The organism is Halovulum marinum, from assembly GCF_009697225.1.
GTDB classification, from domain to species: Bacteria; Pseudomonadota; Alphaproteobacteria; order Rhodobacterales; family Rhodobacteraceae; genus Halovulum; species Halovulum marinum.
The window spans coordinates 1-93,016 of sequence record NZ_WIND01000017.1 but is presented as its reverse complement, the minus strand read 5'-3'; the positions used below and the strand labels follow the sequence as shown (position 1 = coordinate 93,016).

The following is a 93,016-nucleotide window of genomic DNA, read 5'->3' as shown; positions in this document are numbered from 1 at the left end:
TCAGCAACTGGATGACGTTCTACAACACCGAACGGCCCCATTCCTCCCTTGAGCGCAGAACGCCAAAGGAAGCATATCGGCATGGTCGTGATCAGAAACTGGCGGCATGAAACCTAACCCGGATACACCTTAGATCAGCCGCCGTACTGTCCGGAAATCTGGGACCACTTCACCCGATGGCAATGAGCACCCACTCCCCGGAGCTGGTCCTGCCCCCGTCGTTGATGAAACCAGACAAGATGATCAACCCGCCCCAGAATGCCATGCCTGTCCCGGCCCAGCGGAGATATTCGACATTGCGTGCAAATTGAGCGATCGCTGTGCCGCAAAGGGCAATGAGGAGCGGCGTTCCGAAGAAATATAGCTTGCTGTCGGCGGACGAGAGTACCAAGCCGCCAAGGACGGCATGAAAAGCGAGCAGCAACGCATAGGGCGTAGCGGTAGGTTTAAGGGGGACCGAATTGGTCATTCGTGAAGCCTTCCAGAGGACAATGCAACTCGCACATCCACTCAGAATTCCGGCAGAATGAAGGCCATTCCAGGAGTTCGCGTACGCCTGACCCACCACTCAGTCCGGCACCCGGCGCCGCGGTGCATCTGAGATGCTTTACGCTTTTCCAGCGCCAGCGTCACCAGCGCTGCGGTGCACAGGTAACTTCAAGACCCCATCAGCTAGTTTCCTCCCGTGATTGAATCGGTTCATCTGGCTCCCGGACACCGCGGTGGCCGCGTCATCCGTCGCCCTGGGCACTTCTCGCGACGATGCCCTTCAGCTTCTGCTCGGTCTCAAGCTTGCTCGAGAAATCGAAGTGCTCCCGGAGTTCATCCTCCGCGAGCGCCTCGTCCTTCCTGACGATCGCGCGGTAGATGGCGCGGTGGCATTCGATCAGTTCCGGAAACCTGTCCTCGCTGATCGCGGTCTGCTGCCGGCGCTGGAGATGAGCTCGCCGGTGACGATGGCGTCGCGAAGGTGACTCACGATTTTCTCGGACTTCGACGCCTCTTTTTCCGCCCGCATCTGGTTCTCCTGCCGTGGTAAGACCAATTCAGCACTTCGCAGCGCCAGGGCCAAGATGATTTGCGAAAGCAAGGCCAAGCGGTGCGTGGGCAAGTCTGTGAACAGGCATGGCAATTTTATCCAGTGTCGGGGTAATCGGCGTCCGAACCCGGTTCGATGGCTTCCAGACGGCGCCCGCCTCGGTCCCGAAGATGTGCCGCGCGCGGTTCGTTACCAATTGCTACTCGGTGCCACGCCGACTGAGCGAGGCGGCGTGGCGCGATCGCGGGTTTTGGCGCCGAGGTCGGCGACCGGAGTGTCCCGGCCAAGGCGCATCTGTTCGCCGCGGACCGGCCACAGCGGCGAAACCCCGGCCCACCGCACGCGCTGGGCAGGCTCTAGTCCGACAATGCCGCGCCGGTCGCCCGGCGGACCTGTGCGGCGTCGTGCCCCGGCGCGACCTCCAGCAGCCTCAGCCCGTCAGGCGTGGGCGCCAGCACCGCCATCTCGGTCACGATCAGGTCCACCGGCCGCGCCGAGGTCAGCGGCAGTTCGGTGCGCGCGACGATCTTCGGCCGGTCCTTGTTGGTGTGGGTCATCGCCACGATCACCCGCCGCGCGCCGGTCACCAGATCCATGGCCCCGCCCATGCCGGGCACCATCTTGCCCGGGATCATCCAGTTGGCCAGCCGCCCGCGTTCGTCGACCTCCAGCCCGCCCAGCACGGTCACGTCGATGTGCCCGCCGCGGATCAGCCCGAAGCTCATCGCGCTGTCGATCGCCGCCGCCCCCGGCACCGCGGTGATGAAGCCGCCGCCGGCGTCGGTCAGATCCGGGTCCTGCATCCCTTCCGGCGGGCGCGCGCCCATGCCGATCACGCCGTTCTCGGCCTGGAAGAACACGCCGAAATCGGCGGGAATGTAGTTCGCCACCAGGCTGGGCAGCCCGATCCCCAGGTTGACAAGCGTGCCGGGCCGGATCTCTGCCGCCACCCGCCGGGCGATCACTTCCCTGGCGTCGGTCATGTCGCCCTCCCCAGAACGTGGTCGACCAGCGCGCCGGGGGTGCGGACCGCGTCGGGCGGGATCACCCCCACCGGCACGATGTGCTCGGGTTCGGCGATGACCAGCTTCGCGGCCATCGCCATCACCGGGTTGAAGTTCTGCGCGGTCAGGAAGTATTCGAGGTTGCCGACGTAGTCCGCCCGCCGCGCGGCGATCAGCGCCACGTCGGCGCGCAGCGGCGTCTCCAGCAGATAGCGCCGGCCCTCGACCTCGATCACCGGCTTGCCGTCCTCGACCGGGGTGCCGAGGCCGGTGGGCGTCAGCACCCCGCCAAGGCCGACGCCGGCGGCGCGGATACGCTCGACCAGCGTGCCCTGGGGCACCAGTTCCACCGCGATCTCGCCGGCGTTCATCCGCGCCTGCGTCTCGGGGTTCAGCCCGATGTGCGAGGCGACCAGCCGGACGACCGCCCCGGCCGTGACCAGCTTGCCGACGCCCACGCCCGGCACCGCGCTGTCGTTGGCGATCACCGTCAGCCCGCGCCGACCGCAGGTCACCAGCGCGTCGATCAGCCGCTCGGGCGAGCCCACGCCCATGAAGCCGCCGATCATCACCGTGGCGCCGTCGGGCACCAGCGCCGCCAACTCGGTCGCGCGGATCGCCTGTTTCATGCCGTCCTCTCCCACCGCCGCCGCCGGCACCGTCCGCCCCGCGACCAACTTCCATTATACGGGATCGCCGCCCGGCTTCACCACCGGATCGCGCCCGCGCGGCGGACGTCGCCTCATCGCACTTTCTGACCGGCAGGCATCGCACCCCGGCTCGGAATCCGGTTATATTGTCTGCACCGCACCTTTCGTGACGTAACATCGAAAGTGTTGCCCGATCAACGACAAGGGACCGCAGATGGCCTTTCTCGACGACCCGGAACGCATGCAGCACCGCCTCGCCGCCCTGGCCGAGTTGGAACGGCGGCTGTCGTTCCGGATCAGCCGGCTGTCGAAGCTGCTGGACAGCCACGCGGCCAAGCAGCTGGCCCCGCACGAGCTGGGGCTGACCTGGTACCGGATCCTGATGGTGCTCTCGATCTTCGGCCAGACCACGGCGGCGGACCTGAGCCGGCTGATGGTGATCGACCGCGCGCAGATCAGCCGCGCGGTGTCGGACCTGCTGGCCCGCGGCCTGCTGGCGCAGCAGACCGACCCGAACAACCGCCGCAAGAAACTGCTGAACCTGACCCCGGCCGGGCGCGCCATCCTGTCCGAGGTGCAGCCGATGCTGGAATCGCGGCAGAAGGTGTTCGCCGACCTGCTGGACGAGGACGAACTGATGGCGCTGCGCAGCGCCATCGACAAGATCTCGCGCCATCTGGCGCTGGAGCTGGAGCAGCCCGAAGCGGCGCCGGCCTCGATGGCCGCGGCGCGCGACTGACGCCGGTCAGACGGCAGGGCGGGCGCGGTCGGGGTGCGCGGCGACGAAGGCCGGAACCGCGGCGCAGGCGGCGGCGACGGCGCGGATCCGCGGCATCCGGTCCAGCGGGATCTGCCACCGCTCGGCGTTGTAGACCTGCGGCACCACGCAGATATCGGCCAGCCCCGGCGCGGCGCCGTGGCAGAACGGCCCGGTCGCCGGATGATCCAGCAGCGCCTCGACCGCGTGCAGTCCCGGCAGCATGAAGTGGCGCATCCAGTCCGGCCGCGCCTGCGCACTGCCGGTCAGATCCTCGACATGCGCCACGACGCTGAGGTTGTTGACCGGCGCGATCTCCATCGCCACCGCATGGGCCACGGCACGCAGCCGGGCACGTTCGGTCGGGTCGGCCGGCAGCAGCGGCGGCGCGGGCCGGGTCTCGTCGAGATATTCGATGATCGCCAGCGACTGGGTCAGCCGGTGGCCGTCGATGTCCAGCACCGGCACCAGCCCCTGCGGGTTGCGCTTCAGGTGCGCGGGCGCCCGGTTCTCGCGCGTGCGCAGGTCCACCGGCGCCGAGGTCCAGCCGAGCCCCTTGAGCCCCAGCGCGATCCGCACCCGGTAGCTGGCCGACGAGCGCCAGTAGTCATGGAGCGTGATGCCCATCGCCGCCTCTCCCGTTTCACTCCGGCTCACCCCGGCCCGCAAGCCCGCCGGCCCGCCGGCGGCACGGATCGGCCCCCGCCCTTTCCATCCGCGCCTCCTCCGTTGCCCACCCCGCCGGGCTACGCCGGCGCAGGCGGCGCGGGCAGGATCGTGCCGGTGCAGGCGCCGAAGCCGATCCGCCCGGCGCCCTCGCACCAGCCGCGCAGGGTCAGCGTGTCGCCGTCCTCGACGAAGGTGCGGGTACCGCCGTCGATGGGCAGCGGATCGCGCCCGTTCCAGGTCAGTTCCAGCAGCGAGCCGCAGCTGCCCCGCGCCGGCCCCGAGATCGTGCCCGAGCCCAGCAGATCGCCGGTTTCCATCGCACAGCCCGACAGCGCGTGATGCGCCAGCTGCTGCGCGGCCGAGTAGTACAGGTGACGGGCGTTGGTGCGGCTGATGGTGGTGGGCGCACCGCCCGCGGGCGCCAGGTCGATCTCCAGCAGGATGTCGAAGTTGTTCGGCGTCGCCTCGTGCAGATAGGGCAGCAGCGGCCCGGCCCGCTCGGGCGTGGCGGCGCGATACGGCTCCAGCGCCTCGCGGGTGACGATCCAGGGGCCGATCGAGGTGCCGAACGCCTTGGACTGGAACGGCCCCAGCGGCTGGTATTCCCACAGCTGGATGTCGCGCGCCGACCAGTCGTTCAGCAGCACGAAGCCGAAGATCATGTCATAGGCCTGCGCGGTGGTGACCGGCCGGCCCATCGCCGAGGGCGTGCCGACGATCGCGCCCAGTTCCAGCTCGATGTCCAGCTTCCGCGACGGCCCCAGCCGCGGCGCCGCGTCCGCCGGCGCCTTCAGCTGGCCCAGAGGCCGCCGGATCGGCGTGCCCGACACCACCACCGTCGAGGCGCGCCCGTTGTAGCCGATCGGGATGTGCAGCCAGTTCGGCATCAGCGCGTTCTCGGGACCGCGGAACATCGCGCCGACGTTGCTGGCGTGCTCCTTCGAGGCGTAGAAATCGGTGAAGCCGCGCACGAAAACCGGCAGATGCATCCGCGCGTCCGCCTGCGCGACCAGCACCAGCCCGTCGCGGGGCCCGCGCCCGGCGTCCAGCAGATCGGCCAGTTGCGCGCGGGTCCGCGACCAGACGTCCTGCGGCAGCGCCATGAAGGCGTTGAGCGTGCCGCCGCCGAATACCGGCGCGTCCGAGGCGCGCACCAGCCCGGCGGTCTCGGCCGCGGTCACGTCCAGGATGTGCGCGCCGATGGCGACGCCGACGCGCTTCGGGCCGCCCGGTTCCGAGAACACGCCCCAGGGCAGGTTCTGGATCGGGAAGTCGGTGCCGGGCGCGTTGGCGCTGTCGATCCAGCTGCGGCGCGCCGGATCGTGGGTGGCGTTCAGACCGCCCATGCCGGCCCTCCCCCGGGCGGGCAAGCCGCACGCGGCGGCGACCGGAACGCCCGGCTCATTCGCCGGTCCAGTCGCGGCGGGTCGGATCGAAATGGTTGCGCAACGGCGTCCACACGTCCGGGTAGGACGCCTGCAGGGTCGGCAGCCCGGCGGCGTATTTGGTCAGCTGCTGCGGGAACCGGGTCTCGAACATGAAGGCCAGCGTGTTGTCCAGCTTCTCCGGCTCAAGGTGCTTCAGCGACGCCTTGTAGAACGCCTCGGCGTCCGGGCCGTGCGGCAGCATCATGTTGTGGATCGACATCCCGCCGGGCACGAAGCCTTCGGGCTTGGCGTCGTAGACGCCTTCGATCAGGCCCATGAACTCGGACATCACGTTCATGTGGTACCAGGGCGGGCGGAACGAGTTCTCGGCCACCAGCCAGCGCGGCGGGAAGATCACGAAATCGATGTTCGCGGTCCCCGGCTCGCCGCTGGGTGCGGTCAGCACGGTGAAGATCGACGGATCGGCATGGTCGTTGCGGATCGGCCCGACCGGCGAATAGTGCCGCAGGTTGTACTTGTAGGGCGCATAGTTGCCGTGCCAGGCGACCACGTCCAGCGGGCTGTGGTCGATCTCGCAGCGGTGGAACTGGCCGCACCATTTCACCGTCAGCCCGTGGCGCACGCCGTCCTTCCATTCATAGGCCGCGACCGGGGTCAGGAAATCGCGCGGGTTGGCCAGGCAGTTGGCGCCGATCGGTCCGCGCTCGGGCACCGAGAAGGCGCCGCCGTAGTTCTCGCAGACATAGCCGCGGCACCGGGCGTCGCCATTCAGCAGCACCTTGTACTTCAGGCCGCGCGGCAGCACGGCGATCTCGCCCGGTGCGATGTCGATCACCCCCATCTCGGTGAAGAAGCGCAGCGCGCCGACCTCGGGCACCACCAGCATCTCGCCGTCGGCGTTGTAGAACACCTCGGTATCCATGCCCTCGGTGACGGCGTAGGTGTGGATCGCGTAGCCGGTCTGGGTCAGCACGTCGCCGCCGGTGGCGATGGTGCGCATGCCCGCCAGCCAGCTTCCGGCATCCTCGGGGACCGGCGCCGGGTCCCAGCGCATCGGCGCCAGCGGCAGGCCGCTTTCGCCCGCGGTCGGGGCCGAGCGGAAATCCGGCAGCTCGATCCGCGTCATCTGCGCGAAGTGCTGCACCGTGGGCCGCATCCGGTACAGCCAGGTGCGCTCGTTGCTGGCCCGCGGCGCGGTGAACGGCGTGCCCGACAACTGCTCGGCATAAAGCCCGTACGGGCAGCGCTGCGGCGAGTTCTGCCCGATCGGCAGCGCGCCCTCGACCGCCTCGGTCTCGAAGTCGTTGCCGAAGCCGGGCATGTAGCCCTCGTTGTACTTCGCCCGGCTCTGCGCGATGACAAGCTCGTGGGTCCTGGTATCCATGGCGATGCTCCCCCCGGCGAAGACGCTCAGGTCTTGCGGAAATAGTCCAGCGTGCCCCGGTGCAGGACGCAGTCGCTGTCGATCAGCCGGTCGGGCGGGATCGCGGCCGCCTCGGCCAGCCGGTCGTACAGCGGGCCGAAATCGCGCTCGCACTCGGCCAGCAGCGCCTCGAAGCTGTCGATGACGAAGTACACCTGCTGGAAGTCGTCGATGATGTAGTCGGTGCGCATCACCCGCCCCAGGTCGAACCGCACCCGGTGCGGCGACGGATCTTCCAGCGCGAACATGCTCTCGGCGGTCGAGGACATGATCCCGGCGCCGAACAGCCGCAGCGCGCCGGCCTCCTCGATCAGGCCGAACTCGACCGTGTACCAGTACAGCCGCGCCAGGTTCTTCAGCCGCCCGCGCGCCATCGCCCGCGCCCCGGCGCGGCCATAGGCCTCGAGATAGGCGGCATAGGTCGGATCGGCCAGCAGCGGGACGTGGCCGAAGATGTCGTGAAACACGTCCGGCTCCTCGATATAGTCCATCTCGGCCTCGGACCGGATGAAGGCGCCGGCCGGAAAGCGGCGGTTGGCGAGGTGGTCGAAGAACACCTCGTCCGGGACCAGACCGCGCACCGCGACCACCCGCCAGCCGGTCATCCGCTCCAGCCGGTCGCTCAGCCGGCGCATGTGCGGTATCCCGCCCGAGGACAGCCGCAGCTTCGCGACCGCGTCGAGGAACGGCGCGCAGGCCCGCCCCTCCAGCACCTCGCGGGACCGGGCGAACAGCCGGTCCCAGCGCCCGTGCTCGGCCGGGGAGTAGGCCTCCCACTGCTGGTCGATGGTGTGATCGGCGGCCTGCGGCGCGTCGGCGTAGCGGCTGCGGGCGGGGTCTGTCCGGGTGACGTTCATCGCCGCCTCCCTACTCGGCCTGCAGCACGCCGCGGGCGATCTGGTCGGCCTCGATCGATTCGAACAGCGCCTTGAAGTTGCCTTCGCCGAAGCCGTCGTCGCCCTTGCGCTGGATGAACTCGAAGAAGATCGGGCCGATCACCGTCTTCGAGAAGATCTGCAGCAGCACCCGCGTCTCGCCGCCGTCGACGACCCCCTCGCCGTCGATCAGGATGCCGTGCTTCTTCAGCTTCCCGACCGGCTCGCCGTGGTCCTTCACCCGCTCGTGGCTCATGTCGTAGTAGACCGGCGGCGGCGGCGGCATGAAGGCGATGCCGTTCGCGGCGATCCGGTCGGTGGCGGCATAGATGTCCTCGGTGCCGACGGCGATGTGCTGGATGCCCTCGCCCTTGTAGCGGCGCAGGTACTCCTCGATCTGGCTGTTCTCGTCGGCGCTCTCGTTGATCGGGATGCGGATCTTCTGGTCGGGCGAGGTCAGCGCGCGGCTGAACAGCCCAGTCTGCTTGCCCTTGATGTCGAAGAAGCGGATCTCGCGGAAATTGAACGCCTTGGCGTAGAAATCGTACCAGGTCGACATGTTGCCGCGTTCGACGTTGTGGGTCAGGTGGTCGATATAGTAGAAGCCCGCGCCTTCGGGGTGGGGATCGGCCTCGCCCAGCCAGTCGAATTCGTCCTCGTAGCACGAGCCGTCGGCGCCGTATCTGTCGATGAAGTACAGCAGCGAGCCGCCGATGCCGACGACCGCAGGCACGTCCATGCTCTTGCCCGGGCCGGTGTATTCCTCGGCCCCGTAGTCCAGCGCGCATTTCAGCGCGTGCCGGGCGTCCACCACCCGCCAGGCCATCGCCGGCGCGCAGGGCCCGTGCTGCGTGACGAACCGCGCGGCGTGCGAGTCCGGCTCGCGGTTCACCAGATAGTTGATGTCGCCCTGCCGGTAGAGCGATATGTCCTTGCTGCGGTGGCGCGCGACCTCGGCGTAGCCCATGCGCGCGAACAGGGCTTCGAGCTTTCCGGCCTCGGGATGTGCGAACTCGACGAATTCGAACCCGTCGGTTCCGGCGACATTGTTGTCGTCGATCCTGGCTTTCGGTGCGTCGTGCGGAAACGGCCCCATAGGCGACCTCATCGTTTGCCGGCAGGGGTTACGTGCCCACCCTTGCCGTCCCGGATGTCCCGGCCCGCGGGATGGCCGACTCGTGGCCAGCCACAGCCTGAAGAGTGCGCCGGAGATGGTGCATTGTCAACATTCAGGTTGCATGAGCAAACGAAGGCGGGTCTGTGCCAACAGGTTTCGCCGCGGCGCGCTTGCGGGCGCGCCGCGGCGGCGGCCGGCCGCCTCAGCAGTGGGCGCAGGCGGCGGGGCGCGGGCCCGCCAGTGCCGGCAGCGGGATCACCGGTGCCTTGCCTGACCGCCGCGCGGCGCGGCGCGGCGCGGCGACCACCGTCAGCCGCACCGGCTGCGGGATCGGCTGCGGAACCGGTGCCGGCTCGCCGGCCGCCGAGGCGGCTTCGGAGGCGGCAAGACGCCGGGCCGCCGCGACCGTCAGCCCGTCCGGGCCGGCATGGCGCGCCGTCACCTCGGCGATGTCCCGCAATTCGCCCTCGGCCAGACCGATGTCGCGCAGCAGCTCCGGCGGAAGCGCCTGAAGCGTGGCCAGGTTGCGGCGCTGCCGGCGGGCGAGCCGGATGCGCCCGAACGCGGCGAACAGGCGACCGAGACGGGACCGCGCCCGCCGCCAGGTGGCGTACACGGCGGCGGCGCGCGCCTCGGTGGCGAGACGGTGGACCTCGGCCATCTCGGGCGAGGAATGGGCGAACAGCCAGGCATGCGAGATATACATCAGGTCTCCTTTCCGCGGCGCCAGCCGCGCACGCGGTGCTTCGGTTATCGCTGATCCGGTGGAACGACACCTCTGGCGCCTTTCCCGTAAAGCCAATATCGTTCTGCCAACACACGGAAACAAACGAGAACTTCTGAGCAGACGCAAAAGCAAATCTAATTCATGGGAATCGCAGTGATGAGCCCCCTGCCCCCGCTGACCGGCCTGCGTGCGTTCGAGGCCGCGGCCCGCCACCTGAGCTTCAAGGCCGCCGCCGAGGAACTGCACGTCACCCCCGCGGCGATCAGCCAGCAGGTGCGCGCGCTGGAGGAGTTCGTCGGCCAGCCGCTGTTCCGCCGCCTGACCCGGGCGCTGGCGCTGACCGAGGCCGGCGCCGCCGCCGCGCCGGTGCTGACCGAGGGCTTCGCCCGGCTGGCCGAGGCTGCGGCGCGGATGCGGTCGCGGCCCGCGGCCCGCGACCGGGTGCTGACGATCAGCGCCGCGCCTTCGTTCGCCTCGAAATGGCTGCTGCCGCGGCTGGAGCGGTTCCGCGCCCGGCACCCGGAGTACGAGATCCGGATCGACGCCTCGGATTCGCTGACCCGCTTCGACGGCACCGAGGACGTCGACCTGGCGCTGCGCTACGGCCGCGGCCATTACGGCCGGCTGCGCGCCGATCGGCTGACCGGCGAGACCGCGTTCCCGGTGTGCAGCCCGGCGCTGGCGTCGGGCACGCCGCCGCTGCGCACGCCGGACGATCTGTGCCGGCACACGCTGCTGCACATCGCCTGGACGATGCAGGAGCCGGACGCGCCCAGTTGGCCGATGTGGCTGCGCGCGGCGGGCGTCACCGGCATCGACTCCGAGGCGGGACTGCGCTTCAGCATCGACAGCATGGCGGTGCAGGCGGCGCTGGAGGGGCACGGCGTGGCGCTGGTGACGCGCTCGCTGGTGGCGGACGATCTTGCCGCCGGACGGCTGGTGCGGCCGTTCCCGCCGGGCGAGCGGGACCGCACCAGCTTCGCCTACTTCCTGGTCTACCCGCCCGAGACCGCCGAGCAGCCGAAGATCGCGGCGTTCCGGGCCTGGGTGCTGGACGAGGTCGCCGCCGCCGGCGGGTGACGGCGGCGGCGGCGCGGGATCAGACCGCCTGCCCGTCCTCGTCGAAGAAGTGCAGCTTCTCGGGCGGCAGGATCAGGCCGATCCGGTCGCCGGGCCGGTGCGGGCAATCGCTTTCGGCGCGCACGGTGATCTGCCCCAGCGGGCCGCCGTCGACGATCACGAACGTGTCCGAGCCGAGGTATTCCAGCACGTCCACGGTGCCGTCGGCGCCGCCCTCGCCCGCCGCGCCGATGACGATGTGCTCGGGGCGGATGCCGACCCCGACCGCAGGCCGCGAGCGATCGAAGGGCGCGGGGCGGCCGCCCTCGGGGGTGAACTGGCCGTCCGCGGTGCGGCACGGCAGGATGTTCATCTTCGGGCTGCCGATGAACTGCGCGACGAACAGGTTCGCCGGTGTCTCGTACAGCTCGCGCGGGCTGCCCACCTGCGCGATGTGGCCCGCGTCCAGCACCACGATCCGGTCCGCCAGCGTCATCGCCTCGATCTGGTCGTGGGTGACGTAGATCATTGTCGCGTCCAGGTTCTGGTGCAGCTTGGCGATTTCGTAGCGCATCTCGACCCGCAGCGCGGCGTCGAGGTTGGACAGCGGCTCGTCGAACAGGAACGCGGTCGGGTCGCGCACGATCGAGCGGCCGATCGCCACCCGCTGCCGCTGCCCGCCCGACAGCGCCTTGGGCCGGCGGTCGAGGAACGGCTCCAGCTTCAGGATCCGCGCGGCTTCGTTCACCTTCTGCTCGATCTCGGCCTTCGGCGCGCCGGCGGTCTTCAGCGAAAAGCCCATGTTGTCGCCGACGCTCATGTGCGGGTACAGCGCGTAGGACTGGAACACCATCGTCAGCCCGCGCTTCGACGGCGGCTCGGAGGTGACCTCGCGCCCGTCGATCAGCAGTTCCCCGCGCGAGATCTCCTCGAGCCCGCCGATCATCCGCAGCAGCGTGGACTTGCCGCAGCCCGATGGGCCGACGAAGACGACGAACTCGCCGTTGCGGATCTCCAGCTCGATCCCCTTGATGACCTGGACGTCGCCGTACCATTTCTCGACGTTCTGCAGCTTGATCGCGCCCATCAGTTGCCTCCTGCAGCGGGGGTGGCCCAGGCCAGCCAGATGGCCGCCGTCCAGGTGAAGCGGCCGCCGCCCGCGGGGCTGCCGTCGATCGGATCGAAATACTCGGCAAAGCCGTGCTCGGCGATCAGGTCGCGCGTGGTGCGTCGCACCCGCTCGGCCTGCGCCGCGTGGCCGCAGTCCTCAAGCCCCCAGGCGATCAGCGTGTTGACGATCCCCCAGGTCGGCCCGCGCCAGTAGCGTTTGGCGTCGAACTTCGGCCCCTCGGGATCGTAGCTCGGCACGCCGTGGGGCACCGCGTCCATCACCCGGTCCAGCTGCGCCAGCATGTCCGCATTCTCGATCCCGGCGTACCAGTTCAGGAACGACGCGTTCGAGACGCACTGCGCGAACCCGCCGTTCACCACGTCGCGCGAGTCGTAGCTGCCCAGCTCGGCATTCCACAGCGTCTCGACGCCGGCGCGCAGCCGGGTGATCCAGGCATCGATCTCGTCGGTGTCGAAGCCGGTCGCCTCGGCCATTGCGCGCAGGTCGCGGGTGGCGCGCAGCAGCATGAAGGTCATGCCCGGATCGGCGACGCGGAACGGCGTGTCGCGGGCCATCTGCTCCTCGTCCCACTCCAGCCGGCGGCCGCGCTGGACCAGCCAGATATAGCGGTCGTAGTCCTGCTTGGTGGGCCGCATCGCCGGGTCCACGTGGCCGGTGTCGCGGCGGGTGTATTCGCCCACGCCCTGCGGGTCGATCGCGGCCATCGCGCCGTCCCAGTCGCAGGCGTTGTCGCGGCCGGCCTCCCAGGGGTGGGTGATGCAGACCGCGCCCCGGTCGGTGCGCCACTGCATGAACCAGCGGTGCCAGGCGGCGATCTTCGGCACCAGCGCGCTCATCCGCGGGTGGCCGGCGCCCTTGTCCTGCTCCCAGACCTTGCGGGCCATGGTCGCCGCGATCGGCGGCTGGCTGATGCCCGAGGAGGGGATCGGCCCGCTGCAGCCCCACACGTCCGGGCCGGGGAAATAGCCGGGGTCGGGCTTGTGGAACAGGATATGCGGCACCATGCCGTTCTGCCACTGGCCGCTGAACAGCGTCTCCAGCTCGGTCCAGGCGCGGTCCGGGTCGGACCCGGCGAAGCCCATCGCGGCGAACGCGCTGTCCCAGTTCCACTGGTACGGGTACAGCCCGTCGGTCGGCACCGTGTAGCTGCCCCGGTCGTTGTCCCGCAGGATCTTCCGGGCCTCGTCGTCGAGTGCTTGATAATCGGTCATTGGTTGGATCTTTCCTGTTTCCGGCGCGCGGCCGGTCATCCTTTCACCGAGCCGGCGGTCAGCCCGCGGGTCATGAAGCGTTCGAGCCCCAGGAACAGCACCATGATCGGCACCGTCGCCACGACCGCGCCCGCCATCAGGTTCTGCCGCGGCACCTCCGACGAGTTCAGCATCGCCACGCCCCGGGTCAGGGTGAATTTCGACGGATCGTCCAGCAGCATGAACGCCAGCAGGAACTCGTTCCAGGCGATCATGAAGACGTACAGCGACACGCTCGCCAGCGCCGGCAGCGACAGCGGCATGGTGATCTTCCAGATCACCGCCAGGCGGCCGAGGCCGTCCATCAGCCCCGCCTCCTCGACCTCGGCCGGCAGGCCGCGGAAATAGCCCTGCAGCATGTACAGCGCGACCGGGATCGTGGTCACCGGGTAGATCATCACCAGCCCCAGGATCGAGTTGCGCAGCCCGGTCATCGAGAAGGCGATGTAGATCGGCAGCGCCAGCACGATCATCGGCACCATGTAGATCAGCAGGATCGAGCGCGAGAACGCCGCCCGGCCCCGGAACCGCAGCCGCGCGACCGCGTAGGCGCCCGGCACCGAGAACAGCAGGGTGATGAACACCGTCAGCAGCGACACCACCAGCGAGATCCACAGGTAGGTGCCGAAGTCGAAATCCCGGAACAGTTCCACATAGCTGCGGAACAGGCCCCAGCCCTGGCCGATGTCGATGGTGAAATCCAGCGGGTTCTGAATGAGTTGCTGCTGGTTCTTCAGGCTGGTCATCACCATGACGTAGAACGGGATGGCGACGATCGCAGTGAAGAAGACGTAGCCGAAGCCGGTCAGGAAGCGGATCACCGCATCCTCGAACTCGTGCCGCGTGGCGGCGCCGAAGGGCAGCTCCTTCATGATCATCGGCAGCGGCAGCAGCCCTGTCGCCAGGAACAGCGCCCAGGCGATCAGCAGCGCGCCGCTGCCGGTGCCGTCCGCCCCCGCGATCGCGGGCCGGACCAGGAAGGTCAGCGCCAGCGGCACCAGCGCCAGCCCCGCGATCCAGGCCAGCCGCTGCCCCTGCGGGCGGCCGCCGGCGGGCAGCATCGCGAAGCCGGCCCAGGCGCCGATGGCCAGCGCCGACAGCGCCGACGGGCGCAGCCCCTGGCCGGTCGCGAAGCTGACCGTGACGCAGGCGAGCACGGCCATGGTCAGCGCCCAGAGCGCGCCGATCGCCGGCCCCGCGACGTATCCGTAACGCAGGTGGCTCATAGCCCCTCCTCCTGGCTCATGTAACGGAAGAAGACGTACGAGAACGCCAGCAGGCAGCAGAAGATCACCACCGCCACCGCCGCGCCCGCGCCGATGTTCGACACCGCGAAGGCCTGCTCGTAGACGTTGACGGTCAGCGTGCGGGTGCCCGCGTTGCCCCCCGTCAGCAGGAAGATGTCGTCGAACTTGTTGAAGGTCCAGATGAAGCGCAGCAGGAACAGCACCGACAGGATCCCCAGCAGCTGTGGCATCGACAGATACCAGAACTTCTGGAACGGGCTGGCGCCGTCCATGTCCGCCGCCTCGTACATGTCGGTGTCGATCGACTGCATCCGGGCGAGGATGAACAGGAAGCTCAGCGGGAAGTAGCGCCAGATCTCGAACACCGTCACCATGATCAGCGCCAGCGGCCGCTCGCCGAAGAAGTTGATCGCGCCTTCGGTCACGCCCATCTGGATCAGCAGCGCGTTGGCCGAGCCCGAGAACGGGTCGAACAGCGTCACCCAGGTGAAGGCGACCGCGATCACCGGCGCGACGTAGGGAAACAGGTAGAGGCCGCGCAGGATCCCCTGCCCCTTGAACGACTTGTTCAGCAGCATCGCCGCGAACAGCCCCATGAGCAGCGCGCCGACGGTGCCGAATACGGTATAGAACAGCGTCACCCAGAGCACGCCCCAGAACTCGTCGCCGTTGAACACGCGGGCGAAGTTCTCGCCGGAAAACTGCAGGTTGGTCAGGACGTTGTCGGACCGGCCGGTGATGGCCGCCGCCGTCTCCTCGGGGTCGGGGCTGCCGGCGTCCAGCCACGCCTGCGCGACGGTGAGCGGGACCTCGATCTCGTCGCGCGCACCGCCGTCCAGGTCGCCCAGGTCGCAGCGCAGGCTCGGACCTTCCAGCACGCAGCGCGGATCCAGCTCGCCCGCCTGCAGCCCGGCGGGAATCGTGTCCGTCAGGATCACGCCTGTGATCGGCTTGTCCCGGCTCGAGTTGCGGATGCGGTATTGCAGCCGCGCCGCGTCACCCGCGGCGCCGGTATCGCCGCGCAGGGCCTCGCGCACCACCGGAGCAGGTGGCCGCAGGTCGGCCAGGCTGATCGGCTTGACGCTGATCCAGAAGATGGACAGCAGCGGCAGCACGACGACCAGCGCGACGCTGATGATGGTGGGCGCCAGCAGGCCCCAGGCAAGCCGGGCCTCACGCCGGGCCAGCGGCCCCGCGCCGCGTGGCGGAGTGGCAATGGTCATGTCGGTCTCCTGTCGGAGTGATGCGGGCGGCGCAAAGGCCGCCGCCCGCCGGCCGGATCACTCGATCGCGGCCAGTTCCTCGTTCATCTTGGCGACGGCCTCGGCGGCCTCGATCCGGCCGTCGATGTACTCGCGCACGACGCGGTTGATGACCTGGCTGTTGATGATCTTGGACGCCAGCGCCAGCTGGCCTTCCGCGACGCCCCAGCGCTGCGCCACGTCGAGGCCGCCGACGATCTCGTCGATCATCGCCGCGTCATACAGCTCCGACAGCGGCGCCTTGCGGTCGACGCCGACGTCCAGCCTGGACCAGGCCTCGATGAAGGCCTCGGGGTTTTCGGCATTGCCGCGCCGCACCGGGAACTTGCCCTCGGGCGCGATCGACAGCGTCTGGGTATAGCCCTCGTCCATCGCGTACTCGATGAACGCCTGCGCCTCGTCGAAGTCCGCGTCGGCGGTGATGCCGAAGTAGCGCACGTCGCCCCAGGCCGCGCCGTCCGGGTTCGACGGCCCCGAGAAGTTGGTCACGATCCCGGTCCTGGAGGCCAGCTCGGACGAGGTCGGATCGTCGGTGATGGTCGGCGGCGCGTCGTCGCGCAGGCCCGCCAGCTCGTCCAGGATGAACGGCGACCAGATGATCATCGCCGCCTGCCCCGAGAAGTACAGCGAGCGCGACTGGTCCCAGTAAAGCTCGCCCTCGGGCGAGGCATCGGCCAGCGCCTTGTAGAACTCCAGCACCTCGATGGTGGCGGCCTCGTCGAAGCCCTTGAAGCCGCTCTCGTCCACCGGGCTGACGCCGTTGGCAAGGAACACGTGCTCCAGCACCTGGGACATGAAGTTCTCGTCGACCTTGGTGGCAGCGACGAAGCCGAACAGCTCGGGCGGGTTGTGCAGCGCCTCGATCGCGGCGGTCACCGCGGCATAGCTGGTCGGCGCCTCCAGGCCCGCCTCGTCGAACAGGTCCTTGCGATAGACGATCATCTGCGTCCAGCCGTCCACCGGAACCGACGCGACGCCATCCTCGGTCGCGGCCAGGTCCAGCGGTGCGGGGGCGAAGGTGTCTCGGCCCAGGCTCTCGACCACCTCGGTCGCGGCCTCGGCGTCCAGGATGCCGGCCTCGACCCAGGGCAGCGCGTACTGCAGCGTGTGATAGATCACGTCGGGCAGGTCGCCGGCGGCGAAGGCGGCGGTGGCGCGGGTGCCCAGGTCGCTTTCCTCGACCGGAATCACCTCGACGGCGATGCCGGTCTCTTCCTCGAAGGCAGTCGCCATTTCCTGCTGCAGGGCAAGGCGCGGCGGCTGCGTCTCGGTGGTCCAGAAGCGGATGTCGGCAAGCGACGGCGTCGCGATCAGCGCCGCCGTGGCCGCCAGCATCAGGCGCACCGTGGTGCGTTTGCTCAGTGTGGTCATGTGGTCCCTCCCTCGGGTTTTCATTGACTGGAATTGCTGTCGGCAAGTGCGACCCGCGCGGCCAGCGCCGCCGGGTCCAGCGCCGGCGGCCCGTCCGAGCCGCCGGCGACCAGGCGCGCGGGTTCCAGCGCGCGCAGGGTCTCGGGTTCGGCGCCGTGGACCAGCGCCAGAAGCATTTCGGCCAGCCGTTCGCCGGCGCGGCGGCTGTCGACCGCGAACGAGGTCAGCGCCGGGGTCGCATAGGCGCCCTCGGGCACGCCGTCATAGCTGATGATCGACAGCTCGCGCCCCACCGCCAGACCCAGCCGCGCCGCGGCGCGGTAGCCGCCCAGCGCCACCCGGTCGACGGCGAAGACGATGCCGGTCGGCGGCTCGGGCAGCCGCATCAGGCCGGTGATCGCCTCGCGCCCGTCGATCGCGGTCATGCCGCCGTCGCATATCAGCCGCGGCTCGGCGCGCAGCCCGGCGGCGTCCAGCCCGGCCAGAAAGCCCTGCCGCCGCAGCCCGGTGAAGTTGTACCGATCGCCGCCGCCGACATAGGCGATGCGCCGGTGACCGAAGCCGGCCAGCCGCAGCACCGCGTCGCGCATCGCGTCCTCGCCGCTGATGTCGTACCAGGCGCAGCCGTCCATTTCCTCGACCCGGCCGAACAGCACGAACGGCTTCTCCAGCCGGCGCAGCAGTTCGACCCGCGGGTCGTGGCGCAGGGTCCGCGGCACGATGAAGCCGTCGGCCTTCCGCTCGTCGGTCAGCCGCTCCATCGTCTCCAGCACGCCCTGCTCGGTGCGGGCGGTGGCGATGGTCAGAGTCCAGTTGGCCGCGCTGGCGGCATGGGTGATCCCGGCGACGAATTCGGCCAGGAACGGCCGGTGGCTGCCGGCCTCGTCGTCCTGCAGCACGAGACCCAGCGAGCGCGCCCGCCCGGTGCGGATCGCCTGCGCGTGGCTGAGCGGACGATAGCCCATCATCTCGGCCTGGTGGCGGACCCGGGTCCGGGTGCTGGGCGAGATGTCGGGATAGTCGTTCAGCGCACGCGACACGGTGCCCTTGGTCAGTCCCAGGGCCTCGGCCAGGTCGTTGATGGTGACTCGCGGGCGCATCTTCGGCGTGCCCTTTGCGGGTGAGATCATGTTTTCCTCCGACGCCGAAGATTCGTTACGAAACCGGTTTCGGCAACAGGAAATTGCGCTGTTTTTCCGGAAACGGAAGCGCGGGCGTTTTCATCCCGCTGTCACCGGCACGGTGCTAGAGTGCGGCGATCGCAACGGAACAACGGGATCTCTCACGCCATGACGCTGCTTCTCAGCCGCCGCGGATTTCTTGCCGGCACTGCCGGCCTCATCGCCCTGCACCCGTTCTCGGCGCGCGCCGCCGCCGGTCAGGCGCACCTGCGAATCATGGAAACGACGGACCTGCACGTGCACGTCTTCCCCTACGACTACTACGCCGACAAACCGGTCGACACGGTCGGCCTGGCCCGTACCGCCAGCCTGATCGAGGGCATCCGCGCCGAGGCGTCGAACAGCCTGCTGCTGGACAACGGCGACTTCCTGCAGGGCAACCCGATGGGCGACTACATCGCCTACGAGCGCGGCATGAAGGAGGGCGATCTGCACCCGGTCATCCAGGCGATGAACGCGGTCGGTTTCGACGCCTCGACGCTGGGCAACCACGAGTTCAACTACGGCCTGGATTTCCTGATGAAATCCCTGGCCGGCGCCGACTTCCCGGTGGTCTCGGCCAACGTGGTCAAGGACATGGGCGCCGCGCCGACAGCCGATGCCACGCTGATCAAGCCGTATGTGATCCTCGAGCGGCAGATCACCGACGGCGCCGGCGAGAGCCATCCGATCCGCATCGGCATCATCGGCTTCGTGCCGCCTCAGATCATGAACTGGGACCGCCGCCACCTGGAGGGCAACGTCCGGACCCGAGACATCGTCGAGACCGCGAAGGCCTGGGTGCCGCAGATCCGCGAGGACGGCGCCGACATCGTCATCGCGCTCAGCCATTCGGGGATCGGCCCGGCGCGGCATGGCGACGGGATGGAGAACGCGAGCGTGCCGCTGGCGGCCCTCGACGGCATCGACGCGATCCTGACCGGGCATCACCACCTGGTGTTTCCCGGCCCCGACTATGCCGACGCCGAGATGGTCGATGCCGAGGCCGGCACGATCCACGGCAAGCCCGCCGCGATGGGCGGGTTCTGGGGTAGCCACATGGGGCTGATCGACCTGATGCTGGAGCGGGACGGCAATTCCTGGCGCGTCGCCACCCACGAAACCGCCGCCCGGCCGATCTCGCAGCGGAACGAGGATCGCTCGGTCACCGCGCTGGTCGAAAGCCACCAGCCGGTGCTGGACTCGGTCCGGAAGGCGCACGACGAAACGCTGGCCTATGTCCGCCGCGCGGTGGGCAAGAGCGACGCGCCGCTGCACAGCTATTTCGCGCTGGTGGCGGATGACCCGTCGGTGCAGATCGTCTCGATCGCGCAGACCTGGTACATCGCGCAGATGCTGAAGGGCACCGAGTACGAGGGCCTGCCGCTGCTGTCCGCCGCCGCGCCGTTCAAGGCCGGGGGCCGGGGCGGGCCGGAGTACTACACCGACGTGCCGGCGGGCGACGTGGCGATCAAGAACGTCGCGGACCTGTACCTCTATCCGAACACCGCCCGCGCGGTGCTGGTCACCGGGGCGCAGGTCAGGGACTGGCTGGAGCGCTCGGCCGGGATTTTCAACCAGGTCGCGCCGGGGGCCACCGACGCCGCGCTGCTGAACCCCGCGTTCCCGAGCTACAATTTCGACGTGATCGACGGCGTCGAGTACAGGATCGACCTGAGCCAGCCGTCGAAGTTCGACACCGACGGCAACGTGGCGAACCCGGACGCCAGCCGGATCGTCGATCTGACCTACAACGGCGCGCCGATCGACCCGGCGCAGAAGTTCGTGATCGCCACCAACAACTACCGCGCCGGCGGCGGCGGCGCCTTCCCCGGCGCCTCGCCCGAGACCACGATCTTCGAGGGGCCGGATACCAACCGCGACGTGATCGTCCGCTACATCGTCGAGCAGGGCACGATCAGCCCCGGCGCCGACGCGAACTGGACCTTCAAGCCGATGCCCGGCACCACGGTGCTGTTCGAGACCGGCCCCAGGGCGCGGGACTATGCGGCGGACGTCGAGGGGGTCACGATCGAGCCGGCGGGCGACGGGCCGGACGGGTTCGCGCTGTTCCGGATCACGCTCTAGCCCCGGCGGCGCGGCACGCGGAGGCGGGTGGGTCGCACGGTGAAAACCGGCGATTTCACCGTGAGAACACCCTTAAGCCCATGAATTTCATCGGAGAATGAATCCAGAAACTTCGTTAACGCGCCGAACCTCGGTGATGCGGCACGCGTTCAGGGCGCACCGCGGCGTCGCGAACCGCGGTGCAGATCGCGGCGGGGCCGCGAAGATGGCCCGGCCGTCCGTGGCCGCCGCAATCGTCGATGGGGGCGATGGTCCACGCGCCGGGGATCGCAGCGCGAGCGGCCGGCCCGCCCGGGCGGAAGCCACCGGAGGCGAGGACCGACGCGGGAGGCCGCGTCCGGCGGGGGCGGTCCGCCGGCTGCGGCCCGGTCGGGATCACCGGGTGACGGCGGCGTCCTTCGGCAGATGGTCCGGCAGGCGCTGCAGGCGGTGGTCGCGACCGGACGAGATCGTGCCGGCGTAGCGCACCGCGCCGGGGTCGGGCCGGGGTCGGGTCAGGTTAGGTCGGGGTCGGGCCCGAAAGGCTGCCGGGCGCCGGCGGGCACGCGCAGCCGTCCGGTCCCGGCGCATCGCCCCCCCCCTTTGGCATGCGCCTCACCCGGCCACGCGCACCAGCTGCTTGCCGAAGTTCCGGCCCTTCAGCATGCCGAGGAACGCCTCGGGGGCGTTCTCGAGCCCCTCGGCGACATCCTCGCGATAGACGATCCGGCCGGACGCGACCTGCGGCGCGACCTCGCCGAGGAACGCGGGGAACCGGTCGTAGTGGTCGGCGATGATGAAGCCGCCCACGGTCAGCCGGCGGGTCAGGATCCCGCGCCAGGCCGCGGGCAGCTGGTCGTGGTCGGCGTCGGAACCGCCCTGGTACCAGGCGACCGTGCCGCACAACGGGATGCGGCCGTGCACGTTCATCTGCGGCAGCACCGCTTCCAGCGTCTTGCCGGCGACGTTCTCGAAGTAGATGTCGATGCCGTCCGGGGCCGCGTCCTTCAGCGCCTCGCGCAGGCTGTCGGCGCTGGCGTGCGCGCGGTGGTCGATGCAGGCGTCGAAGCCCAGCTGCTCGACCGCGAACCGGCACTTCTCGGCGCCGCCGGCGACGCCGACCGCGCGCAGGCCCCCGGCCCTGGCAAGCTGGCCCACCATCGAGCCGACCGGGCCGGTGGCGGCGCCGACCACCAGCGTCTCGCCCGGTTTCGGCCGGCCGATCTGGGTCAGCCCGTACCAGCCGGTGAAGCCGGGCATGCCGAGCACGCCCAGCGCGGTGGAGACGGGCGCGACCGCGGGATCGACCTTGCGCACCTGGTCCGCCGGCAGCACCGCATGGGTGGCCCAGCCGCCCATGCCCAGCACGATGTCGCCGGGCCGGACCCCGGCGGCGTTGCTGTCGACGACCTCGGAGACGGTGCCGCCGCCCATGGTCGCGCCGACCTCGACCGGGGCGGAGTAGGATTTCGCCGCGCTCATCCGGCCGCGCATGTAGGGATCGAGCGACAGGAACAGGGTGCGGACCAGCACCTCGCCCGGCCCCGGCGCGGGGATGTCGGCGGTTTCCAGGCGGAAATTGTCGCTGCTCGCCGCGCCGCGCGGACGGCTGGCGAGGACGATGCGCTGCATCTTGTTGGTCATGGGAGCCTCTTTCGGTTGCCTCCTTCAGGTGGGGGCGGCACATTCGCCTTCAACGCGGTTGCGCCGGATAAGGCGGGCGGAAGTTTTTGAAACCGGTTGCAAAAACGCTGCGCCGGTCCTAGCGTGACCGCAAAACCTTAGTCCCGGGGAGGAGACCACGCGATGACTTTGCCCACCCGCGCCGCGCCGCGCCTGCCGTTCGAGGTGGCCGCCGTCTGTTTCGGCACCTCGCCGCTGGGCAGCATGCCCGACACCTACGGCTACGAAGTGCCCGAGGCGCAGGCCCGCGCCGCGATCCACGCCATGTTCGACCTGCGCCCGAGCTTCGTCGACACCTCGCGCAACTACGGCATGGGCCGCAGCGAGGAGCGGCTGGGCGCGGTGATCCGCGAGCGCGGCGGCCTGCCCGAGGGCTGCGTGCTGGCCACCAAGCTGGACCGCGACTGGCAGGACAACCGGCTGGACGCCGACCGCGCCCGCCGCTCGGTCGAGGAAAGCCTGCAGGCGCTGGGGCTGGACCGGCTCGACATCCTGCATCTGCACGACCCGGAATACTGCCGCGATCTGGACGAGATCACCGGCCCGGGCGGGGCGCTGGACGAGCTGTTCAAGATGAAGCAGGAGGGGCTGGTCAGCGCCGTCGGGCTGGCGATGGGCAAGCTCGACTTGATGACCCGGATCCTGCCCGACTGGGAATTCGACGCGCTGGTCAGCCACAACCGCTTTACCCTGCTGAACCGCGAGGCGGACCGGATGTTCAGCGACGCGCACGCGCGCGGCATCGCCATCTTCAACGCCGCGCCCTATGCCGGCGGGGTGCTGGCGCGCGGCTCGGCCAACAGCCGGATGATCACCTACCAGGAGGCGAGCGAGGCGGACATGGCGCCGGTGCGCGCGATCGAGCAGGTCTGCGCCCGGCACGACGTCGCGCCCGGCGCGGCGGCGCTGCAGTTCTCGATGCGCGATCCGCGGGTGACCTCGACGATCTGCGGCATCTCCAAGCCGGAGCGGGTGGCGCAGACCGTGGACTGGGCGAGCGCCGAGATCCCGCAGGCGGCCTGGGACGAGCTGATGGCGCTGCCCTATTCGACCGAGGACCCCGAGGCGAACCGGGAGTACCGCCCGTGCTGAACCCCGTGCTGAACATCGCGCTGATCGGCTGCGGCCGCATCGGCCGGATGCACGGCGCGCTGGTCCACGCACACCGCGACGCGCGGCTGGCGGTGGTACACGATCCGGTGGCGGCGGCGGCGCAGGCGCTGGCCGCGGAGACCGGCGCGACGGTGGCGGACAGCGCCGGCGCGGTGTTCGCCGATCCGGGCGTCGATGCGGTGATCGTCGCCTCGGTCACCGCCACCCATGCCGACTACATCGAGCAGGCGGTGGCCGCCGGCAAGCCGGTGCTGTGCGAGAAGCCGATCGACCTGGACATCCGCCGGGTCGAGGCCTGCCGCACGGCGATCGCAGGCACGGACGTGCCGGTGCAGATCGGCTTCAACCGGCGCTTCGATCCCGGCCACCAGGCGCTGCGCGCGGCGGTGGCGGCGGGCGAGGTCGGCCGGCTGGTGCAGCTGCTGGTGACCTCGCGCGATCCCGAGCCGCCGAGCGACGAGTACCTGCTGGGCGCGGGCGGGATGATCCGCGACATGACGATCCACGACTTCGACCTGGCGCGATACGTGCTGGGCGGCGACGAGGTGGTCGAGGTGTTCGCCCATGCCGGCGCGCTGATCGACCCCGAACGTGGCGCGCGGCTGGACGAGGTCGACTGCGCGATGATCCTGATGCGCACCGCCTCGGGCGCGCAGGTGCTGATCAACAACGCCCGGCAGGCGCCCTATGGTTATGACCAGCGGCTGGAGGCGGTGGGGCCGCAAGGGATGCTGCAGAGCACCAACCGCACGCCGCACGGGCTGACGCGGTTCACCGCGGACGCGACCGCCGCCGGGGCCGGCTACGAGCCGTTCTTCATCGAACGCTATGCGCAGGCGTTCCGGGCGCAGCTGGACAGTTTCCTGCAAACCGCGCGGACCGGCGGCGACGCCGAGGTCGGGTTCGAGGACGGCCGGCGCGCGCTGCTGCTGGCCGAGGCCGCCTATGCCTCGCTGCAGCAGGGGCGTGCCGTGGCGGTAGAGGCGGCGCCGTGACCGCGGCGCGGGCAGGACGGTTGCCAGACGCCGCGGAAACGGATTAGACGGCGAGCGGTCTGGCGATGGAGCAGCGCGGCGCGATGCGGGTGACCCTGAAGGAAGTGGCGGAACGGGCGGGGGTGTCGCGCTCGGCGGTGTCGCGCACCTTCACCGAGGGCGCCTCGGTCTCGGCGCGGACGCGGGCCAAGGTGATGCGCGCGGCGGACGAGCTGGGCTACAGCCCGAGCGTGCTGGCGAGCAGCCTGACCACGCGGCGCACCAAGCTGATCGGGCTGGTGGCCGACAACTTCCGCAACCCGACCTTCCTGCTGATCTTCGACCTGTTCACCCGCCTGATCCAGGAACGCGGCTTCCGGCCGCTGCTGGTGAACCTTTCGGGCGAGACCGATCCGCAGCATTCGCTGCGCATGTTGCGGCAGTATTCGGTCGACGGGGTGATCGTCGCCTCGTCGACGCTGCCGCCCAGCTTCGCCGCCGCGTTCCGCGACGCCGGCCTGCCGGTGGTGCACAGCTTCGGGCGCTATTCCGGCGAAAGCCACGCGCATGTTGTCGGCGTCGACAACGTCTATTGCGGCGGCATGGCGGCGCGGACGCTGATCGAACACGGCTACAAGCGGATCGGGTTCATCGGCGGGCCGGAAGGGGCGACATCGACCATCGACCGGCTGCGCGGTTTCGCGGACGCGATGCAGGCGCACGACGCGGCGTTTCCGCGCAGCTTCGCCGGGGCCTACTCCTATGACGCCGGACGGGCCGAGATGGCCCGGCTGATCGCGGCAGGGGACCTGGCCGACGCCTATTTCTGCGGCGACGACGTGCTGTCGGTGGGCGCGATGGACGCGCTGGCCGAGGCCGGGCTGGACGTGCCGGGCGATGTCGGCATCATCGGCTTCAACGACATGGACATGGCGCGCTGGGGCTGCATCGAGCTGACCACCATCGCGCAGCCGGTGTCCGAGATCATCGCCGCGTCCGTGGAGCAGGTGATTTCCCTGATCGCGGCGCCGGACGCGGTGCCGGAGACGCGGCTGCTGCCCTGCCGCGTCGTCCTGCGCAAGACCCTGCGAACGGTATAGGCGCCCTGCCCTAGCGGTACATCGGCGGCCGCGCGTCCACCCAGGCGCCGTCGGCCCTGGCGGACTCGGCGGCGGCGTGGACCGCGGCGACCGAGCGCAGCCCGTCCTCGGCCATCGGGCACCAGCTTTCGGGCGCCGCCTGCCCCGCCCTGCGCGCCGCGATCGCGGTCGCCAGATCGGTGTAGAGATTGGCGAACGCCAGCGGCATGCCCTCTGCATGGCCCACCGTCACCCGCGAGGCGGCGTCGGCCTGCGGCGACAGGTTCGGCCCGCCGCGCTCGATGATCTCGGTGCGGCCGCCCAGCGGCGTCCAGAGCAGCTGGTTCGGCTGTTCCTGCGCCCAGGACAGCCCGCCCTTCTCGCCGAAGACCTGCACCCGCAACCCGTGCTGATGCCCCAGCGCCACCGCCGAGGTCCACAGCCGGCAGGTGGTGCCGCCGGACATGCGCAGGTTGACCATCGCGTCGTCTTCCAGCACCCGGTCGCCGACCAGCGAGGCGAAATCCGCCGACAGTTTCTCGGGCGACTGGCCGATCACGAAGCTGGCCATGTGCAGCGCGTGGATGCCGCAATCGGCCATCACCGCCGAGACCCCGGCCTGCGCCGGGTCGTAGCGCCAGCGGACGCGCGGGTTGTCGGCGTCGGCGGCGTCGGCGTGGTGGCCGTGGGCGAACTCGGCCATCACCAGACGGATCTTTCCAAGATCGCCGCGCGCGACCATCGCGCGCATGTGGCGCACCAGCGAATAGCCGGAATAGCCGTAGTTCACCGCGCAGATCGCGCCCGAGCCTTCGGCCGTGCGGACGATCTCCTCGCCCTCGGCGACGGTCATGGTCATCGGCTTTTCGCACAGCACGTTGATGCCCTCGGCCAGAAAGGCGCGGGTGATCTCGAAATGGGTGTGGTTCGGGGTTGCCACGGTCACCAGGTCGATGCGGTCGGGGCGGTTCCTTTCGCCCTCGAGCATCTCGCGCCAGTCGCCATAGGCACGGGCGGCGGCGATGCCCAGCGTCCGCGCATAGGCGCGGCCCGCGTCCGGGTTCGCGTCCAGCGCCCCGGCGGCCAGTTCGAACAGCCCGTCGATGCGCGCGCCCAGGCGGTGCGCGGGGCCGATCTGGCTGCCCTCGCCCCCGCCGATCAGTCCCCAGTTCAGTCGTTCCATGTCAAACCTCAAAAGCCGATGCTGCGCAGGTATTCGCGGTTCTGCCGCGCGTCGTCCAGCGGCGAAGCGGCGATGGTCGGGTCGCAGTCCTGCTCGACCGTGCACCAGCCGTCATAGCCGATCCGGCCCAGCAGGTCGCGCACCGCGCCGAAGTCGATCTCGCCCTCGGCCAGCTTGCAGAAGATGCCCTCGCCGCAGGCGTCGTAGAAGCCGGTGCGGTTCGCGATCGCCTTCGCCTTCACCGCGGCGTCGGTGGACTTGAAATGGACATAGGCCAGCCGGTCCCTGTGCCGCTCGATGAAGGCGAGCGGGTCGAACCCGGCATAGGTGCAGTGGCCGGTGTCGACGCAGAGCTTCAGGATCGACGGGTCGATCTCGGCCAGCATCCTCTCGACCTCGGGCAGGAAATCGATGAACCCGCCCGCGTGCGGGTGCAGGCTGGTGATCAGGCCGTAGTCCTCGGTGCCGAGGCGGGCGATGGCGCGGACGCGCTCGACGAAGCCTGCCCATTCCTGCGCGCTCATCTGCTCGGCCTCGTCCGGGCGGCCGGCGGTGGCGGCGCGTCGGGGCGAGATCGAATCGATCAGCACCAGGTGCCGGGCGCCGTGCGCCTTCAGCGCCTCGCAGGTGCGGCGGGCGGCGTCCTGCAGCTCGTCCCAGGCGTCTTCGTCGTGGAACGGGCGGAAGACGACGCCGCCGATCAGGGTCAGCCCGAGCTCGGCCAGCGCCGGGCCCAGCACGTTCGGGTCCTCGGGCATGTAGCCGACGGGGCCCAGCTCGATCCCGGTGTAGCCGGCCTGCGCGCACTCGGCCAGTACCGTGCGCCAGTCCGGGTTGCGATCGTCATTCGCGAATTCCACGCCCCAGGAGCAGGGCGCATTGCCGATTTCGAGTGCCATTGGTTTCCTCCCAGGGCGGCGGGCCGCATTCTTTCTTGCAACCGGTTGCATATCTGCCTAGCCTGCATCCCGAGCCCGGGTCAAATGCAAAAATCGGCCCGGCGCAATTCTGGCCTACGGGAGGGCAGTGATGACCGCAACCGGCACCATCCGGCTGACCACGGCGCAAGCCATTGTGCGCTTTCTGGACAACCAGTTCATCGACACCGGCAAGGGCCGCGAGCGGATCTTCGCGGGCGGCTTCGGCATCTTCGGCCACGGCAACGTGACCTGCCTGGGCGAGGCGCTGTACGCGGCGCGCGCGACGCTGCCGCTGTACCGCGGCCAGAACGAGCAGGGGATGGGATTCGCCGCCGCCGCCTATGCCAAGGCCAAGCTGCGCCGGCGGTTCATGTTCTGCACCGCCTCGGCCGGGCCGGGCACGACGAACATGGTCACATCCGCCGCGCTGGCCCATGCCAACCGGCTGCCGGTGCTGTTCCTGTGCGGCGACACCTTCCAGACCCGGCTGCCCGACCCGGTGCTGCAACAGGTCGAGCATTTCGGCAATCCGGCGCTGGGGGTGAACGACGCGTTCCGGTCGGTCAGCCGCTACTGGGACCGGATCGGGCACCCGCAGCAGATCGTGACCAGCCTGCCGGCGGCGCTGGCGGTGATGCTGGACCCGGCAGATTGCGGGCCCGCGTTCATCGGCCTGCCGCAGGACGTGCAGGGCTGGGCGTGGAATTATCCCGAGGCGTTCTTTGCGCCGCGCGTGCACCGCGTCCGCCGCCCGGCCCCGGACCCGGCCGAGGTGGCGGATGCCGCGCGCCTGCTGGCGCAGGCCCAGCGCCCGGTGATCATCGCCGGCGGCGGCGTGCAGTATTCGGGCGCGGTCGAGGAGCTGACGCGCTTTGCCGAGGCGCATGACATCCCGGTGGTCGAGACCATCGCCGGCCGCGCGAACCTGACCGCCGAGCATCCGCTGAACATCGGCCCGATCGGCACCACCGGCTCGGACAGCGCCAACACGATTGCCGGTCAGGCCGACGTGGTGCTGGCCGTGGGCACGCGGCTGCAGGATTTCACCACCGGCTCGTGGACGGTGTTCGATGCCTCCGCCCGGCTGATCGGGCTGAACGCGGCAAGGCATGATGCGGGCAAGCACCTGTCGCTGCCGCTGGTCTGCGACGCGCGCACCGGGCTGGAGGCGCTGGGCACGGCGCTGGACGGCTATCGCGCGCCCGAGGCGTGGACCGACGGCGCGAAGAAGGAACGCGCCGCCTGGGATGCCTATGTCGCGGAAAACACCCGCGCCGGGAACGGGCCGAACAGCTATGCCCAGGCCATCGGCGCGGTGAACGCGCTGTGCCATCCGCGCGACCGCGTGGTCGCCGCCGCCGGCGGGCTGCCGGCCGAGATCGCCGCGAACTGGCGCACCCTGTCGCCGGGAACGGTGGACGTGGAATTCGGCTTTTCCTGCATGGGCTACGAGATTGCCGGCGGCTGGGGTGCACGGATCGCGCAGATGGAGGACGAGCCCGAGCAGGACACCATCGTGTTCGTCGGCGACGGCTCGTACCTGCTTCTGAACAGCGACATATACTCGGCTGTTCTGACGGGGAAAAAGCTGATCCTGCTGGTGCTGGACAACGGCGGTTTCGCGGTCATCAACAAGCTGCAGAACAACACCGGCAACACCAGTTTCAACAACCTCATCGCCGATACGCCGACGGTGACCAACCCGGTCGAGGTGGATTTCGCCGCCCATGCCCGCGCGATGGGCGCCGAGGCGGTGACGGTGGACACGCCCGCCGCGCTGGCCGAGGCGTTCACCGCCGCCAGGGCCTCGGACAGGACGCAGGTGATCGTGATGAAGGTCGACGCTTACGAGGGCTGGACCAGGCAGGGCCACGCCTGGTGGGAGGTCGGCACCCCCGAGGTCAGCGACAGCCCCGCCGTGCGTGAGGCCCACGCGCAGCAGGAAGCCGGGCGCGCCAAGCAGCGCGCCGGCGTGTAACAGGGAGAGAACAGATGCATATCGCGCCGCACAACAACCGCAACCAGCCCATCGTCGCCGAGGGCAATGAGACGACCCCGCTGGTCTATTTCAACATCGTCAAGCTGAAGAAGGGCGAGAGCTTCGACTACCGCCTGAAGGGCCACGAGACCTGCATCGTGCCCGCCACCGGCACGCTGGAGATCGAGGCCGCGGGCGAACGTTTCGGCCCGGTCGGCAAGCGCGGCGAGGATGTCTGGGACGGCGAGCCCGAGGGCGTCTATGTGCCGGTGGACGCGCCCGCCCGGTTCACCTGCGTCTCGGATACGACCGAGGTGTTCGTCGCCGGCGGCGTCCATGAGCAGACGCTGGCGCCGTTTGCGGTGCTGGAGCCCGAGATCGACCTGGTGCAGTACGGCTCGGACGACACCAAGACGCACCGCAAGATCAAGCACATTCTGGGACAGAAGCAGGCCGACAGGGTGGGCCGGCTGCTGGTCTCGGAGCTGTTCACCGTCGGTGCCGGCGGCTGGTCCGGCTTTCCCAGCCACAAGCACGACACCGACCGGCTGCCGGACGAGACGCGCCACGACGAGGCCTACAACTTCCGCTTCAGGCCGAACTACGGCTCGGGCGTACAGATGCTGCAGCGCGTGGACAACCAACCGGGCGAGGCGTTCCACATCATGGACGGCTCGACGATCCTGCTGGACAAGGGCTATCACCCCTGCTGCGCCCTGCCCGGCTACGAGATGTACTATTTCACCATCCTCGCCGGGAAGTCCCAGCGTTCGCTGGTGCAGTATTTCCAGCCGACCCACGCCGAGCAGCTGGAGACGATCCCGGGCATCAAGGACATGGTGGCGAAGTTCAGATGATCGCGACGCTGGCCGAGGTTCTGCCGACGCGGCGCGGCGCGCTGGCCGGGCTGGTGGTGCTGGGCTGGGAGGATGCGGCGGCCTTCGTGAAGGCCGCCGCGGCCGAAGGGCTGCCGGTGATCCTGCAGGCCGGGCCGGGTGCGCGGGCGCACATGCCGCTGCCGGTCTGGGGCGCGATGTTCCGGACGCTGGCCGAGGGCGCCGCGGTGCCGGTGGTGGCGCATCTGGATCATTCGCGGGACATCGGCGAGTGCCGGGCGGCGATCGAGGCCGGCTTCACCTCGGTCATGTTCGACGGCTCGCGGCTGCCGCTGGCCGAGAACATCCGCGCGACCGCCGAGGTCGTCGCGATGGCGCATGCGCAAGGCGTGTCGGTCGAGGGCGAGGTCGGTTTCGTCGGCTATGACGCGGGCGAGGCATCGGCCCGGACCACGCCCGCGGACGCGCGCGCCTTCGCCGTGGGCACCGGCGTCGATGCGATGGCGGTGTCGGTCGGCAACGTGCATCTGCAGACCAGCGCCAGGGCCGAGATCGATTTCGACGCGGTGCGGGCCATCGAGGCGGTGACGGACGTGCCCCTGGTGCTGCACGGCGGCTCGGGGATCCCGGCTGAGGTGCGGCGGCGGCTGGCGCTGGAGACTCGGGTGGCGAAGTTCAACGTCGGCACCGAACTGCGGCAGGTCTTCGGGGCATCTCTGCGCGCCGGGCTGGCGGCGCACCCGGAGCGGTTCGACCGGCTGGCGATCATGTCCGAGGTGATCGCGCCGATGCAGGACTGCGCGCGCGGGGTGATGCGGAACCTGGCCGGCTGAGGCCACGCGGGGCTGACGCCGGATGCCTCCGGCGGGGATATTTGGGGACATTGGAAGGCGGGGCGCCCGGTGAGATCCGGGCGCATTACCTTGCGGCCGGTAACATTGTTGGCGGTCGCCGGGCGCAGGAACGGGGGCTTGGCCAGGGCGGTGGGAACATGAAAATGACCACCGCCGGAGCGGTGGCCAGGGTCGGTGGGGAAACGGGTCGGGAGTTGCCTATTGGCACACGGCTGGCGGGTTCTCGGACACGCCGGCGCAGACGCGTTCCTTCGTGGCCCAGCCGATGTCGATGGTCTTTTCCAGGTTGCTGCTGTCGATCCGGGTCACCGGCAGCAGGACCGAATCCAGCTCGACGCCCTGCGGGCCGCTGTTGAAGCTGCCCTTGCCGTCGACCTCTTCGCCCCTGGCCAGCGCCAGTGCGACGGTGGCGGCGGTCTGGCCGAGCTCGTAGGCGTTCTTCCAGATGGTGAAGGTCTGCTGGCCGCGGGCGATGCGGTTCAGCGCGCCGGGCGCGCCGTCCTGGCCGGACATCGGCACGTCGAGGCCCTGCTCCTCCAGCGCCTGGGCGACGCCCGAGGCCATGCCGTCGTTCATCACCATGACCGCATCGACCTTGTTGTCGTTGGCGGTCAGGATCTGCTCGATGGTGTCCTTGGCCAGTTCGGGGCGCCAGCTGTCGATGAACTGCTCGCCGACCACGGTGATCTCGCCGGCGTCGTACTTGGCCTGCATCACCTGCTGGTAGGCGTCGAACATCTGGTGGGTGTTGGGATCGCCGTCGTCGCCCTTGAGGATGGCGTAGTTGCCCTGCGGCGCCTCGGCGAGCATGCCCTCGGCCAGTTCCTTGCCCACCGAGCGGGCGTCGAACGAGACGTAGAACGTGCCCGGCACCTCGATCAGCTGGTCGTAGGCGACCACCGGGATGCCTTCGGCCAGCGCGCGCTGCACCACCGGGCCGACCGCGTCGGCGACGCCGGACATGACGATCAGCACGTCGGCGCCGCGGGTGATCAGGTTCTCGATGTCGGCGACGGACTTCTCGGGGGAGAAGTTGGCGTCGGCCGAGATGTATTCGGCGCCGGCTTCCTCGAGCACCGACTTGATGCCGGCCTCGTCGATCTTCCAGCGCTCGTCGGCGAACTTGTACCAGCTGACGCCGACGGTGATGTCCTGCGCCGGCGCCATGCCGGCGACGAAAGATACGGCTGCGGCGCCGAGGATGGCGCCGCGGATAGGACGTGCTGTCATGTCCTTCCTCCCTGGGTTTCCTGCGTGCCTCTTGTCGGGCACGAGGACAGGTTGACACACGATGCAACCGGTTGCAAACTCTTTTCCAAGGATCGGGCGCAGAGCGCGTCCGGCAACTTCGGGAGGAAACGATGGAGAGAACCGCTGCCGAGCGGCCCGTCAGCGTTGGCGAGCGCCTGCGCCAGGTCTCGCAGAGCGTTCAGATGGACACCCGCCTGCTGGCGATGATCGGCGCCGTGGTCGCGATCTGGGCGTTCTTCGAGATCGCCTCGGGCGGCATTTTCCTGTCGCCGCGCAACCTGTGGAACCTGTCGGTGCAGACCAGCGTCACCGCGCTGCTGGCCACCGGCATGGTGCTGATCATCGTGTCGCGCAACATCGACCTGTCGATCGGCTCGCTGCTGGCGTTTCTGGGCATCCTGGGCGGGTTCGTGCAGACCGAGGTGCTGCCGCTGGAGGGCACGCACAGCTGGTGGATCTCGATCCTGGTGATGATCGGCGCCGGCGCGCTGGCCGGCGGCATGCAGGGCTGGCTGATCGCGCGCTTCGCGATCCCGGCCTTCGTCGTCACCCTGGGCGGGCTGATGTTCTGGCGCGGCGCCGGCTGGCTGTTCACCCAGGGCCGCACGGTGACGCCGCTGGACACCACCTACAGCGTGTTCGGCGGCGGCTCGATCGGCGAGAGCTGGAGCTGGGTGGTCGGTGCAACCGGTTTCGCGCTGCTGGCGCTGCTGACCGCCTGGAAGCGGCAGCGGCGCAAGGCGCTGGGCTTCCAGGTCAAGCCGGCGTCGGTCGAGCTGGCCATCGTCGCCGCGGTGGGCGCGCTGATCGCGGCGTTCGTGGCGACGATGAACGGCTACGACTTCCCGCGCACCGAGGACGGGCGCGGCATTCCGGTGCCGGTGCTGATCCTGATCGTGGTCGCCGCGGTGATGATCTATGTCGCCAACATGACCCGCTTCGGGCGCTACATCTACGGCTACGGCGGCAACCCCGAGGCGGCGCAGCTGGCCGGGGTGAACACCCGCCGCGTGGTGATCACCAGCTTCGCGCTGATCGGTGCGCTGACCGCGATCGGGGCGGTGATCTCGACCGCGCGGCTGAACGCGGCGCCGCTGTCGATCGGCAACCTGCTGGAATTGCAGGTGATCGCCGCGGCGGTGATCGGCGGCACCTCGCTGTCGGGGGGCACCGGCACGATCCTGGGGGCGCTGATCGGCGCGCTGCTGATGCAGAGCCTGCAGAACGGCATGGTGCTGCTGGGCGTGCAGTCGGCGCCGCAGCAGATGATCATGGCCGGGGTGCTGATCTTCGCGGTCTGGTTCGACGTCATCTACCAGAAACGCCGGGTGTGAGGAGCAGGACCATGAGCCAACCCCTTGTCGAGATGAACAACATCCACAAGCGCTTCGGCGGCATCCACGCGGTCGAGGACATGAGCCTGGAGCTGCATCCGGGCGAGGTCGTCGGCCTGCTGGGCCACAACGGCGCCGGCAAGTCGACCTTCATCAAGATGCTGTCGGGCGCCTACCAGGTCGATTCGGGCGAGATCCTGATCGACGGCCAGCCGGTGCAGATCCGCAACCCGATCGACGCCAAGGAGCTGGGGATCGAGACGATCTACCAGACCCTGGCGCTGGCGGACAATCTGGACACCGCCGCCAACATCTTCTTCGGGCGCGAGATCCTGACCCCGTGGGGGGCGCTGGACGAGCCGGCGATGGAGCATGCGGCGATCGGGGTGATGAAGCGGTTGAACCCGCAGTTCCGCAAGTTTCACGACCCGGTCAGCAACCTGTCGGGCGGCCAGCGCCAGTCGGTGGCGATCGCCCGCGCCTTGCAGTTCAATGCCCGGATCATCATCATGGACGAGCCCACCGCCGCGCTGGGCCCGCACGAGACGCAGATGGTCGCCGACCTGATCAAGGCGCTGAAGAAGGAAGGCATCGCCATCGTGATGATCAGCCACGACCTGCACGACGTGTTCGACCTGTCGGACCGGATCGCGGTGATGAAGAACGGCCGGCACGTCTGGACCGGCGCCACCACAGAGACCGACAAGGACCAGGTGCTGCAGATGGTGATCCTCGGCAAGCTGCCCGACGGCAGCTATGCGCCCGGCATCCTGACGAGCGAGGATGCGTAGCGGCGCCCTGCTTGCTGCGATGATCTGCGCCGCGGGAAGTGCCGCGGCGCAGCCCGCGTTCGAGGACCTTTCCGGCGCGTTGCCGCCGCATGTCTATTCCGGCGGCTGGGAGCATTACGTCGGCGGCGGCGTCGCGGTGCTGGACTGCGACGACGACGGCTGGCCGGACCTGTTCGCGGCGGGCGGCGAGGCCCCTGCCCTGCTGCTGCGGAACGCGACCGCGGCGCCCGGCGCCGCGCTGGCGTTCGAGGCGTTGGAGACCCCGCCGCTGACCGGTGTCACCGGCGTCTACCCGCTGGACATGGATGCGGACGGGGTGCTGGACCTGTTCGTGCTGCGCGCGGGCCCGAACCTTGCCCTGCGCGGCCTGGGCGGCTGCCGGTTCGAGGACGCGACCGCGGCCTGGGGGATCGACCCCGGCGATGGCTGGAGCACCGCCTTCTCGGCCACCTGGGAGCCGGGTGCCGAGCGCCCGACGCTGGCCGTCGGCAACTATGTCGACCGCGACGATCCCGAGGGGCCGTTCGGCGCCTGCGACACGCACCGGCTGCTGCGCCCCGGCCCCGGCGGCTATCGCGCGGAGCAGATCGCGCCGGGGTACTGCACGCTGTCGATGCTGTTCACCGACTGGAGCGGCGACGGGCGCGCCGACCTGTGGATCAGCAACGACCGGCACTACTATGTGCGCGACGGGCAGGAGCAGCTGTTCCGGATCACGCCGTCGCTGAAGGAATACGGTCCGCAGGACGGCTGGCAACCCTACAAGCTGTGGGGCATGGGCATCGCCAGCCGCGATCTGACCGGCGACGGGCTGCCCGAGGTGGCGGTGACCAGCATGGCGGACCAGAAGCTGTTCGAGCTGACCGGCGACGGCGGCCCGGCCTATGCCCCGGTCGCCTACGACCGCGGCACCACGGCGCACCGGCCCTATACCGGCGACGAGGGCCGGCCCTCGACCGGCTGGCACGTGCAGTTCGGCGACGTCGACAACGACGGCCGCGACGATCTGTTCATCGCCAAGGGCAATGTCGACCAGATGCCCGATGCGGCGATGCGGGATCCGGACAACCTGCTGATGCAGGGCGCGGACGGGCGCTTCGTCGAGGCGGGCGGGACATCCGGCATCGGCTCGCCGGAGCGCAGCCGGGGCGCGGCGCTGACGGATCTGAACCGCGACGGCTTGCTGGACCTGGTGGTGGTTCGCAGGCGGGCGCCGATGGGCCTGTATCGCAACCTGACCGCGGGCGCGGGCAACTGGCTGTCGGTGGCGCTGGCGCAGCCGGGTGGAAACGCCTTCGCCGTGGGCGCGCGGATCGAACTCGAGGCTGGGGGCAAGTCCCGCTGGCGCGAGGTGCAGGTCGGCGGCGGGCATGCCGGCGGCCAGGCCGGGCCGGAGCATTTCGGGCTGGGCGACGCAGGCGCCGTGCGGCTGCGGGTGCGCTGGCCCGACGGCGTGCTGTCGGACTGGGCGGAGGCGCCCGCGAACGGGCACGTCCTTGTGCGTCGGGGCGCCGGCGCCTCGATTTCCACCGAGGCGCCGGTTCCACGGCCGGCGGTCCAGCCGGTGTCTCAGTGAGACCGCTTGCGGCCCTGCTGGGTGTCGATCTCGGCGGCGAACCGGTCCTCTGACCAGCCCTCGGCCAGCGCCTGGCGCATCACGTCCTGCTGGCTCGGCGGCGCCATGCCAGACAGCGGCGAGTCGATGTCCAGGTTCGCCGGGAACGGGTAGCCCTCGGCGGTGGCGGCGATGACGTTGTCGACCTGCCGCGGGTCCAGCGCGCCGTCCGCCGCCAGTTTCGACAGGCTGGCGTAGACCGCCTTGGAGATGCGGACCCGGTCGACGATCTCGATCGAGCGGCCATAGGCCGAACCGATCTGCATCAGGTTGGCGAAACGCTGCACGTCCGCCGTCTTGTTGTCGCCCGCCGCGTGGAAGGTCGCCGGATTGAAGAACAGCAGATCGCCCTTCGCCAGCGGCATCTGCACGTGGTGCTTCTCGAAGTGGTCGCGGAACGGCTGCATCAGCACCGCCAGATAGCCCGGCAGGTAGCTTTGCGAATACGGCAGCAGCTTGGTCGGGCCCGACTCCAGCGGCATGTCGGAATGCGCCACCGCGCCCTGCAGGGTCAGGCTGGCCGACAGCGCGTGCTGTTGCGCCGGATAGGTCTTGAGGTCGGCGACGCTCTGGAAGCCCATGTGGTAGTCGCGGTGCGCGGTCTGCGCCTTGCCGCCGGGGCGCACCACGTTGACCTGCGTGGTGATCTGGTAGCCGGTGCCGAGCCAGGCCTCGCTGATCCGGCGGATCAGCTCGTTGGCGTTGTAGCGGACGAACAGTTCCGGGTTGGCGACGCACAGCTTCTCGTGCGCGTTCCAGACCCGGCTGTTGGCCCCGGCGGTGGCGAAATGGTCGCCCTTGCCGGCGTTGCCCGCCTCTTCTTCGGCGATGATCGCCGACAGCGCCTCGGTCACCGCGTCGACCAGCGCCAGGTCGGCATAGCCGCGCCGCACCGCGATGATGCCGGGGCCGGACAGGAAGGCGCGGTTGATCTCGGCCATCACCGGCAACGCGGTGTCGTCGCCGGCGAAGGCGGTGCGCAGCGCGTCGCCGTCGTAGACCGGGATGTTGTTCACGATCTCGGCGGCGAAGGGATAGTCGGCCGGGTCGGTGGTCTGGCCGACATGCGCGGCGAAGGCGTCGATGTCGCAGCTGTCCTCGGTCAGCCAGACGCTGTCTGCGGGCGGGTGGCGGTCGAGCATGTCCTCATCTCCCTTCGGGTTGTGGTTGGGCAAAGGATACGCTTGCGCCGGGCGCGCGGCAGGGGCACGATCCATCAAAAATCCATCAAGCAAATGAGCCACCGCTTTCTGATCAAGGATATCGCGCTGCAGGCGGGTCTCGGAACCGCCACCGTCGACCGGGTGCTGAACCGGCGCGGCGGCGTGCGGCGTCAGACCGTCGACCGGGTGCGCAACGCCATCGCCGAGCTGGAGGCGCAGGCCGGGCAGCTGGCGCTGACCGGGCGCAAGCTGATCGTCGACCTGGTGGTCGAGGCGCCGCAGAGCTTTCGCGAGTCGCTGGACGAGGCGCTGGCCGCCGAGCTGCCGCTGATGCAGCCGGCGGTGTTCCGGGTCCGGCGCGACATGCGCGGCCGCTTCCCGGTGCCCGAACTGGAGCAGGCGCTGCGCCGCGCCGGCCGGCTGGGCAGCCACGGGGTGATCCTGATGGCGCCCGACGCGGCGCGGGTGCGGGCGGCGGTGGACCGGCTGGACGCGGGCGGGGTGCCGGTGGTGACGCTGGCCAGCGACATGCCGGGCACGGCGCGGCGCGCCTATGTCGGGCTGGACAACGCCCGCGCCGGGCGGACCGCGGCTTGGGTGCTGCGGCGCTGGCTGGCGCCGGCGCGCGGCGCCCGCGTGCTGGTGACGATCCGCAACGACCGGTTCCGCGGCGAGGAGGCGCGCGAGGCCGGGTTCCGCGCGGCGATGGCGCAGGCTTTGCCGCGCGCGCAGCTGCACGTTCTGGTGCAGGACCCGGACGACGCCGGGTTCCACGCCCGGGTGCGGGCCCTGGCGGCGCGCGGGCTGGCGGCGGTCTATTCCATCGGCGGCGGCAATCGGCGGCTGCTGGACAGCCTGGAGGCCGGCGGGCGGCGGCGGCCGCTGATGATCGGCCACGACCTCGACGCCGAGAACCGGCAGCTGCTGCGCGAAGAGCGGCTGGACATGGTGCTGTACCACGACTTCGCCGGCGATATCCGCAACGCCTGCCGGGTTATCATGGCGGCGCACAGCCGCGGCGCGATGCCGGCGCCGCAGGGCGGCGCGGCGCTGCGCATGGCGATCCCGCCGATGGTGGACTAGGCCGCCGGCGTCATCCGGTTCGCGGCCAGGAAGGCGTCGAGCTCGGCGGTGGTCGGCATCGCCGGCGCGCAGCCGACGCCGCGCACGACGATCGCCGCCGAGGCCGCGCCGCGGGCGACGGACTGCTCCAGCGTGCGGCCGGCGGCGAGCCCCGCCAGCAGCCCGGCCATGAAGCTGTCGCCGGCCCCCATCGGCTTGATCGCCTGCACCGGGAAGATCCCCGAGGCGAACTGCCGCTCGCCGTCGTAGGTGACCGAGCCGCGCGCCCCCAGCTTGTAGATCGCCACCCGCCCCTCGGCGGCCAGGCTCCGCGCCAGCCCCTGCCCGCCGGTGCCGCCGGCGACCACGTCGAATTCCTCGTCGTTGCCGATGACCATGTCCGCGGCCTGCGCGGCCTGCACGTAGACCTGCGCCGCCTCGCCGGCCGAGGGCCAGGAATAGGGCCGGTAGTCGATGTCCAGCACCACCGGCAGCCCGGCGGCGCGGGCCAGCGCCATCGCGTGCAGCGTCGCCTCGCGCGAGGGCTGCGCCGCCAGCGCCGTGCCGGTCAGCACCAGCGCGCCGAACCCGGCGCAGTCCACCGCCTCGACATCGTCGCGGGTCATATGGAAATCGGCGGCGTCGTTGCGGTAGATCACCGTCTGCGTGTCCTCGAGCCGGGTCTCGGTCACCGCCAGCGAGGTGCGCATCTCGCCCGCGACCACGCGCAGATGCGCGGTGTCGACGCCATAGCCCTGCAGTTGACCGCGCACGAAACGCCCCACCGCGTCGTCCGACACCGAGCTCAGGATCGCCGCGCCGACGCCCTGCCGCGCCAGCCCCGCGGCGATGTTGCCGGACGAGCCGCCGAGGCAGGCGAAGAACCGATCGGCGGCGTCCGCCCGCGCCCCCGGCGGATCGGCGTAGAAATCCATGCCCGCGCGCCCCAGCACCAGCACCGGCCGGCCCCGCAGCCGTTCGAACCTGACCATGCGCCGTCTCCCCTCGTCCGTTTTTGCAACCGGTTTCAAAAACCGTCATACGGGATGGCGGCCCCGGTGCGCAAGCCTTCCGCGGCCCGGCACGCGGACAACGGTCGAACGTGGTCGAGGCAAAGCGTCGAGGCCGGTCCGGTTGCTGTTGCCGGATCAAGAGGCAGCAGAAGAACGGGAACAAGGACGCGTGGAAGATTACCGATCCGAGGTTGAGGCGATTCACGAGGCGCTGGCCAAAACCCCGCGCAAGCCAGACTGCCACGCGCAGGTTTTGATCCGTGGTGCAGTGGATGTGTGAACCCGGGTCGAAAACCTGGGGCGCGACACGCGAAATGTACAATAATGTCAATGGCACCCGATGCCGGAGTGCCATAGGCGCGAATTTCCCAATGATTTCATAGCCGAACATGACACCCGACCTTGGAAGTTCGGCCCATGTAATGCAAAGGCTTGGAACGCGATTTGACACCTCCAAATCGCGGCTGACGCCATCAGGGTGTCCTCATTGAGGCCATCCGCGAAGCGCATCGAGCCCGGTTCCGGATGAGCCGCGCCGGAGGAGGAGCCGCAGTTTGCGGGACTGGTGGTCACGGCTTCTGGCTCTTCCGAATCCAAGGTGGAGCTCACTGGTCCAGAAATCAGGGGCCCGGTGACAATGCGCCTGGAGAGCGGCGCGTCGGCGGAACGGATCGCGGCGGTTGCGGTGCCTCGGCAGAACGACACCAGCTGGATGCGAGAACGTCCGCCTTTCGGTCGCTCGGCTACTTATAAGACACTTGTATTTGACATCTTAACTGATACATAAATCCCTATGATCGATGCCAAGCAGGCCTACACCCTTGCCGCGCTGAGCGCCCTTTCGGGCGTGCCGCAGCGTACCGTGCGCTATTACATCCAGCAGGGACTTGTGGACCGGCCCGAGGGCGAGAAGCGCGGCGCATACTACACGTCCGCACATCTCGAGCGTCTGCTAGAGATCCGGAAATGGCAGCGGGCGGGGCTCAGCCTCGACCGGATCCGCGATTTGGTCGGCGAAGCCGAGGCCGACGACGTGCCCCCGCCGAAGCGGCGCCGGCCCGGGGACGTAACTCTGCGCAGCTACATTCTCGTCGCTCCCGGCGTCGAGATCGCGATTGAGCCGGCGGCGGCCGGACTGACCCCGGACGACATTCGCACCCTCGCGCGAGACGCTGCGGAACTGGTGCGCAGATTTCAAGACAGGCGATCGCAGGAGAGTGCCGATGAGACGAACGATGATGGCGGCAGCGGCAACGAGGGCTGACGTGTCCCGGTCACCGCTCGAGCGGGTTCGGATCGAACTGACCGTGGACGGGATGTTCGCCGAGGTGGCGGTCGAGCAACTCTACCGGAACGCGGCGCAGTCGGACATCGAGGCGGTCTACAGCTTCCCGGTGCCGAGCGAAGCCACCCTGCTTTCCTTCGACGCAGACATTTCCGGAACCCGCCATGTCGGCCAGGTGGTTCCTGCCGCGCAGGCGGACGAGCAGTACGAGGACAGCATCGCCGGCGGCGATACCGCCGTCCTGCTGGAACAGGTCGAGCCGGGCCTCTTCACCGCCAGCATCGGCAACCTGCGTGCCGGCGAGACGGCGATCCTACGCTATCGGTACGGGATGCTTCTGCGCTGGAACGGGAACCGGGTGCGGCTGGCCCTGCCGACCACGATCGCGCCGCGCTACGGTCGCGCGCGGCGCCTTCAGCCGTACCAGTTCCCGGAACATTCGCTTGCGGTGGAGAACCGGCTCGAACTGAAGGCGCGGATCAGCGGACTGCTGGCGCAGGCCCGGCTGGCGTCCCCGACGCATGACATGCGGCAGACGCGAGATGGCGCGGGTCTCCACCTGGCCCTTGAAAGCGCGACGGTCATGGACCGCGACGTGGTGATCGAGGCGCGGCTTGGCGTCACCGATCCGCACGGCGCGCTTGTCGGGCGGGACGGCGATCGATGGGTTGCTCTGGCGAGCTTCCGGCCAACCCTGCCCGAAGATCCTTCATCCCGAGCCGCATCGGCCGCGCGAACCGTGCAGATCGTGGTGGATTGCTCGGGGTCGATGATGGGCGACTCGATCGCCCAGGCAAGAATCGGGCTCAAGCGCATCATCGAGGCGCTGCCCGACGGCGCTCGGTTCAACATCATCGCCTTCGGCAGCGACTGGCGCACGCTCTATCCGCAGCCGGTCCAGGTCACCGCGCGAACCCGACGCGATGCGCATGCCTTCGCTCGCGGTCTCGACGCGGACATGGGCGGGACCGAGATGGAGAAGGCTCTGGATGCGGCCATCCGGGCAGAAACCGGCGCGGGTTCGCGCGATATCCTGCTGATCACCGACGGCGAGATCTGGGATGCCGGCGATATCGCCCGCCGGGCCCAGGCCGCGGGAAATCGGATCTTCAGCGTCGGCGTCGGCAGCGCCGTGGCCGAGGCCAAGGTGCGCCAGCTTGCCGAGATGACGGGGGGCGCCTGCGAGCTTGTCACTCCGAACGAGGACATGGGCGAGCGGATCTACCGCCATTTCCAACGCATCCTGGCCCCGAGCGCCCGCGATGTGCAGGTAGCCTGGCCCGCCCGACCTGCCCGGGAGTGGCCGGTGAAGATCGAACGCCTCCATGACGGCGACACCATCCACGCCTTTGCGTGGTTCGACACATGCCCGGAGGGCAGCGTCACGCTGGAGTATTCCGCAGGCGCGGGGACACCGCTTCGGGCTGAGGTTGCAATTCCGCCTGCAAAGGACAATGCGAGCGTATCCAGCCAATCTCCCCTGGCCCGGATTGCCGCGGCAGCCCGGATTGCAGCCGCCCCTGATGACGCCAGCGAGTTGGCCATGACCTACCAACTGCCGAGCCGCTGGACGAAATACCTCGTGCTTCACGAGCGCGCAGCGAACGACAAGGCGGTTGGCCTGCCGGTGACCGTGAAGGTCCCGCAGACGCTGGCGGCCGGCTGGCACGGGACCGGCTCTGTCAGGGCCTTCCGGCGGATGCAATCCGCCCCGCCGGCGTCGTCTATCGCATTCAGCGAAGCGCCGCCCGCATTTAGCCTTCGGCATCGCATTCCCTCGGAGCCCAGCCCGGATATGCGGGAACTGCGCATCTTCATCGCCGGGCTCTCCGCGTGGAAGGGCCGGACGCTGCCAATGCTTCAGCAGCTACGCGACTGGGGACTGTCCGACGCGATCGCCGACGCCCTGCTGGCGCAGGTCGCGCGCGGCGAGCCGGAAGAGGCGGTGGTCCTGAGCTTCCTGGTCGTCCTGATCGACCTGCGCCGGCAGGACCTGCCCCGCCGATTGCGCTACACGGTCCGGTGGTGGCAGGTGCGGCGGCCCGGTCTGGTGGAAAGATGCCTGGTTCCGGTCGGAGTGAGCCAAGCCATGGCCTGAACGCGCAGGTAGGCCGGCCGGCGGAGCGCACGTTCATCAAAGAAGGTCGGCACGCGTCCCCGCGTGCCGCGGCGCACTTCGGTCCCCCAACTCAGGCGCACCTTAGGACATCCTCAGCGAAGCTGACCGATCAGCTCGGGAGTCAACTATCGCCAGGGTCGGCCCGTGGACCCTCTGCGCCGCGCCGTTGCCGCAACGACAGTAACCGGTCGGGACACCTGCATCGTCGGCACCCACGGCAAGCCCTTCAACAGCCCCGAGAGCATGCGCGTCCGCTTCCGCAAATGGTGCGACAAGGCCGGGCTCGTGGGGCGCTCATCGCATGGCGTTCGGAAGGCCCTGGCGGAACTCCTGTCCGAGAGCGGCATGAGTTCGCGGCAGATCATGTCGGTGCTCTCGCACACCAAGGCGGCCACCTCCGAGATCTACACCGAGAAGGCCGAGCGCCGCCTGATGGCGGAACAGCGATGAACGCCGTCGAGGGCTTCGATTGGTAACAAGGTGTCCACCCCTTCCCGAGGGGTGGACACAAATGCCGATTTTCCCAATGATCTCAATGACTAAATAAAGCTTTGGTACCCGAGGCCGGACTCGAACCGGCAAGCCTGTTACAGCGGGGGATTTTGAATCCCCTGTGTCTACCAATTCCACCACTCGGGCACGCGGTTGGAGCGTCAGGCTATCGCCTATCGCTTCGGATCGCACAAGAAAAAATCTCCGGATCCGGGGCGAAGTCGGGGCGCAGGACACGATGGCGGCGCGGCCGGGCGCGAACGGACGTTGACGGGGCGCGCGCTTCGTGGTCAACGGCTGGGGTTGCAATGCGGGGCGGCGGGATGCTCAGACGGCTCTACGACTGGACGCTGGAACTGGCGGACACGCGGCACGCGCTGTGGGCGCTGGCGGTGGTGGCGTTCGTGGAATCCTCGGTGTTTCCGGTGCCGCCGCACCTGATGGTGGTGCCGATGGTGCTCGCCGCGCCGCAGCGGGCGTGGCTGATCGCGCTGGTGTGCACCGCGGCGTCGGTGGCGGGGGGCATGCTGGGCTACTGGATCGGGGCGGAGCTGTTCGACAGCCTGGGCCGGCCGGTGCTGGAGTTCTACGGCAAGGCCGAAAAGTTCGAGATCTTCCGCGCGCAGTTCAACGAGTACGGCGCCTGGGCGGTGCTGTTCGCCGGGATCACGCCGTTCCCCTACAAGGTGATCACCATCACCTCGGGGGCGACGGGGCTGGATTTCGGCGTGTTCATGCTCGCCTCGGTGCTGGCGCGGGGATTCGTGTTCTTCCTGCTGGCAGCGATCCTGTGGAAATTCGGCCCGCCGGTGCGGGCGTTCATCGAGAAACGCTTCGCGCTGGTGACCACGGCGGCGTTCGCGGCGCTGCTGGGCGGGTTCGCACTGGTGAGGTTTCTATGAGCAGACGGTTTCTGACGACGCTTGCCGGGCTGGGCTCGGCCGGGCTGCTGCTGGCGGCGCTGGGGTTCCAGTACCTCGGGGCGCTGGCGCCCTGCCCGCTTTGCATCACGCAACGCTGGCCGCACCTGGCGGCGGTGCTGATCGCGGTGGTCGCTTTCATCGTGCCGGCACGGGTGCTGGCGCTGGCGGGGGCGGCGGCGGCGGCGGTGACGAGCGGCGTTGGGGCCTATCATTTCGGCGTGGAGCGGCGCTGGTGGGAGGGGCCGGACACCTGCGTCGCGGGAGAGATCGGCGGCAAGAGCCCGGCAGAGCTGCTGGACCAGATCCTGGCGGCGCCGGTGGTCCGCTGCGACGAGATCGCCTGGGAATTCCTGGGCGTCTCGATGGCCGGGTGGAACGCGCTCGCCTCGGCCGGCCTGGTGCTGATCTGGCTAGCGGCGGCGACGCGGCGGACAGGGGTCCGAGCGGCATCGTGAGGGCATGAGAACGAGGGATTTCACAGTGAAATCCCCATTAAGTGCATGATTTTGATCATGAAACGAGTCTGAATATTTCGTGAAGACGAAAACGGCTCAGTCGCCCTCGTACCGTAATACCCCTCGAAGCAGGTGAAGTCCGGATTCCTGGGGACCGCTAGATGTGGTTTCTCATCAGATTATTCACCGCGGAGAGCGGTGAGAGGCCGTTTAGGGCGGAGTGTGAAATGGCCGCCCGGCCGAGCTGGCGCCCCTCATTGCAGATCGCTTTCCAGCGGCAATCCTGCCTCGCGCCAGATCTTCTTGCCGCCGACATAGTGATGGACGTCCGAATAACCCAGCTTCGCCAGCCGCCGCGCCGACAGCCCGGCGCGTTTGCATTGCGCGCTGGCGCAATACACGACGATAGTTGCATTGCGGCCGGGAAACCGTTGCGGTGCGCGGGTCGCCACGTCATCCGACATCAGGTGGACAGCGCCGGGCAGATGTCCGTCCGCATAGGCGGCGGCGGGAAGCGTGTCGACCAGAATGAAATCCCGGCCCTCTTCCTGCCAGCCGCGAAGCGTTGCGGTGTCGATTTCGTGGATCACTGGCCTGCCCCCGGCAGGAACCGCTCGAATCCCCATAGCAGGATGCCGAATGCCAGATGCGGGACCAGTGATGCGGGGATGAGCTGCGGGCTGACGGAAAGCCCGGCAAACCCCCAGCCGACGAGCGGGAAAAACACCACCAGAAGGATGATCCAGAGGACGCCGGCAAGATAGATCGCGGTCTTCAGATCGCGCCGCGGAAAGAACCCGACAAACACCATCGACCAGAAGGTCACATAGGCGGTGTGAAACAACAATCCGACCGGAAGCGGAAGCGATCGACCGAGAATCGTTTCCGCGAAGGCCAGCGACGGCGGTTTGGGAAAGGGCGACATGCCGGCGGCTATCGCGGCCAGCATGATCGCGGCGGTCAGGATCGAGACCGCGATGCCGATGCCGAAGGCCCGCAGCCAGAAACCCGTGTCGCGTTTGATGTCAGTCATTCGCGTCTCCTGTAGCGGGTAAGGCGGGAAAGGCGAGGCCGGCCGGTTGTCGATCTTCGGTCGGACAATCCGGGCCGCATTTCTCCGCCGACTCGGCGCAGCACGCGCCGGTGATCTGCCGGGACAGATCGAGAAGATTGGGAAAGACCGCCCGGTAGATGATGAACTGGCCCTGCCGCTGCGACGTGACCAGATCGGCGCGCGAGAGCTTCTGCAAATGAAAGGTCAGCGCATTGGCGGCAATACCCAGAGGCGCGCCGAGCCTGCCCGCCGGAAGACCGTTCGGCCCGGCCCGGACCAGCATCCGCACGATGGCAAGGCGTGCCGGATGCGCGAGGGCGCCCAGGCGTTCGGCGATGGCAGCGTCTGACATGTGATCCCAGTCTGTCAGGTGATCTGAATATCTCAACGACTCATGTATTATTGTATCTGACCCTTTGCTCGACCGTCAATGGGGGCTCGGGTTCTACCTTCCCGGCCGGATCGGCGAGCCTCGGCAATTGCTCGCGATGGTGGGCGTGAGGGCGGTTTTCGATTTGGCGCGGCGGTTCGGCGGCGTCGGGGACGGGTGCGGTCGCCGGGTACTCCGTTCGTCAGCCACGCGCTGGGGCGGCGGCGAGCAGAGACGATCCCGAGTTCGGCTGGCGACGGGCGAGCAGGCGGTCCGGATGGGGCAGGCGATCCACGACCTTTCGGTCATGCCCTCGCCGCTGCCGATGGCGCTGCACTGGGCGGCAGCGCCCTGCGCGATGCCCCTGCCCGGCCGCGGGATTCAGCAGATGCGCGGAAGCTGGTCGCCCTCCAGCATGTCGACCAGGCGTTCGCCGCCGAAGAACGAGGTCATCACCACCCGCCCCGCCGGCGCCCCGGTCACGGTGCCGATCCGGCACGCCGCCGCGCCGCCCGGCAGCGGACGCAGCACGGCCAGCGCCGCCTCGGCCTCGGGCTCGGGCACCGCGGCCACGAACAGGCCCTCGTTGGCCAGGTAGAGCGGATCGAGGCCGAGGATCTCGGACAGGCCGCGCACGGCCTCGGTCAGCGGCAGCCGGTCCTCGTCGATGCGGCAGCACACCCCCGCCGCGTCGGCGAACTCGTTCAGCACCGTCGCGACGCCGCCGCGCGTGGCGTCGCGGATCGCGTGCGTTCCCGGCGCGGCGTCGAGCAGCGCCTCGACCAGCGCCCCCAGCGGCCGGCAGTCGCTTTCCAGCGCCGTCGCCAGCCCCAGATCGCCGCGCGCCGCCATCACCGCGGCGCCGTGCAGCCCGAGCGTCGAATTGACGATCAGTGCGTCGCCGGGACGGATCCGCGTCGCCGCCAGCTCGCGCCCCTGGGGAATGCTGCCGATCCCGGCGGTGTTGACGAAGATCCGGTCGGCGGCGCCGCGCGGCACCACCTTGGTGTCGCCGGTGACGATCCGGCAGCCGGCCTCGGCGGCGGCGGCGGCCATGCTGGCGGCGATGCGGCGCAGGTCGGCCAGCGGCAGCCCCTCCTCGAGGATCACCGAACAGCTGAGCGCCACCGGCCGCGCGCCGCCGACCACCAGGTCGTTGACCGTGCCGCAGACCGCCAGCCGGCCGATGTCGCCGCCGGGAAAGAACACCGGGTCGATCACGAAGCTGTCGGTGGTGAAGGCAAGGCCGCCGCCGCCGAAGTCCGCCAGCGGCAACCGCGCCTGGTCCTCGAGCGCGGCGATGCCGGCGTTGCCGAACGCCGCCAGGAAGATCCCGTCGATCAGATCGCGCATCGCCCGCCCGCCCGCGCCATGCGCGAGCGTCACCGCCTCGCCGCGCGGGCCGCGCCGGGGCGCGGCGTCGTCAGCCACGGGCCGGCGCGCCGCGGTCGGTGGCGCTGCGGTCGGAGGCGCCGCGGTCTGTAGCGCCATCGGTGGCGCCGTACTGGTGATAGGCCGCGCAGGCGCCCTCGGACGAGACCATCAGCGCGCCCAGCGGCGTCGCCGGCGTGCATTCGCGGCCGAAGGCGCGGCACTGGAACGGCTTCAGCCGCCCGCGGACCACCTCGCCGCACTGGCAGATCTCGGGGTCGGCGACGTCGGCCGGCACCAGCCCGAAGCGCCGTTCGGCGTCCAGATCGGCATAGGCGGCGCGGATCCGCACGCCCGAGCGGTCGATTGCCCCCAGCCCGCGCCAGTCGCAGCTTTCGCGGTCCTCGTAGACCTCGGCGATGGCGCGCAGCGCGGCCGGGTTGCCGTCCTCGGGCACCACGCGCGCGTACTGGTTCTCGACCGCCGCGCGGCCGCCGGCCAGTTGCGCCAGCACCATCCACAGCGACTGCAGCAGGTCCAGCGGCTCGAACCCGGCGACGACGAACGGCTTTCCGTGCCGCTCGGGGATGAAGCGGTAGCCGGCGTTGCCGATCACCATGCTGACATGGCCCGGGCCGATGAAGCCGTCGATCAGGCAGTGCGGGTCCGACAGCAGCGCCTTCAGCGTCGGGATGATGGTGATGTGCTGGCACAGCATCGAGAAGTTGCCGATGCCCTCGTCGGCGGCCTGCAGCAGCGTCAGCGCGGTCGAGGGCATCGTCGTCTCGAAGCCCAGCGCGAAGAACACCACCTCGCGGTCGGGGTTGCCGCGCGCCAGCTCCAGCGCGTCCAGAGGCGAGTAGACCATGCGCACGTCGGCACCGCGCGCCTTGGCGTCGAGCAGCGATCCGCGCGAGCCCGGCACCCGCATCGCGTCGCCGAAAGTGGTGAAGATCACCCCGGGATGTTCGGCCAGGGTGACGCAGTCGTCGACCCGGCCCATCGGCAGCACGCAGACCGGGCAACCGGGGCCGTGGACGAACTCGATGCTGTCGGGCACCAGCTTCTGCAGCCCGTAGCGGAAGATCGAGTGGGTGTGACCGCCGCAGACCTCCATCACGTGCAGCGGCCGGCCCTCGGGCATCGGCATGCGGGCCAGCGTCTCGTCGATGCGGGCCAGCACCTTCTTCGCCAGCGCCGGGTCGCGGAACTCGTCGGCGTATTTCATGGCCGCGCGCTTTCGCGCATCGCCGCCAGCTCGTCCTGCACCTCGCCCAGCGCGTCCAGCACCTCGAGCGTGCGCGCCGCCTCGGCCTCGTCGATCACGCTCATCGCGAAACCGACGTGCAGCAGCACCCATGCGCCCACCAGGTCGTCCAGCCGGCCCGGCTCGGCGACGCAGGTGACGTTCACCTTGCGGCGGACGCCCGACACCTCCACCCAGGCCAGAAAGCGGTCGGCGTCGATGATCTCGGTGATCCGGCCGGGGATGCCCAGGCACATGGTCCTACCCTCCTGTGCGCTGCGTCCGGTGTCGGGCCAGCGCGATGGCGATCTGGCCCAGCGCGAGGCCACCGTCGTTCGCGGGCACCTCGGCGTGCTGGTGCACCGTCAGGCCCGCCGCCTGCAGATATTCGGCCAGCATAGCCGCCAACAGGCGGTTCTGGAATACTCCGCCGGTCAGGAAAACCGTTCGGCAACCGGTGGTTGCCGCCGCCCGCGCCGCGGCGTCCGCCCATACCCGCGCCCAGCCCGCGTGGAACCGCGCCGCGATCTCGGCCGCGGTGCGGCCCGCGTCGAGATCGGCGGCGATCTGCGGCCACAGCGGCGCGGGGTCGATCTGGTCCGGCCGGGGCGCACCGGCGGACAGCGCGATCCGGTAGGGCGCTGCCGCCTGCCCGGCCAGCCAGCCTTCCGCCGCGGCCTGCAGCCGCATTGCCGCCTCGCCCTCGTAGTCCTGGCGTGCGGCGCAGATCCCGGCGGCGGCTGACACCGCGTCGAACAGCCGGCCGGCGGACGTGCACTCCGGCGCATTGATGCCGCGCGCGGTCGCGGCGCGCAGAACCTCGACCGGGTGCCCGGCCAGCAACCGGCGCAGACGCGGCGGCCAGGTCTCGGGGCCGCCGGCCTGGCCGAGCCGCGCCAGCAGGTTGCGCCAGGGCTCGCGCGCCGCCAGATCGCCGCCGGGCAGCGGCGCCGGCCGCAGGTGCGCCACCCGCTCGGCGTGGCGGTAGTCGCATCTGAGCAGCTCGCACCCCCACAGCGCGCCGTCCGGCCCCATGCCGATGCCGTCCTGCACCAGCGCCAGCACCGGCGGCGCGTCGATCGGCACCCCGTGCTCGGCCATGCAGGCCGCGGCATGGGCGTGGTGGTGGGCGACCTCGACCAGCGGCAGCCGGCGCGCGCGCGCCGCCTCGCCGGCCAGCGCCCGCGACCGGTAGCCGGGGTGCGCGTCGGCGACGATCAGCGCCGGGCCGAGGTCGTAGAGCGCCTCGAACAGCGCCAGCGTGCGCCCCAGGTCGGTCTCGGTCGCAAGGCTCGCCAGATCGCCGACATGCTGCGACAGCACCGCCGTTCCCGCCTTGGCGACGGCGAAGGCGTTCTTGAGATCGCCGCCGAAGGCGATCGCCTGCGGATGGTCCGGCCCGAAGCCCTCGGGCAGCGGCAGCGGCCGCGGCGCCAGCCCGCGCGCCCGGCGCAGCGGCCGGACCGCGCCGCCGGCGACCTGCACCAGGCTGTCGTCGACGCGGTTGGCGATGTCGCGGTCGTGCATCACGAACAGGTCCGCCAGATCCGCCAGCCGCGCCCGCGCCGCGGCGTTGCCGGTCACCTGCGGATCGCCGCCGGGATTGCCCGAGGTCATCACCAGCGGCCGGTCCGCCGCGCGCAGCAGCAGCGCGTGCAGCGGGCTGTAGGGCAGCATCACGCCCAGCCGGTTCAGCCCAGGCGCCAGGCCCTCGGGCAGCGCGCAGCCGGGCCGGCGGTCGAGCAGCACGATCGGCGCCGCGGGCGCGGCCAGCGCCGCCGCCTCGGCGTCCGAGACGCGGGCGATCCGCCGCGCCATCGACAGGTCGCGCACTATCAGCGCGAACGGCTTTGCCGGGCGGCGCTTGCGGCGGCGCAGGGCGGCGACGGCCACGGCGTCGGTCGCGTCGCAGGCCAGGTGGAACCCGCCCAGCCCCCTCAGCGCCACCACGCCGCCGTCGAGCAGGACGCGCGCCGCCAACGCCACCGGATCGCCATCCAGCCGCCGCGGATCGCCCGGCCGTTCGGCCCACAGCGCCGGCCCGCAGTCCGGGCAGGCCGTCGGCTGGGCGTGGAAGCGGCGGTCGGCGACGTCGTCGTATTCGGCGCGGCAGGCGGCGCACATCGCGAACGCCGCCATCGTGGTGTTGGCGCGGTCGTAGGGCAGCGCGCGCAGGATCGAGAAGCGCGGCCCGCAATGGGTGCAGTTCAGGAACGCGTAGCCATGCCGGCGGTCGTCGGGGTCCAGCAGCTCGGCGCGGCAGGCGTCGCACAGCGCGGCGTCGGGCGTGGCGGCGGCGTGCAGCGCGCCGCCGCCGCTGGGCTCGATCCGGAAGCCGTCGGGCGCGCGCGCGTCGAGCGGCGCGGCCTCGATCCGGTCGATCCGCGCCAGCGGCGGCGGCCCGTCCGACAGGCGGCGGCGGAACAGCGCCAATTCCGGCCCGGTGCCGAAGGCGTCGATCTCGACCCCGGCGCCGGTGTTGCGGACGCTGCCGCGCACGCCGCAGGCGGCGGCGATGCGGAACACGAACGGGCGGAAGCCGACGCCCTGCACCAGGCCGCGCACGGTGATCCGCTCGCCCGCCAGCGGCGTCATCGCGCCGGCTCCGGCCCCGCCAGCGCCGAGATCACCTCGAAGGCCAGCGTCACCGCCGGGGCGACGGCGGCGGCGACCTCGGGGGCCAGGCCGGCGCCGAAGGTGTCGGCATCGGCGATCTGCGCCGCCACGATCCGCACCAGGCCCGGCAGCGCCCCGACCTCGCGCGCCAGGGTCAGCGCGCGCACCGGGGTCGCGTAGTGCATGTCGGCGAAGAAATCGCGCCGCTCGCGGTCGGTGAACCCGGCGACGTCGGGCAGGTCCGGCGCCAGCAGGAACAGCCGGCCCGCGGACGCGCCGCGGTCGCAGGCGTCGAACAGCACCAGCGCGTCATAGCCGCGCATCAGCTCCTGAACCAGGTGGATGCCGCCGATCCCGGTGTCGATCACGGTCGCGCCGGCGGGGCGGCGGGCGTCGTCGGCCGCCGCGCGCGCGGCGTGAACGCCGAAGCCGTCGTCGCCCTTCAGCACGTTCCCGACCCCGGCGACGAGAACCCGCATCGGTCTACATCGCCGGCAGGGACGGGTCGAACGGCATGCCGAACCCGATCAGCAGCCGGCCGTCCTGCTGCCGCACCGGGCGGCAGTCCAGCGCCGCGCCGCCGCCCATCCGCGCGCCGCTGCGGATGTCGTACAGGCACCCGGTCGCCGCCGGGCAGGCCCAGGTGAAGCCGTCCAGCGCCCCGTCCAGCATCGTAGTGCCGTGCGCCGGGCAGGTGGCGGCGAAGGCGAACCAGCCGCCGCCGGCGCGGGCCACGACGAACGCGCCCTCCTCCATCCGGCAGACCGCGTAACCGCCGTCGGCCAGCCCCGCGTCGACCGGCGCCGGAGACCAGTGCGGCGGCGCGCCGGCCGGGTCGGCGGCGACGTCCGGCGGGTCCGCGGGCAGGAAGTCCCAGACCTTGCGGCAGCCGGCCTCGTCCTCGGGCAGCAGCCCGTACATGCCCATAAGGGTGCGGATCGCCGGATCGGTCACGACCTGCTCCAGCACGCCGTCCTTGAACAGCCGCACCAGCCGGTGCAGCGCCTCGCGGTGGACCGAGTCGATCCCGGCCAGCGCCGCGTCGACCGCGGACCGCGCCTCCGCGTCCAGATCGTCGAGCGCGGCCAGCCGGTCGCCGGTCTCGGCCAGCAGCGCCTGCCACTCGTCGTTGGCGCGGTAGCCGACCAGCGCCTGCCCCCGGCCATCATCCGTCAGCTTCGGCGGCGCGCCGGCGGTCATCGCTCAGCCGTGCGCATGGGCGTGGTGCGCGTGCGCCGGGTCGTCGCACGGCTCGTCGCCGTCGCAGCAGCCGGCGGTACACTCGCCATGAGAGGGCTGCTGGAACTCGGTGAAGGTCTCGAAGAACATCCGCCCGGCCTTGCGGCGGCCGTCGGCGGTGAACGCATAGGCGGCGCCCTCGGCGCGCATCTCGCCGGCCTCGACCAGCCGCTCGAAGGTCTCGGCGACCTCCGCCGCGCCGCCCTTCAGGAACGGCAGCACCGCCTGCGGGGTGAACGCCTCGCCGAAGCCCTCGCCCTGATACCAGTAGCAGATCTGCAGGACGTCCTCCTGCTCGATCAGCCGGTCGAGCGCCTCGGCGTCGGCGCTGGGGGCGGTGTCGGAGTTGGGGGTGGTCATGAATGCCTCCGGGTCTTGGTGCCGGTCACGCGCGTGCGGTGGAACGAGGCGACCGGCGCCAGGTCGCGCGCCCCCTTGGCCGCCACGGCGCGCGCGGCATCGCCGCGGATCGCCAGACCGGCCGCCCGGGATGCCAGCCGGTCCGCCGCCGCGCCCGGATCGAAGCCGATCTCCGCCCGCAGCGCCGGCCCCGGCCGGGCTTCGGCCTCGGCCATGACCATGGTTCCGAACGTCTCCGGCGGCAGTTCCACCTCGACAGTGTAGCACTCGGCGGGCCAGATGCCGAAGCGTTCGCCGATCATCAGCGTGTTCTCAAGGTCGACGACGCCGGTGACCGCCTCGTAGACGCGCGCCTGCACCGCGGCGTCGGGCAGCCGGCCGCCGGTCCAGCGCCAGACCCGGATCCGCCCGGCGCGGGCGCAGGTCGCGGCCGCGCCCACCAGCACGATGCGCGCCGGCCGGTCGGCGCCCAGGTCCTGGAACTGCTGGACGATGTGGATCGGGCTCCAGCTCATGTTGCGGACCGACACCTGCGGATGGCCCGGCAATCGCGCCTCGAGCCCGGCCATCAGCCGCGGCCCCAGCGGGAAGTCGGCGACCACCGGGGTGAATCCGACGACGCCGACGACGGCGCGGGCGGCGCGGGCGGCGCGGGCGGCGCGGGCGGCGCGGGCGCCGCGGGCGGGGTCAGTCGATGCCGCAGGCACAGGTGGTCACCTCGCGGGTCACGACGCGGTCCGAGCCTTCGACCATGACATGCGTGGTGCACGGCATGCAGGGATCGAACGAGCGGATCGCGCGCAGGATGTCGATGCCCTGGAAATCGCTGTCGTCCTTGAAGTTGCTCTCGACGATGGTGGTGTTCAGCACCGAGCGCTCGTAGGGGCCGGGCTCGCCCCAGGGGGTGCGCGGGCAGGCGTTGATCGTCGAGGGCGTGACGATCTGGTAGTTGGCCAGCAGCCCGTCCCGGATCTCGCAGTGATGCGACAGGAACCCGCGCCCGGCGCCCCAGAAGCCGACGCCGATGGCATGACCCTCGGGCGGGATCTCGAACGGCGTCGCCACCCTGGTCTCGCCGGCCTTCACCAGTTCCATCGCACGGGTCAGGTTCTCCATCGTCACCATCAGGTTGAAGGCCACCGCGTAGGCGCGGGCGCGGTTGCGCTCGAACGCGTTCCAGACCAACGGCGGCGACCATTCGAAGGTGCGCTCGGGCAGCGCCTCGCCGCGCGCGACGCGCAGCCGCAGGCTCTGCCCGGTCGACTCGACGAAGGGCGACGGCGGCAGCTTGCCCGACACCGCGCTGAGGTAGACGCGCGCGTAGGCGCCCGCCTCGAAGGTGCGGCGGTCCCAGGTCGGCGTGGTGGCCCAGGAATAGCGCTCCTTCCAGTTCTGCGAGCCGGGGCGCGGGATCGTGGTCTTGTTCCAAGGGTGGTTCGGCGACAGCGGGTTGCCCGCCGGGTCGGTCTTGAACGGGTAGTCCTCCCACTGCTCGTAGTAGGAATGCTCGACGAACTCCTCGAGGCCGACGTTGATGTCGGTCAGCCGGTTGGTCACCAGCTTGCCGCCGACCAGCACGCCGGGGGTCGACCAGCGCTTCACGCCCCAGTCGTTGCAGTTGGCGTAGGTGGCGTCGTAGTGGTCCTCGTGGTCCCACTGGCCCAGGTCCACCATCGTCGCGTCCAGCCGGCCGCAGTCGAGGTAGCGCGGATCGGCCTCGAGGAAGAAGTCGAACACGTCGTCCCACAGGCCGACGCATTTCTTCGCGTAATCGAAGAACTTGACCATCTTCATGTAGAACTCGTTCAGCACCGTGATGTCGACGAAGGTCGTCACGCCGCCGGGGATGATGGTCTCGGGGTGCGGGTACTTTCCGCCCAGCAGGACATAGGCCTCGCGCGCGACGCGGGTCATCTGCAGCGCCTCGAGGTAGAGCTTGCCGGTCAGCGGGTTCAGATCGTGCAGGATCGCGCCGATGGTGGCATAGCCGTGCAGGTCCTTGTGCCGGGTGGCGGCGCCCTCGGCCTTGTCCCAGATCTCGGGGTTGGTCTGCCGGACCAGGCTTTCCGAGAAGTCCGGCCCCGCCAGCACGAACAGGTGCAGCGGGTTGTCGTACAGGTATTCGCAGCTGAGCAGCAGGTTGCGCACCACGATGCCCAGCGGCGGCGGCCGGATCCCCAGCGCCATCTCGATCGACAGCGCCGAGGCGGTGGAGTGCACGCCGCCGCAGACGCCGCAGGCGCGCGACGAGATGAACGCCGCGTCGCGCGGGTCGCGGCCGCGCAGGATCACCTCGTAGCCGCGGAACAGCGTCGCCATCGAGTTGGTGTCCAGCACCACGCCCTGTTCCAGGTCCACCGTGGTGTGGAACGCCAGCGCCCCGGCGACGCGGGTCACCGGGTCGTAGTCGATGTCGACCAGCTGGCCGTTCCGGCCGGCCAGGTCCTTCAGCCTGGCCTCGCGTTCCTCGGGGGTGCGGGTCTGGTAGTCGTAGGGGTTCTTCACCCCGTCCTTCAGCCGGGCGTTGCCCTGTTCGTCGAACTCGACGGGGAGGTTCTCGAAACACATGCCCGGTATTCCCTTCTATCTCGCGGTCAGGCCGCGGGTCACGTCGACGATGGCGGCAAGATTGTCGTTGGCGGCCAGCAGCGGCGGCGCCAGCGCCTCCAGCCCGGTATCGATGTCGTCCACCTGCGCGTTCAGCGGTCCGGTGTCGTCGCGCACCTGCGCCAACCCCGCGGCCAGCGCCTCCAGGTGATCGGCGCCGCGCTTCAGCGCCAAGTATATACCGAGCAGATGGTAGGCGACGACCAGCACGATCACCAGCGCAAGGATCACGCTGATCCAGGTCAGCGCGGCGATCATGGCCTGGCCCTCCGCTCGGCGCGTGCGGCCAGCATCCCGGCCACGACGCCGGTCCTGGCCTCGATGTCGGCGGCGACCGGCTGCATCGCGCCGGCGGTCTCCAGCGTCCGGTCCAGCGCCGGGATCGCGCCGGTATGACCGGCGATCCGGCCGCCGGCCTCATGCATGTCGGCCAGGTAGCCCTCGATCGCGCGGGCGGCGTTCAGCGCCCGCTGCAGCAGCGTCACCGCCACCGGCACGATCACCAGCGCGACGATCAGCAGGGCGACGATCCAGATCACGGCGGCGGCGGCGGGCATCACGATGCGTCCTGCCGTTCCAGCGCGCCGTGCAGCTCGCCCAGCGTCGCGTCCACCGCGGCCAGGCCGGCGGCGATCTCGCCCAGCCCCTCGTTCAGCGGCACCGCGGCGGCGGGCAGGTGCGCGGTCTCGCGCTCGATCGCGCGCAGGCCGAGCCGCAGCTTCGCCAGATAGCTGGTCCCGCTGCCGCCGATCTGGTCCAGCAGCCCGACGATGCGGATCAGCGCCGCCGCGACGACACCGAGGAACAGCAGCGCGGCGAGGGCGCTGAGCAGGGTCAGCAGGGTGATCATGACGCGTCCTTCCCGCCCGCCAGGATGCACTCGGGGCATCCCGGACAGGTCTCGGCGTGGTCGCGGATCGCCCCGGCATGACCGAGGATGCCGGTGGCGCGGTCGCGGATCGCGTGCACCGCCTCCAGCGTCCGGTACAGCAGCGCGATGTGGATGGTGTTGTTGGCGACCTGCTGGCCGCGCGCCCAGATCACCGCCGCCCCGTCGCGGATGTCGCGGGCGGTGGCAATCACCTGCCACAGCAGCACCGCAACGACGCCGGTGACGACCAGCGCCAGCGCCAGCGCGATCCACCAGAGCGTGATGTGGCTCATCTCTCCCCCCTCCCCGTTCAGGCGGCGTCCTCGCCGGCGCCGTCATGCGCGACGGCGGCGCGGATCGCCGCGGCGTTGCGCTCGATCGCGGTGGCGCCGTCCAGCAGCGCGCCCGCGGTCCGGTTGATCTTCGCCAGCCGCCAGACCGAGCGGGTGTTGGCGTCGATCTCGCCGACGGTCCCGGCGGCGGCGCGCGCCAGCGCGCGGATCCGCCGCGCCTGCCACAGGATCCCCAGCAGCAGCGCCGCGACCACCACGACGACCGCGCCCGCGGCCGCGAACCCGACGATCCACCAGCTCATTCCGCCCCCTCCCGTTCCGCCTGGCCGGAACGCAGGTGCCGGTGCGACGGCGCCTGTAGCGCCCGCTGCCGCGCCGAGCCGGCCTCGAACCGGGTGCCGCGCCGCCTGAGGTAGTCGTAGACGCCGCCGACCGCGCGCTCGGCGATGCTGCTGCCGCCGTCGACGTTCGCCCAGCCACTGGGCACCGCCTGCGCGCGCGCCCAGTTCGGCGTGCGGTTGCGGCTTTTCTGGGTGAACTGGCGCAGGTACGACACGAAGCTGCCGGTGGTGCGGCTGAGCGTCGCCGACAGGGTCGAGCCGGGCGGCTTCTTGTAGAACGGCGCGAAGGCGTCGGGAAAGCCGGGCATGGTGCAGCCGATGCAGATGCCGCCGGTGTTCATGCACCCGCCGGCGTGGCCGAGCGCCCCGCGCGAGACGATGTTGCACTGCACCACCGGCCCCCAGCATCCCAGTTCCACCAGGCACTGCCGCTCGCCGTATTCCTGGGCGAACTTGCCTTCCTCGTAGTTGCCGGCCAGCACGCAGCGGCGGTGCACGGTCTCGCCGAACAGCCATTTCGGGCGGCCCAGCTCGTCGAATTCCGGCAGCGGACCGAACCCGGCCAGGAACATCAGCACCGCGGCGATGGTCTCGGTGATGTTGTCGCCCACCGGGGCGCAGCCGGGGATGTTGATCGGCGGCAGGCCGAGCGCGCTGAGATAGTCCTTGCCGAGATAGTCCATCACCGACATCGACCCGGTGACGTTGCCCGCGGCCGCGGGAACGCCGCCCCAGGTGGCGCAGGTGCCGACCGCGATCACCGCCGCCGCGCCGGGGGCGAGATCGCGCAGCCAGTGCGCCGTGGGAATCGGCTGCTTCGAGCCGTCGGGCGCCTCCGCCGCGCCCATCGCCGACCAGTAGCCGCCCAGATCGCCGGCGATGCGCTCGTCCGCGACCGAGCCCTCGTAGAGCACGACATAGGGCGCGCCGAGCGTGCCCTCACGGGCGGCATGGTGCGCCTTCATGAACGCCTTGCCCGCGGTCACCGACAGCACCGGGTGGTGCAGCACGATCTTCGGCAGCCCCGGCAGCCGGGCGCTCATCAGCTGCTCGACCGTCGGGTTCTGCGCGCCCGCGGCGGCGATCGTGCAGCCGTCGCAACTCATCCCCGCCAGCCAGAAGGCGTGGACCTCCTCGATCGGGCCGCGGTCAAGCGGGAACACCGGCCGGTAGCCGGGGTCGCGCGGTGCGGTTTCGCCGTTCCCGGACATGCTTGTGACACCTCCCGTTCCCGCAACGCTAGCAGCTTTCCCCTAGGGCAAGGTCAAGCGTTATCCCGAAGGCGCCTCAGCCCGACGGGTCGCGGGCGCCGCAGTCGCACGGCGCCAGCAGCGCCGCGCAGATGCAGTCGCCCTCGCGCTCGCGCGGGGTGCCGACAAGCGCGTCGTAGCGCGCCTGCAACTCGTCGCGCTCGCCCTGCAGCCGGGCGATGGTCAGGTCGCGGTCGCGGATCTGCTCGTCCAGCCGGCCCAGCAGACGCTGGCGCAGGCTGCGGCCGTCGCCGGCGTCCAGCAGGTCGCGGATTTCCTCCAGCCCCAGGCCCAGCCGGCGCAGGCTGACCACCAGCTGCGCGCGGCGCGCCGCCCGCGGGCCGTAGAACCGGTAACGGTTCGCCCCGCGTTCGGGCGGCGCGATCAGGCCGATCCTCTCGTAGTACCTGAGCGTCTTCGGCGTGACCTCCAGCAGTGCCGCCATCTCGCCGATCAGCATCGTCCCTGCCCGCCTAAGCGGGCCGGTCCGCCGACGCGCCCGCGCCCCCCGGCGGCGGCATTGCGCGGGCGATCCGGTCGATGTCGGCGGCGATCCGGCGGATCGCGGCGATCCCCGCCGAATCGGGCGCGTGGTCGAGCGGCGACAGCCCCCTGCGCTCGGCCTCGACCATCGCCTCGTCATAGGGAACGGCGCCGATGATCTGCATGCCGTGCTTGTCGCAGAACGCCCGGATCGCCGCCATGTCCGCGTCCGAGCGCGCCTTGTTGGCGACCACCTTCACATGCGCGATGCCCAGTTCCGCGGCCAGCTCGCAGGTGCGCATCGCCGCCTCCAGCGAGCGGTAGTAGGGTTCGGCCACCACCAGCATCATGTCGACGTGGCGCGCGGTGCCGCGCTTGAGATGCTCCAGCCCCGCCTCCATGTCGGTGATCGTGTGCTCTCCGATCGAGGTCAGCTCGGCGATCAGCCCGCGCACCGCGCGGTGCGAGGCGCACATGCAGCCCGAACCGGCGCTGCCGTGGGCGGGCTTGCCCATGACGATCAGGTCCAGGTTCTGCGCCGCGTTCACCGCGTAGTTGCGCATGATCTCGTCGCGCGGCATCGCCGGTTCCATCATGATCACGCCGTCGACCTCGGCGCCGCGCCGCATGACCTCGGGCGGGATGTAGGCGATGCGGTCGGCGGCCTCGGGCGACATGCCCAGCACCAGCGCGAGGTTGGGGTTGGGGTCGCCGTCGATGGCGAGGATGCGGCGGTCCTCGCCGGCGAACACCCGCGCCAGCGTTCCCGCGATCGTGGTCTTGCCCGACCCGCCCTTGCCGACTGTCGCGATCTTCATGGTCTCGCCCCTTCCCCGAAATTTATTTTATCCGGAAAGTAGCTTGGCCGGCGTGAATCTGCAATTATCCACGCATTGCCCCTGGGGAAAGGTTTGGCGCGGTGAGCGGCGGCTCCGACAGGCACCTGCGGCAGGCGAACGGCGATCCGCGCCTGCCCGTGACGATCCTGACCGGGTATCTTGGGGCCGGCAAGACGACGTGCCTGAACGCGTTTCTCGCCACGCCCGAGGCCGCCGGATCGGCGGTGGTCGTCAACGAGTTCGGCGAGATCGACGTCGACGGCGCGGTGCTTGCCGGGCAACTCGGCAACGGCGCCGATCTGCTGCGGCTGCCGAACGGCTGCGTGTGCTGCGAGGTGCAGGAGGATCTGGCGCAGGCGCTGCTGCACCTCGCCGCGCGCGGCGGCCTGCGGCGCTGCATCGTCGAGACCTCCGGGCTGGCCGTGCCCGGCGCGATCCTGCGCGGGCTGCATCACGACCCGGATCTGCGCCGGGCGGCGTCCGCCGGCCCGGTGCTGGCCGTCTGCGCGGCGGACCGGATCGCCAGGCAGCTTGACCGCTTTCCCGAGGTCGCCCGGCAGATCGCGCTGGCCGACCGGATCCTGCTGCGCAAGACCGATCTGGCGACCGCCGAGACCGCTGCCGGCGCGCGCGCGGCCATTTCCGCGCTGAACCCGTTCGCCGCGATCACCCTGCCCGGCAACCCGGCGGCGGACTTCGCGCCGCCGCGCGTGGCGCGGCGCGCGCCGGATGCACCGGGGAACACACCGGATCACGGGCAAGACGATCACGGGCACGGGGATCACGGGCACGGGATCGGCAGCTTCACGGTCCGGTTCGACCGGCCGCTGGACCCCGACCGGTTCCGCGACTCGATGTCGTTCCTGATCCTGCGTCACGCCGACAACCTGCTGCGCGCCAAGGGCATCCTGCACTTCGACGGCGATGCGCGCGGCCATCTCGTCAACATCGTGCACGACGTCTACGACTCCCGCCCGATCGACGCCGACGCCGCCGACGCGCTCGTCTTCATCGGCTGCGACCTGCCCGCCGACGCGATCCGCACCGACCTTCTGTCGTGCCGGATCGCCGCCACCGCCACCGCCACCGCCACCCGGGAATCCACCAGCAAGAGAGGCTCTTCAAGATGACCCGATACCAGCGATCCGTCCGCGCCGCCCTGAGCACGGCAGCCGCGCTGAGCCTTCTTGCCGGTGCGGCCCGGGCGCAGGAGGCGCTGGCCGTGGTCGGCATCGTCGCCGATCCGGGCCATTTCAACCCGGCGATCACCACCGGCAGCCATGTGCACACGGTGGCGGATTCGATGTTCAACGGCCTGGTCGCGCTGGACGAGGACCTGCAGCCGGTGCCGGATCTGGCGACCGGCTGGGAGGTGTCCGAAGACGGCAGGACCGTCACCTTCACCCTGGCCGAGGCGAATTGGCACGATGGCATACCCTTCACCGCGGAGGACGTGAAGTTCACCTTCGAACAGGTTCTATTCGAACATCATTCCCGCACTAAGGCCGGGCTCGGCTCTGTCGTCGAGAGCATCGAGACGCCGGATCCGCGGACCGTGGTGTTCAAACTGTCGGCGCCGCACCCGGCGCTGCTGCGCCGGCTCGACGTGACCGAGGCGCCGATCCTGCCGCGGCACCAGTGGCAGGACGTGGCCGACATTCCCGCCGCGACCCTGCCGCCGATCGGCACCGGCCCGTTCCGGTTCGAAAGCTACGACAAGGACGCCCAGGTGGTGCTGGTGAAGAACGAGGACTACTTCAAGGACGGCCTGCCGTATCTCGACCGGCTGGTGTTCCGGGTGATCAAGGACGCGGCGACGCAGCTGATCGCCTATCAGCAGGGCGAGATCGACTTCATCAGCCTCGAGGCGAAGGACGTCGAGGCGGTGGAAAGCGCCGGCGATTCGACGATCCTGCGGGCCACCTCGGGGCCCGGCGGCGGCAACTGCATCATGACCGTCAGCTTCAACCTCGAACGCGAGGCGACCGGCGATCCGCGGGTGCGCCGCGCCTTCGCCCGCGCCATCGACCGCGAGCGGATCAACGAGCAGGTGCTGTTCGGCCAGGGCAAGGTGGCGGCGGCGCCGTTCTCCAGCGCCATCGGCTGGGCGCACGCGGACGGCGTGCTGGCCGGGCTGTCGCACGACCCCGAGGCGGCGCGGGCGCTGCTGGCCGAGGCCGGACACGACGGCGGGCTGACGCTGGACATGGTCCACTTCCCGACCTTCAACCGCTACGCCGAGATCATGAAGCAGGACCTGGCCGCGGCGGGGATCGAGCTGGTGTCGCGCCCGCTCGACCGCGAGGCGACGATCGACGCGATCTTCAAGCAGCGCGATTTCGACACCAACCTGATCTCGTACTGCAACGGCGTCGATCCCGAGATCGGCATCAAGCGGATGTACATCTCGTCCAACATCGGCCCGATCCCGTTCTCGAACGCGGCCGCGTACCGCAACGACAGGGTCGATGCGCTGTTCGCCGAGGCGGCGGCGGTCGAGGACACCGGGGCCCGCGGCCGGATCTACCGCGAGGTACAGAAGATCCTGGCCGAGGACCTGCCCTATTTCTGGCTGGTCGAGACGGTGCGCACCGCCGCGCACAAGGCCAGCTTCGAGGGGTTCAGGCCGTGGACCGGGCAGTTCGCCGAAGAGGCGAAGCCGGTCGACTAGCGGGCGCGGCGCCGTGTTCGGGTTCGTCCTCGGCCGCCTGCTCCGGATCGTGCCGATGCTGCTGGCGGTCGGCACGGCGCTGTTCCTGCTGCTGCACGCGACCCCCGGCGGGCCGATCGTGGCGCTGGCCGGAGAGTTCGCCGACGCCGACACCGTGGCCGACATCGAACGCCGCTTCGGCCTCGACCGGCCGCTGCACGTCCAGTACCTGAAGTTTCTCGCCGGGCTGGCGCGGGGCGATCTGGGCGAGTCGTGGTTCTACGGCGAGCCGGTCCTGCAGGTGCTGCAGGACCGGCTGCCGGCGACGCTGATCCTGGTGGTGCCGTCGCTGCTGCTGGCCGCGGGCATCGGCGTCCCGCTGGGCATTCTCGCCGCGCGCAGCCGCCGCCGCGGCCTCGGCATCATGCTGGCCGCGCTGCTGGCGTTCGCGGTGCCCAGCTTCTGGCTCGGCCACCTGCTGCGGATGGCGTTCTCGGTCGAGGTGCAGTGGTTTCCGGTGCAGGGCATGACCGACGCGCGGAGCGCCGCGGACGGCTTGCGGCAGTGGCTGGACATCGCCCGTCACGCGGTGCTGCCGGTGGCGACGCTGACCCTGCACCAGCTTGCCTACACCGTGCTGCTGACCCGCTCGGCGATCGAGGTCGAGCGCCGCCAGCCGTATTTCATGACCGCGCTGGCCAAGGGCAACGGCCGGCGCCGCGCCGAGTACCGCCACGCGCTGCCGAACGGCTCGCCGACGATCGTGACGCTGTTCGCGAACCGGGTGGGCTGGTTCCTGGCCGGCGCGGTGCTGGTCGAGGTGGTGTTCGCCTGGCCCGGGTTCGGGCAGCTTGCCGACGCCGCGATCCGCAACCGCGACTTCCCGCTGGTGATCGGCATCGTGCTGGCCGTCACCTGCGTGACGCTGCTGGCGAACCTGGTGGCGGACATCGTCTACATGGCGATCGACCCGCGCATCCTGCCGCACCGCGGGGCGCGGGCATGACCACCGTCGCACCGGTGCGGACCGGGCGGGACGCGCCGCCCCGCGACCGGCTCGCGGAGCCGGGCGCGGCGCCGCGACCGGGCCGCCGCGGCGCGCTGGTGCCGGCGCTGCTGCTGTTGCTGCCGGTGGCGGCGGCGGCGATCGCGCCCGGCCTGGTCGCGCCCTTTGACCCGTTCGCGAACTCGGGGCCGGCGCTGACGGCGCCGGGCTGGGCGCACCCGTTCGGCACCGACGATCTGGGCCGCGACCTGCTGTCGGGGGTGGTGTACGGCGCACGCACCTCGCTGACCGTGGCGGCGCTGGCCACGCTGCTGGCCTGCGCCATCGGCACCGGCATCGGCATGGTCGCGGGATATTTCGGCGGCCTGATCGACGACGCGCTGATGCGCTTCACCGAATTCGTCCAGGTCGTGCCGCGGTTCTTCGTCGCCCTGCTGGTGCTGACGCTGTTCGGGCCTTCGGCGGTCACCATGGCGCTGGTGCTGGGGCTGATGTCCTGGCCCGGTCTGGCGCGGCTGACCCGGGCCGAGACGCTGTCGCTGCGCGGGCGCGAGTTTGTCCGCGCCGCCGAGGCCCTGGGCGGCAGCCCTGCGTGGATCCTGCGCCGCCACCTGCTGCCGCACGTGCAGCGGCCGGTGCTGGCGGTGGCCGCGCCGGTCGCCACCGGCGCGATCCTGACCGAGGCCGGGCTGAGCTATCTCGGCCTGTCCGACCCGAACGCGATGAGCTGGGGCAAGCTGATCCAGACCGGGCAGGCGTTCTACACCCACGGCTGGTGGCTGCCGCTGATGCCCGGCGCCGCCATCGTCGTCACCTGCTTCGGCCTGGCGCTGCTGGTCGAGGGGCTGCGCCCCCGGTTCTGACCGGGCACGGGGACGGCATGCAATTGCAGACCGGCGCCCGAACGGGCATGAAAGGCGCAGCGTCGCGCCGGCTGCATGGAGTGCCCCGTTGTTCGAGATCCTGTTGCTCCTCGTGACCGGTCTGGTGGCCGGGCTGCTGAACGCCGTCGCCGGCGGCGGCACCTTCCTGACCTTCCCGGCGCTGGTCTGGGTCGGCGTGCCGCCGGTCAGCGCCAACGCGACCGCGACGCTGGCGGCGCTGCCCGGCTACCTCAGCAGCGCCTGGGCGTTCCGCGGCGACATGCGCGCCGAGGGCAGCCTGGGGCTGCGCGCCATCGTCGTGGTCTCGGCGCTGGGCAGCGTGCTGGGCGCGCTGCTGCTGATCGTGACGCCCGGAGAGACGTTCACCGGCATCGTGCCCTGGCTGCTGCTGGTGGCGACGATCCTGTTCGCCGCCGGGCCGCGGCTGCTGCGGCTGGCGCGCGGCGCCGGGCTGGGCCAGGCCGGGCCGGCGGTCTCGGCGGCAGCGATCCTGGCCGTGTCGGTCTATGGCGGCTATTTCAACGGTGGTCTGGGGATCATGCTGCTCGCCACCTTCGGCCTGCTCGGGTTCGTCAACCTGCACGGCATGAACGGGCTGAAAAGCGCGCTCTCGGCGGTGCTGTCGGTGGTCTCGACCGCCGCCTTCGTCACCGCCGGGCTGATCGCGTGGGAGCAGGCGGTGGTGATGTCGGCGGCCTGCGCGCTCGGCGGCTTCATCGGCGCCCGGCAGAGCCGTCGGATCGTCCGCACCGACCTGCTGCGCACCTTCGTCACCGCGGTCGGGCTGGTGATGACCGTATTGTTCTTCGCGCTGTAGCGCCGGATCGGTCGCGGGCTCAGCCGCGGCGCGCGGCGATCGCCCGGCCGGCGGCGACGCCCGACGACCACGCCCACTGGAAGTTGTAGCCGCCCAGCCAGCCGGTGACGTCGACCGCCTCGCCGATGGCGTAGAGCCCGGGCACGGCCCGCGCCGCCATCGTCTTCGAGGACAGCCCGGCGGTGCTGATGCCGCCGGCGGTCACCTCGGCCTTGGCGAAGCCCTCGGTGCCGGTCGGATGGAAGGTCAGCGCGGACAGGATCCCGGCGGCGCGGTCCAGCTCGGCGTCGGCCACGTTGCCCAGCTCGCGGGCGATGCCGATGCGGCTGGCCAGCGCCTCGGCCAGGCGGGTCGGCAGGTGCTCGGCCAGCGCCGCCTTCAGATGCGCGCGCGGCATCCGCCGCCGCGCCTCGCGCAGCTTGCCGGCGGCGTCCGCCAGCACGTTCAGCGACACCGGCTGGCCCGGCGACCAGTACGACGACACCTGCAGGATCGCCGGCCCGGACAGGCCCCTGTGGGTGAACAGCGTCGCCTCCTCGAAGGCGACGTCGCCGACGCGCGCGACCGACGGGCAGGACACGCCCGAGATGGTGCGGAACAGCATGTCCGCCTCGCCCAGGGTGAACGGCACCAGCGCCGGGCGCGGCGTCACCACGTCGAGCCCGAAGCGCCGGGCGATCTGGTACGCCAGCCCGGTCGCGCCCATCTTCGGGATCGACGGCCCGCCGGTCGCGATCACCAGCTGCGGCGCCTCGGCGCCGGCGACGTGGAAGCGGCCGTCGGCGTGGCCGATCTCGCCGACCGGGGTGGACAGGCGGATCTCGACGCCGCCGCGGCGGCATTCCTCCAGCAGCATCGCCACGATCTGCCGGGCCGAGCCGTCGCAGAACAGCTGGCCCAGGGTCTTCTCGTGCCAGACGATGCCGTGCGCCTCGACCAGCGCCAGGAAATCCCACTGCGAGTAGCGGCTGAGCGCGGACTTGGCGAAATGCGGGTTCTCGGACAGGAAGCACTCGGCCGCCGTGCCAAGGTTGGTGAAATTGCAGCGCCCGCCGCCCGAGATCAGGATCTTCTTGCCCGGCTTGTCGGCGTGGTCCAGCAGCAGCACGCGCGCGCCCGCCGCCCCGGCGGTGGCGGCCGCCAGAAGCCCGGCGCCGCCGGCGCCGAGGATGATCGCGTCGTAGCTCATGCGCACCGCCCGGTCCCTGTCCAGGCGCGGGACCGCCCCGGCCTTGCGGCCGGGTTCTAGCCCGCGGTCCGGCGCGCCGCAATCGGGCGGCGCGCCGCCCGGCCGCCGCCGGTCAGTTGATCTCGGGTTCGGGCGTCGGGCCGCCGAACTCGTGGCGCAGGAAATCGAAGTCGCAGCCCTTGTCCGCCTGCTCGATGTGCTTGAGGAACATCCAGCCGTAGCCGCGCTCGTAGCGCGGCGCGGGCGGCGTCCAGGCGGCGCGGCGGCGCGCCAGCTCGTCGTCGCCGACGCGCACGTTCAGCGCCCGCGCGGCGACGTCCAGCTCGATGATGTCGCCGTTCTCGATCAGCGCCAGCGGGCCGCCGACGAAGGATTCCGGCGCCACGTGCAGCACGCAGGCCCCGAACGAGGTGCCGGACATGCGCGCGTCGCTGAGGCGCACCATGTCCCGGTGGCCGTCCTTCAGCAGCGCCTTGGGCATCGGGATCATGCCCCATTCCGGCATCCCCGGCCCGCCGTGCGGCCCGGCGTTGCGCAGCACCAGCACATGGTCCGGGGTCATCGGATAGTCGGGATCGTCGATGATCTTCTTCATCTCGGCATAGCTGTCGGCGACGATCGCGGGTCCGGCGTGCCGGTGGAACTTCGGATCGCACGCGGCCGGCTTGATCACCGCGCCGTCGGGGGCGAGGTTGCCGCGCAGCACCGCCAGCGAGCCCTCGTGGTAGACCGGGTTCGACAGCGGCCGGATCACGTCGGGGTTGTGGTTCTTCGCGCCCGCCAGTCCCTCGCCCAGCGGCTTGCCGGTCACCGTCAGGCAGGACAGGTCCAGCTTGTCGCCCAGCTCGTTCATCAGCGCGCGCAGGCCGCCGGCGTAGAAGAAATCCTCCATCAGGTATTCCTTGCCCGAGGGACGGATATTGGCCAGCACCGGCACCTCGTGGCCGATCCGGTCGAGATCGTCCAGGCCCCAGTCGACACCGGCGCGGCGCGCCATCGCGATCAGGTGGATGATCGCGTTGGTCGAGCAGCCGGTGGCCATCGCCACCACGGTGGCGTTGCGGGTGCTGGCCGGGGTGATGATCCTGTCGGGGGTCAGGTCCTCCCACACCATGTCGACGATGCGGCGGCCGCAGGCGGCGCTCATGCGCTGGTGGTTGACGTCCGGCGCCGGGATCGACGAGGCGCCGGGCAGGCACAGCCCGAAGCCCTCGGCGATCGCGGTCATGGTCGAGGCCGTGCCCATGGTCATGCAGTGGCCGTAGCTGCGGGCGATGCCGCCCTCGATGCCCTGCCATTCCTCCTTGCCGATGGTGCCGGCGCGGCGCTCGTCCCAGAACTTGAACGCGTCGCTGCCCGAGCCCAGCGTCCTGCCGGCGTAGTTGCCGCGCAGCATCGGCCCGGCGGGCAGGTAGATGAACGGGATTCCCATAGACACCGCGCCCATCACCAGCGCCGGGGTGGACTTGTCGCAGCCGCCCATCAGCACCGCGCCGTCGACGGGGTGGGCGCGCAACAGCTCCTCGACCTCCATCGCCACCATGTTGCGGTACAGCATCGAGGTCGGCTTCAGGAACTGCTCGGACAGCGAATGCGCCGGCAGTTCCATCGGCATGCCGCCGGCCTGCAGGATGCCCTTCTTCACGAACTCGGCCCGGTCGCGGAAGTGCATGTGGCAGGGCTGCGCCTCGGACCAGGTGTTGATCACCGCGATCACCGGCTTGCCGTCCCAGTCCTCGGGGCCGAGGCCCATCTGCATCGCCCGGCTGCGGTGGCCGAACGAACGCAGATCGTCTGGGGCGAACCAGCGGGCGGAACGCAGGTCTTGGTATTTCTTGGTCATGGGTCGGGCCTCGCAAACAGGAATATCTGCCGGTTCAGGATCAGGGCGACCGGCACGCGGTGGCGCCGCGGCCAGGGGCGATGGCGACGCGGGCCGGTGCGGGATCCGGTGCGATCAACCGGGCCGGCCCCGGCTCGGGACATCGGGCGGCGAAGATCCACGGGGCCATCATCACCGGGCCGGATCCGGTCGCCCGCTTCATGACGAATGGCAGCCGCCCACCCTACTATCAAGATGCTTCTCCCTTGCCGTCTGCGGACGCCATCGCATCGCGCCGCCTGCCGCACGCGCGCCGGCAGCATCGCACGGTAACTGATATATTAGCAGATCAGGCGGAGCAACGTGCTTGTGCCGCCCGCCCGATCGCGCGGATCTGCCCGCACCGGCGGCACGAGACGGAGGCCCCCTTGCAGCCGGTCCCGCCGGCGCTTCGCGTCAAAGCGCACGGCGCGCCTGCGATCAGCGCGGCACCAGCTCCAGCGCCACCGCGCCAAGACCATCGATCTCGGCCGCGACGGCGAGCGGCGCCCGCACCCAGGGCACGCCGTTCAGCGAGCCGGTGATCACCACCTGGCCAGGGGTCAGGCCGCCGCAATGCCCGCCGACCAGATCGGCCAGCGCCAGGAAGTTGGCGAACGCATCGCCGCCCGGCACCTCGGCGCGGCCGTCGAGCACCACCTCGTCGCCGAGGCGCAGCCGCGCCGAGGGCCGCGCCAGCTCCAGCCCCGACCAGTCGCGGACCGGCGTTCCCACAACGAGTCCGCCGTTGATCTGGTTGTCCGCCAGCTTGAGCAGCGGCGCCGCCTGCTGCGGAGCCGAAAGGCGCGAGCGGACGATCTCGATCACCGGCACCGCCTCGATGCATTCGCGTGCCCGTACGGCGCGGCCCGGCGCGTCCGCGGGCGGCAGCGGCGCGACCAGCCGGAAGCCGATCTCCAGCTCGATGCCGATCGGCTCGTCGCCCGGCACCTCCAGCCGCGCGCCGTCTGCCAGCACGTCCCGGGCATGGATAGGCGCCATGATCGGCGGCTTGCCGGGCGTGCAGCCGACCTTGTAGCCGCCGACCGGGCCGAACCGTTCGGCCACCAGGGCCTGCACCCGGTAGGCGTCCGCCTCGGTGATCCCGTCCGGCCGGTCTTGCGGCGCAATGCGCTGCCCGCGTTCGCGGGCGTCGATCAGGCGCGCGGCAAGCGTGCGCGCGGCTTCGGTCACGGCTTCGGTCATCTGCTGCATCCATCCGCTGGGGCGCGCCGCGGTCCCGCGTGTCGCGCAATGATCCCGTGTCTACCGGCCGGCCGGGCGGTTGACAACGCGCGGGCGGACCGCACCGGGCGGCCGGCGACGCGGCTAGCCGGGGGCGCGCTCCAGCGCGCGGTAGAGATCCTCGAAGATCGCGTCGCGGTTCAGATCGAACGCCTCCAGCATCGGATGCCGGCCGGCCGGGTGCTGCCAGCACAGCCCGTCGTCCAGCAGCGGCGCGCGGGTCATGAACGTCGAGACCTGGCTTTCGTCGAACAGCCAGGCGACGTTGATCACGTCCCAGATCACCCAGGTCTTGGTCTCGGCGCCGGTGATGGCGAACATCTCGTGCAGCGGATTGTGGGTGTAGAGATGGTGCAGGTAGGCGCCGATCGCGCCCCGGCCCCGCACGAAGCGCTCCATCTCGGGCAGCGACAGTTTCAGCTGCGCGCCGACGTGGTAGCCCGGCAGGTAGACCAGCGGCACGCCGCAGTCGAACAGCAGCTGCGAGGCCAGCCGGTCCTGCACCAGGTTCAGCGACGGCGCGTTGCTGAACGGCGCGTAGGACGGGAAGCCCGAGGTCCAGACAACGACGATGTTCCGGACGATGTCGGGCGCCATCAGCAGCGCCGAGGCGATGTTGGTCAGCGCGCCCATCGCGAGAACATAGAGCGGCCGGTCGTCGGCGGCCCGCGCCCGCTCGACGATGAAACGCGCGGCGGGGCTGTCGAGCGGTGCGTCGAGGCTGTGCAAATAGCCGGGCGAGCCGCGGTGCACCTGCCCGTCCGCGGCCACGCCGCACTTGTCGTAGACGCGCAGGATCTCCTGGTAGGACAGCTCGGCGCCCTGTTCGGGGCCGACGAAGCTGACGTCCTCGGCGCGGCGGCCCTGGTCGATCAGCCGCTGCGCCCAGCCGGCGAGCCCGCCCATGAACCGCTTCGCCTCGCCGCTGTCGGCGGCGGTCCGCAGCGCCGCGACGGACTCGATCAGCTCGTCGCGGTGATGCGCGAAGCTGAACGGCACCGCCGTGACGCCCTCCAGTTCCAGCCGCTCGGGCGACAGCAGCGCCCAGGCCAGAGCGTACTGGTCGTCGATCTCGTTCGCGGTGTCGGTGTCGATGATCACCCGCGGCGACGGGCCGGGGCGGCCAAGGCGGGCCTCGACGAAGGCGTCGTCCAGGTCCGGGAACCGGTCGAGAACGCTTTGCGGGATGGTCATGGAATCTCCTCAGTTTCCGAAGCCCTTGCCGAACGCCTCTTCCTTGATGAAGCGTTCCGAGATGATCAGCAGGATGATCCCCGGCAGGGTGACGATCAGGGTGATGCCGGCGGCCGAGGCATCGAGCGTGCCGCCGGCGATCTTCGAGAACAGCAGCGTCGGCAGCGTCACGATCTGCCCCTGCCCCAGGAAGAACGTCAGCAGGAAGATGTTGGTCGACACCAAGAAGGTGAACAGCGCCCCGGCGACCACGCCGGGCAGCAGCATCGGCAGCGTCACCAGCCGCAGCACCTGCCAGCGGCTGGCGCCCAGGATCATCGCCTGTTCCTCGAAATCGCGGCCAAGGCCCTGGTAGACCGCGGTCAGCATCCGGACCATGTATGGAATGGTCGGGATCAGGTGGGCGACGATGATGCCGACATAGCTGCCCGCCAGCCCAAGACGGATGAACATCATCAGCAGGGCGATGCCGATGGCGGCCTCGGGCACGATCAGCGGCAGCGACAGGAAGAACTCGAACGCGCTCTTGCCGCGGAACTTCTCGCGCGCCAGCACGCGGGCGGCAGGCAGGCAGATGGCGAGGCAGATCACGGTGACGATCAGGCCGATCGCCACGGTGTTCACCGTCGCCTCCCACACCCGGCTGTAGGGCGACAGCACATAGTCCCAGGCCAGCGGCATCATCGACTTGCCGCGCTGCTCCAGCCACCAGGTGCCGGGCAGCAGGTCGGGCCAGGCCCAGCGGAACGCGAAGCTCTGAATCAGCAGCGGGATGAACGGGCCCAGGATGAACCCGGCGATGACGATCAGGTAGAACCTCTGGAACGGCGACAGCCGGCTGGACAGCGAGGTATCGGATTTCGTGGCCATGTCAGTTCCGCCCCATGCGGCGCTCGAACCGGCGGTAGGCGGCGAGGTAGCCGAACAGGATCACCCCCGCGACCAGCCCGATCGAGACCACCGTCGCCATGCCCTGAAGCTGCAGCGTGTAGTCCGCATCGTTGAAATAGCGCCAGGCGACCACCGGCAGCGTGTCCGGAAAGCCGCCGCCCAGGATGAACGGCGCCTCGAAGGCGCCGACGTTGAAGGCGAAGCAGATCAGCGTCGAGGATACCACGCCGGGCAGGATCTGCGGCAGCGTCACCCGGAAGAAGATCGTGCGCCGGTTCGCGCCCAGGATCGCCGCGGCCTCCTCGGTCTCGCGGCCGATGCCCAGCAGCACGGCATAGACCGCCAAGGTGATGAACGGCGTCTGCTTCCAGACATAGACGGCGATGATGCCCCAGCCGTAGTGGGTCTTCAGGATCTGCGGAAACTGCGCCGGGTCGTCGATCAGGCCGGCAAAGGCGGCCAGCCGCGACAGCATCCCGCCGTTGGACAGCATCAGCACCGCCAGCGCGATGCCGACGGTATAGGGGATCATCAGCGGCAGCTTGTAGAGGTACTTGTAGAAGGTCTTGCCCGGAAAGATCTTGACCAGCGCCAGCGCCAGCAGCACGCCGAACACCAGCGCGATCGCCGTCGAGACGGTGGCGTAGTACAGCGTCAGCCCCAGCGAGACCCAGAACGTCGACGAGCCCCAGAGCGCGCCGAAATAGCCGAAGTCGGGAAAGGTGTTGACGCCGAACCACGGCGCGAAGCCCAGCGACTGGAGCACCGCCAGCACCAGCGCGCCGCCGAACAGCAGCACCAGCACGGCCATGATCGGGGCAAGCTGCACCATCTGCCAGACCCGCGCGCGGCGCTCGCGCGCGCTCGGGCCGCGCAGTGCTGCGTCGGCGGGGTCGGGCACTGCCGGCGAGGAAGCGGACATCCGGGGGTCTCCGGTTCGGGAAAAGGGTGCGGCCGCCGCAGGGAGGGGCGGCGGCCGCGCTGCCGACTACTTCGACAGGTTCTTGTAGGCGCGGGCCACGATCGCCTCGATCGGATCGGTGCTGTCGCGCTCGATGTACTCCAGCCAGGTCGCCTCGATCACGTCGACCAGGGTGGCGTTGGTGTCGGGCGCGGCGTTGGCGTCCAGCGCGTCCTGGGTCACGCCGACCAGCCCGGGCGAGGCGTCGGCGATCGCCTGCGCGCCGGCCGCGTCCAGCATCCAGCTGTCGATGCCCGAGGGCATGCCGGTCATCTGCAGCTTGGACGCCTGCGCCTCGACCGAGGTCATCCAGTCGGCCAGCACCAGCGCCGCGGCCGGGTTCGGCGCATTCGCCGGGATCGCCAGGTAGTTCTTGTTCTTGATCATCGTCCCCTCGGGGAAGACGAACTGCTGCGCCGCCTCGGGATAGGTGCCGGTCGACAGCCCCGTGGCCACGGCGTAGAGGCCGAACTTGCAGTTGAAGTCCACCTCGCCGTTCAGGAACAGCCCGTCCAGCGCGGCATTGTCCTCGGGATAGCGCGGGGTGCCGCCGGCGGCGTCCAGCAGCAGCGGCTCCAGCTCGCGCAGATAGTCGAGACCGGGCGCGATCAGGCGGGCAAGTTCCCCGGCCTCGATCTGGTCGACCGACTGCTGGAACGGCTCGGCACCGGTGCCGTCCGGGTTGTGGGCATAGATCGCCTGCTGGACGAAGGTGTTGCCCAGATAATGCGGCGGCTTGACATAGGTGAACTTGCCCGGGTTCGCCTCGAGGTAGGCGCGCAAGTCCGCGAAGGTCGCGGGCACGTCCTCGGCGGCGACGCGGTCGGCGTTGTAGGCGCAGACGTACTGCTCGCCCGACCACGGCACCTCGGCGCCGCCGGTCTCGACGCCGAAATCGCGCAGGTTCAGCAGCGAGCGCTCGTCGTCCGGGTTCCATTCCAGGTTCGCGGCGTTCGGCAGCAGCGGCGCGAAGCTGCCCAGCAGCGCGTCCTGGCGCTTGAGCGTGGCGAAGTTCTCGCCGTTCAGCCAGATCATGTCGACGCTGCCCTCGCCCACGCCCTTGCCCGCGTTCTTTTCGGCCAGCACCAGGTCGACGGCATCCTTGGTGCCGGTGATCCGCACCGGGTTCAGCGCGACCCCCTTCTCGGACAGGGCCGGCGCGACCACGCGGTCCATCCACACGTTCAGCAGGTCGGAGCCGCCCCAGTAGTACAGGTTGACGGTGCCCTCTTCCTGCGCCCGCGCCTCGACGGCGGCCCAATCGGCCTCGCCCGACAGGAACGCGTCGCGGAACGCCGCGCTGTCGGCATCTTCGGCCTGCACGGCCGAGGCGGCGGCCAGCGCGATCAGGCTGGCGAAAGCGGCAGATCTGTTCATGGTTTTCCTCCTGGGTGTTGTTGGACCGGCCAACGGCCGTCAGGTCGTATCGATCAGTTTCTCAGCAGCCAGACCCGCTCGGGGGCGATGTCCAGCCAGACCGGCGCACCGACGTCGACCAGGCGGCGGGCCTGCTCGCTGACGTTGATCCGGTGTTCCCCGCAATCGACGCTGTAGCTGACGCTGGCGCCGAAGAAGTCGCGGGCGACGATCTTGCCGGGCACGCCGCCGGTGGCGGGCTGTTCGGTCATCAGGTCGATCGCCTCGCTGCGCAGCATCACCTGCACCTTGTCCCCGGCCGAGAATGTCCGGCGCGGCGCAACGCGGATCTCGCCGACGCCGGTTTTCGCCAGGTCGTCGGATGTCAGCAGGCCGGGCACGATGTTGCTCGCGCCCATGAAGTCGGCCACGTCCAGGCTGGCCGGCTGACGGTACAGCCGGTCGGGCGTGTCGTACTGCGCCAGGTGACCGTTGAAGATCACCGCCACGCGGTCGGCCAGCTCCATCGCCTCGACCTGGTCGTGGGTCACGAAGATCGTGGTGATCCCGAACCGCTGCTGCAGATCGCGGATGAAGCGCCGCATCTCGCCGCGCAGCTTGGTGTCCAGGTTCGCCAGCGGCTCGTCCATCATCAGCACCGAGGGCTTGGTGATCAGCGTGCGCGCGATGGCGACGCGCTGCATCTGCCCGCCCGACAGCTGCGCCGGAAAGCGGTGGCGGAAATCGCTCAGCTGCACGACGTCCAGGATCTCGTCCAGCCGCGCGGCAAGCTCGGCGCGCGGCACGCCGCGCACGCTGGGGCCGAAGGCGACGTTCTTCTCGACCGTCATGTGCGGGAACAGCGCGTAGCGCTGGAACACCATGCCGACGTTGCGGTCCTGAACCGGCTGTTCGGACACGTCGCGGCCGTCGAACAGGATCGCGCCGCTGCTCGGCTGCTCCAGCCCCGCGATCATCCGCAGGGTGGTGGTTTTGCCGCAGCCCGAGGGGCCCAGCAGCGCCACCAGCTCGCCCGAGGCGATCTCCAGATCGATGTTCTCGATCGCGACGAAGTTGCCGAACTGCTTGCGAACGGCCTTGAGCTGCACCTGGGTCACGCGGGCCTCCCTGCGAGCAATTTGTATTGCTCAATTTGTAGATACAAATTCTCACGCTTCCGCCGGGCTGTCAACCGGAACCGTCCCCCGCCGGCAGCCCGTCGTGCGCCGGCACGACCTTCAGCGGAGCCATCGCCATCCAGCCCGCGAACTCCCGGAAATCCGCCCCCCATGCCCCCGGCACCAGCACGAAATGATGCTCCAGCCCGTGTTCCATGACCGAGGTGACGACATCGGCCGCCGAATGCGCGCCGGCGTCGGACCGGAACCCCGTCACCCAGCCGCGACAGCCGGCGAAACCGGTCTCTCCGCCCGCGCGGACATCGCCCTCGACGGCGAACGCGGCGGTGCCGCTGCGCGCCACGCGCAGCACCGTGCAGGGACCGTCGGGAAAGACGAAATCGGCGATCGCGCCGAACCGCGGCCCCTCGGGCGTGCCGCGCCCGATCATCGGATGGTTGATCCAGGCCGCGGCGCCGTCGGCCATGTACAGCGGCCCGCCGCCGCCGTGCCACATCAGGATCCGGTCGCGGTCGAGCTGCGGCGAGGTCATGTCCAGCAGGCTGCCGACGCGCCCGGTCAGCGCCCGCGTGACGATCTGGGTGACGGTGCCCAGCACGTCGCCCTCCGAGGCCAGGGGCAGGTTGTCGACCTCCTCCAGCCAGGTGAAGGCGGCGCCCGGGTGCATCCCAGGATCCGCCTGCAGCGCCGGCCAGTCCGAGACCGCCAGCCCGGCGAAGCCCTCCTCGGCGACGATCCCGCGCAGCGCCAGCGCGGCGCGCGCGGTCAGCGCCATCTGCGCGTCCAACACGCCGCGCACCGCGGCGCGCGCGGCCATCGCGGCGCTCTCGCGGGCGACCGCGTCGTCGGCGCAGGCGGCCATCGCGGCGGTCAGCCGGTGCATGTCGACATGCACCGGCTCGGCGCCGGTGGCGCGCTTCAGCGTGTCCGCCGACACCTCCATGTTGTAGAACGTCGGCGCCAGCCCGCCGACCACGCCGATCCGCGCAGCGCGCAGCGCCGCGCGCGCCGAGAGCGCGCGCAGGCTGCGGCCCAGCCGGGCGCGCAGCGCAGCATCGTCCGGCGCGCCGAAATACCACTGCACCGGCGCACGCCGCAGGTCCCGCACGCCGCGCGCGATCGACAGGCTCATGTTCAGCGAGACGAAGTTGTTCAGCTGGATGTCGCCCTCGTGCGTCGGCTCGGGCGTCGCCCAGACCCCCATCGGCAGCCCCGACAGCGCGACCTGCCGGGCGACGTCGCCCATGGTGAAGCCGCCGTGCACCAGCAACAGGAACTCCGCCCCCGCGGCCCGGCAGTGGTCGACCGCGCGCTGCGCCTCGGCCGCGTTCGTCGGCACCCCCGGCGCCGCGACCACGCGGGCGCCGAGCTTGCCGGCAAGCGCCTCCAGCGTGGCCAGCGCGGCCTCGAACACGCCGTGCCGGTCGGGGAAATAGCTGGGCAGAGAGGCCTTGATGACGCCGACGACCAGTGACATCCGCGGGGCTCCTTTCAGACCGGGTCGGCTTCGCGCCGCGCACCGACAAGGTTGTAGGTGATCGGCCCGACCCGGTAGACCTGATCGAAGAACACCGGCCGCTGATCGTCGTCGAACGCGGTGCAGGCCTGCGACAGGATCGGCGTGTCGGGCGCGATGCCCAGCAGCCGTGCCGCGTCGGGCGGCGCGGCGCAGGAGCCGACGGTCTCGCAGGCGCGGCCCCAGCGCAGGTCGAACCGGTCCGCCAGGATCCGCAGAATCGACTGGTCCTGGCCCTGCTCGGGAAAGTCCTGCGGCCCCAGCCCCGGCACCAGCCGGCGGGGCAGCCAGGTGCTGACCAGCAGCGTCGGCGCGCCGTCGACGGTGCGCAGGCGCCGGATCAGCGCCACCGGCTCGTCGAACAGCGCGGCGACCTCTCCCGGCGGGGCGACGTCGCGCTCGCGGATCTCGATCAGCCGCGCGCCGGGGATGCGGCCCTCGCGCAGGACCATGTCTGTGAACGATGTCAGGCAGGTGGTCTCGGGCGGGGACAGCGTGTTGACCAGATAGCCGCTGCCCTGACGCGACACCAGGTAGCCGGCCTCGACCAGCAACTCCAGCGCGCGGCGCGCGGTCACCCGGCTGACGCCGAAGGACTGCGCCAGCGCGTCCTCGGACGGCAGCCGGGTGCCGACCGAATACATCCCCGCCTTCAGCCGCCGCAGCAGCTCGTCGTGCACGGCGCGGTATTTCGGTACGGTCGGCACGTTCATCCGGCGCCCCTCCTGATGCATCCAATTGATTGCATCAAATCACGCATCCCTCACGCCTGCCAGATGCTCTTGGTCTGGGTGTAAAGCCCCAGCGCCTCGCGCCCCATCTCGCGGCCGTAGCCGCTCTGGCCCATGCCGCCGAAGGGTGAGGCGGCGTCGGTGTCGCCCCAGCAGTTGGTCCAGATCGTGCCGGCCCGCAGCCCCGCCGCCATCCGGGTCGCGCGGCCGAGATCGCGGGTCCAGCAGCCGGCGGCCAGGCCGTAGACGCTGTCGTTGGCGCGCGCCAGCACCTCGTCCTCGTCGTCGAAGGGCAGCACGCACAGCACCGGGCCGAAGATCTCCTCGCGGGCGATGCGCATGTCGTCGCGGACCCCGGCCAGCACGGTCGGCTGCACGAAATAGCCGGTCTCGCCGCGCCGGGCGCCGCCCGCCACCGCCCGCGCGCCGTCGGCAAGACCGCCGTCGACGTACCCCAGCACCTTGTCCATCTGCGGGGCCGAGATCACCGGGCCCAGATCGTGGGCGGCGTCCTCCATCCCCGGCCCGACGCTGAGGCCCAGCGCCATGTCGGCCAGTGCCTCGGTCACCCGGTCGAGGATCGGACGTTGCACGTAAAGCCGCGCCCCGGCGGTACAGGACTGGCCGTTGTTGCCGAACAGCGCCCAGAACGCGCCGGGGATCGCGCGGTCCAGATCGGCATCGTCGAAGACGATGTTCGCCGCCTTGCCGCCCAGTTCCAGCGAAACCTTCTTCAGGTTGCCCGCCGACGCCTCGACGATCCGGCGCCCGGTCTCGGTCGAGCCGGTGAAGCCCACCTTGTCGACGCCGGGATGCGCCGCCAGCGCCGCGCCGGCGACCGGGCCATGGCCGGGGATCACGTTCAGCACCCCGGGCGGAAAGCCGATCTCCAGTGCCAGATCGGCCAGGTAGAGCGCGCTCAGCGGAGTCTGTTCGGCCGGTTTCAGCACCACGGCATTGCCCGCGGCCAGCGCCGGGGCCAGCTTCCAGGCGACCATCAGCGTCGGGTAGTTCCACGGCGTGATCAGACCGCAGACGCCGACCGGCTCGATCCGCGTATAGTTGAAACGGCCGGGCGTCGAGACCGGGATCGTCGCGCCCTCGATCTTGCTGGGCCAGCCGGCGAAATAGCGGAAATGCCGCGCGGACCAGACCGCGTCGACGTCGCGCGCGACGGCAAAGGGCTTGCCGTTGTCCAGCGCGTCAAGCTGGCCGAACACCGCCTTGCGGTCCTCGATCGCATCGGCCAACCGCCACAACAGCTGCCCGCGGTCATGCGGCGTCAGCGCGGCCCAGGGACCGGAAAGCGCGGCGCGCGCGGCGGAAACCGCCTGCTCGACATGGGCCGCACCGGCGGCCGCAACCTGCGCCAAGGGTGCCCCGGTCGACGGGTTCTCGACGTCGATCAGCGCATCGGTCTCAACGCGGGCATCCGCGATCCGCAGACCCTGACAACTGCCAAGAAAAGCCGCAACTTCAGGAAGTAACGGGATGGTCTTCATGCCAGGGCCGCGGCCAGTCTGCGCAGGCGGTGCAGGCCCTCGGCTTCCATCCAGCGCTCGGCGGCGGCCGGTCCCTCGGCGCCGAAGACCGCCACCGCATCGCTCCAGATCGCGCGGCCGCACATGAAGCCGGCCATGTCCACGCCCGCGGCGCGCGCCAGCTTCAGCCCGGCCTCGAACTGCGCGAACGTCACGCCGGCGCTGAGATAGAGCAGCGGGATGTCCCCCGCCGCCGCCGCCGCGCGGGCGAAGGCGGCCTCGGCCTCGGCGGTGCTCATCGCCGGCTCGCCCTGGCCTTCGACGAAATTCAGGTTCACCGGAAACTCGACCTTCAGGATGTCGATGTCGAACGCGGGGTCGGCGAACCGCCGCGTCGCGCGCTCGACCAGCTCCGGCTTGCGCACGGCGAACGCCGCCGAGGCACCGTCGGGGACTGCGCGGTCGTAGACGATCGGCTCGAACAGGAAGCCGACGCCGTGCTCGCGGCACTCGGCGCCGATCCGGCGGACCAGCGCGTGCTTGCGCTCGTTGATCGCCGCATCGTCATCCGGGCCGTAGTACAGGAAGAACTTCAGCATCCCGACGCCGAGACCGGGATAGTCGGCGATCTTCAGATCGTCCGGCAGCACGGTGATCCGGTCCTGGTTCGAGATCTTGTAGACGTCGGCCTCGTAGGCCAGCATCGGCACGCATCCGGCGGCGATCGCGGGCAGCAGGTCGCGGCCGTACTGCGCGTCGACCAGCACCGTCGTCGCCTCGGCGCTCATCGTCCGCGCCACCAGCTGCTTGAACCGGAACAGGTCGTCGTCCTGCGCCGCCGCGCCGCGCGCCGCGCGCAGGGCGGCGCCGAGTCCGCTGCCCTGGTCGACCGCCACCCCGCGGATCGGGCGGCGCTGGGTCAGAGGCATCTCGGTCATCGGTCGTCATCCTCGGGGATCATCTGGATCGCGGGAAACGCGGGGGTGTCGGACGGCGCGCACCACAGGCGCAGCATCTCGTCGTCCGGCTCCAGCAGCGAGATCGACACGCCGCCCATCTCCTGCGTGGTGACATAGGTGCCGACCATCGGCGCGACCGGGGTGATGCCGCGCGCCCGCAGTTCGGCGGCGGTCTCGCGCCAGACGGTCAGCAGTTCCATCTGCGTCGTGCCGCCCATGCCGTTGACGATCACCGCGGCGCGGCCGCCTGCCGCGATCGGGCGGTCGGCCAGCAGGCGCTCGACCATCTCGACGACCAGATCCCGCACCGGACCGGTCTTGACCCGGCCCACCCCCGGCTCGCCATGCACGCCCATGCCGAGGTAGATCTCGTCGTCGGGCAGGCGGAACATCGGCTGGCCGGTCAGCGGCGAGACCCCCGGCGACACCGCGGCGGCCAGCGTCACGGTGCGGTCGCGGACCGCTTCGCCAAGACGCATCAGCGCGGCCTGATCCATGCCCTCCTCGGCGGCGGCGCCGAGGATCTTGTAGATGAATATCGTGCCGGGGGCGCCGCGCCGGTCCTGCCGCCGTTCGGGCGGCGCGGCCGAGATGTCGTCGTACATCAGCAGCGGCAGCACGTTCATCCCGCCTTCCCCGGCCAGCATGGTCGCGGCACGGCCGTTGATCACGTCGCCCGAATGCTGCGAGATCAGCAGGATCGAGCCGGCAGCGCCCGTGACCTCGCGGATCCCGTCCAGGATCAGGTCGGCCGAGGGCGCGGCGAACACGTCGCCGACCACGTTGGCATCCAGCAGCCCCCGGCCGACGAAGCCCATGGCGATCGGCTCGTGCCCGGCGCCGTTGCCGATCAGCAGCGTCACCTTCCGGTCCGGGTCCTTGCAGTCCCGGCGGCGGACCACGACGCGCGCGTCGAGCCTGCCGCGCATCACCTGGGGATAGGCGGCGACGAAGCCGTCGATCATATCGTCGACCATCGCCTCGGCGCTGTTGAACAGCTTCTTCATCGCGCGCTCCCGACCTGCGCCAGCACCGCCAGCATCATCGCCACCGACACCGCGCCGGGATCGACATGCCCCGCGCCCGCGCCCTCGACGTATTGCGCCCGGCCGCGACGGGCCCTGAGCGCCACCGTGGCGTCGCGCCCCGCCTCGGCGGCCGCGACGGCCGCCGGCAGATCGCCGCCGCGCAGCGCCGCGACGGCGGGGGCAAGCGCGTCGATCATGCTCTTGTCGCCGGGCCTGACCTGGCCCAGGTCGCGGATCCGCGCCTCGGCCCGCGCCAGGCCGGCGCCCAGATCCGCGCCCCCGTCCAGGTGCTGCTCGATCTCGTGCAGCACCAGCCCGAACAGCGTGCCCGAGGCCCCGCCCGAGGCGCGCATGAACGCCTTGGCCCGCGCGCCATCCTCGGCGGCGGCGGCGCGGGTCAGCCCGCGCAGCATGGTGGCGCCGTGATCGCCGTCGCCCAGCGCCGCATCCAGCGCGTTCAGACGCGCCGCCTCGGCCGCGATGCGGTCGCGCAGCGCGACGAAGAACCGTTCAGCCGACATCCGCGAACACCGTCTTCATGTGGGCCAGCGCCTGCGCCGCCGCGGCGTCCGCGTCGGGCTCGATATCGCGCCAGATGTTCAGATCGGCGCTGGTCGGGCGGCCGGCGCGCACGAACATCTCGGCGACGATCCAGCCGCGATAGCCGATGCCGGCCAGCGCCTGCGCATCGGCGGCGAAGTCGTAGCGCCCGCTGCCCGGCACCCCCCGGTCGTTGTCCGAGACGTGGTAGTGCACCAGCGCATCGCCCGCCGCGCGCAACGCCGCGGGCGGGTCCTTTTCCTCGATGTTCATGTGGAAGCTGTCCAGCAGCACACCGACGTTCGCCGCGCCGCTGGCGCGGGCGATGGCGCAGGTTTCGGCGGCGGTGCTGGTCAGGTCGGACTCGAAGCGGTTCAGCGCCTCGATCCCCAGCGTCACGCCGTGCTGCGCCAGATGGTCCTGCATCCGGCCCAGCGTCTCGGCCGAGCGCCTGGCGCGGTCGGTCTTGGCGGCCGGGTCGAACACGCCCCAGGGCGCGGCGACCACGCCGGCAAGCCCCGAGGCGCCCAGCGCGGCGACGGTCTCGATGGCGCGAGCCAGCGTCTCTTGCGCCCGGGCGCGCGCCGCCGGATCGGCCGAGGACGGATCGGCATCCGGGCCCAGGCCGGTGGAGCAGGTCAGCGCCACCCCCGCCGCGTTCGCCGCCGCGCGCAGGCGGGCGGTCTGGTCCGGGCCGACGCCCAGCAACGACAGCTCGACCCCGTCAAAGCCGATGCGCGCGGCCCGGTCGAACAGCGGCGCCGGGTCGTCGGACCAGTTGTCCATCCACAGACCGGCATGAATTCCGAACTTCATCGGCTCTCCCTCTCACGGCGGGCCCTCGCACTGCGAGCAGATTAGTACATACAAATTTGTAATGTCAAATCCTAAGCGCCCGCGTCCGCGGCCCGCAGCGCCCTGCGGTTGATCTTGCCCGAGGAGGTCATCTCGAAGCCGTCGACGAAGGCGATCTCGCGCGGCGCCTTGTAGGCCGCCAGCCGCGCCCGGACGTGCGCCTTCAGCGCCTCGGCCAGCGCCGCGCCGGGTTCGGCGGATGCGGCGGTGCGGACGAACGCCTTGACGATCTGGCCGCGCTCGGGGTCGGGCTTGCCGATCACCGCGGCCTCGGCCACCGCCGGATGCGCCAGCAGGCAGTCCTCGATCTCGGCCGGGCCGATGCGAAAGCCCGAGGACTTGATCAGATCGTCCGAACGGCCCTTGTACCAGAAATAGCCGTCGGCATCGCGCACCGCCAGATCATGCGTCCGCAGCCAGCGGCCCAGCCGCAGGTCGGCGTCCTTCCCGGGGGCGTCCAGATAGCCCAGATAGCGGGTCGGCGCGGTGGCGGGGGTGACGATCTCGCCCGGCTCGCCGTCGGGCACCTCGTTGCCGTCGGCATCGACCAGGCAGACGGTGTGCCCGGGATAGGCGACGCCCATCGAGCCGGGCTTGCGCGGATACAGCGCGGCGCAGTTGCCGATCAGGTGGTTGACCTCGGTCATGCCGTAGAACTCGTTGCAGACCACGCCCAGCCGCTGCTCGGCCCAGGCCAGGGTATCGGCGGCCAGCGCCTCGCCGCCGGTGCAGACCACGCGCAGCGACAGGTCATGGTCCTCGCGCGGGTTGGGGCTCTGCGCCAGCCGCTTGATCGCGGTCGGCGCCAGGAAGCTGTGCGTGACCCTGTGGCGCGCCATGAAGCCGTAGGCCCAGTCGGCCCTGAACCGCGCCTCCGAGGTCGCGACCGGCCGCCCCGCCAGCCAGGCCGGAAACAGCATGTCGAGCAGCCCGCCGACCCAGGCCCAGTCCGAGGGCGACCAGAACACCGCATCGGCGTCGTGCAGGCTCAGATCGAAGAACAGGCTGATCGACGGCACATAGGAGGCCAGCACCCGGTGCCCGTGCCGGATGCCCTTGGGCATGCCGGTCGAACCCGAGGTGTACATCAGCAGCGCCACGTCGTCGGCGGCGGTGTAGTCGGGACGAAAGCCCGCCGGCACGGGCGCGGCGAGCACCTCGCGCAGGTCCTGCTCCGGGCCGGCGCTCTCGGCCACCAGCACCTGCTCCAGCGCCGGAAACAGGCGGGCGGCCTCGCCGCGCAGGTCCGACCAGCCCGCCTCGGTGGTCAGCAGGCAGCGCGCGCGGCAGTGGTTCAGCGCGTGGGCCAGCGCGTCGGGGCCGTAAAGCTGCGACAGGGTGACGGCGACGCCGCCCAGCTTGCACACCGCCATGTGGGCGATGCCGGTCTCGGGGCGCATGCCGGTGTGCACGCCGATGAAGTCCCCGCGGCCGAACCCCAGGGCGCGCAGCCGCGCCGCCAGCGCCGTCGCGGCGGCGTCGATCTGCCCGAAGCTCCAGTGCTCCAGCGTTCCGTCCGCGCGCTCGAACACCATCGCCGGGGCGCTGCCGCGCCCTGCGGCGATCTGCCGGCCGACGGTCATGGCATAAATGCTGGCGTCGGCGGGAACGGCGATCTCGAGCCCCGCGGCGCCGCGCCTCAGGCCGATCGCCGCAAGCGCGTCCCCGGTCCAGTCAGCCAGTGCTATCATCGTCATCCTCGGCTTCCTCCAGCGCCAGCCACAGGCCGGCATCGTTGTCCTTCGGCGGAACAAGCTGCCCGCGTCGACCGGCGGCGGCGGCATCGGCCAGCCGCACCAGCGCCGCGCCGGCGGCGCCGTCGAACGCGGCCAGCGCGAAGGCCGCGCCGGGCGTGTCGGTGCGGTGCAGCACCTTCGCCGAGCCGGCCAGCGGCACCCAGTCGATCCCGCTGCCGCCGCAGGCGGCGCAGGTCAGCGCCGGCGGAAACGCCACCCGCGCGCAGTCCGCGCAGCGCGCGGCCAGCGCCCGGCCCTGCGCCAGCGCCTCGAAATGCGGCCTCAGCCGGCCGGTCGGCAGCGTGTAGTCGAGGCACAGCCGGCGCTTCATCGCGGCGCCTCCAGCACCGAGACGGCGCACAGCGTGGCGATGCCGCCGTGGGTGTCGACCAGCGCGAAGCGCGGCGGCGCCGCCGGGGCGACGCCGTGATAGCGCCCCTCCAGCTGCTGCGCGGCGGCCAGCACCTGCGCCACGCCGGTCGCGCCCACCGGTGCACCCTGGCCCAGCAGCCCACCGGACAGGTTGACCGGCAGCGCCCCGTCGGCGGCGAAGCGGCCGGCGCGCTCGGCCGCGACCGCGTCCGCGGCCAGGCCCAGCGCATCCAGCGCCTGCAGCTGCGCCCCCGAGAAACTGTCGTAGACCTCGGCCAGGCCGATGTCGCCGGCGGTGCAGCCGGCGGCGGCCAGTGCCTGCCGCGCCGCGTCGGTCTTCGCCCGGAACCGCCCCGGCGCCGGCCGGTCGCCCAGCCGCACCCGGTCGTTCGCCGCGCCGGTGCCGGCCAGCCGCGCCCGGCCGCGCCCCGTCCCCGGCAGGTCGGCGCCGCGCCCGAGGATCACGCACGCCGCGCCGTCGCTGAGCGGCGAGCAGTCCAGCCGGCGATACGGCGTCGCCACCGGCGGCGACGCCAGCACGTCCGCCGCCGACACGTCCAGCCCCAGGTGCGCGAACCGGTTCCGCCGCGCGTGCTGCCGGTTGCGCGCGGCGATGCGCGCGAAATCCGCCCCGGTCGCGCCGGTCTCGGCCATGAAGGCCAGCGCCGACAGCGCGTAGATCGCCGCCGAGCCGATCCCGGTCGCACCCTCGGACCAGGCGTCGTAGGACAGCGAATAGAGCGTGCCGACCGTGCCGCCGTCCAGATGCGCGGCCGAGGCCTCGAAGCCCAGCACCGCGACCCGGCGCGCCTGCCCCGCAGCGACCAGCGCCGCGCCCGCCTGCACCGCCAGATGGCCGCTCGCGCCGCCGCCCTCGACCCGTTGCAGCCGGATGCCGCGCAGGCCCAGCTCGTCCGCGACCAGCGCCGCCGGGTTCAGCTGCATCGAGAAGAAATCGCTCTCGCTGGCGATCACCAGCGCGTCGATGTCGCGCGCGGCCAGCCGCGCGTCGGTCAGGGCGGCGCGAAATGCCTCGGCGCACCAGTCGCGGTAGGAGCTGCCGTCCTTGCGGCGGTTGAACGGCGTCATCGCGCCGCCGGCAAGCGACACCCCGGTCATGCCCAGGCGCCGCGGCGCGCGGCGGCGACGAGTCCGAGCAGCAGGGTCAGCCCGGCCAGATCCGCCAGCAGGACCAGCCCCAGCAGCCCGCCGAAGCCGTAGCCGGCGGCGATCCACGCCCCGGCAAGCGGCGCGACCGCCATCATCAGCAGGCCGATCATCGCGATCACGCCCAGCCGGCGGGCGAAGCCGGCCGCCGGCAGCCAGTGCGCCGCCAGCAGCGGGCGCAGGATCGTGTGCACGCCATAGCCCGCGCCCTGGATCACCAGCGCGGCCAGCGCGGCGGCCAGCCCGTCGACCAGCAGCAGCAGCACCGGCGGCAGCAGCATCAGCGCGAACAGGCCGGGCGCGGCACGCTCCAGCCGCAGCCGCGACCGCGCCGCCTCCCAGGCCAGCCGGCCGGCGATCTGCGCCGGACCCAGGACCATCGGCAGCAGCAGCGCGGCGTCCTCGCCGGTGGCGCGCATCAGCTGCACCGGCAGCTGGAACAGCAGCAGCGCGTGGCCGAACATGATCAGCGCGAAGGCCGTTCCCAGCGCCACCGCACGGCCGGTGCCGGCGACCGGCGGCTGCGGCTGCGGCTGCGCGGTGCGGCGCGCGGCAGCAGCCTCGCGCGGCAGCAGCGCCACCCCCAGCAGCGCCGCCGCCGCGAACAGGATCATGGTGCCGCGCCACCCGGCGCCCGCCGCGTCCAGCACCGCCACCAGCGGAAAGGTCAGCAGCGTGGCGAAGCCCGCGACCAGCGTGACCGCGGTGATCGCGCCGCGCGCCCCCGCGCCGTAGCGCCGGATCATCACGCTGAAGCACGGATCGTAGAGCGTCATCGCCATCGGGCCGCCCAGCAGCACCAGCGCCGCGCCCGCGACCCGCATGTCCTGCGCCAGCGCCGCGGCCAGCAACAGCCCCGCGCCCAGCACCCCGGCCAGCCGCATCGCCTGCGCCGCCCGGCCCCGGTCGACGACATGCCCCGCCAGCGGGCTCAGCAGCGCCCACAGCACGAAGCCCGCGGTCATCGCCGCCGACACCGTGACGGCGGACCAGCCGGTCTCGGCCAGCAGGCGCGGCAGGATCGCCGGCAGCAGGTAGTAGAACGCCGACCACAGCAGCAGCTGGGCAAGCGCGTGGCGCGCCACGAACCCGCGGTCCCGGGGCCAGCCCGTCGTCTGGAGAACGGCGTTCACCTGCGATCGCCTCTGCGCCAATTTGTTACTACAAATTGATCACTACCAAATTCCGCCGCGCCTGGCTATCCGAAACTGCCGCCGCGCGGTCCTGTCCGGGCCCCTGCCCGTCCCGGCGGCGCGCCGTTCAGCTCCGGCGCGCCTTCTGTTCGGCGACATTCGCCGCGACCAGATCCGCGTAGAGCTGCCGGATCCGGCGCGTCACCGGACCCGCGCCGCCATCGCCGCCGATCGGCTTGCCGTCGATCGCCGCCACCGGGGTCTGCGCGCCGAACGTGCCGGTCAGGAACGCCTCGTCCGCGCCGTAAGCCTCGTAAAGCGAATAGTTCTTCTCGAACACCGGGATGCCGTCGGCGCGGCACAGCTCGATCACCTTCTGCCGGGTGATGCCGTTCATGCAGTGGTCGCCGGTCGAGGTCCAGACCTGCCCCCGGCGCACGATGAAGAAGTTGCAGGCGTTGGTGGTGTTCACGAACCCATGCGGGTCCAGCATCAGCGCCTCGTCGGCGCCGGCCTGCTCGGCCTGCAGGCAGGCGATCACGCAGTTCAGCTTGGAATGGCTGTTGAACTTCGGGTCCTGGCTGGTGGGCAGGCCGCGCACCTGCGGCACGGTGGCGAGGCGGACGCCCTTCTGCGCGAGGCTCTGCGCCGGTATTGAATGCTCGACGATGGCGACGATCGTCGGGCCGAAGCGGCTGAGCGCGGGATGCTGGAACGGCTTCGCCTTGCGGCCCCGGGTGATCATCAGCCGGCAGTGCGCGTCGCCGGTCATGCCGTTCGCCTGCGCGGTGCGATCGAGGTTCCCGCGGATCTCCGCCGGCCCCATGCCGATGTCGATCGACACCGCCCTGAGCGAATTGAACAGCCGGTCCATGTGCTCGTCGAAGAACGCCCATTCGCCGTCGTAAAGGCGCATCCCCTCCCACATGCCGTCGCCCAGCATGAAGCCGGAATCGTAGACCGAGACCACCGCCCGGTCGCGCGGCACCAGCGCGCCGTCGACGTATATCAGGATGTGCTCGTTGCGGGCGTCGGCCTCGGCGTCGTGGGTCGTATGGCCGTGCGCTGTGTCCGGTTGCATGTTCTCGATGTCCATCGGTCGGGCCCGGGCGCGCCCGGGTATGGTGAAACGGCGGCATGGCCGGGACGGCGCCGGGCGGCGGACGGGCGGAACGGCCACGCGCGAGCCTAGACCGCGATGCGGGCGGAATTCCAGCGCGGCACGTCGCGGCCGCCGGTGCCCGCCGGCGGGGTCGAACCCGCGTCCATGGGCGCGGACTCGCCACGCAGCAGCCCGAGCGCCGCCGCTCGCGCCGCGCGGGCACCGGCGCATGATGCGCCGCCTGCGAGGCGGGCACTGCTTCCGATCGTCGCGATGACGGTCTGCCGGGGGCGGGACGAAAGTCTGCGGAGGGAAGATGGTGGGCGACCCTGGAATCGAACCAGGCATGGGTCTCCCCGGCGGAGTTACAGTCCGCTGCCGCACCTTGCAGCACGTCGCCCTCTGAGGCCCGGTGAATACGAAGGCGGCGGGGCGGGGTCAATAGCGAATTGGGCGCTTTTTCGCGGCCTGCCTAGCGCAGATATCGCTCCATGTAGATCCGCTCGTAGCCGTGATCGAACCGCCGGTCGACCTCGGTGAATCCCTTGCCGCGGAAATAGGCCAGGTTCTCGAACATCTGCGCGTTGGTGTAGAAGATCGCCCGCCGGCAATGCTTCTTCAGCCCCTCGCGGTCGGCCGCGTCCAGCAGCTGCCGGCCGACGCCGCGGCGGCGGTAGCTGTAGCTGACCGCCAGCGCCTCGATGTGCACGTCCGGCCCCGAGATCCGGTAGATGATGAAGCCGCGCACGCCGTTGTCCCGGACGTAGACGTAGATCTGCTCGTCCTCGACCAGCTTGCGCAGATCGTCGCGCAGCGGCTCGCGCCGGCCGCGAACGCGCAGCGCGTAGGGCGCGAACTGGGTCTGCGCCAGATAGCGGATCTGCTGCAGGTCGGACAGGCGGGCGTGGCGGATCATGCGAGATTCCTTGAATTCCCTTCCGCAGAATGCCAAGTCGCTGCCAGCATGGCCAGAAAATCGAACACCCCCGCCCCCGGCGGCCACAAACCCGGCGGCCACAGACCCGGCGGCCACCGACCCGGCGGCAAGAAGCCCGCCTGGGTGGTCGAGCGCGAACGCGGCCGCGACGGCCAGCCCGAGCGCGTGTGGCTGTTCGGCCTGCACGCGGTGCGCGACGCGCTGGTGAACCCCGCGCGGCAGCGATTCCGGCTGATCGTGACCCGGAACGCCGCCGACCGGCTGGCCGAGGCGATCGCCGCGGCCGGGATCGCGCCGGAGCTGGCCGACGCCCGCAGGTTCCCCGCGCCGCTCGATCCGCAGTCGGTGCACCAGGGCGCGGCGCTGGAGGTCGCGCCGCTCGACTGGGGGTCGGTGTCCGAGCTGTGCGCGCCGCAGGGCGCCGCGCCGCGCGTGGTGCTGCTCGACCGGGTCACCGACCCGCACAACGTCGGCGCGGTGCTGCGCTCGGCCGAGGTGTTCGGCGCCCGCGCGGTGATCGCCCCGCACCGCCATTCCGCGCCCGAGACCGGGGCGCTGGCCAAGACCGCCTCCGGCGCGCTCGAACGCCAGCCCTATCTGCGGGTGCCGAACCTGGCCGGCGCGATGCAGGCGCTGGACCAGATGGGCTACCTGATCGTCGGCCTCGACGGCGCCGCCGGGCAGACCCTGGAGCAGGCGCTGGCCGGCACCGCCGAGGTGCCGGTCGCGCTGGCGCTGGGCGCCGAGGGGCCGGGCCTGCGCGAGCTGACGCGCAAGACCTGCCACCGGCTGGCGCGGATTCCCGCCGCCGGCGGCTTCGGCTCGCTGAACGTGTCGAACGCGGCCGCGGTGTCGCTCTATGCCGCGCGCGGCGGGGCCGGCGGCTGACGCAGATGCCCGACCGGACCAAGATCGCCACCTGCAGCTACTGCGGCACCCGTGCGGTGCTGGACTTCTCGAAGGGCCCGCGGCACGAGCTGATCTGCACCGCCTGCGGCGCGCACCTGTCCGAGATGACGCCGCTGCCCGCGGGCCGCGCCGGTAAGCCCTCGCCCCGCCGCCCCGCGCCGCATCCCGACCCGGTAAGCGCGCCCGCGCCGCGGTCCCGCAACGCCGGCAAGCCCAAGGGCAAAAGGCGCAAGTCGCCGCTGAAGCGTTTCGGCGGGATGGTCGAAGAGGTGTTCGACGCGCTCGACGACATTTTCGACTGATCCGGCCGCCGCGCCGGTGTATGCTGCGCCCGCGGGGCAACCCGAGCAGCAACCAGAGGTCCGTCATGACCCGACTCACCCGACGCGGCGCGCTTGCGCTGCTCACCGCCGGCGTCGCCGCCGGCCCGGCGCGCGCGAAATACGGCGAACCGGTCTACCTGGACGGCCGCGGGCACGCGATCCGCGGCTACGACCCGGTCGCGTTCTTCACCTTCGAGGAGGCGACCCTCGGCTCGCTCGAGCACGCGCTCAAGACGCCGGAGGGCACCTGGCTGTTCGCCCGCGCCGATCATCTGTCGAAATTCCGTGCCGCGCCGCAGAAATACCTGCCGCAGTTCGGCGGCTACTGCGCGCAGGGCGTAGCCAGCGGCTTCAAGCGGATCAGCGACCCGACGCTGTGGGTGCTGATCGACGGCAAGATCTACCTGCACTACTCGATCCCCGAACAGAATCGCTGGGCCGGGGATATCCGCGGCAACATCGCGCTCGGCGAGGAGAAATGGCCGGCGCTGCGCGACCTCTGACCGGCGCGGCCTGGGCGCCGGCCCGCCCGGCCTGACCCGCCCCGGCCCGGCCCCGCGGCGCCGAAGCACGGCTGCGGGTCCGCCGCGCCGCCGTCCGCCGGTCGTCCCGCACGGCCTTGCCGAAGGCGCGCGGCGGGCTAGATCAACAGCATCGGGCGCGAATCCACACGGCGCGCCCGGTCTTTTGTCCCTCGTTCCAGACTGGTGCCCGGGCTTGTCCCGGGCATTTTTCCGTCTCGCTTCCCGTGCGGACCGAACCGGAATCCCATCTTGCAGCGCAACGATCCCCCGGCGCGTGCCCCTGCGGCCCGGTCGTCGCCGGTGCGGATTCCGGTTCCGCCGCACGGCGAAGCTGACTAGGGTCTGCGGTACCTGAACAGCGATACCGAACAATGGGGAAACGCATGACCGACGACAGCAGGAAACTGGGCTTCGACACCTTGCAGGTACACGCCGGGGTCCGTCCCGATCCGGCGACCGGCGCGCGACAGGTGCCGATCTACCAGAACACCGCCTATGCCTTCCGCGACGCCGAGCACGCGGCCAAGCTCTTCAACCTGCAGGAGGTCGGCTACATCTACTCGCGGCTGACCAACCCGACGGTCAGCGCGCTGCAGGAGCGGGTGGCGACGCTGGAGGGCGGCGTCGGCGCGGTCGGCTGCTCGTCCGGGCACGCGGCGCAGATCATGGCGCTGTTCCCGCTGATGCGCCCAGGCGACAACATCGTGGTCTCGACCCGGCTCTATGGCGGTACGGTCACCCAGTTCAGCCAGACCATCAAGCGCTTCGGCTGGACCGCGAGCTTCGTCGACTTCGACGACCTCGACGCGATCCGCAACGCCGCCGACGGCAACACCCGCGCGATCTTCTGCGAGTCGATCGCCAACCCGGGCGGCTACGTCACCGACATCCCGGCGGTGGCCGATGTGGCCAACGCGCTGCAGGTGCCGCTGATCGTCGACAACACCTCGGCCACCCCCTACCTGTGCCGGCCGTTCGAACAGGGCGCGCACCTGATCGTCCATTCCACCACCAAGTACCTGTCGGGCAACGGCACCAGCGTCGGCGGGGTGATCGTCGATTCGGGCAGCTTCGACTGGACCGCGGCGGGCAAGTACCCGTCGCTGACCGAGCCCGAGCCGGCCTATCACGGGCTGAAGTTCCACGAGACCTTCGGGCCGCTGGCGTTCACCTTCCACAGCATCGCCATCGGGCTGCGCGACCTCGGCATGACCATGGCGCCGATGAACGCGTTCCAGACCCTGCTGGGGATCGAGACGCTCAGCCTGCGGATGCAGAAGCACGTCGCCAATGCCCGGAAGGTCGCCGCCTGGCTGGAGCAGGACGCCCGCGTCACCGGCGTCACCTACGCCGGGCTGCCGTCCTCGCCCTGGAGCGAGCGGGCCGGGCGGCTGTATCCCAAGGGCGCGGGGGCGCTGTTCACCTTCTCGGTGCAGGGCGGCTACGACGCCTGCGTCCGGCTGGTCGATTCGGTCGAGATCTTCAGCCATGTCGCGAACCTGGGCGACACCCGCTCGCTGATCATCCACTCGGCTTCGACCACGCACCGGCAGCTGTCGCCCGAGCAGCAGGAGGCCGCCGGCGCCGGCCCCGACGTGGTGCGGCTGTCGATCGGCATCGAGGACGCCGACGATCTGATCGCCGACCTGGACCAGGCGCTGGCCAAGGCGACCCACGCCGCCGCCTGAGCGGGTCCGGCGCCCGCCGCGGCGGGCGCCGGAAACCCGCCGCCGGGCCGCGGCAAAGCGACCGGCTATGGCGCTCGGACCGGCGCGCGGTTATGCTGGCCGCGACGCGGGCAGCAACGCGGCGCACCGGGCGGGCCGGCCAGTACGGCCCCCGCCCGCAAGGACGCAGCGGCCATGACGGATGCGCACGCCGGGCAGGCAACAGGACGGGACAGGGCGATGATTTCTCAGCCGGACAAGACCGAGACGGGCGGCGGCGTGGCGGCGGACGACGCGCGGCCGGAACACGCGCTGGACCTGTCGCAGGACGGGGTGACGCTGTTCCGGCGCGATGCCCTCGGCGGCTGGCACGCGCACGGCCACGCGGCGCTGCACGTCGGCCTGGTCGGCCAGGCGATGGCGCAGCTTCGCGCCCATGTCGGCGGCCCGAGAACGCTTCGCGTTCCGGTCGAGGTCTGGCTGCCGGCGGACCAGCTGCGCCCCGCAGATCCCGCCGACCCGGCGCTGGTGCCTGAACGCCCCTTCACGGGTGCGGCGGCGCCGCGGGCGGCGATCCCGCGCACCGTGCTGGACGAGGCCGACGGTTTCCTGGCCGAACACGGCTTCGAGGCGCGGCTGTTCACGCTGCGCCGGGCGCCGGCGGGCCGCGCCCGCGCGCCGCTGTTCGACGCCCCCGCGGCGACCCCGGCCGCGGCCTCCGGCCACTGGCCGCGGCGCGCCGCGGCGGCAGCCGCGGTCGCAGTGCTGGGGCTGGGCGCGGGCGGTCTCTGGGCGCTGGTCGGCGGCGCCGGATCGGACCTGCCGCTGGCGCCGGTCTTCGCGGTGCAGCAGGTGGTGCTGTCGGGCGAGGCCGCACCGGCGCTGGACCGGCCGCTGGCGCCGTACGCCGCGCCCGCGGCGCGGCCGGCGCCGACGCCCGCCGCCGCGGCGGATCCGGACGCTTCGCCGCCGCGCCGCGCCGAAGCGCCGCCGGCGGTGGCGCTGACCGCGGCGATCGCGACCCCCGGCGCCCCTGCCCCCGGAACCTCTCCGACCCTGCCGCGCGACGAAGCGGCGCGGCTGGCGCCGGTCGTGCCCGCCGGGCCCGGCGCCGCGGCCGCGGCCGACGCCCGGTCGGAGCTGGCCGCGCTGGGGCAGATCCGGCTGCTGGCCGATCCGCCGCTGACCGAGATCCCGCAGCCCGAGCAGCCCCTCGCCATCGTCGACGCCCGCGCCTCGCTGCCCGCGCAGACCCCGCCGCACGCCGCGCCGCGCAGCGCCGGCGCCGGGCTGACAAGGACCGCGGCACCGGCCGAGGCCGCGCCGGTGCTGGCGGCGCTGCGCCGGGATCCGGCCGCGCCGCGGCTCAGCGCCCGGGACCTGGTTGCGGCGCTGGCCGCGCCGCCGAGGGCACCCGGCGCCAGCGACACCCGGCTGCCCGGCGCCGAGGCCGCGCTGACCCGTCGCGCGCGCCCGGACGGCACGGCGCCCGCGGGACCGCGGCTGGCGGCGCGTCGGAACGGGTCAGCGCCAGGTCGCTGGGCGCCAGCGCCGCCATCAGCTCCTGCCGCGCGCGCTCGTCC

Annotated in this window: 91 protein-coding genes, 2 tRNA genes and 1 pseudogene; 29 read left to right on the top strand and 65 right to left on the bottom strand. The window is 70.9% G+C overall.

Features of this window, described 5'->3' with window-relative positions:
• On the top strand, window positions 1–110 hold a 110-nt coding region (locus GE300_RS23920; RefSeq protein WP_154448305.1), incomplete at its 5' end, for an integrase core domain-containing protein.
• A gap of 59 nt (window positions 111–169) precedes the next feature.
• On the opposite strand, the gene GE300_RS17155 is transcribed toward GE300_RS23920, so the two are convergent.
• The 4 genes from GE300_RS17155 to GE300_RS17140 all read right to left on the bottom strand — a co-directional run bounded on the left by GE300_RS17155 (window position 170) and on the right by GE300_RS17140 (window position 2,672).
• Complete coding sequence (locus GE300_RS17155; protein WP_154448303.1) at window positions 170–469, bottom strand: hypothetical protein; 300 nt, start codon at window positions 467–469, stop codon at window positions 170–172.
• A 262-nt stretch (window positions 470–731) separates the two neighbouring features.
• Window positions 732–887, bottom strand: coding sequence for a hypothetical protein (locus GE300_RS23915; protein ID WP_407647732.1), 156 nt, complete (start codon window positions 885–887; stop codon window positions 732–734).
• Between the two features lie 508 nt (window positions 888–1,395).
• Window positions 1,396–2,022, bottom strand: coding sequence for a 3-oxoacid CoA-transferase subunit B (locus GE300_RS17145; protein ID WP_154448301.1), 627 nt, complete (start codon window positions 2,020–2,022; stop codon window positions 1,396–1,398).
• The gene (locus GE300_RS17140; RefSeq protein ID WP_154448299.1) at window positions 2,019–2,672 is read right to left on the bottom strand and encodes a CoA transferase subunit A; all 654 of its coding nucleotides are present in this window, start codon (window positions 2,670–2,672) and stop codon (window positions 2,019–2,021) included. The genes GE300_RS17145 and GE300_RS17140 overlap by 4 nt, the downstream gene beginning before the upstream one ends.
• A gap of 235 nt (window positions 2,673–2,907) precedes the next feature.
• On the opposite strand from GE300_RS17140, the gene GE300_RS17135 reads away from it, so the two are divergent.
• On the top strand, window positions 2,908–3,432 hold the full coding sequence (locus tag GE300_RS17135; protein WP_154448297.1) for a MarR family winged helix-turn-helix transcriptional regulator: 525 nt from the start codon (window positions 2,908–2,910) through the stop codon (window positions 3,430–3,432).
• A gap of 6 nt (window positions 3,433–3,438) precedes the next feature.
• Here GE300_RS17135 and maiA read toward each other — a convergent pair whose 3' ends face one another.
• The 6 genes from maiA to GE300_RS17105 all read right to left on the bottom strand — a co-directional run bounded on the left by maiA (window position 3,439) and on the right by GE300_RS17105 (window position 9,628).
• Window positions 3,439–4,077: a maleylacetoacetate isomerase gene (gene maiA, locus GE300_RS17130; protein WP_154448295.1), complete on the bottom strand. Its 639-nt coding sequence runs from the start codon at window positions 4,075–4,077 to the stop codon at window positions 3,439–3,441.
• Between the two features lie 119 nt (window positions 4,078–4,196).
• Window positions 4,197–5,465 (bottom strand): fumarylacetoacetase, encoded by a 1,269-nt coding sequence (gene fahA, locus GE300_RS17125; protein WP_154448293.1) that lies wholly within the window; start codon window positions 5,463–5,465, stop codon window positions 4,197–4,199.
• 55 nt (window positions 5,466–5,520) lie between these two features.
• A complete protein-coding gene (hmgA, locus tag GE300_RS17120; RefSeq protein WP_154448291.1) occupies window positions 5,521–6,891 on the bottom strand; it encodes a homogentisate 1,2-dioxygenase in 1,371 nt (456 codons plus the stop codon).
• A 26-nt stretch (window positions 6,892–6,917) separates the two neighbouring features.
• A complete protein-coding gene (gene phhA, locus GE300_RS17115; protein ID WP_154448289.1) occupies window positions 6,918–7,787 on the bottom strand; it encodes a phenylalanine 4-monooxygenase in 870 nt (289 codons plus the stop codon).
• Window positions 7,788–7,797: 10 nt separating this feature from the next.
• Entirely contained in the window at window positions 7,798–8,901 is a 1,104-nt protein-coding gene (gene hppD, locus GE300_RS17110; RefSeq protein ID WP_154448287.1) for a 4-hydroxyphenylpyruvate dioxygenase, read from the bottom strand.
• A 223-nt stretch (window positions 8,902–9,124) separates the two neighbouring features.
• Window positions 9,125–9,628 carry a DUF1127 domain-containing protein gene (locus GE300_RS17105; protein WP_154448285.1) on the bottom strand — a complete coding sequence of 168 codons (504 nt, stop codon included), beginning with the start codon at window positions 9,626–9,628 and terminating at the stop codon, window positions 9,125–9,127.
• A gap of 177 nt (window positions 9,629–9,805) precedes the next feature.
• Here GE300_RS17105 and gcvA point away from each other — a divergent pair, with 177 nt between their 5' ends.
• Entirely contained in the window at window positions 9,806–10,729 is a 924-nt protein-coding gene (gene gcvA / locus GE300_RS17100; RefSeq protein ID WP_233417127.1) for a transcriptional regulator GcvA, read from the top strand.
• Between the two features lie 19 nt (window positions 10,730–10,748).
• Here the strand turns inward: gcvA and GE300_RS17095 are convergent, their stop codons facing one another.
• Genes GE300_RS17095 through GE300_RS17070 form a run of 6 tightly spaced genes read right to left on the bottom strand, consistent with a single transcriptional unit; the run spans window position 10,749 to window position 18,100 of the window.
• Complete coding sequence (locus GE300_RS17095; protein ID WP_154448281.1) at window positions 10,749–11,795, bottom strand: ABC transporter ATP-binding protein; 1,047 nt, start codon at window positions 11,793–11,795, stop codon at window positions 10,749–10,751.
• Window positions 11,795–13,051: an MGH1-like glycoside hydrolase domain-containing protein gene (locus GE300_RS17090; protein ID WP_154448279.1), complete on the bottom strand. Its 1,257-nt coding sequence runs from the start codon at window positions 13,049–13,051 to the stop codon at window positions 11,795–11,797. The genes GE300_RS17095 and GE300_RS17090 overlap by 1 nt, the downstream gene beginning before the upstream one ends.
• A gap of 35 nt (window positions 13,052–13,086) precedes the next feature.
• Window positions 13,087–14,316, bottom strand: coding sequence for a carbohydrate ABC transporter permease (locus GE300_RS17085; protein WP_154448277.1), 1,230 nt, complete (start codon window positions 14,314–14,316; stop codon window positions 13,087–13,089).
• A complete protein-coding gene (locus tag GE300_RS17080) occupies window positions 14,313–15,560 on the bottom strand; it encodes a carbohydrate ABC transporter permease (RefSeq protein WP_154448275.1) in 1,248 nt (415 codons plus the stop codon). The genes GE300_RS17085 and GE300_RS17080 overlap by 4 nt, the downstream gene beginning before the upstream one ends.
• 57 nt (window positions 15,561–15,617) lie before the next feature.
• On the bottom strand, window positions 15,618–16,970 hold the full coding sequence (locus GE300_RS17075; protein WP_407647731.1) for an ABC transporter substrate-binding protein: 1,353 nt from the start codon (window positions 16,968–16,970) through the stop codon (window positions 15,618–15,620).
• Window positions 16,971–16,990: 20 nt separating this feature from the next.
• Window positions 16,991–18,100, bottom strand: coding sequence for a LacI family DNA-binding transcriptional regulator (locus GE300_RS17070; RefSeq protein WP_154448273.1), 1,110 nt, complete (start codon window positions 18,098–18,100; stop codon window positions 16,991–16,993).
• 159 nt (window positions 18,101–18,259) lie between these two features.
• On the opposite strand from GE300_RS17070, the gene GE300_RS17065 reads away from it, so the two are divergent.
• A complete protein-coding gene (locus GE300_RS17065) occupies window positions 18,260–20,218 on the top strand; it encodes a bifunctional 2',3'-cyclic-nucleotide 2'-phosphodiesterase/3'-nucleotidase (RefSeq protein ID WP_154448271.1) in 1,959 nt (652 codons plus the stop codon).
• Window positions 20,219–20,812: 594 nt separating this feature from the next.
• Here GE300_RS17065 and GE300_RS17060 read toward each other — a convergent pair.
• A complete protein-coding gene (locus GE300_RS17060; RefSeq protein WP_154448269.1) occupies window positions 20,813–21,841 on the bottom strand; it encodes an NADP-dependent oxidoreductase in 1,029 nt (342 codons plus the stop codon).
• Window positions 21,842–22,003: 162 nt separating this feature from the next.
• Between GE300_RS17060 and GE300_RS17055 the strand changes: the two genes are divergently transcribed.
• The 3 genes from GE300_RS17055 (at window position 22,004) to GE300_RS17045 (ending at window position 25,067) form a co-directional block, all read left to right on the top strand.
• Entirely contained in the window at window positions 22,004–22,972 is a 969-nt protein-coding gene (locus GE300_RS17055) for an aldo/keto reductase (RefSeq protein WP_154448267.1), read from the top strand.
• Window positions 22,966–23,988 carry an inositol 2-dehydrogenase gene (iolG, locus tag GE300_RS17050; RefSeq protein WP_325063293.1) on the top strand — a complete coding sequence of 341 codons (1,023 nt, stop codon included), beginning with the start codon at window positions 22,966–22,968 and terminating at the stop codon, window positions 23,986–23,988. The genes GE300_RS17055 and iolG overlap by 7 nt, the downstream gene beginning before the upstream one ends.
• Before the next feature lie 83 nt (window positions 23,989–24,071).
• The gene (locus GE300_RS17045; protein ID WP_233417134.1) at window positions 24,072–25,067 is read left to right on the top strand and encodes a LacI family DNA-binding transcriptional regulator; all 996 of its coding nucleotides are present in this window, start codon (window positions 24,072–24,074) and stop codon (window positions 25,065–25,067) included.
• Window positions 25,068–25,077: 10 nt separating this feature from the next.
• Here GE300_RS17045 and GE300_RS17040 read toward each other — a convergent pair whose 3' ends face one another.
• Window positions 25,078–26,229 (bottom strand): Gfo/Idh/MocA family protein, encoded by a 1,152-nt coding sequence (locus GE300_RS17040; RefSeq protein WP_154448263.1) that lies wholly within the window; start codon window positions 26,227–26,229, stop codon window positions 25,078–25,080.
• 8 nt (window positions 26,230–26,237) lie between these two features.
• Entirely contained in the window at window positions 26,238–27,128 is an 891-nt protein-coding gene (locus GE300_RS17035; protein WP_154448261.1) for a TIM barrel protein, read from the bottom strand.
• Between the two features lie 130 nt (window positions 27,129–27,258).
• On the opposite strand from GE300_RS17035, the gene iolD reads away from it, so the two are divergent.
• From iolD to GE300_RS17020, 3 genes are read left to right on the top strand one after another with little or no spacing between them, the layout of a single operon-like run.
• The gene (iolD, locus tag GE300_RS17030) at window positions 27,259–29,127 is read left to right on the top strand and encodes a 3D-(3,5/4)-trihydroxycyclohexane-1,2-dione acylhydrolase (decyclizing) (protein ID WP_154448259.1); all 1,869 of its coding nucleotides are present in this window, start codon (window positions 27,259–27,261) and stop codon (window positions 29,125–29,127) included.
• Between the two features lie 14 nt (window positions 29,128–29,141).
• A complete protein-coding gene (locus GE300_RS17025; RefSeq protein WP_154448257.1) occupies window positions 29,142–29,984 on the top strand; it encodes a 5-deoxy-glucuronate isomerase in 843 nt (280 codons plus the stop codon).
• Window positions 29,981–30,796, top strand: coding sequence for a class II fructose-bisphosphate aldolase (locus tag GE300_RS17020; protein ID WP_154448255.1), 816 nt, complete (start codon window positions 29,981–29,983; stop codon window positions 30,794–30,796). The genes GE300_RS17025 and GE300_RS17020 overlap by 4 nt, the downstream gene beginning before the upstream one ends.
• A gap of 219 nt (window positions 30,797–31,015) precedes the next feature.
• On the opposite strand, the gene GE300_RS17015 is transcribed toward GE300_RS17020, so the two are convergent.
• Window positions 31,016–32,047 carry a substrate-binding domain-containing protein gene (locus tag GE300_RS17015; RefSeq protein WP_233417126.1) on the bottom strand — a complete coding sequence of 344 codons (1,032 nt, stop codon included), beginning with the start codon at window positions 32,045–32,047 and terminating at the stop codon, window positions 31,016–31,018.
• Window positions 32,048–32,178: 131 nt separating this feature from the next.
• Here GE300_RS17015 and GE300_RS17010 point away from each other — a divergent pair, with 131 nt between their 5' ends.
• From GE300_RS17010 to GE300_RS17000, 3 genes are read left to right on the top strand one after another with little or no spacing between them, the layout of a single operon-like run.
• Entirely contained in the window at window positions 32,179–33,402 is a 1,224-nt protein-coding gene (locus tag GE300_RS17010; protein ID WP_154448253.1) for a sugar ABC transporter permease, read from the top strand.
• A gap of 11 nt (window positions 33,403–33,413) precedes the next feature.
• Window positions 33,414–34,193: an ATP-binding cassette domain-containing protein gene (locus GE300_RS17005; protein ID WP_154448251.1), complete on the top strand. Its 780-nt coding sequence runs from the start codon at window positions 33,414–33,416 to the stop codon at window positions 34,191–34,193.
• Window positions 34,186–35,769, top strand: a complete 1,584-nt coding sequence (locus GE300_RS17000; RefSeq protein ID WP_154448249.1) for a CRTAC1 family protein — start codon at window positions 34,186–34,188, stop codon at window positions 35,767–35,769. The genes GE300_RS17005 and GE300_RS17000 overlap by 8 nt, the downstream gene beginning before the upstream one ends.
• Here GE300_RS17000 and GE300_RS16995 read toward each other — a convergent pair.
• Window positions 35,763–36,950: a phytanoyl-CoA dioxygenase family protein gene (locus GE300_RS16995; protein ID WP_154448247.1), complete on the bottom strand. Its 1,188-nt coding sequence runs from the start codon at window positions 36,948–36,950 to the stop codon at window positions 35,763–35,765. The genes GE300_RS17000 and GE300_RS16995 overlap by 7 nt on opposite strands.
• Before the next feature lie 93 nt (window positions 36,951–37,043).
• Here GE300_RS16995 and GE300_RS16990 point away from each other — a divergent pair, with 93 nt between their 5' ends.
• Window positions 37,044–38,054: a LacI family DNA-binding transcriptional regulator gene (locus GE300_RS16990; RefSeq protein ID WP_233417125.1), complete on the top strand. Its 1,011-nt coding sequence runs from the start codon at window positions 37,044–37,046 to the stop codon at window positions 38,052–38,054.
• On the opposite strand, the gene iolC is transcribed toward GE300_RS16990, so the two are convergent.
• Complete coding sequence (iolC, locus tag GE300_RS16985; protein WP_154448243.1) at window positions 38,051–39,025, bottom strand: 5-dehydro-2-deoxygluconokinase; 975 nt, start codon at window positions 39,023–39,025, stop codon at window positions 38,051–38,053. The genes GE300_RS16990 and iolC overlap by 4 nt on opposite strands.
• Window positions 39,026–39,839: 814 nt before the next feature.
• On the opposite strand from iolC, the gene GE300_RS16980 reads away from it, so the two are divergent.
• The 3 genes from GE300_RS16980 to GE300_RS16970 all read left to right on the top strand — a co-directional run bounded on the left by GE300_RS16980 (window position 39,840) and on the right by GE300_RS16970 (window position 42,900).
• Complete coding sequence (locus tag GE300_RS16980) at window positions 39,840–40,310, top strand: helix-turn-helix domain-containing protein (protein ID WP_154448241.1); 471 nt, start codon at window positions 39,840–39,842, stop codon at window positions 40,308–40,310.
• Complete coding sequence (locus GE300_RS16975) at window positions 40,270–42,429, top strand: VIT domain-containing protein (protein WP_154448239.1); 2,160 nt, start codon at window positions 40,270–40,272, stop codon at window positions 42,427–42,429. Before GE300_RS16980 ends, GE300_RS16975 begins: the two co-directional genes overlap by 41 nt.
• Window positions 42,430–42,594: 165 nt before the next feature.
• The gene (locus GE300_RS16970) at window positions 42,595–42,900 is read left to right on the top strand and encodes a tyrosine-type recombinase/integrase (RefSeq protein ID WP_154448237.1); all 306 of its coding nucleotides are present in this window, start codon (window positions 42,595–42,597) and stop codon (window positions 42,898–42,900) included.
• 102 nt (window positions 42,901–43,002) lie between these two features.
• Here GE300_RS16970 and GE300_RS16965 read toward each other — a convergent pair.
• Window positions 43,003–43,089, bottom strand: a tRNA-Leu gene (locus tag GE300_RS16965).
• Between the two features lie 176 nt (window positions 43,090–43,265).
• Between GE300_RS16965 and GE300_RS16960 the strand changes: the two genes are divergently transcribed.
• Together GE300_RS16960 and GE300_RS16955 are read left to right on the top strand one after the other, a co-directional pair.
• Entirely contained in the window at window positions 43,266–43,844 is a 579-nt protein-coding gene (locus tag GE300_RS16960) for a YqaA family protein (RefSeq protein WP_154448235.1), read from the top strand.
• Window positions 43,841–44,320, top strand: coding sequence for a disulfide bond formation protein B (locus tag GE300_RS16955; protein ID WP_154448233.1), 480 nt, complete (start codon window positions 43,841–43,843; stop codon window positions 44,318–44,320). The genes GE300_RS16960 and GE300_RS16955 overlap by 4 nt, the downstream gene beginning before the upstream one ends.
• A 254-nt stretch (window positions 44,321–44,574) precedes the next feature.
• Here GE300_RS16955 and GE300_RS16950 read toward each other — a convergent pair whose 3' ends face one another.
• From GE300_RS16950 to GE300_RS16855, 20 genes are all read right to left on the bottom strand, one after another.
• The gene (locus GE300_RS16950; protein WP_325063292.1) at window positions 44,575–44,910 is read right to left on the bottom strand and encodes a rhodanese-like domain-containing protein; all 336 of its coding nucleotides are present in this window, start codon (window positions 44,908–44,910) and stop codon (window positions 44,575–44,577) included.
• Entirely contained in the window at window positions 44,907–45,353 is a 447-nt protein-coding gene (locus GE300_RS16945) for a hypothetical protein (RefSeq protein ID WP_154448229.1), read from the bottom strand. Before GE300_RS16945 ends, GE300_RS16950 begins: the two co-directional genes overlap by 4 nt.
• Window positions 45,346–45,726 (bottom strand): ArsR/SmtB family transcription factor, encoded by a 381-nt coding sequence (locus GE300_RS16940; protein ID WP_154448227.1) that lies wholly within the window; start codon window positions 45,724–45,726, stop codon window positions 45,346–45,348. Before GE300_RS16940 ends, GE300_RS16945 begins: the two co-directional genes overlap by 8 nt.
• Before the next feature lie 399 nt (window positions 45,727–46,125).
• The gene (gene hypE / locus GE300_RS16935) at window positions 46,126–47,175 is read right to left on the bottom strand and encodes a hydrogenase expression/formation protein HypE (protein WP_325063291.1); all 1,050 of its coding nucleotides are present in this window, start codon (window positions 47,173–47,175) and stop codon (window positions 46,126–46,128) included.
• Complete coding sequence (gene hypD / locus GE300_RS16930) at window positions 47,168–48,343, bottom strand: hydrogenase formation protein HypD (protein WP_154448223.1); 1,176 nt, start codon at window positions 48,341–48,343, stop codon at window positions 47,168–47,170. Before hypD ends, hypE begins: the two co-directional genes overlap by 8 nt.
• Entirely contained in the window at window positions 48,340–48,618 is a 279-nt protein-coding gene (locus GE300_RS16925; protein ID WP_154448221.1) for a HypC/HybG/HupF family hydrogenase formation chaperone, read from the bottom strand. The genes hypD and GE300_RS16925 overlap by 4 nt, the downstream gene beginning before the upstream one ends.
• Before the next feature lie 4 nt (window positions 48,619–48,622).
• Window positions 48,623–50,956, bottom strand: a complete 2,334-nt coding sequence (hypF, locus tag GE300_RS16920) for a carbamoyltransferase HypF (RefSeq protein ID WP_154448219.1) — start codon at window positions 50,954–50,956, stop codon at window positions 48,623–48,625.
• A complete protein-coding gene (locus tag GE300_RS16915) occupies window positions 50,953–51,456 on the bottom strand; it encodes a hydrogenase maturation protease (RefSeq protein ID WP_154448217.1) in 504 nt (167 codons plus the stop codon). The genes hypF and GE300_RS16915 overlap by 4 nt, the downstream gene beginning before the upstream one ends.
• Window positions 51,457–51,460: 4 nt before the next feature.
• Window positions 51,461–52,177 carry a Rieske (2Fe-2S) protein gene (locus GE300_RS16910; protein WP_154448215.1) on the bottom strand — a complete coding sequence of 239 codons (717 nt, stop codon included), beginning with the start codon at window positions 52,175–52,177 and terminating at the stop codon, window positions 51,461–51,463.
• 3 nt (window positions 52,178–52,180) lie between these two features.
• Entirely contained in the window at window positions 52,181–52,576 is a 396-nt protein-coding gene (locus GE300_RS16905; RefSeq protein ID WP_154448213.1) for a hypothetical protein, read from the bottom strand.
• Window positions 52,573–53,283: a hypothetical protein gene (locus GE300_RS16900; protein ID WP_154448211.1), complete on the bottom strand. Its 711-nt coding sequence runs from the start codon at window positions 53,281–53,283 to the stop codon at window positions 52,573–52,575. The genes GE300_RS16905 and GE300_RS16900 overlap by 4 nt, the downstream gene beginning before the upstream one ends.
• The gene (locus GE300_RS16895; RefSeq protein WP_154448209.1) at window positions 53,264–55,144 is read right to left on the bottom strand and encodes a nickel-dependent hydrogenase large subunit; all 1,881 of its coding nucleotides are present in this window, start codon (window positions 55,142–55,144) and stop codon (window positions 53,264–53,266) included. Before GE300_RS16895 ends, GE300_RS16900 begins: the two co-directional genes overlap by 20 nt.
• A 15-nt stretch (window positions 55,145–55,159) precedes the next feature.
• A complete protein-coding gene (locus GE300_RS16890) occupies window positions 55,160–55,441 on the bottom strand; it encodes a hypothetical protein (protein ID WP_154448207.1) in 282 nt (93 codons plus the stop codon).
• Window positions 55,438–55,740, bottom strand: coding sequence for a hypothetical protein (locus GE300_RS16885; protein WP_154448205.1), 303 nt, complete (start codon window positions 55,738–55,740; stop codon window positions 55,438–55,440). Before GE300_RS16885 ends, GE300_RS16890 begins: the two co-directional genes overlap by 4 nt.
• The gene (locus tag GE300_RS16880; RefSeq protein WP_154448203.1) at window positions 55,740–56,033 is read right to left on the bottom strand and encodes a hypothetical protein; all 294 of its coding nucleotides are present in this window, start codon (window positions 56,031–56,033) and stop codon (window positions 55,740–55,742) included. Before GE300_RS16880 ends, GE300_RS16885 begins: the two co-directional genes overlap by 1 nt.
• A complete protein-coding gene (locus tag GE300_RS16875; protein WP_154448201.1) occupies window positions 56,030–56,347 on the bottom strand; it encodes a hypothetical protein in 318 nt (105 codons plus the stop codon). Before GE300_RS16875 ends, GE300_RS16880 begins: the two co-directional genes overlap by 4 nt.
• Before the next feature lie 17 nt (window positions 56,348–56,364).
• The gene (locus GE300_RS16870; protein ID WP_154448199.1) at window positions 56,365–56,649 is read right to left on the bottom strand and encodes a hypothetical protein; all 285 of its coding nucleotides are present in this window, start codon (window positions 56,647–56,649) and stop codon (window positions 56,365–56,367) included.
• Complete coding sequence (locus GE300_RS16865) at window positions 56,646–57,899, bottom strand: NADH-quinone oxidoreductase subunit B family protein (RefSeq protein WP_154448198.1); 1,254 nt, start codon at window positions 57,897–57,899, stop codon at window positions 56,646–56,648. The genes GE300_RS16870 and GE300_RS16865 overlap by 4 nt, the downstream gene beginning before the upstream one ends.
• 76 nt (window positions 57,900–57,975) lie before the next feature.
• The gene (locus GE300_RS16860; RefSeq protein WP_233417124.1) at window positions 57,976–58,398 is read right to left on the bottom strand and encodes a MerR family transcriptional regulator; all 423 of its coding nucleotides are present in this window, start codon (window positions 58,396–58,398) and stop codon (window positions 57,976–57,978) included.
• 13 nt (window positions 58,399–58,411) lie between these two features.
• Window positions 58,412–59,239, bottom strand: a complete 828-nt coding sequence (locus GE300_RS16855) for an ATP-binding protein (RefSeq protein WP_154448194.1) — start codon at window positions 59,237–59,239, stop codon at window positions 58,412–58,414.
• Window positions 59,240–59,340: 101 nt separating this feature from the next.
• On the opposite strand from GE300_RS16855, the gene GE300_RS16850 reads away from it, so the two are divergent.
• From GE300_RS16850 to GE300_RS16830, 5 genes are all read left to right on the top strand, one after another.
• Window positions 59,341–60,390: a CobW family GTP-binding protein gene (locus tag GE300_RS16850; RefSeq protein WP_154448192.1), complete on the top strand. Its 1,050-nt coding sequence runs from the start codon at window positions 59,341–59,343 to the stop codon at window positions 60,388–60,390.
• Complete coding sequence (locus GE300_RS16845; RefSeq protein WP_154448190.1) at window positions 60,387–61,931, top strand: ABC transporter substrate-binding protein; 1,545 nt, start codon at window positions 60,387–60,389, stop codon at window positions 61,929–61,931. The genes GE300_RS16850 and GE300_RS16845 overlap by 4 nt, the downstream gene beginning before the upstream one ends.
• A 13-nt stretch (window positions 61,932–61,944) precedes the next feature.
• Window positions 61,945–62,916, top strand: coding sequence for an ABC transporter permease (locus GE300_RS16840; RefSeq protein ID WP_325063290.1), 972 nt, complete (start codon window positions 61,945–61,947; stop codon window positions 62,914–62,916).
• Entirely contained in the window at window positions 62,913–63,779 is an 867-nt protein-coding gene (locus GE300_RS16835; RefSeq protein WP_154448186.1) for an ABC transporter permease, read from the top strand. The genes GE300_RS16840 and GE300_RS16835 overlap by 4 nt, the downstream gene beginning before the upstream one ends.
• Window positions 63,780–63,867: 88 nt before the next feature.
• On the top strand, window positions 63,868–64,617 hold the full coding sequence (locus GE300_RS16830; protein WP_154448184.1) for a sulfite exporter TauE/SafE family protein: 750 nt from the start codon (window positions 63,868–63,870) through the stop codon (window positions 64,615–64,617).
• A gap of 19 nt (window positions 64,618–64,636) precedes the next feature.
• On the opposite strand, the gene GE300_RS16825 is transcribed toward GE300_RS16830, so the two are convergent.
• The 22 genes from GE300_RS16825 to GE300_RS16720 form a co-directional block, all read right to left on the bottom strand.
• Window positions 64,637–65,806, bottom strand: a complete 1,170-nt coding sequence (locus GE300_RS16825; RefSeq protein WP_154448182.1) for a BaiN/RdsA family NAD(P)/FAD-dependent oxidoreductase — start codon at window positions 65,804–65,806, stop codon at window positions 64,637–64,639.
• Between the two features lie 112 nt (window positions 65,807–65,918).
• A complete protein-coding gene (gene araD / locus GE300_RS16820; protein ID WP_154448180.1) occupies window positions 65,919–67,649 on the bottom strand; it encodes an L-arabinonate dehydratase in 1,731 nt (576 codons plus the stop codon).
• A 459-nt stretch (window positions 67,650–68,108) separates the two neighbouring features.
• Window positions 68,109–68,873 (bottom strand): 2-keto-4-pentenoate hydratase, encoded by a 765-nt coding sequence (locus tag GE300_RS16815; RefSeq protein WP_154448178.1) that lies wholly within the window; start codon window positions 68,871–68,873, stop codon window positions 68,109–68,111.
• 123 nt (window positions 68,874–68,996) lie between these two features.
• Entirely contained in the window at window positions 68,997–70,106 is a 1,110-nt protein-coding gene (locus GE300_RS23195; protein WP_233417123.1) for a nucleoside hydrolase, read from the bottom strand.
• A 9-nt stretch (window positions 70,107–70,115) separates the two neighbouring features.
• A complete protein-coding gene (locus GE300_RS16805) occupies window positions 70,116–70,976 on the bottom strand; it encodes an ABC transporter permease (RefSeq protein ID WP_233417122.1) in 861 nt (286 codons plus the stop codon).
• Window position 70,977: 1 nt separating this feature from the next.
• The gene (locus tag GE300_RS16800) at window positions 70,978–71,919 is read right to left on the bottom strand and encodes an ABC transporter permease (protein WP_233417121.1); all 942 of its coding nucleotides are present in this window, start codon (window positions 71,917–71,919) and stop codon (window positions 70,978–70,980) included.
• A 66-nt stretch (window positions 71,920–71,985) separates the two neighbouring features.
• Complete coding sequence (locus GE300_RS16795) at window positions 71,986–73,335, bottom strand: ABC transporter substrate-binding protein (RefSeq protein ID WP_154448176.1); 1,350 nt, start codon at window positions 73,333–73,335, stop codon at window positions 71,986–71,988.
• Between the two features lie 53 nt (window positions 73,336–73,388).
• Entirely contained in the window at window positions 73,389–74,432 is a 1,044-nt protein-coding gene (locus GE300_RS16790; RefSeq protein WP_325063289.1) for an ABC transporter ATP-binding protein, read from the bottom strand.
• A gap of 70 nt (window positions 74,433–74,502) precedes the next feature.
• Window positions 74,503–75,930 carry a hypothetical protein gene (locus GE300_RS16785; protein WP_154448174.1) on the bottom strand — a complete coding sequence of 476 codons (1,428 nt, stop codon included), beginning with the start codon at window positions 75,928–75,930 and terminating at the stop codon, window positions 74,503–74,505.
• Window positions 75,931–75,944: 14 nt separating this feature from the next.
• Window positions 75,945–76,682 (bottom strand): GntR family transcriptional regulator, encoded by a 738-nt coding sequence (locus tag GE300_RS16780; RefSeq protein ID WP_233417120.1) that lies wholly within the window; start codon window positions 76,680–76,682, stop codon window positions 75,945–75,947.
• 50 nt (window positions 76,683–76,732) lie between these two features.
• On the bottom strand, window positions 76,733–78,202 hold the full coding sequence (locus GE300_RS16775) for an aldehyde dehydrogenase family protein (RefSeq protein ID WP_154448170.1): 1,470 nt from the start codon (window positions 78,200–78,202) through the stop codon (window positions 76,733–76,735).
• Window positions 78,199–79,119 carry a tagatose 1,6-diphosphate aldolase gene (locus tag GE300_RS16770; RefSeq protein ID WP_154448168.1) on the bottom strand — a complete coding sequence of 307 codons (921 nt, stop codon included), beginning with the start codon at window positions 79,117–79,119 and terminating at the stop codon, window positions 78,199–78,201. The genes GE300_RS16775 and GE300_RS16770 overlap by 4 nt, the downstream gene beginning before the upstream one ends.
• On the bottom strand, window positions 79,116–80,147 hold the full coding sequence (locus tag GE300_RS16765; protein ID WP_154448166.1) for a dihydroxyacetone kinase subunit DhaK: 1,032 nt from the start codon (window positions 80,145–80,147) through the stop codon (window positions 79,116–79,118). Before GE300_RS16765 ends, GE300_RS16770 begins: the two co-directional genes overlap by 4 nt.
• A complete protein-coding gene (locus GE300_RS16760; RefSeq protein ID WP_154448164.1) occupies window positions 80,144–80,689 on the bottom strand; it encodes a DAK2 domain-containing protein in 546 nt (181 codons plus the stop codon). Before GE300_RS16760 ends, GE300_RS16765 begins: the two co-directional genes overlap by 4 nt.
• Window positions 80,679–81,524, bottom strand: coding sequence for a sugar phosphate isomerase/epimerase family protein (locus GE300_RS16755; RefSeq protein ID WP_154448162.1), 846 nt, complete (start codon window positions 81,522–81,524; stop codon window positions 80,679–80,681). Before GE300_RS16755 ends, GE300_RS16760 begins: the two co-directional genes overlap by 11 nt.
• Window positions 81,525–81,595: 71 nt before the next feature.
• Complete coding sequence (locus GE300_RS16750; protein WP_233417119.1) at window positions 81,596–83,260, bottom strand: AMP-binding protein; 1,665 nt, start codon at window positions 83,258–83,260, stop codon at window positions 81,596–81,598.
• Window positions 83,238–83,630, bottom strand: coding sequence for a Zn-ribbon domain-containing OB-fold protein (locus GE300_RS16745; protein WP_154448158.1), 393 nt, complete (start codon window positions 83,628–83,630; stop codon window positions 83,238–83,240). Before GE300_RS16745 ends, GE300_RS16750 begins: the two co-directional genes overlap by 23 nt.
• The gene (locus GE300_RS16740; protein ID WP_154448156.1) at window positions 83,627–84,790 is read right to left on the bottom strand and encodes a thiolase family protein; all 1,164 of its coding nucleotides are present in this window, start codon (window positions 84,788–84,790) and stop codon (window positions 83,627–83,629) included. The genes GE300_RS16745 and GE300_RS16740 overlap by 4 nt, the downstream gene beginning before the upstream one ends.
• Entirely contained in the window at window positions 84,787–85,971 is a 1,185-nt protein-coding gene (locus tag GE300_RS16735) for an MFS transporter (protein ID WP_325063288.1), read from the bottom strand. Before GE300_RS16735 ends, GE300_RS16740 begins: the two co-directional genes overlap by 4 nt.
• 127 nt (window positions 85,972–86,098) lie before the next feature.
• The gene (locus GE300_RS16730; protein ID WP_154448152.1) at window positions 86,099–87,052 is read right to left on the bottom strand and encodes an aminotransferase class IV; all 954 of its coding nucleotides are present in this window, start codon (window positions 87,050–87,052) and stop codon (window positions 86,099–86,101) included.
• A gap of 338 nt (window positions 87,053–87,390) precedes the next feature.
• A tRNA-Tyr gene (locus GE300_RS16725) sits at window positions 87,391–87,474 on the bottom strand.
• Between the two features lie 71 nt (window positions 87,475–87,545).
• A complete protein-coding gene (locus tag GE300_RS16720) occupies window positions 87,546–87,989 on the bottom strand; it encodes a GNAT family N-acetyltransferase (protein ID WP_154448150.1) in 444 nt (147 codons plus the stop codon).
• A 48-nt stretch (window positions 87,990–88,037) separates the two neighbouring features.
• On the opposite strand from GE300_RS16720, the gene rlmB reads away from it, so the two are divergent.
• The 5 genes and pseudogenes from rlmB to GE300_RS16695 form a co-directional block, all read left to right on the top strand.
• Window positions 88,038–88,898, top strand: a complete 861-nt coding sequence (rlmB, locus tag GE300_RS16715; protein WP_154448148.1) for a 23S rRNA (guanosine(2251)-2'-O)-methyltransferase RlmB — start codon at window positions 88,038–88,040, stop codon at window positions 88,896–88,898.
• Window positions 88,899–88,903: 5 nt separating this feature from the next.
• On the top strand, window positions 88,904–89,221 hold the full coding sequence (locus GE300_RS16710; RefSeq protein WP_154448146.1) for a hypothetical protein: 318 nt from the start codon (window positions 88,904–88,906) through the stop codon (window positions 89,219–89,221).
• A 65-nt stretch (window positions 89,222–89,286) separates the two neighbouring features.
• Window positions 89,287–89,745: a YHS domain-containing (seleno)protein gene (locus GE300_RS16705; RefSeq protein WP_154448144.1), complete on the top strand. Its 459-nt coding sequence runs from the start codon at window positions 89,287–89,289 to the stop codon at window positions 89,743–89,745.
• A 404-nt stretch (window positions 89,746–90,149) separates the two neighbouring features.
• Entirely contained in the window at window positions 90,150–91,454 is a 1,305-nt protein-coding gene (locus GE300_RS16700) for an O-acetylhomoserine aminocarboxypropyltransferase/cysteine synthase family protein (RefSeq protein WP_154448142.1), read from the top strand.
• Window positions 91,455–91,673: 219 nt separating this feature from the next.
• Window positions 91,674–93,016 (top strand): annotated as a pseudogene (locus GE300_RS16695) (hypothetical protein); the annotation flags it as partial.

Bases quoted from the DNA above. Each gene is read 5' to 3' on its own strand.
- GE300_RS17155 (WP_154448303.1), bottom strand. From the start codon at position 469: ATGACCAATTCGGTCCCCCTTAAACCTACCGCTACGCCCTATGCGTTG.
- GE300_RS17145 (WP_154448301.1), bottom strand. From the start codon at position 2,022: ATGACCGACGCCAGGGAAGTGATCGCCCGGCGGGTGGCGGCAGAGATC.
- GE300_RS17140 (WP_154448299.1), bottom strand. From the start codon at position 2,672: ATGAAACAGGCGATCCGCGCGACCGAGTTGGCGGCGCTGGTGCCCGAC.
- GE300_RS17135 (WP_154448297.1), top strand. From the start codon at position 2,908: ATGGCCTTTCTCGACGACCCGGAACGCATGCAGCACCGCCTCGCCGCC.
- maiA (WP_154448295.1), bottom strand. From the start codon at position 4,077: ATGGGCATCACGCTCCATGACTACTGGCGCTCGTCGGCCAGCTACCGG.
- fahA (WP_154448293.1), bottom strand. From the start codon at position 5,465: ATGGGCGGTCTGAACGCCACCCACGATCCGGCGCGCCGCAGCTGGATC.
- hmgA (WP_154448291.1), bottom strand. From the start codon at position 6,891: ATGGATACCAGGACCCACGAGCTTGTCATCGCGCAGAGCCGGGCGAAG.
- phhA (WP_154448289.1), bottom strand. From the start codon at position 7,787: ATGAACGTCACCCGGACAGACCCCGCCCGCAGCCGCTACGCCGACGCG.
- hppD (WP_154448287.1), bottom strand. From the start codon at position 8,901: ATGGGGCCGTTTCCGCACGACGCACCGAAAGCCAGGATCGACGACAAC.
- GE300_RS17105 (WP_154448285.1), bottom strand. From the start codon at position 9,628: ATGTATATCTCGCATGCCTGGCTGTTCGCCCATTCCTCGCCCGAGATG.
- gcvA (WP_233417127.1), top strand. From the start codon at position 9,806: ATGAGCCCCCTGCCCCCGCTGACCGGCCTGCGTGCGTTCGAGGCCGCG.
- GE300_RS17095 (WP_154448281.1), bottom strand. From the start codon at position 11,795: ATGGGCGCGATCAAGCTGCAGAACGTCGAGAAATGGTACGGCGACGTC.
- GE300_RS17090 (WP_154448279.1), bottom strand. From the start codon at position 13,051: ATGACCGATTATCAAGCACTCGACGACGAGGCCCGGAAGATCCTGCGG.
- GE300_RS17085 (WP_154448277.1), bottom strand. From the start codon at position 14,316: ATGAGCCACCTGCGTTACGGATACGTCGCGGGGCCGGCGATCGGCGCG.
- GE300_RS17080 (WP_154448275.1), bottom strand. From the start codon at position 15,560: ATGACCATTGCCACTCCGCCACGCGGCGCGGGGCCGCTGGCCCGGCGT.
- GE300_RS17075 (WP_407647731.1), bottom strand. From the start codon at position 16,970: ATGACCACACTGAGCAAACGCACCACGGTGCGCCTGATGCTGGCGGCC.
- GE300_RS17070 (WP_154448273.1), bottom strand. From the start codon at position 18,100: ATGATCTCACCCGCAAAGGGCACGCCGAAGATGCGCCCGCGAGTCACC.
- GE300_RS17065 (WP_154448271.1), top strand. From the start codon at position 18,260: ATGACGCTGCTTCTCAGCCGCCGCGGATTTCTTGCCGGCACTGCCGGC.
- GE300_RS17060 (WP_154448269.1), bottom strand. From the start codon at position 21,841: ATGACCAACAAGATGCAGCGCATCGTCCTCGCCAGCCGTCCGCGCGGC.
- GE300_RS17055 (WP_154448267.1), top strand. From the start codon at position 22,004: ATGACTTTGCCCACCCGCGCCGCGCCGCGCCTGCCGTTCGAGGTGGCC.
- GE300_RS17045 (WP_233417134.1), top strand. From the start codon at position 24,072: ATGCGGGTGACCCTGAAGGAAGTGGCGGAACGGGCGGGGGTGTCGCGC.
- GE300_RS17040 (WP_154448263.1), bottom strand. From the start codon at position 26,229: ATGGAACGACTGAACTGGGGACTGATCGGCGGGGGCGAGGGCAGCCAG.
- GE300_RS17035 (WP_154448261.1), bottom strand. From the start codon at position 27,128: ATGGCACTCGAAATCGGCAATGCGCCCTGCTCCTGGGGCGTGGAATTC.
- iolD (WP_154448259.1), top strand. From the start codon at position 27,259: ATGACCGCAACCGGCACCATCCGGCTGACCACGGCGCAAGCCATTGTG.
- GE300_RS17025 (WP_154448257.1), top strand. From the start codon at position 29,142: ATGCATATCGCGCCGCACAACAACCGCAACCAGCCCATCGTCGCCGAG.
- GE300_RS17020 (WP_154448255.1), top strand. From the start codon at position 29,981: ATGATCGCGACGCTGGCCGAGGTTCTGCCGACGCGGCGCGGCGCGCTG.
- GE300_RS17015 (WP_233417126.1), bottom strand. From the start codon at position 32,047: ATGACAGCACGTCCTATCCGCGGCGCCATCCTCGGCGCCGCAGCCGTA.
- GE300_RS17010 (WP_154448253.1), top strand. From the start codon at position 32,179: ATGGAGAGAACCGCTGCCGAGCGGCCCGTCAGCGTTGGCGAGCGCCTG.
- GE300_RS17005 (WP_154448251.1), top strand. From the start codon at position 33,414: ATGAGCCAACCCCTTGTCGAGATGAACAACATCCACAAGCGCTTCGGC.
- GE300_RS17000 (WP_154448249.1), top strand. From the start codon at position 34,186: ATGCGTAGCGGCGCCCTGCTTGCTGCGATGATCTGCGCCGCGGGAAGT.
- GE300_RS16995 (WP_154448247.1), bottom strand. From the start codon at position 36,950: ATGCTCGACCGCCACCCGCCCGCAGACAGCGTCTGGCTGACCGAGGAC.
- GE300_RS16990 (WP_233417125.1), top strand. From the start codon at position 37,044: ATGAGCCACCGCTTTCTGATCAAGGATATCGCGCTGCAGGCGGGTCTC.
- iolC (WP_154448243.1), bottom strand. From the start codon at position 39,025: ATGGTCAGGTTCGAACGGCTGCGGGGCCGGCCGGTGCTGGTGCTGGGG.
- GE300_RS16980 (WP_154448241.1), top strand. From the start codon at position 39,840: ATGATCGATGCCAAGCAGGCCTACACCCTTGCCGCGCTGAGCGCCCTT.
- GE300_RS16975 (WP_154448239.1), top strand. From the start codon at position 40,270: ATGAGACGAACGATGATGGCGGCAGCGGCAACGAGGGCTGACGTGTCC.
- GE300_RS16960 (WP_154448235.1), top strand. From the start codon at position 43,266: ATGCTCAGACGGCTCTACGACTGGACGCTGGAACTGGCGGACACGCGG.
- GE300_RS16955 (WP_154448233.1), top strand. From the start codon at position 43,841: ATGAGCAGACGGTTTCTGACGACGCTTGCCGGGCTGGGCTCGGCCGGG.
- GE300_RS16945 (WP_154448229.1), bottom strand. From the start codon at position 45,353: ATGACTGACATCAAACGCGACACGGGTTTCTGGCTGCGGGCCTTCGGC.
- GE300_RS16940 (WP_154448227.1), bottom strand. From the start codon at position 45,726: ATGTCAGACGCTGCCATCGCCGAACGCCTGGGCGCCCTCGCGCATCCG.
- hypD (WP_154448223.1), bottom strand. From the start codon at position 48,343: ATGAAATACGCCGACGAGTTCCGCGACCCGGCGCTGGCGAAGAAGGTG.
- GE300_RS16925 (WP_154448221.1), bottom strand. From the start codon at position 48,618: ATGTGCCTGGGCATCCCCGGCCGGATCACCGAGATCATCGACGCCGAC.
- hypF (WP_154448219.1), bottom strand. From the start codon at position 50,956: ATGACGCCGCTGGCGGGCGAGCGGATCACCGTGCGCGGCCTGGTGCAG.
- GE300_RS16915 (WP_154448217.1), bottom strand. From the start codon at position 51,456: ATGCGGGTTCTCGTCGCCGGGGTCGGGAACGTGCTGAAGGGCGACGAC.
- GE300_RS16910 (WP_154448215.1), bottom strand. From the start codon at position 52,177: ATGACCGCCGGCGCGCCGCCGAAGCTGACGGATGATGGCCGGGGGCAG.
- GE300_RS16905 (WP_154448213.1), bottom strand. From the start codon at position 52,576: ATGACCACCCCCAACTCCGACACCGCCCCCAGCGCCGACGCCGAGGCG.
- GE300_RS16895 (WP_154448209.1), bottom strand. From the start codon at position 55,144: ATGTGTTTCGAGAACCTCCCCGTCGAGTTCGACGAACAGGGCAACGCC.
- GE300_RS16890 (WP_154448207.1), bottom strand. From the start codon at position 55,441: ATGATCGCCGCGCTGACCTGGATCAGCGTGATCCTTGCGCTGGTGATC.
- GE300_RS16885 (WP_154448205.1), bottom strand. From the start codon at position 55,740: ATGCCCGCCGCCGCCGCCGTGATCTGGATCGTCGCCCTGCTGATCGTC.
- GE300_RS16880 (WP_154448203.1), bottom strand. From the start codon at position 56,033: ATGATCACCCTGCTGACCCTGCTCAGCGCCCTCGCCGCGCTGCTGTTC.
- GE300_RS16875 (WP_154448201.1), bottom strand. From the start codon at position 56,347: ATGAGCCACATCACGCTCTGGTGGATCGCGCTGGCGCTGGCGCTGGTC.
- GE300_RS16870 (WP_154448199.1), bottom strand. From the start codon at position 56,649: ATGAGCTGGTGGATCGTCGGGTTCGCGGCCGCGGGCGCGGTCGTCGTG.
- GE300_RS16865 (WP_154448198.1), bottom strand. From the start codon at position 57,899: ATGTCCGGGAACGGCGAAACCGCACCGCGCGACCCCGGCTACCGGCCG.
- GE300_RS16860 (WP_233417124.1), bottom strand. From the start codon at position 58,398: ATGCTGATCGGCGAGATGGCGGCACTGCTGGAGGTCACGCCGAAGACG.
- GE300_RS16855 (WP_154448194.1), bottom strand. From the start codon at position 59,239: ATGAAGATCGCGACAGTCGGCAAGGGCGGGTCGGGCAAGACCACGATC.
- GE300_RS16845 (WP_154448190.1), top strand. From the start codon at position 60,387: ATGACCCGATACCAGCGATCCGTCCGCGCCGCCCTGAGCACGGCAGCC.
- GE300_RS16835 (WP_154448186.1), top strand. From the start codon at position 62,913: ATGACCACCGTCGCACCGGTGCGGACCGGGCGGGACGCGCCGCCCCGC.
- GE300_RS16825 (WP_154448182.1), bottom strand. From the start codon at position 65,806: ATGAGCTACGACGCGATCATCCTCGGCGCCGGCGGCGCCGGGCTTCTG.
- araD (WP_154448180.1), bottom strand. From the start codon at position 67,649: ATGACCAAGAAATACCAAGACCTGCGTTCCGCCCGCTGGTTCGCCCCA.
- GE300_RS16815 (WP_154448178.1), bottom strand. From the start codon at position 68,873: ATGACCGAAGCCGTGACCGAAGCCGCGCGCACGCTTGCCGCGCGCCTG.
- GE300_RS23195 (WP_233417123.1), bottom strand. From the start codon at position 70,106: ATGACCATCCCGCAAAGCGTTCTCGACCGGTTCCCGGACCTGGACGAC.
- GE300_RS16805 (WP_233417122.1), bottom strand. From the start codon at position 70,976: ATGGCCACGAAATCCGATACCTCGCTGTCCAGCCGGCTGTCGCCGTTC.
- GE300_RS16800 (WP_233417121.1), bottom strand. From the start codon at position 71,919: ATGTCCGCTTCCTCGCCGGCAGTGCCCGACCCCGCCGACGCAGCACTG.
- GE300_RS16795 (WP_154448176.1), bottom strand. From the start codon at position 73,335: ATGAACAGATCTGCCGCTTTCGCCAGCCTGATCGCGCTGGCCGCCGCC.
- GE300_RS16785 (WP_154448174.1), bottom strand. From the start codon at position 75,930: ATGTCACTGGTCGTCGGCGTCATCAAGGCCTCTCTGCCCAGCTATTTC.
- GE300_RS16780 (WP_233417120.1), bottom strand. From the start codon at position 76,682: ATGAACGTGCCGACCGTACCGAAATACCGCGCCGTGCACGACGAGCTG.
- GE300_RS16775 (WP_154448170.1), bottom strand. From the start codon at position 78,202: ATGAAGACCATCCCGTTACTTCCTGAAGTTGCGGCTTTTCTTGGCAGT.
- GE300_RS16770 (WP_154448168.1), bottom strand. From the start codon at position 79,119: ATGACCGAGATGCCTCTGACCCAGCGCCGCCCGATCCGCGGGGTGGCG.
- GE300_RS16765 (WP_154448166.1), bottom strand. From the start codon at position 80,147: ATGAAGAAGCTGTTCAACAGCGCCGAGGCGATGGTCGACGATATGATC.
- GE300_RS16760 (WP_154448164.1), bottom strand. From the start codon at position 80,689: ATGTCGGCTGAACGGTTCTTCGTCGCGCTGCGCGACCGCATCGCGGCC.
- GE300_RS16755 (WP_154448162.1), bottom strand. From the start codon at position 81,524: ATGAAGTTCGGAATTCATGCCGGTCTGTGGATGGACAACTGGTCCGAC.
- GE300_RS16750 (WP_233417119.1), bottom strand. From the start codon at position 83,260: ATGACGATGATAGCACTGGCTGACTGGACCGGGGACGCGCTTGCGGCG.
- GE300_RS16745 (WP_154448158.1), bottom strand. From the start codon at position 83,630: ATGAAGCGCCGGCTGTGCCTCGACTACACGCTGCCGACCGGCCGGCTG.
- GE300_RS16740 (WP_154448156.1), bottom strand. From the start codon at position 84,790: ATGACCGGGGTGTCGCTTGCCGGCGGCGCGATGACGCCGTTCAACCGC.
- GE300_RS16730 (WP_154448152.1), bottom strand. From the start codon at position 87,052: ATGCAACCGGACACAGCGCACGGCCATACGACCCACGACGCCGAGGCC.
- GE300_RS16720 (WP_154448150.1), bottom strand. From the start codon at position 87,989: ATGATCCGCCACGCCCGCCTGTCCGACCTGCAGCAGATCCGCTATCTG.
- rlmB (WP_154448148.1), top strand. From the start codon at position 88,038: ATGGCCAGAAAATCGAACACCCCCGCCCCCGGCGGCCACAAACCCGGC.
- GE300_RS16710 (WP_154448146.1), top strand. From the start codon at position 88,904: ATGCCCGACCGGACCAAGATCGCCACCTGCAGCTACTGCGGCACCCGT.
- GE300_RS16705 (WP_154448144.1), top strand. From the start codon at position 89,287: ATGACCCGACTCACCCGACGCGGCGCGCTTGCGCTGCTCACCGCCGGC.
- GE300_RS16700 (WP_154448142.1), top strand. From the start codon at position 90,150: ATGACCGACGACAGCAGGAAACTGGGCTTCGACACCTTGCAGGTACAC.